The sequence below is a fragment of the Macrococcus hajekii genome, assembly GCF_004359505.1.
GTDB lineage: Bacteria > Bacillota > Bacilli > Staphylococcales > Staphylococcaceae > Macrococcus > Macrococcus hajekii.
On sequence record NZ_SCWE01000004.1, the window covers coordinates 1 to 114802 of the forward strand.

Sequence of the window (114802 nt, forward strand, 5' to 3'; positions counted from 1 at the left end):
CTCCATAATAGATTGCTTGATAAAGCTCTTTGACTGCTTGAGCCAGTCACTCTTGGGAATAGCATAAATGCTACTCAAATTATTGGAATTAACGTTGACATATTGTCATTCAGTTTTCAATGTTCATTTGGTGTTACAAGATTAAATTATAACAGCTTCAATTTTTAATTGCAAGCTTTTTCTTTTAGAATTTTACATTCTCTCGAAAAAACTTATTATTTAATTTCTCGGCTGTTTCAACCTGCATTAAATATTTTACTCGAATTAATTGTTGATTACAAGTATCTTTTTTACACTTTCGAAACTTCTTATTTGCTTTTTCGTTTCAAAGTGTTTGTCGTTTTCAGCGACTTTTATATCTTATCAAGTCTTCTTTACTTCGTCAATACTTTTTTCATTATTTTTTATAATTCTTCTGGAGAGTTATTATAATTATTTGTGCTATACTTTTTTCAGTATCTTATTTAAGGAGTGTATATTATGAAATGGAGCAAGAAACCAACCAGTAAAATCAATCGTATTCGCTCATGGGCCCTTGGTCTTATATTTGCAGCCATGATTGTAATGTATCTTGGTGTTGTTCTTCTATATATGGCACATAGCAGAATACTCTTTGGCATTTTCCTAATACTCGGCACGCTTGCCTTTGCTCTTAGTTTTGTCGTTTACTTCTGGATAGGCATGCTTTCCATGCGTGCAGTTACAGTTCTCTGTCCTAACTGCAATCATTATACTAAGATGTTAGGTAGAGCTGATATCTGCGCAAACTGTAATGAGCCTCTTACGCTTGATCCTACGCTCGAAGGTAAGGAATTCAATGAAGACTACAATAATAAGAGAAAAAGCGAAGCACTCGAAAAAAAGGAAGGACGCTAGATTAGCGTTCTTCCTTTTTTGCACATTCAGGACAAATCCCGTAGATTTCCATTCGGTGATGTGTAATCTTATGTCCTGACAAGTGCTGTGCTATCTGCTCGACCTCATCTAAGCGTGGATACTGAAAATCAGTTATCTTGCCGCAGCTTGTACAGATTACGTGATAATGATTAGCTGTATCAAAATCATAACGACTCGCTGCGTCTCCATAAGTCAGTTCAGTAACCAGTCCGCTTTCTTTAAAGACCTTCAGGTTATTATAAATGGTCGCAACACTCATGCTCTCAAAGTTCGGACTCAGCGCTTTATAGATCTCATCAGCTGTCGGATGTGTATCCGCTTCGATTAGGTAGGCTAGTACGGCCTGGCGTTGCGGCGTGATTCGGACACCTTGATTTCTCAGCTGCTGAATCGCTTCCTGCAATTCTACTTCCGCCGAATAATTTTCTACTGCCATACTATCACCTTCTTTCACTTCTATTTCTATTAATGATACATCTTTAGTGACGAAACTTCAATACTCCCTACTTATCAAGCAATTCTGTCAACTGGTTTTTAACTTTAACATTGTCTATTCTTTTCTCTATTTGCAAATCTTGTCCGACAAGGAGCGTTGTTCTGACTATTCCCATCGATTCTTTACCGAATACCTTCTTCATTTTATAAATATCCAGTTCTTTGGCCAGCTTATAATCTTCATCGACCAGAAGATCAAAACCGATGTCATGCTTGGCTATAAAATTCTGATGTTTCTTCATGCTATCACCATTTACACCATATACTTGGATGCCTTGCTGCCTCAGTTCCTCTAGATGATTGGTAAAATCAACCGCCTGTGTAGTACATGTGGGTGTATTATCTCTCGGATAAAAATATAGAATTGTTCTTTTCCCTTTAAGTGCTTCCTCTGTAATGATATTGCCGTTCTGATCTGTCATTTTAAATGCTGGTAATTTCATCTGCATACCTCCCACTCAAAGTTATCTTATATTTATGATACGATAGTGACGAAAAAATATTAAGTGAAAGAGGTTATAGTATGAAATTCACAGAATCAGAACGGATTCAGAATGAAGCAAATGATTATATTCTTGGAGGCGTCAACTCCCCTTCCCGCTCGTATAAAGCGGTCGGCGGGGGCGCACCGGTCGTAATGGACCATGCAGATGGTGCCTACTTCTATGATGTTGATGGCAATCAATATATTGATTATTTAGCGGCTTACGGTCCAATCATTACAGGACACGCGCATCCTCACATCACTGAAGCCATTAAAAAAGCAGCAGAAAATGGTGTATTATACGGGACTCCAACACGACATGAAGTCACTTTTGCCAAAATGCTGAGAGAAGCGATTCCTTCATTAGAAAAAATACGTTTTGTTAACTCTGGTACAGAAGCTGTCATGACTACTATTCGTGTTGCTCGTGCCTATACGAAACGCGATAAAATCATTAAATTCGCCGGCTGCTATCATGGTCATTCTGATTTAGTGCTCGTCGCTGCAGGCAGCGGTCCTAGTCAACTGGGTACTCCCGACTCAGCAGGTGTGCCGGAAAGTGTAGCAAAAGAAGTTATCACCGTTCCTTTTAACGATATCGAACCTTTTAAAGAAGCAATCCATCATTTCAGCGATCAGATTGCCGCTGTACTGGTTGAACCTATTGTGGGTAACTTCGGTATTGTTGAACCTGCTGAAGGATTCCTGCAGGCAGTTAATGATATTGCCCATGATAACGGAGCTTTAGTCATTTATGATGAAGTCATTACTGCATTCCGTTTCTGTTACGGTGGTGCACAGGATATGCTCGGCGTAAAACCTGACTTAACGGCATTCGGTAAAATTATTGGCGGTGGCTTGCCAATTGGTGCTTACGGTGGCCGTCAGGATATTATGGAGCATGTCGCTCCTTTAGGTCCCACCTATCAGGCTGGAACGATGGCCGGTAATCCACTCAGCATGCAGGCTGGTATAGCACTCCTTGAAGTCATCAAGGAAGAAGGAACTTATGAATATCTTGATCGATTAGGAAAGCAGCTTGAAGATGGCGTAACAGAGCTGATCAATAAATATCAGATTCCAGCAACAATCAATCGTCTGAAAGGTGCTATGACCTTATACTTCACTGAAGAAAAAGTCGTTAACTATGAGCAGGCTGAAAACACAGATGGAGAAATGTTTGCCAAGTTCTTTAAATCAATGCTTAATCAAGGTATTAATCTGGCTCCTTCTAAATATGAAGCATGGTTCATCACCATCCGTCATACTGAAGACGATATCGAGCAAACACTTCGTGCTGTCGAACATAGTTTCAAGGAATTGTCGCTTGTCAAATAATGATTCATCCTGTATAAGTGAATTATTATGTTAAACAAAGAGGTTAGTTAAATGAAATTAGGCGCTAGAATCTTTAAAACCGGCATCGCTATTATGCTGGCACTCTATGTAGCTCAATTGTTAGGTACACCCGGTTATGTCGTTGCCGGTATCTCTGCTTTGTTCGCCATGCAGCCTAGTGTTTATCAATCCTATAAATCTGTTCTAGAGAACTTGCAGGGTAATACAATTGGAGCCGTACTTGCTATTATTGCCGTGCAGTTATTTGGCAATCATCTACTTGTTATCGGTCTATTCACCATCATTCTGATTTCATTATTAGCTAAACTTAATTTACAGAACGTAACCGGTCTCGCCGTTGTCACTCAGTTAGTTATTATGGAAGCAAGCGGCGATGACTTTATGACTGCGGCACTTACACGATTTTCCTTTATTATGATCGGTGTCCTGAGTGCAGCATTAGTCAATCTGCTCTTTCTGCCTCCACAATATGAGACTAAACTGTATTATAGTTGCCAGCAGATCTGCAATGACATCTTTAAGTGGCTGCGTCTCAGCATAAATGGTTCAACGGAGTATCATGTCGTCAAGCATGACGTTGAGGACATTCGCGACCGGATTATAGCACTTGAATCTAAGTTCAATCTTTATAAAAACGAGCGCGCATTAACCCGTAAACAGAACTACCGCAATATCCGAAAAAAAATCCTCTTCAAAGAACTTATCATGACAACCCGTCGTGCTTATGACTTACTCAGAAGAATCAATCGATACGAAAACGATATTCTCCATCTACCGGAAGAACTGAGAGTTCAGATTAAATTCGAAATGGACGAACTGATGACACTGCATGAAGGCATATTAATGCAGGTCAATAATAAACTTTCTCCCGTTCACCTGTCAGAAGAATCATTTATGAATGGTCACTTCAAAAAAGACGTGCTGGAAATGATATTGAAAGAATTACAGGGTATTGAAGACCCCCCTTATAATAAACAGCATATCATCCTCGTGTTAAGTGCCCTATTTGAATACCGAGAAAAACTTGAGCATCTCGATAAACTGACGCACAGTTTTCATCATTATCATCAGGATGATAATAAAATTAAAGTATCTGACGATGGACAAGACATATAAAATAAGGCTGACTCTCTAAGAGCCAGCCTTATTTTATTGCCATCCATTATTAAAAGCAGGCTTTACACGGTCTTTTGATACGTGAGGATTTCCTGCAACTGTAAAACGATAGAGATAGTCAACTGCTTCTTCTTTATTATCTATACCAATTCGTTTTGATTCCTTAATAACTTCAGGTTTCTTACCTTCGCTTAAAGTAATTGCACCTTCATTTAACCGGAGGCCATTATGGAGGTCGCGCCTGATGCCCATACTTTTAGTCAGCTTTCCGGGTCCATCTGTCAGGTGATCTGTTCTTCCACGCCTTTTCTGCATTATCTCGAAGCCTTCTGCAGGTTCTAAGCCACGAATAAGTACCCCTTCTGGTGACGCTGCATCGCGTGTAATAAAGTTCATACAATGATGACCATGCATCGTATAAATATAGATCCCACCGTAATCCCGGTACATCATTTCATTCTTTTTAGTACGTCTACCTTGATATGCATGTGCCGCCTTATCTTCGAACCCCAGATAAGCTTCGACTTCCGTGATATAGCCGGAAGTAACCTCTCCTTCAACTGTTGCCGTTACTTTCTTACCTAACAACTGTCTCGCAGCTGTCAATGTATCTTGTGCCATAAAACTTAAATCCAATTTATACCGCCTCTTTCAGTGCCCGGTACATGCGGTTAACATACTGCTCTCCTGTTATGATATCGCCGCGTTCTGTCTTGTAGAGCAGATGTTTAATTGTAATATCAGTGGGCGAGACCACACCGCATGCCGCCGCAATATTGAACAGTCCTTCATGCATACTGATCATATAGTTCGTTACCCGGTACTGTTTCTCTTCAATCACAAGACCTTTCTCACGCTGTGGATTAGTCGTTGCGACACCTACCGGACAATCATTCGTATGGCACTGCTGAGCCATAATGCAGCCGACACTCATCATCATGGCCCTTGCAACATTAACAAGATCAGCGCCCAGCGCTAATGCGATAGCCACTTTGTCCGGTGTAATGAGCTTTCCGGATGCGATAATTTTAATTTCATCACGCAGTCCGTTCTCTTTAAGCACTAAATCTAAAATAGGCAGAGCTGAGAATAATGGCAGTCCCATCGTATCTTCCAGCTCCTGATACGTGGCCCCTGTTCCACCTTCTCCACCATCAACCGAAATAAAATCAGGATAGATGCCCGTTGCTTTCATATCAGCTACAAGACTGTATAGCATATCAAGATTACCTACAACCATCTTAAAGCCGACCGGTTTTCCGCTCATCTGCTGAAGTTTTGCGATAAATTCCAGCAGGTCTCTATTGTCATTCATAAAGGTAAACCGGTTGGGTGAGTTAATCGTCGTATAAGGTTTGACGTTACGGATCGCTGCAATTTCTTCTGTTACTTTATCTGCCTCGACATGTCCTCCACGGGTCTTTGCACCTTGTGCGAGTTTAATTTCGAAAGCTTTAACATATGGATTGTCAGCTTTTTTTACAAATTCGACTTCGCTGAAACGACCATCGTGATCACGTACGCCGAATAAACCAGGTCCTATCTGAAATATAATATCTACTTTCCCTTTCAGGTGATGATCACTTAAACCACCTTCACCTGTATTCATCCATGTCCCAGCAGCAAGTCCGAGACCGTGGCTCAGTGCAGAGATGGCATTCTGTCCAAGTGCACCGTAACTCATACCCGACTGACCCACGAGACGTTTAACATGGAAAGGCTTAGCACGACGTGAACCAAGTACGACTGCATGTTCGTCTGTCAGCAGATAAGGATCGACCAGTTCAGTTTCACGATGTTCATCTCGATCGAACAGCCCTTCTTTGTCCAGTTTATATATGCTTGTTTTAATTTTAACGGATTGATCAATATGAAGCTCTTTCGCCTCTTTAGGGAAAATAGAATTCTGAAGGTAAAAACCAGGCTGCGTAAAATCTCTTCTGGATCCAAAGCCACCAATACGTGATTTATATTTACCTGCTTTAACCACATCCAGATAATCTTTGCGAGAAAAAGGTGTCGCTTCGTTATCAGACTGTATTAAATATTGTCTGATTTCAGGTCCAATTTTCTCAAAAAAGTAGCGTACACGTCCAAGTACCGGAAAGTTACGTAAAATACTATGTTGCTGCTGACTGCGGTCAGCAGCGACTAAATAAAGGATAAATAATGCAAGTGCAATGAATAAAACTAGAATAATCGTATTGACGATTACTTGAATCGTCCACAATAAATCCATAAAAAAATCCCCCTGTTATATGATACTTCTATCATACAACAAGGAGTAAGCGCTTAACTATCTAAATTTTGAATTGTATAGAGATTGTAGTAATGGGACTGATTGGCCATCAATTCATCATGAGAGCCCTGTTCCATAATTTCACCATTCTGAATAACCACAATTTTATCTGCATGGGTAATGGTTGATAATCGATGAGCTACAATCACTGTCGTACGATCCTGTGATAACGTTTCTAGTGCTTCCTGAATAACCGCTTCACTTTCAAGGTCAAGGGCACTCGTCGCTTCATCGAGAATTAGAATCGGTGGATTTTTCAGGAACACACGTGAAATGGCAACACGTTGTTTCTGCCCACCAGACAATTTAACACCCCGCTCGCCGACTTCAGTATCATAACCGTTCGGCAGCGTCATAATAAAGTCGTGGGCATTAGCAAGTTTAGCCGCATAAATCATCTCTTCTTCGGTTGCGTCAGGTTGGCCAAGTAAAATATTCTCCCGTATAGAATCTGAGAACAGAATATTGTCCTGCATGACCATGCCGACTTGATTGCGCAGACTATCAATCGTAAAATCTTCAATTGCATGACCATCAATTCGAATCTGACCACTCGTCACATCATAAAATCTCGGAATCAGACTGATCATAGTCGATTTACCGCCGCCACTCATACCTACGAAAGCGACTGTTTCTCCACTCTTGATATCCAGGTCGATATGACGCAGCACTTCAGTATCCTCATCGTTATATTTAAAGCCGACCTGCTGAAACTGAATATCCCCGTGCTGTATTTTTAAGTCACGTGCCGTATCTTTATCGGTCACATCATAAGGTTCGTCAAAAAGCTGGAACATACGGTCCATCGATGCCAGACTCTGTGTCAATGTTGTAGAACTTGAAACAAGACGTCGGAGTGGACCATACAATCTGTCCAGATATGCAATGAATGCAGCGAGACTTCCGACTGTCATACCATCCTGAATAACGAGATAAGCACCAAAGCCAACAACAATCAATGGACCCACGTCTGTAATCGTATTGATAACTGCGAAACTTTTAGCATTCCATCTGGCATGATTGGTTGCCTTGGTCAGGAAATTCATATTCCGCTTATTAAAACGTTCGCTTTCGTTCTCTTCGATCGCAAAACTCTTAATAACGTTCATGCCTTGTACACGCTCATGTAAAAAGCCTTGAACTTCAGCAAGAGCCTGGGAGCGGTTACGTGTTAATTTACGCAAGTTTCCAAAGAAATAATAAACACTGAACATATAGAAAGGGAATACAACAAGAGATGCGAGTGTCAATTTAACATCCATCGTAAACATGATGGCAAGTGCAATGATGATAGTGACTAAATCAAGCCAGACATTCATCAGGCCTGTAATAATGAAGTCCTTCGTAGACTCCACATCATTGATGACACGAGAAATGACTTCTCCTACTTTATTATTTGAATAAAAACGGACACTGAGTGCCTGCAGATGTCGATACAATTTCTTGCGGATATCATAAAGAATCTTATTGCTCGTCCACTGAGCGAGATACTGTCTGAAATATTCGACTGGCGGTCTTATCACTATAAAGATAAAACTGAATATCAACAGCACTTGCCACAGTGCGTCCTTCTTATCAGCAACAGACATCGACTGATTGCCGATCACATCATCGATAACGTATTTAATCAGCAGTGGAATGAGTAAGGGAATACCAAATTTCAGTATCCCGATTAATATAGTCAGTACAATCAGCCAGCCATACGGCTTGACGAACTGGAGGTAACGCCTTAGCATCCAATCATCTCCTCAAAATTAAGAATCAACCTATAATTTATAGGTTGATTCAATCTTCCATCATACGCTTCTGTAAATGAAAACGTTCCTGCCAGACCTTAATAAAATCCGGCGCAAATGGTCCTTTTTTTCTTTCAATCCATTGTTGCAAAGTATCAACGTTTCTTTTCAGGATCTGATCAATCTCAGCGGGATAGTTCATCTGTTTCATATGCTGCTGATATTCATCTTCATCCAGTAGATGATATTTACCATTCGGATAGACTTTGATATCGAGATCATAGTCAATATATTTAATGGCTTCTGTATCATAGACAAAGGGCGAAGAGAGGTTGCAGTAATAATAGACGCCGTCTTCTCTGAACATGCAGATGACATTGAACCAGTACTCCGCATGAAAATAAACAATAGCGGGTTCACGTGTTACCCAGGTCCTTCCGTCACTTTCAGTAACAAGTGTTCTGTTGTTTCCGCCGATGATGACATGATTGGTCCCTTTTAAAATCGTTGTTTCAGACCAGACACGATGGATTTTTCCGTTATGCTTATAACTTTGAATCTGTACGCTCTGACCTTCTTTTGGTATGGATTCTTTGACCATGTTCCACACCACCTAGTATTTAGTATTTGCAATCATATTATAGCATACATTAAATATGATGAAACCTATTTGACTTGCTGGTAATGACTGAATATCTTCGACATAGATACTGGGAACGTATAGTTTTCTTTCTCATTTTCAGCTATAAATTGAAAGTCATGACCAGGCTGATCTGTCGTTCTCGCAATGTAGACATCAAGTATCCAGTCCAGATGTGTAAAGCCATGAGTCACTGTATGAAACTTTTCTTTTTTATCCATCAGCTTCATATCGAGAACTGCTTCAATATCTTCCATCGGCATATCTTCATCGAACATCGGAAATTGCCACATGCCGCCGAGCAGTCCCGTCTTTGGACGCTGAGTGATCAACAATTCACCTTTATCATTAATAATCAGCATTACTTTATATCTGAGTTCCTTCCGCGTCATCTTTTTAATTTTGACTGGTCGTTCAAGGACTGTTCCTGCTTCAAAGGCTTCACAGTGCATATTGACCGGGCACAGCATACAGATTGGATTACGCGGTGTGCAGACTGTAGCACCCAGTTCCATCAATGCTTCATTAAAATCACCCGCTCGTTCCGGTATAACCTGCATCACTTTATTTTCAAAATGCTTACGTGCTGACGGTTTTGCTGTATCAGTCGCATCATCATCGAGACGTGAGAAAACACGGAAGACATTCCCGTCAACCGCCGGATAAGGCTGATTGAATGCAATGCTCATCACGGCTCCTCTCGTATATGGGCCCACCCCTTTTAATGCAAGAAATTGTTCTCCATCGTCAGGCACACTGCCATATGTCTCAGCTACTTCTCTGACAGCACTCTGGAAATTACGAACGCGTGAATAATAACCCAGACCCTCCCAGTATTTCAGCACTTCATCTTCATCCGCTTCTGCCAGTGTTTCAATCGTCGGAAATCGTTCTATAAATTTTAAGTAATAACTTCTAACTGTATTCACCTGAGTTTGCTGGAGCATCACTTCAGACAACCAGATTTTATAAGGATCTTTTGTCTCGCGCCACGGCATCTCTCTTTTATTCACATCAAACCAGCTGAGCAGATTCTCAGCAAATGTTTCTCTTTCCTTCATTCAAGCACCTCAATATAATTTAATTTTATGTAAATCTATCTTGTTTCATTTATAATGAACTAAAAAGGAGGACTGTCTTATGGATACCGCTACACATTTTGCGATGGGTGCTGCACTGGCCGGTCTCGCTACAGTCGATCCTGCTGTGACAGCTTATTATCCAGCCATTGCTACTGCTGTAGTTGCCGGCTCACAAATACCGGATATCGACACCGTACTCAAACTAAGAAATAATGCTATCTATATTACACATCATAGAGGGATTACTCACTCTATTCCTTTTACATTGATGTGGCCCCTTCTGATTGTAGGTCTTATCTATTTATTTATACCCACTATCAATATCCTTCACTTCTGGATGTGGACGCAACTTGCTGTTTTTCTGCATGTTTTTGTAGATATCTTTAACTCCTATGGTACTCAGGCACTGAGACCTTTTTCTAAAAAGTGGATTCAGATCGGGATTATCAATACATTTGACCCGATTATGTTTATCATCTTGCTCACAGGTTCTGCACTTTGGGCGCATGGTGAGAACCCGGTTCCTGTCTTTTTAGCCATCGCACTGATTTTAGTCATCTACTATATCATCAGACGTCTCCTGCAGCAATACATCAAAAAGCAGGCACTTCATATATTGCCACATCATGAGACTGTACTAAAAGCTTTTGTTGCTCCTACTATTCGCTTTTTTGAATGGCGTGTTGCAGTCGAGACGCACAGCCATTATTATATCGGCCGTGCCTTTAAAGGGAATGTTAATTTCAGTGACCGCTTTAAACGGACACCGCTGCCATCTGACGAAATTATGGAAGATGCAAGAAATGATGCCAACTTAAAAGCTTTCATCAGTTTCAGTTCAATCTATCGTTGGACACTGGAAGAGCGAGACTACGGATATGAACTTAGATTTATCGACTTAAGATATTTGAAAAATGGTCATTATTCATTCGTCGCTATCTTAAAACTAAATCATGACTACAAAGTTACGCATAGTTATACCGGCTGGATTTTTTCAGAGAAAAAACTTCTGCAAGTACTAGATAGACATCCTATAAAATAAACAGATAACAGGCATCCCTGAATCATTCAGTGATGCCTGTTATCTGTTTATTACGACTGTCTATTGATTTCATCTTTTAACTTTTTATAGAAATAGAACGTCCAAATATACATCAGCACCAGCTCACAGTAGAAAAGGAGATGCAAAGGTATATTATAAAATGCGCTTGTACCTTCCACAGTTGCAGTTTGAAAGCCATTAATCAAAAAATAAAAAGGATTTAAACTGAGTACTTTTATCAATAACTCCGGCAAGCGTGCAGGTACCCATAGTATAGATACTGAAATCAGCAGCAGGATCAGGAAAATAATAACATTGCGTTTCATATTCCGACTATAATATTCAATCAGACTTAATAATATACCAACAGGAATCAGCAATAGATAAGTCAATATCATAAAATAAAGCATCCCTGTCACACTCATATTCGCAGGTATATGATTGGTATAGGCAACGAATACTAAGAATGCAAAAGAAACAATAAACTGCAGCAGAAAGTTAACGATATGAACATTCACTAATACATGCAGAGGTAAATGGGTGATATTTAAAATAAAACCGCGACGCGACAGCAGTGAGCTGGAGTAAAAAAGCGAACCTGCTACCCAGAAGAAGAGCAGATAACCACTCAGCTGAAACAGCAGCCTTGATTTATTATTACCTGTTGTTGTCATCAAGTTCATTAAAAAGAAAGTGAAGAAAATAATCACTATATTAACTAATAACCACCAAATATATTGTTTTAAGTTATAACGTAAATCTATAATCGTGTTCTTCACGATATAAGGGATATAAGTTGTTAATTCGTTCATTCCATCCACCTATCTCCGGAAATAAAGCCACATATTAGCTTCCAGGTCAGCCACTGCATAACCATCGTCTACTTTAACTATCCAGTCTTTTTCCTTAAGATTGAATTTTTTCTTCATCTGTTCTGCCTGAGTCATCGGGAAGCCAATGCCATTCACTTTATTCTGATCATTAAAATGCAGATAAATATCATTCTTAGTCAGTTTGATAACGTAAGGCGCACGTGTCTCCGGAAATAATTCCGCTTCAACTTTAGTTCGACTTGCACCTAAAAAACCATTAAAAAACTCATTAAAATTAACATAATTGCTGTACATATAAGGTTTTAAATCCTCAAAAGATCGTTCATCATATAAAGCGGCTGGATTGATATAGACCACGTTCTCCCGGTCAACACTCATTTCTTTATTGTTAAAAGCGATTCGGTAATCTTCATTCCCGATGCCAGTCACTTCTATTAACGAGCCTGCCGGCAGTTGTAATGCTGCTTTATTTCTATGCATGAGTTTCGTATTTTCTTTGGTAACAGCAAGCGCATATTTATCGGTATATGTTTCTGCTTGTTTATTGATAGCGGCTGTCTGCTGTTCAACTACTGCTGGTTCATATTTAATATCTCTAAGTATCAAAGTAAAGAATAGCAGTCCGAGCAGAATAATGCCTAAAGAAATAGGAATCCATTTTTTCAGCTCACTGTCCAGATATGTACGTACATGTCGATTGACCCGTTTTAACTCATGTTTTTCCTCTGTCTCACGTCTGACTTTATAGTCGAGATCAAATAAATCTTCTTTTTGACTACCTTTTACCTGCTCACAGCGCTTATAGTATTCAAGATACAGAGGCAGCACCTCACCCGGCTCACCCGATTTTCTTAACTGTCCATGACTAAGCCAGTTAACATATTCAGCTTTATAAAGGACCAGGTCAGGATTTTCTTCCATTAAGACTACAGATTTGTCATGAGCAATCAGATGATCGATGACCTGTGCAAACTTCTTTTTAAATGACTCAGAAAGATGCTTCGTCAGATCATTATATATCACCACTTCCGGCATCAGAAAACGCGTCAGGGCGATCAGCATCTGTGCTCTTTCTGCAAGTGTGAGCTCATTTACTTTCATCTTATCCTTATCTGTCAGCTCTGCAAAAATTAAAATATCATGCTTGAGTTCTGCATATTCTATAAGGGGTACATTATAGCTGAGCAATACAGTTTCTATGAACTGATTCACTGAATGAGTGGTGGAACTATGGGTCGCAAGAAATGTACTGAAATGATTGCGCACTCTTCCACTATTAGGTTCAATCACTTTAGCAATCAGCTGTCCAAGAACAGTTTTGCCCGAGCCTGCTACACCTACAATTCCAAGTGTTTCCCCTTTATAGAGATGAATAGTTACTTTATTAATACTTGTATGCCGATTTTTATCGTTTTGAATAAAACGTTCATACACTGACTGTCCAGCTTTATCTTGCCTGAAATACTTTGTTACTTCAACTAATCTTACGAGAATATCTCCAGACATTTTGAAACTCCTTTATTGATCAAGTTGCAGCAGTGAAAGTGGTATGCCTTCTTCATAAGCTTCGCCGTTCAGACGGAACCCCCATGCAAACACACCCTTTACTCTTTCTACTTTAAAATAAGCATCTTCTGTCCCTATCATACGATAGACTTTACCTACTGTAATATCGTCGGGATTAACGAGATAACTTTCTGCAATCAATGCTTTTCTCTGATAAACTTCATATTCGTTAACAATACCCAGCATCTCTGCTTTTCGTGCCTTTTCTCTATATATTGCAATGACATCCCGCAACTCAGAGCCAGACATCTGTATCCATTTTTTTTCTTCACTCATCTTCAATACCACTTTCTTTCAATGCTGAATTGATTGCATCGTATTTATAACCTTTTCGCATTAAGACGGTTACTACCTTCGTCTTCAGTTCATATCCTTCTGTTTTTTTCGACCATCTATTCACCTGTTTCTCAAGTTCCTTTAAAAGAGCTTCGTGATCCGTCACATCTTTATGGTCTAAATAAGGCATGATGTTATCCAAATTATAACCTTTTTGGATAAGTGTTTGTATTGTTTTTTGTACGGCCATATAACTGGATGCTTTACCTTGATGTTTTTTAAGTTGTTTGTCGATAAGCTTTTCCATACGTTCAGCAGTTATTTCTTCTGTATATATGTCATAATAACTATCAATAATGGGGCGCTCAATGCCTTTTTCAAACAGTTTCTGTCTGAAGACATCGGGTCCTTTATCGGTCGTATTGATCATCGTATTCATCAGACTCCGCGCATAATCATCATGATCAATGTAACGATTATCATAACAGTATTTAATAACTGCATCGACGATTTCTTCCGCTGTCTCATTCTTTTTTAAGTATTCTCTTATTTCTTTTTCTGTTCGCTTCTTATATGACAGATAAACAACTGCTGAATTAATGGCGCGTCTATAATCATCATATTCTTTGATCGCTACTAACTGCTCCTCAGAAATGACATCGCCTTTCTTCAGGTTAAACTTCACATAAGTCGCACTATCAATGCCCATACTAAAATCGCCATCAATATACAGATTGAAACGATCTTTATTATGCTTCTGTACTTCAATAGTGGTGATTTTCATGTTTATCACTCCTCAAAAAAACTAACGCCTCTGCGTTAGTTCGAGTTAGGTATACCAGTTATGGCTTCGTTATACTGTTCATCAGTAATCAATGATTGATCATGCATCTTATCAAGTGTCGATCTTGTTCTTGCCTGCAGGGCGGTATCAGATTCAAAATCATCCGGATGATATTCGCTTGGTGCATTGATGGTACTGGCAAGAATAGCACTCTGGAGCACCGTAATCTGCGGTAGGCCTTGGTATGTTACATCTGTTGTCGTGCCAAAATAAGTATTGGCTGCTTTTTCGATATTATAGATGCCATCACCGAAATAAATAGTTGTTAAGTAAGCACTTATTATATCATTTTTCGAGAAATTATTTTCTATGCGCTTAGCAATCATCATCTCATTTAACTTGCGACTTAATTTTTTGTCGCTGCTTAAATAAAGGTTTTTTGCCAACTGCTGTGTTATTGTGCTGCCACCTTGACTTGCTGTTCTGTTTTTCAGTGCAACACCTGCTGACCGACCCGTCCCTTTCCAGTCGATACCATCATGCTGATAAAATCTTTTGTCTTCTACTGCAATGAAAGCGTCAGGTACATATTTTGGCATATGATCTGCTGATACAAAATATTGATTTGACTGAAGTTTCTTTATTTCATCTAAGTCTACTCTGCCACTGATAAAATAGAAAAAGCTGCTGACGATAAGAACTACCACTAATAACAGGGTGAGTAGGCCACATCCCATTTTTTTCATATTCACTCTCCTTATCTTACTGCTAGTTTAGCAAATAAAATAAGGGCGTTATACGAATAATCACTGAAAATCTTATAAATCAGTCTTAGGACCGACAAAAAAAGACACCGCAATAGCGGTGTCTGATTAATATTATTTAAGAGCATTAACGATTTCTTTATTGAAATCTGGTAAATCATCAGGTGTTCTTGAAGTAACTAAGTTGTTATCTACAACTACAGATTCGTCCACAACTGTTGCACCTGCATTTTCAAGATCTTTACGGACAGATAAGAAACTAGTTAATTTACGACCTTTTAATTCATCAGTATCAATTAATACTTGTGGTCCATGGCAGATAGCAAATACCGGTTTATCTGCTGTCATAAATTCTTTAGCGAATTTGCCGAATCGGCCTTCTTCATCACCGCGAAGCTGGTCAGGTGAGAAACCGCCAGGAATCAGTAATGCATCGTAATCGGCTGCATTTGCTTCGCCGATTGCTTTATCGATTTTAACTTCTGTATTTTCTTTTTTGCCTTTTACAGAAGAACCTGCTTCTTTACCGATTACAGTAACTTCATGGCCTTCATTTTTAATGGCCTCTACCGGGCTTGTATATTCAACATCTTCGAATAAGTTATCTAATACTACTGCTACTTTTTTAGTCATTTAAAATTACCTCCTAAGTAGTAATAGTATTATTTACCCGTCTCATATTAATCAAAACATTACAGTCTTTTCTTACGAGTCAGCTTGACCACAGCCTCAACTTGAGTCGTCTGCGGAAACATATCAACGGGTTGAATATATTCAACTGTGAATGCACGTGTTAAATGAGCGAGATCCTTGGCAAGTGTTGACGGATTACGACTGATATAAATAAAGACAGCGGGTTTAATTTCAATAATGGCATCGATCTCGTCAGAAGTCAGACCAGAACGGTTCGGATTGATCAGAATAACATCCGGGAAAAAGCCATCCTCTATCCATTGTTCTAATTTATCAACGGGTTCGCCTGTTTCAAACAATACATTATCAATATTATTTTCAGCTGCACTGTACGTGGCATTAATAATTTCCTGGTCATTGAAATCAGCACCGCGGACCTGGCAGGCTTTCTGTGCTAATTTTAAGCTACTGCCTCCAGCACCGCAGAATAAATCGGCTACATTTTCACTGCCTGACAGATCTGCTGCCTCAAAAATTGTAGTGTACAGTACTTCTGCCTGCTCAATATTGATTGGGAACGCACTATCAGCCGTTACTTCATGCTCTGTATCACCCAGTGTCTCATGAATGGTCTGCTGGCCATCCAGAATAACAGTCTCTTCACCAAGCAGTAAGTCACGGTCATCGTTAATATTGAGTCCGAAGCTGACAACATTCGGTATACGCATAATACGTTCAGTCAGCAGATCAAGTTTTTTCAGGTCACGTGTTGTTGAGACTAAAATCACTTGAATATCATCTGAATGTTTAGCGACACGTGTCATAATAGAACGCACACCTTCATCTTTATTCACATTTTTCGCAACATCAATATTCAATTCACTCATGATGACTTTGACAGCCTGTGTCGTCTCCATCGTGCGCTTATCCTGCACGATACACTCATCAAGATCAATCAATGTATTGGATTGCTCTTTGTAAAGACCTGCTCTTATTTTTCGGCCTGATTTCTCAACTGGAAACTGATTCTTACTGCGATAACGGAATGGCTTCTGCATACCGATTGTCGGCTTAACCGCCCCAGGCTTTACATGACCGGCGTATTTCTCCAGTGAATCAATAATGATCTGCTGCTTAAAATTGAGCTGCGCATCATATGTCATATGCTGGAGCTGGCAGCCACCGCACAGAAAGAAGACGGGACATGGTGGATTTGTTCGTTCCGGTGCTCTTTCTCTCACCTTCAGTACTTTTCCTTCCAGGTAACGCTGATTGACCTTCGTCACCTGAGTAAGAACGACCTCACCCGGCAGTGCATCTGGTACAAATGTGATTTTACGTTTAAAATAACCGATACCTTCACCGTTAATTCCGAGACGTTTGATGGTCAGTGGAAATTTCTGTCCTACTTTTACTTCTATATCTTTCATTCCATTCCTCCTATGATTTAATAGACTTTACCTTCTGCTCGAGCTGATCCAAGATAGCAAGCCATTCATCAATATCCGCCATATCTGTTGTTTCCGGATTGACCGCATCGATTTTTTCTATAAAATCACTTAATTTCTCTTTAATTTCATTCAATGATTCATTCGCCATGATAATTCTCCTTTAAATTGTCTTGATATCGCCCTTTATTATGAACGAGAACATGATAACTTTCAATCTATTGTCGTTGACAACTTATGACACTCTGAGATAATGAAAAAGATTATCTCTGGAAAGAAGGACAAATAATGTTAGTCACAAAAAAACGTATCACCCCTCAGTTCGATCCGTGGGAAGCTTATAATGAAGTTGCCAAGTACGGTGAAAACAAATTATCCAATATCGAATTCACGACCACCACTTTATGCAATATGCGTTGTGCGCATTGCGCTGTCGGCTATACGCTGCAAGTTAAAGACCCCGATGTCATGGATATGAATCTAATTTTGAGACGTCTTGATGAAATCCCTCACCTCTCTACTATCAGTGTGACAGGTGGAGAGCCGATGTTCTCTAAAAAGTCGATCAAAGAGACTGTCAAACCTATTCTGCAGTATGCACAGGACCGTGGCATCTATACACAGATGAACAGCAATCTTACCATGCCTTATAATCGCTATGAGGATATCTTTGATTTAGTCGATGTTATGCATATTTCACATAACTGGGGAACAATCGATGAATTTGCAGAAGTCGGCTTTCATGTAATGGATAAGAAACCGCCCATCAGTGCACGCTACAAGTTATACGATCAGATGATCAGCAATGCACGTCAATTATCTGAAGGGGGTATGTTTGTATCAGCTGAGACGATGCTGAATAAAAACACCGTGCCCTATCTCGAGAAGATTCATAACGAAGTCGTTCATGAGATGAAATGCGCACGTCATGAAATTCATCCGATGTATCCTGCTGACTTTGCAACCGATCTGAATATTCTATCGTTAGAAGAGATGAAGAGTGCCATTCGAAATATACTGACATTTCGTGATCAAGAGACGTGGATGTTATTTGGTACACTTCCCTTTTTCCCATGCTCAATGAACTCAGACGACCTGGAACTACAGCAGCAACTGCACACTGATCAGACGATCACTATACGTAACGATCCTGACGGACGCTCACGTCTAAATGTCAACGTTTTTACCGGAGATGTTATTGTTACGGATTTTGGTGATGAGACGGGCACTATCAATAATATTAAAACGCACTCACTGCAATCCATCTATGATAAATGGCAGGAAAGTACACTCAATAAACAGCTGAACTGTCACTGCGCACCTGTAAAATGTCTGGGTCCTAACCTGCTGGTGAAAAATATGTATTATCCCGGCATTGATTTCAAAGAACGAGAACGCCACATGCATCAGCAGTTCAATCTTCTGCACTAAAAATAGCAGGCTCTCATATGGAGAGTCTGCTATTTTTTGTCCATTTATTAAATAATGCAGCTGCTGCAATTCCAGATATCATGACGACAATGCCCCATTTCAGATAAGGAGGCGTGTATTTAATGGTCACTTTCTGGTCAGTCATCTCAACAGGTATACCTGTCATCAAATAATTAACCGGTTCAATAGGACGTTCCTCACCATCTACTATCGCCTTTAAACCATTGACATACGGCATAGGTACTACAAGCGTGCCTTTATCTCCTTTTAGATTCACCTCATAGGAGAATCTTTTCTTTATCAGTTTCAATGGCTGATGCTTATACTTCTGGTAAGCGTTCTTCAGGACGGAGTAGTCCTCACCCTGCAAACTAATTAAATTAATTCGATACTTGCCTTTCGGGAAACTAATACGAATCTCATCAGCGGCTTTAATATTCATGACCACATCTTTTGATTCTCTTCTATATTTGTAATTTTTTTTCGGCTTCATCAGCTTCTTCTCATTTACTTGAATATAATAATCTTTGTCTTGCGGGACAATAATATCTGACTTCATCGTTAAATAGAGTTCAGTGTAAGGTGTTATTTTTTGCTTGTTCAATTTAATGATGAGGCTACCTTCTTCTCCGTCGACAGTCAGTATGCTGTTACGCCAAGTCGCCTGTTCAGCAGTCAACTGAGTCCCTGCTAGAAGATCAGGTGCTCCAAAATGTCCAGCCGCTCCCTGCTCTTTTACGACCCCTTCTAACATGGCCCGCTCTTTCTCAAGCGGCGTATGTAATGAAGAAGCAGCAAATACTTTATCAGCCACTCTCACACTTGGTAAGGGATAAGGATTAGTTGACACTTCGTACTGACTACCCCCTGCCTGAAATTTGCTGTGCTTGTCAAAAAGGGTCGGATGATCACCTGACGCTGTAATAAAGTCATCTACATTATACAGACTCGCTAAATTCGTCCGTCCGGATAGCATGGCATAATAACTATTTTTCTGTTTATGCTGTGCAATCTTTAAATCTTCTTCGTAGAACTTCAATATTTGTTTATCAAATATACTTGAATACAGCATCGTACCATTGAAACGGTAATACATGGGCAGATTGACCGACGAATTATCTGATAAAGTAATACGTCTTAAATCATCTACCTGATTTTTTTTCAGTTGATTGATGGCTTGCTGCATCTGTTTGTTATAAACATGCTCCGTCATATAGTCAGTCGTTTTAAAATATTGATGCTGAATACCATAATGATAATCTTGAATCAATGTTAACTGACAGAATGCGACCGCTAAAACAATTATATTCATCAACCACTGACCTCTATATTTTAAATAACAAGCCATGAGGATGATAATGACTGGGACATAAAAGAGCCAGTATTGAAAGTCCTGTTGAACAAGGACGGAAATCATCAGGATAATAACTACCGGCAGCGATGCACTCAGTAGTTGTCGTATGGATAGTTCAGACAGATGCTGTATAAAGAGACCTGTCAATATAGCAGTGGCGAATGCCAGTATATAGACCCATCTGCGCTGCGACATCGAGAATCCATTAAACATACTGCCTACATAAGGTGTCAGTGAACCAACCATCATTATCCACGTAATAACTGAAAACAGACGATAATAGTAATAGCGGTAGAGCGAAAAGCTGCACAATGCAATCGCAGCGACAAAAATCACTACCAGGTGGAATCCACCGTAGAAGAGATTATTCTTTGCCGACCAATCAATCAGCAAAGGAACCTTTAATTTTTCGAGCGTACGGTCATTATGAAGAAATGAACTGACACCTGCTATAAAACCAATATTACCCATCATAAAACCTATGACTGCACTCACTATCACTGTAAGCAGTGCCTTAACTCCAGGCAATATATCTTGATCATGTTGACGCACGAGACGAAGTAAAAAGTAGATGCCTACTGCAATCATCTCGTAATAAGCCAAATAAAAATTTGAAAAGACTGTAATTGCTATGCTCAAAATAAAAATAAGCGGCTGATTACGGCGTAGAAGTCGTTCAAGACCAAGTATGCTGAGCGGCAGGTAAACCATGACATCACTAAAGAAAGACCAAGTATAGGTAAAATAATAAAATATGGTCGACCAGCTATAGAGTATGCCACTGATCAATGCACTTCTATGCTTCATACCGATTTCTTTTGCTGCATAATAAGCCGCCGCAAAAACTAATGTGCATTTGATGATAGCCGTGACATATTGCATATCCACCAATTGTTTTACGACTGAATGATGATCGAACAACTGGTAAAAGAAGAGCAGGATAAAAGTAATATAAGAAATGGGTGACGTGGAATAATAGTAGCTGAGATTAGTGAAATAGTCTCCTCCTAATCCAAAATCAGGTGCGTACCATATACCGGAATGCTTAAAATGCTCAAATAAATAGAGCTGAAAGGGAATCATCTGCTTTAAACCGTCACCCTTACCGATATAGAGTACTCCTTCTGCTATATAGCGGTAAATATCAGGTGCATAAAAAATTAAACTCATCATTAATCCGATGAATAGAATACGAATAAAACGTTTTAACATATATTTTCCCTCTGATTCTGTCTATATTTACCTTCGTCATTATAGCAATTCCAACTGTTTAAACAAAATAATTACCGGTTAATCTCCATGATTCACCGGTAATTATTTTAAGTATAGAGTTTTGTAGAAAAGAATTTAAGCAGTTCTTTGCTCTCAGCAGAACGTTCCTTACGCTTGATAGCACGTATGGCACCTGTTTCATTCAGCCATTTCTGGTCCTCTTCTTCAGCATAGACTTCAGGCACCTGAACAGGACGATTATGTTCATCCAGTGCTACGAATGTCAGAAAACTAGTTGCTGCCAGTTCCTTTCTATTCTCTAGAATATTCTCAGCAATCACTTTAACGAATACTTCCATTGAAGAGTTACCCGTGTAACTTACAACTGCGACCATTGAAACGATATCTCCCGGACGGATCGGTTTAACGAAGTCGACTGAATCTGTAGATGCAGTAACAACTGAATATCCGCAGTGTCTTGTAGCTGCTATAGAAGCTACATCATCAATGCTTGCCATCAACTTACCACCAAACAGTGTATTATGATGATTGGTATCAGATGGAAAGACCTGCTGCGTCTTAACAGTGCGAGACGCTGTCATGGATTTTCTTTCTCTCATTGAATGGACCTCCTTCTCTATAAAATAAAGGAGATAGTTTCCTATCTCCCGAAGTGTCCTTATTTAGTGAACGTCATCTGCAAATACTTTCTTCTCGAGTGCTTCTTCCGGTGTATCAATAATGTCTGCTTCTTTAGAGTCAAAAGCAGCTCTTAAGAAGAACATCAGCATACCGCCGAAACCAATAATCGAGAAAAGAAAGGCGATAACCACAAACCACATCATAGCTACTGACATGTCCAGCCTCCTGCTCTTATCATGATAAAATAATCATATCATTATATACCCAAAATTAAAACGCCCAATTACCTTTAATGAAAATAGGTTCTTCCTGCCCGCTTTCAGTAATACCGCTGATGTTCATCTCTGCGCTACCGATCATAAAGTCCTCATGTGTAATAGATTGATTGAGACCTGCCGCATCAAGTTCAGCATCATCCATCTCTTTGCCACCTTCCAAACAGAAAGGATAAGCAGATCCTAACGCTAAGTGACATGAAGCATTCTCATCAAATAATGTGTTATAGAATAAAGTCTGGCTATTTGAAATTGGTGAGTCATGGGGCACAAGTGCCACTTCACCTAGTTGCACCGCATTTTCGTCTGACTCAAGGAGACCCTTTAAAATATCATGACCCACTTCAGCATGATAATCCACTACTTTACCGTCTTTAAAGGTAAGCGTGAAGTTATCAATAATGTTCCCGCCATAACTTAAAGGCAATGAATTTTTCACTACACCATTAACCTGATCCTGATGGGGAACTGTGAAAACTTCTTCCGTAGGCATGTTCGCCATAAATTCAGTACCAGCTGCACTGATAGAAGATGCTCCGCACCAAATATGTCCCTCTGGCAATCCAATAGTCAGGTCTGTTCCAGGTGCTGAGTATTTAAGTGCTTTATATGATTTTTTATTTAAATATTCTGCTTTAATATGCAGGTTTTTATTATGCTCTTCCCATGCTTTTACAGGGTCCTGTTCATTGGCACGGACTGTATACAGCATAAGTTCAAGTAATTTATCAACCGCTTCTTCAACGGGAAGTTCAGGATAAACAAGTTGTGCCCAGGCTTTAGAAGGATAAGCTGCAACTGTCCATGCAAACTGGTCAGATTGCATCATACGCATATACTCACGATAAGCATTACCATACGCACGCATCATCGCTCCGACTTTATCCGGATCTGCTTCCTTCAGATTCTCAGGACTTGATGAAATCAACGCCAGCTGTGCTGCACCGTCACGTGCATAATCCATACGCTCATCCACTAAGTATTGCGGTACACTTTCGAATGCTTCCTGCGGACGATACTGAAGATTCAGCTGCGCTAAACGGTCATCACTGTAGCTTACCTTCACATCTTCTGATCCTGCCTTATACGCTTCCTCAACAATAAGATGAACGAAATCAGCCGCATCGACGGTTGCACGAATATAGACGCGCTGCTTAGGCTGAACATTCATCCCGACCTTCACTAAAAGCTGTGCATATAACTTTAATCTTTCATTCTGATTTTCTATCATGCTGTTCTCCCCTTTGATATCTTCTATTTTCTAAGCTGACCTAAAGCATCTGTAATAGCTGCAATCTCACTTGGTGAAATATTATCGCGCTTCATCACCATATCGTATAGATCCTGTAAATCTTGCTGTTTTGAAGCATCTATATCTTCAGCATTAATAACACCCTTATTGATCAGCTTTAACTTGGTTGTAATAGCTGTCAGCATTTCTTCATTCGTCATAATTGCCTCCTCAGATTAACATCTGTCAATAAATTTTAAAATTTCATCTGCAACAAGTTTACCATATTATATATTAGGATATATAATAGTATTATCAACACATTAACTTATTGGAGGAATCATCATGAATAACAAATTAATTCCTGGTATGCTTATCGGCGCTGCTGTAGGTGCTGCTGTAGCAATGATCGACAAGAACACACGCTCTTCTGTCAGAAATCAAGTAAGCAATGCAAATGAACTTCGCAAAAATCCATCAGATGTGAAAGATAAATTTTCAGGTATCAAAGAAGAGGTTCTTTACTGGAAAGATCAAATCGAAGAAATTCGTCGCAATAACCCAGAACTCGAAAAAGCAATTCTTGATACTAAAGATATGTTAACTAACAAAAAATAAGACCGGCTTGTAATTTTATAAATGAGGAGTGATTCATTTGGCAAAAGACCAAAAAAGCTCTTCTAAATTCCTGACTCAGGCGGCCAATCCGTCTGAGTCTAATCATTTAGAAGAAAATTATGTAGAAACTCAGAAATTCAAATCGAAAGATGCTAAAAAAAATGACACAGAACTTCATGTGTCTAAAATCAATAAACCTGTCAAATACAAAGAAGATGGCAATTTCTTCCAACGTCTTTTATACCGTATCGGAAAAGATGATGCAGCGGGTCTATCGGCTCAGCTTGCTTATTATTTCTTACTTTCACTTTTCCCATTACTTATCTTCTTATTGACTTTATTACCTCTTTTTAAATTAAAACCTGAAACTATTACAGACTTTATTGCCGGCAATGCACCCGGTGATTCTGCAGATACCATCAACACTATCATCAGTGATGTGATGGCAAATTCTTCTGGCGGTTTACTGTCATTCGGTTTAATCGCTGCCCTCTGGACAGCTTCGAATGGTATGACAGCGTTAATGAATGCCTTTAATGTCTCTTATGAAGTAGAAGATGCCCGTAATCCAGTAGTTGCTAAGTTACTGAGTGTCCTCTTCACTGTTATTATGATTCTCGTCATCGCAATCACACTTGCATTGCCTGTATTCGGAGAACAATTAGGTAATGTTCTATTCGGAGCAGTCGGTCTCGGTGATCAGTTTATCTGGGTCTTTAATCTGATTAAAGTCATATTACCCTTAATCCTGACATTCGTTGTCTTCACAACGCTCTATGCAATTGCGCCTAACATTAAGCTTAACTGGAAATCAGTTCTGCCAGGTGCACTGTTTGCTACTATCGCATGGTTGGGTGCCAGTTATCTATTCGGACTCTATGTTAATAACTTTGCTAACTACTCTAAAACATATGGCAGTATCGGGGGCGTAATCGTACTGATGACCTGGTTGTACTTAACAGGTTTCATCATCATCATCGGTTCTCAGATTAATGCTATTTTGCATCAGAAAAAAAACAATCAACTACCAGCGAATCGATAGGAGATAACAATGACTTTACTTGATGATATTTTAGGCTTTAACGAGAACTTTGTAGCAGATAAAGTTTATGAAAGTTATGAGACATCTAAAGTACCGACAATGAAAGCTGTTATGCTGACTTGTATGGATACACGTCTCCTTGATTTATCAACAAAAGCACTTGGTTTTAAAAACGGTGACGTTAAAGTAGTTAAAAATGCAGGAGCCACTATTACACATCCGTATGGTTCTACAATGAAAAGTCTCCTGGTCGGTATTTATGCTCTAGGTGCTGAGGAAATTATCATCATGGGTCATAAAGACTGCGGTATGGGTGGTATCAATGTAGATCAAGTGCTAGGTACGATGAAAGAGCGTGGCATAAAAGATGAAACAATTTCTGTACTTGAACACTCAGGTATTGATTTAAATCACTTCCTCGGTGGTTTCTCAGATGTCCGCGAAAATGTTCGCGCCAACATTGATATGGTATTTAATCATCCTTTATTTGACCAGTCAGTACCTATCCATGGACTTGTAATCGATCCTCATACAGGTGAAGTTGAATTAATACAGAACGGTTACGACAAAGTAGTCAGTAATTAATAAAAACACATTCCATTTTGTGGAATGTGTTTTTATTTTGAATCTAACGTTCTGTCAGATGGTGTTTAAAAGCGTAAATCACCGCCTGCGTACGATCCTGAACCTCTAGTTTACTTAAGATATTGCTGACATGCGTTTTAACTGTCTTGATTGTAATATGGCTCGCATCTGCAATTTCCTGATTTGACATTCCTTTAGCAATCAACAGAAGAATTTCCATCTCTCTTCCTGTCAGCATTTCATAAAGTTCTGCTTTCTGCTGAAGTCGGTTACGCATTTTAGTCATCACTTCAGCTTCAAATACCGTCTCTCCTGCATAAGTTTTACGAACGACTTCTGCAATTCTATCAGCACTTGAAGTCTTCAGTATGTAACTGTCTACTCCTGCATCTAATGCGGCATAGACTTCTCTATCATTGATAAAACTCGTCAGCATAATGACTTTAATTTCCGGCATAGCACTCTTAATAATAGTTGTCGCTTCTATACCATTCATCGGTTCCATCACCATATCCATAAGAATGACATCCGGTCGAAGTTTCTGAGCCTGTCTCACGCCTTCTTGGCCATCGCCGGCAGCACCGACTACCTCGATATCAGACTGTGTCGACAAAAAGCTGGATATACCAATTCTGACCATCTCATGGTCATCTACGAATAATACTCTCATGCTCATCCTCCTCATTAATTGGCACTTTAATCTCTATACGCGTCCCGCTCTCAGGTGCTGATATAATCTGGCAGCTGCCACCAATCTCCAGTGCCCGTTCTTTCATCGTATTAATACCGTATCGAGTCTCATCCCGCAGTGCCATATCAAATCCTTTTCCATCATCTGCAATTCTCAGGATGAGACTGCCATCAATCTGGAACAATTCAATCACTAGTCGTTCTGCGTGGGCATGACGTAATGTATTGGATATTGCTTCCTGAGTAATTCTGAACAACTGATCTTCTATCCCTTTAGTCAAATTAATGAGTGCCAGATCAAGCTGGATATCTAACTGCGTCTTCTGTTTTAAATCCATCGTTAAATCTGTGATGCCATCAATCAATGACTTATTTTGAAGAGCGAGAGGTCTCAAATGAAGGAGTAGTGCCCGCATTTCCTGCTGAGCCTCATGCAGCATGCGTTCAAGTAAATCAATCTGCTGTCCCATCTCGGTATCGACTTCTCGAGTTTTCAGTGCTGATAGCATCATACTTGCAGCAAATAACTGCTGGCTGACTGAATCATGTAATTCACGAGCAAGTCGCTGCCGCTCCTCTTCAACAATTTTTTTGACGATTTGTTCATTGACATCACTAGTCGCTATCTGATTCTGATATTTAATCGTACGTAAAGTTTCATTCAGCTTGATGATACTCGTCATAACTTCCTCTGTTTCTGGATGAAGCTCAATATGATCCGAACTGCGTATCGCGTATCCGTCATCAATCGCACGAATCTGTTCCTTTAACCAGGCATACTGCTCGTTCTGCTTATAGGCTACAAGTGACCCCATAATGATACAGGATAATATAACGATAACATTGAGTAATAAGAGTGCCGGTACGCCAACAATATGAGAATTCAGCATTCCTTGAAAGTAGATGATATTGGTGAAAATACGGTCAAGAACATAAAAGACAAATAGCAGGCTGTAAACCAAAATCAGCATCACGCCTATAAAACGGGTGTAGTTGTTCATCGATGAATAACCTCCAGATCACCGATAATAGAAGAGACCATTACTTTAATAACGACACCGTTCTGATACGCGGGTGTTAAATAAGTAAGTCGCTGGTTTTTTGAGCGTCTTCTAAACTCTTCGTCTATAGATAGCTGTCCATATAGAGCTGAGTAATCTACTTTCACCTGATAGTGATGAGGTACAATGATCGTCGTCTTACCGAGCAGCTGGTGGACCACAATAACATTGCCATCCTTTAAATTTGCAGCCATCGTCAGATCGATCAATATATCTCCGATAGCATGCTGCAAATGAATATCATCAAATTTATAGACTTCATCAGGCGTCTTCTTCATATTAAACCAGTTTTGTTCTGACACACGTAAATCATTGCTTTCCACTGTAATCACTGCCGGCTGACGTCTGGCAATAAGATAGCGGATAGATAGAATGATTAAAAAACTGAATAATAAAATCAGCGTATACGGATTCGACAGCATACCAAAAGCTATCAGAACAAACCCTATCCACAGTAAAACTAGTCCTCTTAATTTCTTATTATAAAACTGGCTGCTATAGATGAGCAGGAACCCTACTAGAAGAACCAGTATCATGCCTGTCTTCATAAAGAACAAATAATATAAGTTTGAGATAATCAATAAAATAATAAATGTAATTAATATCTCGGTCGAAACAAGCTGTTTCACATACTCACTTCTCTCTCATTCAACTTCTGCAGCATCATTATCTCATATTGCACTTCTTCTTTCATCGATTCAATCATAGCCAGAGAGATTTCTATTTCATATAGTTCATTGTCGAGCTGATTCAGCTTATGAATATGCGTCATTCTATTAGAGCGAAACTCACGTTTGCTCCCATCTTCCGAGTCAAAAACTGTCAACTTAAAGTTATAGTGGTCATATTGTGTAAGCAATTCCTGCTGCTCACTTGACTTGGCCGCTTTCTGAACATTTAACTCAGTTAGTTTATGCTGCAGTTCAATCATTTTATCGAACAGACTATGACTTACCGCTTGCTTCACTGTACGTGTCAGTATAGATGTAATATGGCTCATGCTCTCATCTCCTTATCCCCTACATTATAAAAAAAGTTCCTCATAACGTAAAACGTCTGAGGAACGATTTTATTCTCATACTTTAGTCGGAGATGCGCTCTGTTAATAACAGCGGACCATCCTGAGTCACTACGATAGTATGTTCAATTTGTGCAACGAAACTTTTATCTTTTGTCTCGAAGGCCCAGTCATCTTTGCCATCCCCTACAATTGTAGCTTTGGAAGAAATAAACGGCTCTACTGCGAGTACCATGCCTTCTTTTAATAAAATTTTATCGTGTGGATCATAATAGTTCAAAACGTGCTGAGGTTCTTCATGCAGACTTGTCCCGATACCATGACCTGTCAGATTTTTAATCACTGTCACACCATTTTTACGGGCTGTCGCATTGACGGCGCGACCAATCTGACTGAGTTTAGTACCTGGTTTCACTTTTTTCATCGCCTCTTCAAAAGCCATCAAGGCAACATCTACGACTTTTTGTTTTAATGGATCTGAACTCTCTCCTACTACAAAAGAGATACCTGTATCTGCATAGTAACCATCTTTACAGCCCGATACATCGATATTGACCAAGTCGCCTTCTTCAATGACACGTTTACCGGGTATACCGTGCGCCACTTCTTCATTGACACTGATGCATGTATAACCTGGGAAATCATATTCCGTAATAGGGGCTGATTTAGCACCTAGTTTATCAAACATTTCACCTGCAATATTATCTATTTCTTTCGTGGTAACACCCGCAACAGTATGTGCTTTAAGTGTGTCCCTGATTTCTGCAACAATCTGACCGATTGCCTTTAATTTGTCGAGTTCTTCGTTCGATTTAATAATCATCTAATCTCTTCTTTCATTCGTTTGTCTCTATATTATAGCAAATATTTAATGGTATACTAAAATAAAAAACAGGATGATTCATATGAGCTTTAAACATATCCTTGGTCCACGCATCATAAAGACGGGACTTGCAACCTTTTTAACTGCTTTAATATGTCAGCTTTTGCATCTCCCTGCTATATTTGCTGTTATCACTTCTATAGTTTCCATTGAACCGACTGCAAAAGCTTCTCTTAAAAAAGCCTATATTAGATTTCCGGCATCCATTCTAGGGGCCTTTATTGCTGTTATGAGCACTTATTTCCTAGGTGACTCACCTCTTTCATATAGTCTTGCAGCGACGCTCACCATCATCGTCTGCTATCAGCTGAAATTATTCGATGGCATGTTAGTGGCCAGCCTGACTGCTGTGGCCATGGTTCCTAATATTCATGATGCTTTTGCATATAATTTCTTTTCAAGACTTGCAACAACGACTATTGGACTCACTACAGCCGGACTTGTGAACTATCTTGTACTGCCACCTAAATATCAGAATCAGATACAGGAACTCATCAGAGCCATTGAGAATGACAGCAAAAAGTTATTCATCCAGCGCAGCAAAGAAATATTGATCGGTCAATTTAAATCGGCTGCAACCATCCGCCAAATAGAAATGATCAATACAAAAGTGAGTAAAGCACATCAGCTCATTAAGTATGAGCACGAAGAATACCAGTATCATAAAGATCTGACACGTAAAAGAACGATGACTGAGCTGGAAAAGAAATTACAGATCAATCAACTGATTATTCTTCACCTGTCCAATATGATTTATTTACCTGCTGACCAGTACTTTGATTTCACTGCAGAAGAAAGAGAGGCCTACGTAAAAATATTAAAAGCGATGGAGCGGCGAGCCGCCATTCCTCCCGCTGCTCTCTCCACCTTTAAATCAAGCGTTAAAAACCTCTCCGAATTTGATGATAATCAGCTGAAAAGTCATTTTATCTATGAACTTCTAATGATCCAGAAACTAATAAAAGACCACTGACAAGTGGTCTTTTACTAGTTAGAAACGCTTGAATAGAACATTGTTCTCAAGGTGCACATGATTGAATGTATCTTTCTCAAGCTGTTCGAGTCGTGAGAAGACAAGGCGGTAAGTCCCACATGCATCCATCGGCGGTGTGAAGTCGTGTGTCAATTCTCTTAGACGCTTAAGTGCATTACCTGCATTTTCGTGTTCTGTTTCAAGTTCATCGATATGCGGTTGCAGCTGGCTACGTAAATCTTCTGTCGGGGTGTGAGTATAATTAATAACGAGTGGGAATACATTGTCATCTTCATCCTGTGTATGATCCAGCAGTTCATTTTTCAGTGCGGTAAAAACTTCTTTAATTTCAACAAGTTCAGGATGACGTTCACCGTGTACACGCGCTACTTTTGTGACGTAAGGCGTTAAGTTCTTCATTTCTTCACGTAGTGGTATGTGATATTTATTCTGGATGTAATTAATCAGGCTCGCATTATCAAGATATTGAACATCCAGTCCTTCTCCTGCACTATTCGTCTGCAGACTATTGATTTCTTCTAACAGTGTATCAAGTGATTCACTCTTATCATTCACTGCTCCGGATAATGGAATCTGTCCGCCACAGCAGAAATCTATTCTGTTATTTCTGAATATATCTGCACTCTTTGGAATTTCCTTAACAATATCTGCAACTAACATGTCCTTAGTAATCATGGAATTGCCTCCTGTAGTTTTCTTTTCTGAACACTTATGATTATACACCCTAAAGATATATTATATATACATCTTTACGAACGTTCTTAATTTTGTCATAAATAAGACGTCATATCCTTTTGGATATGACGTCTTATTTTGAAGTTATTGTTGTTTCTCTTCTTTTTTGTCGCCTGGTTTATTCTCCAGTTGTTCTCTCACTTTACCGTCGACCAGACCAGGTGTATCATCTTTCATACGTTTGGATGAAGTTTTTGCATCTTGCTCTGCCATGATAAACCCTCCTATCAAATAGTGATAGTTAACTTTACCCCTTAAATAGCGACTTAACCGTGGTACTATTTTTCTGATAATAGACGATCAATGATTACTTTTTTTGCATTTTCTTCAGCTACATTATTATTTTCCAAAGGCCCAAATTCAATATTTTTCCGCTCACAAGCAGCCTGCAGCAGATAATCAGTGATTTCATGATTCTTTGGTAAGATCGGGCCATGCAGATAAGTACCGAGTAAATTTTTATAATGCAGGCCTTCTTTTTTATCTGTATCATTGTTACCGTATCCTGAAATTACATCTCCGAGTGTCCCGTAATTGTGATAAGTACGTCCTCCATGATTTTCAAAACCGACAATCTGACCAAATGTTGCTGATTCTATGACGATATTACCTGTCAGACGTTCTTTTTCTGATTCTGTATAGAAGTCCAGAATATTCAGGCCCTTTAATTCGTGTCCATCCGGTGTGACATACTTCTCACCTAGGAACTGATAGCCTCCGCAGATTGTCAGGGCAGGTACACCATCCTCGATTGCAGACTTAAACTCATCTTTAATTTTGAAGAGTTCCTGTGTAGCAATCGCCTGCTCCCGGTCACTTCCTCCACCGATAAAGAGAATATCTGCATCTGTTAATGACAGACCTGCTGTTTCTTTGACATCTGTTACTTTGACATCAATTCCGCGCCATTTCGCGCGTTTGGACAATGCAATAATATTGCCGATATCACCATATAAATTCAGTTTATCCGGCATAAAATGATAAATATGAATCGCTGTCATTAGTGCGCCTCCTTAAAGTATGTCGTAAGTGTCGTATGCATAGGTTCAAGTGACGTATAGTTAGGAATACAGACAGTATAGCCCGGCAGTTTCATCGCTTTCAATGTCGCCTGTTCTATCGAACGTTCCACTACTACTTCTGCTGAAATTTCAGCATACTTCAGTCTGACAGCGAGTTCTTCTGCACGATTACCCGTGCAGATGATATGGCTGATTGTCTGTCGCTCCAGCTTCTCAAAATCAGCATCCCATATCCATGAAATATCTCTGCCATCTGCTCCATTGTCATTTAAGCTGATTAAATAAGATTTATTACCCTCAATTTTCTCACCGACTGACAGACTCGCATTTAATCCAGCAGGATTTTTGGCTAAATTGATAATTGCTTCTTTATCAGCATTTGAAAAATACTGCATGCGACCATTGTCAGAGGCATAACTTTCGAAACCTTTTCTGATGGACTCATCACTTAATCCCAGCTCTCTAAGCACGCTGTAGGCAGCAATAATATTAAAGACATTGAAATCACCAGCGAGCTTCATATTAAATGTTTCATCATTTATTACAGGCACTAAGTATGGATTCTCTGACAGCTCTTCTACTTCATACTTAGGTTCTGCACGATTGAATCCACATTGACATGTATAATGGCCGATCTGATTGTAGTGAATCGCCTCGTAGTTCAGCAGACGACCACAGTTCGGACAATACTTACTTTCTATCATAGTACTCTCTTCAAACTGATGAATACCTGCTTTCATTCCATAGTAAACGACTTCCTGACTTGCGATTTTAAGTCGTGAAACGAATGGATCATCTGCATTTAAAATCAATTTAATCCCTTTATTTTTGATGTGATCTGCTATGCGATCAACTAGGATATCGATTTCCCCGAATCGATCCATCTGATCCCGGAAGAAATTTGTAAAGACCATCATTGTCGGTGTCATCTCATTCAGAACACGCGGAATAGAGCCTTCATCGATTTCAATGATGGCAAGTTTTGTATTCTTTTTTGACTGGGCAATAAAACTTGAAGTGATACCTGCCGCCATGTTGGCACCTTCAGTATTATGAATGATGTCAATACCATTCACCTTAAGCGTATGGCCGATTAAATTAGAAGTTGTGGTCTTGCCATTCGTACCTGAGATAAAGACGACATCATCTACAGCAGATGCCAGTTTTCTCAAGATTTTCGGATCAATCTTACGTGCCAGCTGACCGGGTAAATCTGTTCCTCTTTTACCTGCAGCGATACTTGCCTGTCTCGCAATTTTTGCGATAAATTTAGCTGAAAAAGTTCTCATAATGACCTCCTTGATTAACAATTTATTATAACATTTGACAGTAAGAAATTATATCTATAAGAAATACAGTTTTTTATGAATACGTGTTCATTATAGACTTGAGTCACGCACAAGTCCGTGATAATATGTAATTGAAAATGATTATCAAACTCACAATAGAAGGTGTCCTATATGCTTCATGCAGCAAATGCCCAAATTGGCAATACTTATTCAGTTAAATCTATGTCTTTCGACAATCCCGTGCTGATGCATCGCTTGAATGCTCTAGGTCTTACGGTGGGCAGTCTGCTCAAAGTCCAGCGTAAGAGCTTGTTCAAAGGCCCTTGTGTCTTCGATGTTGATGGTCAGCATATTTGTATACGCAATTGTGATGCTTGCAAGATTATACTGGAATCTACTCATGACTAATACATTTTGTATTCTAGGCAACCCCAATGTAGGGAAGACCTCACTCTTTAATGCACTGACTGGTTCTTACGAATATATCGGCAATTGGAGTGGCGTTACAGTCGAGAAAAAAGTAGGTAAACTTAAAAAAAACTATGGCAATCTTGTCGACTTGCCCGGTACGTATGATTTACTTCCTATCTCAAAAGATGAGGCTGTCGTCACGCGTTTTCTTCTTCAGGAAGATTTTTCAGGCATGATCAATATTGTCGATGCCTCACAACTGCGCAGAAATCTATTACTGACGATTCAGCTGATGGAATTCGGTGCCCCGATGCTGATGGGACTTAATATGGTGGACGTCTCAGCTAAGCGCGGGCTGCATATCGATATTAAATTGCTGATGCGCCGGCTTCGTATTCCTGTTATTCCTGTTATTGCACGGACAGGTAAGGGCACTCACGAAGTGCTTGAGGCATTCAACGATCATAATCTATCAGCAGCGAGAATGACCATCCGCTATGATGAACAGATTGAATCAGCTATCCAGCAGCTGTTACCTACTTTCAGTGACCTCCCCTTAAATAGAAGACATCATCGTTTTCTCGCTGTTCAGTATTTAATGGATAATCCAGCTGTACTGGATTTTATTGGTCCCAGCGCAACCCGGCAAGAAATAAAGGATCAGCTTAATCTTCCAGTTAAAGAAGCTATTTTAAAAGCACGTCAACAGAAAATCACGGAACTACTCGATGGTGTTATCACTAAGCCTGCTGAGCAGAAAACTTATCTGACAGAAACAATCGATAATATCGTGACACATAAATACTTAGGTATGCCTATCTTCCTCTTTCTGATGTGGCTTATATTCCAGACTACCTTCACCTGGATTGGAACACCGTTATCAGATCAGCTCGATGGCTTCTTCGGCGGACCGTTGACAGACTGGACTAAAGAGCTCATGACACAGTTAGGCATTGTTCCTTTTCTACAAAATCTTATAACGGATGGTATTATTGCAGGCGTCGGCGGTGTACTTGTCTTTGTCCCTCAAATACTTGTCCTCTTCTTCTTCATCTCTTTACTAGAGGATTCAGGTTATATGGCACGAATTGCAGTTATTATGGACCGATTGATGGAGTTTTTCGGTTTAAACGGCAAATCTTTTATACCGATGATTATCGGCTTCGGTTGTAACGTTCCAGGTATTATGGCGGCACGTAGCATTGAGGAAGAGAAGGAACGCTTGACGACAATACTGGTCGCACCTTTTATGTCCTGTTCGGCACGACTACCGGTCTATGCACTTTTTGCAGGTATCTTTTTTAAGGAAAATCAGGCACTCATCGTACTAAGTCTCTATGTCATCGGTGTTGTCGTCGCTTTATTGATTAGTTTTATACTGTCTAAAACTGTGCTTAAAAATGACACCTCTATTTTTGTCATCGAGCTGCCACCTTACCGTTTGCCATCTCTTAAAACGCTATGGCGCAGCACATGGGAAAAAGGAAAAGGATTCGTCAAAAAAGCGGGTACTTTTATCTTCGGAGGTTCAGTATTGATCTGGCTCCTGAACTATACAGGTCCTGGCGGTCTGAATGTAGATATTGATGATAGTTATCTCGCAATGATCGGCAATATTTTTGCTCCGCTGCTAGTACCACTTGGTTTCGGCACATGGCAGGCAGGGGCTACACTGATTCCTGGTTTTCTGGCGAAAGAAGTCATTGTCAGTGCAATGGCTATAATTTATGCGGTCAATGATGATGCACTGATACAGGTCATCCACAGCCAGTTTACACCGCTATCAGCTTATACCTTTATGCTATTTATCCTGCTTTATATTCCGTGTCTATCGACAGTCGCTGCTATTAGAAAAGAAACGACTTCATGGAAATGGACATTTCTTGCGATGCTGTATCCGATTGCCATTGCTTATATTCTAACTTTTGCTGTCTATCAGATCGGCAGCTGGTTTATCTAAGGAGGCACTTATGTCATTACTCATCAATTTATTGCTCACTCTTCTCATCTTCGGCTATGCCATTTATACACTCATTAAATTTTTCAAAAAATCAAAAGAAGGCAAATGCAACAGCTGTTCAGTCAACCAGGATTGCGGTTGTCATACACCAGGAGACAAACCTTTATAGGGTTGTCTCTTTTTTTGTATAATAAAGTAGAAGGAGGCTTGTGATGAACGAATTTATAGCGCTTGATTTCGAAACCGCCAATGGACAGCCTGCAAGTATTTGTAGTGTCGGCATGGTCAAAGTCCAGGGTAATATGATGACCGAGACTTTTTACACTCTCATTAATCCAGAAACATATTTTTCAAAAGGTAATATAGCTGTACATGGTATTCGACCTGAAGATATCGAAGATGCTCCTACCTTCCCTGAAGTCTTCCCTTATATGATGGATTTTATCGGTGACCTGCCTGTCGTTGCACACTTTGCTCGTTTTGATATGAATGTGCTCTATCAATCAATAGAGAGATACGAGCTGGATATACCTCAGCTTCCTTATTTCTGTTCTTGTAATATGGCGCGTAAAACCGTCAAAAATCATAGCTACAGCTTAAAAAATATGATGCAGTTCTATAACCTTGATTTCCACGGACATCATCATGCATTAAATGATGCCAAAGCGAGCGCCATGATCACACTACGGCTTCTTAAACATTATGATTCGCTTGAAGACTACTTGAAGCGTCATCGTCTCTATTTATCTGGTCTAAGATATAAAACATCCAAAAAGCAACAGATAAACCGTTATAATGAAACGCTATCTGCGATTAAACCTATGGCCGAGACCTTTGACATCAGTCACCCCTTCCATGATAAACAGATCGCCATATCAGGCACTTTACATCTGAAACGTAAAGATATCGTGCAATATATCGTTAATCACGGCGGTCAGTATGAAACTGATATTGAAAAAGCTGATATCTATATTTTCGGGAAGCAGAAAAGTGATAAGCCCTCTGCTCAAGATAACGCTGTTACAAACCGTCTTGCCAGAGGAGAGGATATATTATTGATCAGCGATGACAAACTGCGTCAGTTAATTGAATTTTACCAATAAAAAAACATGTCCCGCGGACATGTTTTTTTATTTACGTATAGTTCTACCTGTCATATTATGCTTAATACTTGAACGTGAAACAGGTCTCTCCAGTTTATGGTCAACCCAGAATAAAAAGGCAGCAAGTGCGACTATACCTAGCAGCTTCCATAGATCAAGACCATGTTGCCATGTATCCATAATAAATAAAGCCGTTAATAATGCTGTAATTGCAATAATCGAAAATTTAAACTTCATCTCACTCACTCTTTCGTTGTATAAAATCATATATAGTCATATTTTCGAAGCTCTTTTCTTTTAAATTCCCCATTGTGACGCCGATTAAACGTATCGGCCGCTCTGTCGATTTAAGTTCTGTATATAGACGATAGCTGATATTATAAATATCAGCCGGCTCAGAAATAGGATCAGGTAGTTTCATCTGTTTAGTTACCGTCTTAAAATCGAACTCTTTCAGTTTAACGGTTACTGTATCACCGACAAGTCCATGTTGGCTCATTTTTTCACTGACTTGCTGTGATAACTTCCTGATAACTGCAAGAATTTCTTCATCCTCATTCTTATCGACTTCAAAAGTAGTTTCTTTACCGATGGACTTGCGTACTCGCTCAGATTGCACCGTATCATCACCTTGTCCACGTGCATAACGAAAAAGCTTCGGGCCCCGTTTACCGAACCAATTGATCAGATCACGTTCACTCTGATTAAATAAATCTTGTCCTGTATGAATATCAAGTGTTTTCATGCGTTCTTCAGTCACTTTTCCAACACCAGGAAAATCCCCTATTGGGAGTGGCATCAATATATCATGAACATTACCATGATGAATAATAGTCAGTCCATTAGGTTTATTCATACCTGATGCCATTTTTGCGAGAAATCGATTATAGGACACGCCTGCTGAACAAGTCAAATCTGTCGCTTCAAGTACATCTTTTTTTATGAAGTCTGCAATTCGTGATGCGGGCATATCACGTCTGACAAGATGAGTAATATCAAGATAGGCTTCATCTAATGAGACAGGCTGGACATAATCTGTATAGCTCCTGAAAATATCCATAATGATACTCGATACTTCCCGGTAGATATTAAATCTTGGTGTGACATAATAACCGTCCGGGCAAAGCTGATGAGCGCGAGTCATCGGCATAGCTGAATGCACACCGAATTTTCTCGCCTCATAGCTAGCAGTCGAGACAACACCTCTTGAGCTGGATTTACCTCCTACAATGACAGGTTTTCCTTTCAAGCTTGGACTATCACGCTGTTCTATCTGCGCATAGAATGCATCCATATCAACATGAATGATTCGTCTTTCCATCTTCTATCCCTTTAAGGTCATCTTACAGACTGCTTCGACATGGGTGGTCTGAGGAAACATATCTACAGGCGTAATTTCCTCAATGTGATATTTCTCCTTCAGCAGCTGTATGTCTCGCATTAATGTGGACGGGTTACAAGATACATAGACGATGCGCTCAGGTGCTAATTCCAATAAAGTCTCAAGAAAAACAGCATCACAGCCTTTTCGTGGTGGATCGACCATAACAACATGCGGTTTAATGCCTTCCTGCTGCCACTTTACAATTATATCCTCTGCTCTACCTGTTTCAAAATGTGTATTCGCCAGATTGTTGTTCTCAGCATTGCGCTTTGCGTCCATAATGGCTTTTTCAACGATTTCAACCCCGTATACGCGTTCAGCATGACTTGCCATAAAGAGACCGATCGTACCGATACCGCAATAAGCATCGATAACATTCTGACGTCCTGTCAATTCTGCATATTGGAGTGCCTGATGATACAGTTTCTCTGTCTGTGCGTGATTGACCTGATAGAAACTCGTATCTGATATCTCAAATAACAGGTCATCCAGTCTGTCGTGTATGTGATCATTTCCTTTAATAGTTTTAGACTGATGCCCTAGAATAACATTCGTTTTATCAGGATTAATATTTTGACGCACACTGGTTACAGCAGGGAACTGAGTCATTAATTCGTCAGCAATCGCTTCTATGTTCATCATTTTATGACTTTTAGTGACAAAGACTACCATCGTTTCATTGACTTTCGTACCACTTCGAAGAATGATATGTCTTAAATTTCCTTTATGCTTTCGTTCATCATAGATACTCACCTGATATTTCTCAAGCAGCTGTCTTATCACATTCATCAGGTGATCATGGCTTTCCTTCTGAATCAGACATTCTTCAATCGGAACAATGTCATGTGAGCGTGGTTTGTAGAAACCAGTGACAATCCCGTCCTTATATTGGACAGGCAGCTGACTTTTATTGCGATAGCGCCATGGATGCTCCATACCCATAATCGATTTCACTGGTACATCCAGCTTAGTCATCTTCTGTACTAGATTTTTGACCTGGTTTTCCTTCATTGTCAACTGTGCATCATAATTCAGATGCTGGATATTACAGCCTCCGCACTGCTGGTAGTAAATACAGGGTGGTGTCACGCGGTCCTGACTCTCTTCTTCAATCGATATCAGTTTGCCGATACCAAAACCTTTGTTCTGTTTAATCAGTTTAAAAGTGATTTGCTCATCTTTAACGACATGCGGTATGAATATCGGATAGCCGTCTATTTTAACAACGCCATTACCTTCATGTGTATAGTCAATAACAGTGCCGGTTAATATATCATTTTTTTTCATTCATTTCTCTCTTTCGTATTTACTTCTACTGCTATGAAGTGACCTTCCAGTTCTTCAATGGTAACGGCCGGATAGTTATCAATCACTTGTTGTGCATGCTTACTTGTCTTAATACGGTACAATCCTTCTTCTGTAAATCTGAACGGCCATACCGGTTTGAAATCTGCACCTTCTTCTTTGATATAGTTGATGACCGTCTCTCTGACATCAATATCTTCCGTTACTGCTGTCTGGTCTCTTAAGAACGGTGTAAAGTTCGCCCGGTAATCGTTCGTCAGTACAGTATATATAGTATCATTTTCAATTCTATGACCTTCAAATGTAATATCTCCGACTCTTTCACTGTCACTGATCTGAATACCCGCATGATTATAGCGGGCAGGTTGATGAAGGTCAATCACATAGTCCAGCTCATAGAAAATATCCATATTATAGCTCGGGAATCCTGCGACTGATTGATTGTCTTTCAGGAGGTATTCATCTTGGTAAAGATTAAAAGCAGAAGCACTCCATTCAAGCCATTCTTTGAGTATTGCTCCAGTCACTTGAACCGCTGTCAATTTATTCGGAAAGCGATAAATACTGATGGCATCCTTAAGCGTAATATCTCCTGGTGGAATCATTACGTAATCATTGACACCATCCCGTCCTGCTTTTAGTGGTGCTGATGTTGAAATTAAGTTGGCAGTCATTCCGTATTTATCTATATATGCTTTTTTTCCACTTCTCGCCACAACTTCGACCGCCGTACTTGGCAGTACTTGACTGAAGAAACTGTCGATATAATGTGATGATGCACCTATCTTCTCCTGAATATAATCAAGAACAGCTTCATGAGTCTCACTATTCAACTGGACGAGCGCATCATCGATATCTGAATGATTTTTCAGTTCAATGACTGATGTCTGTCCTGAAACCACTTCAAATCCCTCAGCTGTCCGCTTCAGCTGTAGTTCAATTTTACCCAGATGACTTGCAAACGATGCCGGTTGCACAGCATAAACATGATGGATACGGCCGTCCTCAATATAATCAGCAGTCACATCATCTGATGGGAATAACTGATGTGTATGGCCGAATATGATCGCATCAATATCAGGTATCGTCGTTAATAAGTGCACTTGATTCTCAAGACCCAGTTCATTATTTTGGCAAGCATCGAATCCAGTATGACAGAGACAGATGACGATATCACATTTATTCTTAAGTTCAGGCACACAATTTTGTACAGCCTGATACATATCTTCAACCTTCACCTGATTCTCCAGCCACTTGTCATCCCACATCATAATCTGCTCGGGAACTACACCAGTCACGCCTATTTTAACAGTGGTGCCGTCATTGAATGTTCTGTCAATAATCGTATATGGCGGAAATAGATAACTGCCATCCATTGTTCTTACGTTACAGTTTACGACTGGAAAATCAGTTTCTGACATTGTCTCTTTCAAATAATCGAGCCCGTAGTTAAATTCATGGTTGCCGAGCGTCATTGCGTCATAACCAATTGCATTCATCATGTTAATAATCGGATGTGGCTGCGGATGTTTATCTGCTGCATAATCTGCTATCAGACTGCCTTGCAGGATATCTCCATTATCGAGTACGACAGTCGCGATATCATTAGCGCTATTCTGTTGTCTCAGTGACTTAATTGTGCTGCCTGCAACAATCAGACCGTTTGTCTGCTGCTCACTCTCCATAAAATAGTCATAAAGACTGATGTGTGCATGTACATCGGATGTACCAAGAATCATTAATTGATATTCCATCTATCTCCCGCCTTTCTCTTTTATTTTATTCTACTCCTTATTCATTGTCACATAGATTAGGCGCATCCAATACGGGTATAGTGAGAACAAGACTATGACAAAGGAGTTTTTATGATGTATAACGATTTAAAAGATAAAGTTGCCCTTATTACAGGTGGCGCTTCAGGAATCGGTAAAGCGATTGCTGAACGCTATGCTGCTGAAGGTATGAAAGTTGTCATCAACTATCGTTCTAGAGAAGACGAAGCACAGGAACTTGTTAAGTCCATCAAGGACAAAGGCGGGGAAGCGATTGCCCTGAAAGCTGATACAACGAATGAAGAAGAATTTCTGAATTTATTTAAAGAAACAATTGATTATTACGGTGCGCTACATGTAATGGTCAACAATGCGGGCATGCAGGAAGACATTATCAGTCACGAAATGAAAACTGAAGAATTCGATAAAGTAATGAATGTTAATTTACGTGGTACATTCATCGGTTCCCGTGAAGCGATTAAACACTATATGGAACGTAAATATAAAGGTGTCGTTATCAATGTATCAAGTGTGCATGAAATCATTCCATGGCCACATTACGCGCAGTATTGTGCAAGTAAAGGCGGCGTTAAATTACTGACACAGAGTCTTGCGCTTGAATACGCACGTGTGCAGATTCGTGTGAATAACATTGCCCCAGGTTCAATCAATACACCGATTAATGCTGAGAACTTCTCTACTGAGGAGAAGAAGAAAGAAGCTGATGGTTTTGTACCAATGGGTTACGTTGCTGAACCAGAAGAAATGGCGAATATTGCTGCTTTCCTTGCCAGCAAAGAATCTAAGTATATCACAGGTCAGACGATTGTCGCAGACGGCGGTCTATCACTCTACCCTTCTCATCGTAACTGGGAATATGATGAACTCGCTGCAGAATTTACTGATAATCTATAAACAGAAATAAAGCGTGCCAGATGGCACGCTTTATTTATTCTATTTCAATCACTTTATACTGTTCATCGATCTGCTTCATCTTCTCGATATTATTTGAGCGTTTGATATCATCAAGCGGACTGAAAATCTGCAGATGACTTGCTAAGTTAACGAAATGAGCAGGTAAGACCCCTCCAAATTCACCGTCTACATTCAATTCCATCTTTTCATATGATGATACTTTAATGTCTTTCGCTTTAATGTAATGAACTTTTGGGTGATTAAGATGTTCACCTCTTGAAGCTAACGTCAGTAAATGCCCAAACTCTGCCAGATTAACCTTTTCGAGAAAGAGCAATGTAAAATATCCATCATTGATTGAAGCATCCGGCACCAGTTTTTCAAATCCACCGACCGAATTCGTCAACCCAATAAGAAATAACATTACTTCACCCGTAAACACATTACCATCCGCCTCAATTCTCACATCTGTCGGCTTGATTTCCGGCAGCATTTCCAGACCTTTAATATAATAGGCGAGTGGTCCGATTACTGTTTTCAGTTTACTCGGTGCTTCGTAGGAGACCGATGTAATTTTACCGCCACCGGCAATATTAATGAAATATCGACTGTTCATTCGCCCGATATCCACCGGAACAGTATGGCCTTCAATAATGACATCTACGGCTTCCATTATATCTTTCGGAATCATCAATGCCCGTCCGAAATCATTGACTGTGCCCATAGGAATAACGCCAATACTAGGACGGTAAGGCAGTTCGGCAATACCATTTACGACTTCATTCAGCGTCCCATCTCCGCCTGCTGCTATAATGATATCGAATCTATCATTGACAGCTGCTCGTGCTGCAACTGTTGCATCACCTGCAGCTGTCGTCGCGTGTGCGCTTGTTTCATAACCAGCTTGTTCTAGTTTGATCAATACATCCGGCAATGTTTTTTTGAATAATTCACGGCCAGATGTTGGATTATAAATAATTCTTGCTCTTTTTTTCATATTTTTTCACCTTTTCTTATAGTACCCATTTAAATCTATTGGTTTTATCCTTGTTTAACGTCTACGTCCTCCGAAAATATTGCGCACAATCTCTCTACCAATCTGTCTACCGACTGAAGTTAATACGGATGTGGCCATCTTCTGCAGTTCTGAAGGTTTCTCTTTTTTCTCTGCCTTCTTCTCTTTTACTGCTACCTGGTCAGCCGGCACTTCTACCGTCAGTTTCTGCTGTAAGAGTTCATAGGCACTCTGACGATCAAGTTCATCCTTGTAAGTGGCATAAAAAGGGTTAGAATCGAGTGCAATCGGCCGATCAAGTACACCGATCTTACTTTCGGGCGGTCTTATCCAGGCACGTTCAACGATGCCCGGCTGTCCATCGCTATTCAGGAATGAAATAAGCGCTTCTCCCGTCTTAAGTTCACCCATCACTGACGCCACATCAAGGTCTGGATTTTGTCTGAATGTCTCAGCTGCACTTTTGACAGCTTTCTGGTCGCGTGGTGTAAATGCTCGAAGGGCATGCTGTACGCGGTTCCCGAGCTGTCCTAATACTTCATCAGGTAAATCAATCGGATTTTGTGTAATGAAATACACACCTACCCCTTTAGAACGAATCAATCGTACAACCTGTTCAATCTGTGTGACAAAGGCTGCATTCGCATCTTTAAATAAAAGGTGGGCCTCATCAAAGAAAAAGACCAGTTTAGGTTTTTCGATATCACCGACCTCCGGTAATACTTCAAAGAGTTCGGTGAGAAGCCATAATAAAAATGTAGTATAAAGTAACGGCTGCCGATAGAGTTCAACAGCATTCAGGATATTGACGACGCCTTTACCATCCTCTTGCTGTATAAAATCATTTAATTGCAAAGCAGGTTCACTAAAGAAATGCGCAGCTCCCTGGCTATCCAGTTCAAGGAGTTTACGTTGAATCGCTCCGATTGATTGTTTAGTGACGTTACCGTACTGAGTCGTATACGTGCCGGCATGTTCGCCTATATGATTCAGCAGAGCCTGCAGATCCTTTAAATCGAGAAGAGCAAGCCCTTCATCATCGCTGATTCTAAATGCCATGTTCAGAATACCTGCCTGCGTTTCATTGAGATCAAGCAGACGAGCTAAAAGTAGCGGACCCATTTCAGTGACTGTCGCACGAATAGGTGTCCCCATCTTACCAAAAATATCCCATACTCTCACCGGAAAACGCTGCGGTTGATAATCATCCAATTGCAGTATATTGATTCTTTCCTGTATTTTATCGTTGAGCTGCATAGGTTCGGCCATACTTGTTAAATCGCCTTTAATGTCCGATAGAAAGACGGGTACGCCCGCTTTTGAGAATTGTTCTGCCATTACTTTTAATGTGATTGTCTTACCTGTCCCTGTTGCCCCGGCAATTAACCCATGACGATTTGCCATTTTTTCCTCTAAAGCTATCGAGTGATTATTTTTTGCGATTTCAAGCGCCATCTTAGTACCTCCCTTTGTTTTTAATTTCATTGTATCTCATTTGGATGAATATGCAATTGAACACAAAAAAAAGATTCTGCTCAGAATCTTTTTTGCCATTCTATCGCTTCTTTTATAAGCGAAGTCATATATTCAAGTTCATTTAGCTGATAATCCATTTCATTACGTGCCTGCTGTTTATTTTGCAGCTGAAAATGTGCAAAACGCTGCTTCGCTTCGGCATTGTCTCTTAAGTAATTACGGAGGAGCAAAGTATTCTGCACTTCATTCATATTACTCTGTTCTACCCATTTCACTCTAATAAGACGATTATACTCCTCTTTCTGGCACAATCTATAATCTGATGTGCGCTCAATCATCTCATAACCTTGTGCTTCTAATGCTTCCAGGTGAATATCAAGACAGTCAAGACTCTTCACCACTGGCAAAATATTGATTTCATTATTAAATGGCAGTCCTGCGACGGCTGAGCTGCCATAGTGATGAAGTTCCGTAATATCATTACCTAATATTTCGATTAATCGTTTGGATTCTTCTATAAATAAAGTTCTATATTGCTGAAAACTATACGGCATTTTATCAATCATTATATTCCCTCGCACATATCCTCTATAAATTAACCCTTAAGTAGAATTAGAGATATATTAGGTATACTTTACCATTCCTTGAAGCAATTTAAACATAGGATGCTGATGGTATAAAGTCGTGCTTAATTTATGCTAAAATAAAGATACTGACTAAATGGAGGATTCAAATGAAAAATATAATGTTCTGGCTGTATGTCGTGATTGCCATCCTATTAATCGGACTCGGTTACTACTACTGGCAGTCCAAGGTCACCACATCTGACGAAGTAAATCAGACTAAAAATGTGACATTTAATGATAAGGCGCTGCAGAAAAAAAATAAAGATCAAGATATGGATATTGTGATGATTTCTACACCTTACCAAGTTACAGATAACAACAACAGTGTCTATGAAGAACTTAAAGACCGCTATGATTCTCTTAAATTCACTGAAGTAATGGTAAGTGGCGCAAGTGATCAAGTTGATATTAAAAAAATAACATCCGCTAAGCCAGACTTAGTGATTATGGATGCTTTGACACTCAATGACTTCACTGAAAATGTTTCTGCTGAAGATCATAATAAGCAAATATTAGATATTATCGATAAGCTGGAAGCGAAAGATATCACTGTACGAGTTTTGGGTACACGTCCTTCGTCGGATAAAGATTTTAATAAGTATCAGCAAGCTGAAGAAAAAGAGCTGGTAGATTCAAATGTCTATACTGCACAGTCAGATAAATGGCAGTCAGATGATGCGATGAATGATTATTATCACAAAGATAGTCAACTGCTTACACGCAAAGGATTAAATCGCTGGATTCAGACAATTACCGATTCACTTTTTAAATAGCAGCATCAAAAAAACAGAGACTTCGTGAAGTCTCTGTTTTTGTTATCTCTTCTCTAGTTCTTCTTTTAAGATCTGGTTGACCATCTGCGGGTTCGCCTGGCCTTTTGAAATTTTCATGACTTGTCCGACTAAGAAGCCCATCGCACGGCCTTTACCATTTTTGAAGTCTTCGATAGATTGTGGATTCTGGTCAAGTGCTTCAGTTACAAAACCACGCAACTGTTCTGGATCTGATACTTGGACCAGACCCTGCTCTTCCATGATGACTTTTGGTTCTTTACCTGATTCCACCATGTCAGCAAATACTTTTTTCGCGATTTTACTTGAAATCGTTCCATCAGCAAGTAATTTAACCATCTCAGCTAAGTTAGCAGGTGTGAGTGCAGTCGCGCCTAAATCCTTCTGGTTCTTATTGAGATACTCATTGACGCCACCCATCAGCCAGTTAGATGATAATTTCGCATCTGCACCGAGCTTAAGTGTCTCTTCAAAGAAATCAGACATTTCTTTAGTTAATGTCAGAACATGTGCATCATATGCAGGAAGACCATACTCCTCTACATACTTCGCTTTACGCACGTCTGGAAGTTCAGGAATCGAATCGCGTACACGTGCTTTCCATGCCTCATCGATATATAGCGGCACTAAGTCAGGTTCAGGGAAGTAACGGTAATCATCAGAACCTTCCTTAACACGCATTAGAATTGTTTTACCAGTTGATTCATCGAAACGACGTGTCTCCTGCAGAATCTCTCCGCCAGCAAGCAGCACTTCTGCCTGACGCTTCTCTTCGTGTTCAAGACCACGCTTCACGTAGTTGAATGAATTCAAGTTTTTAAGTTCAGTCTTCGTACCAAATTCCTCGCGCCCTGCTGGACGTAAAGAGATATTCGCATCACAACGCAGTGACCCTTCCTCCATCTTACAGTCAGAAACACCAGTATACTGGATGATAGCCTTTAATTTTTCAAGATAAGCATACGCTTCTTCCGGTGTACGAATATCCGGCTCTGACACGATTTCAACAAGAGGTGTACCTTGGCGGTTTAAATCAACAAGAGAATAGCCGTCTTTATGCATCAGTTTACCTGCATCTTCTTCCATATGAAGACGTGTAATGCCGATTCGTTTCGTTTCGCCGTTCACTTCAATATCGATATAACCATTCTCACCAATGGGTTCATCAAACTGTGAAATCTGATAAGCCTTCGGATTATCCGGATAGAAGTAGTTTTTACGGTCAAATTTAGTCTCTGTTCTGATATCCATATTAAGAGCCATTGCTGCACGCATTGCCCAGTCTACTGCCGTACGGTTAACGACTGGCAGCACACCCGGATAGCCCAGCTCAACGACACTGACATTAGTATTAGGTTCTGCACCAAAATGGGCAGGTGAACTTGAAAACATCTTAGATTCTGTCTTCAGTTCAACGTGGACTTCAAGTCCGATTACTGTTTCGAAATGCATCTCATCGTCTCCTTATAATGTTTGATAGCGGTCATGCAGGTTAAATTTCTGTTCATACTGATAAGCAACATTGTATATTTTCTGCTCATCGAAAGGTTTACCGATAATCTGCAGACCAATCGGACGACCATTATGTTCGCCACAAGGAACTGATAATGATGGCAGACCTGCTAAATTGACAGGAATCGTTAAAATATCATTGGCATACATCGTCAGTGGATCATCGATCTGCTCACCGATATTGAATGCCGGTGTCGGTGCTACAGGTCCGACAATGATGTCATAGTCTGCAAATACTTTTTCGAAGTCCTGTTTAATCAATGTACGGACTTTCTGGGCTTTCTTATAGTATGCATCGTAGTAGCCTGAGCTCAGTGCATAAGTACCCAGCATAATACGGCGCTTCACTTCATCACCGAAGCCTTCCTGACGCGTCTTCTTGTATAATTCTTCTAAGTTTTTAGCGCCTTCAGCCTGATAACCATAACGGATACCGTCAAAACGGGCTAGGTTCGCAGATGCTTCTGATGATGCGATGATGTAATATGTCGCAACGCCGTATTTTGCATTCGGTAATGATACTTCTTCAATCGTTGCGCCGAGTTCGCTTAATTGCTTGATTGCCGCTTCGATTGACGTTCTGACTTCAGATGATACACCTTCTCCTAAGTATTCTTTAGGTACAGCGACACGAAGACCTGTTAAATCTTTTTCGATGTTTGATGTGAAGTCAACGTTATCGACTGGTGCACTCGTTGAATCCATCTTATCGTGGCCAGCAATCGCTTCAAGCACAATAGCATTATCCTTCACTGTCCGTGTCAACGGGCCGATCTGGTCAAGTGATGAAGCGAAAGCGACTAAGCCGTAACGTGATACACGACCATATGTCGGTTTCATACCGACAACGCCACAGTATGATGCTGGCTGACGAATAGAACCGCCTGTATCTGAGCCGAGTGTGAAAGGCACAAGACTTGCTGCTACAGCTGCAGCACTACCCCCTGATGATCCACCGGGTACAGCCGTGTGATCAAATGGATTCACTGTTTTCTTATAGTGAGAATTCTCAGTAGAACCTCCCATCGCAAATTCATCCATGTTCAGTTTACCGACGAGGACTGCATTCTCATGATTTAATTTCTGCATAACTGTTGCATCATAGACAGGATTGAAGCCTGTTAAAATTTTAGATGCACAAGTTGTCTCTACTTCTTTCGTCACAATATTATCTTTAATCCCCATCGGAATACCGAAAAGACGGCCTTCTGGTGATTGATTATCCAGCTGTTCTGCCTTCTGAATTGCCTGTTCTTTATCTAATGCTAAGAACGCATTGATGACACCGTCTTCTTTTTCGATATTGATAAATGTATCTTTAACGAGTTCAGACGGCTTGATTTCTTTATTATGAATCATTTTTGACAATGATTCGATGGATTCATATCTTAATGACATTCTATTCTCCTCCTAAAATTGAAGGCACACGGAACTGGCCATCTTCTTTAACGGGTGCATTTTTAAGTACTTCTTCCTGGCTTAAAGTTTGTTCAGCTGTATCCGGGCGTAAAACATTCTGTAAATCCAGAACGTGGAATGTCGGCTCAACGTTATCAGTATCTACTTCTTCCAGCTGATTAGCAAAATTAAGAATCGCTTCAAGCTGTCCACTGAATTTAGTTGCTTCTTCTTCTGTAATCGCAAGTCGTGCGAGATGTGCAACGTGTTTAACCTGATCGTTTGTAATCGTCGTCATTTTTGTCCTCCTAAGCATATATAGCATCTATAAATTTTAACAAACTTCGCCCTAAAAATCTAAAAAAACTAAAAATAGTTATATAAAAACGCTTTATCACGATATATAATTAATTTATAAAATGATTATTTATAAGTTTGGAGGTAAATTTATGCTTTTAGGAAACACATTTCAGAATGTAAAAATTGAAGCGACTTGGATGACCTACGTCATGATTGCTGTATATTTTCTAATTCTTCTTGGTATCGGCTATTACGCCTATAAACAATCAACGAGTACACTGGATGAATATATGCTGGGCGGTAGAAGCCTCGGTCCACTTGTAACAGCACTGTCTGCAGGTGCAGCTGATATGAGCGGCTGGATGCTGATGGGCTTGCCTGGATCTGTATATTCAACCGGACTATCTGCCACCTGGATTGCTATCGGCTTAACAGTCGGAGCCTGGCTGAACTATATTCTCGTTGCGTCTCGACTACGCGTTTATACAGAACTCGCGGACAACGCAATCACGATTCCTGATTTCTTTGAAAAACGTGTGAGCGATCATACACGCGTCCTTAAAATTATTTCTGGTCTTGTGATCATCGTATTTTTTACGCTCTATACACAAGCAGGTATGGTATCAGGCGGTGTGTTATTTGAAAGTGCATTCGGCCTCGACTATCACTTGGGACTTATTTTAACAGCTGGTATCGTCATCATCTATACTTTATTCGGTGGTTATCTGGCTGTATCACTGACTGACTTTTTCCAAGGTGTTATCATGCTCATTGCACTCGTTTTAGTACCGATTGTGGCGATGCTGAAACTGAATGGTCTCGATACGCTGAACGATGTTGCATCACTTCAACCGACAAATCTGGACTGGTTCAAAGGAACTACAACAATTGGTATCATTTCGCTACTTGCCTGGGGTCTTGGTTACTTCGGTCAACCTCATATCATTGTACGATTTATGTCCATCAGAACACATAAACTACTGCCTGCTGCCCGCCGCATCGGTATCTCATGGATGGCAGTATCACTGGTTGGTGCCTGTATGACAGGTCTCGTCGGCATTTCTTTCGTACATGAATCAGGGCAACCACTTGATAACCCTGAAACTATCTTCGTTGTGATGAGTCAGATTTTATTCCATCCATTAATCGCCGGATTCTTCCTGGCAGCTATTTTGGCAGCGATTATGAGCACCATCTCTTCACAATTGCTTGTCACTTCCAGTTCTTTAACGCAGGATTTCTATATGCTGTTGCGTAAAACTAATATTCAGGATACTTCTCGTGAAAAAGAATTTGTGCTGGTAGGCCGCTTATCCGTCCTGTTAGTTGCCGTAATAGCAGGCGCCATCGCCTGGAGTCCGAATGATACTATTTTAAATCTCGTCGGCAATGCGTGGGCAGGGTTTGGCGCTGCCTTTGGTCCGCTCGTCCTGCTGTCCTTATATTGGAAAGGTCTCACTAAAGAAGGGGCCATTACAGGCATGATCTTAGGTTCGATTACTGTTATCTTCTGGATCATCATGAAAGCACCTGAAGAGCATGCCGCTATCTTTGATTTATATGAAATTATTCCTGGCTTCTTAATCAGTCTCATCTCTACTGTACTAATCAGTATGATCACTAAAAAACCTGACCGTCGTATACTTGATGAATTCGATGAAATGGTTTATATCGTTAAAAACTAGAAAAATGCCTGTTTCCATGGAAACAGGCATTTTTCTATTGCTGATAAATATGAATGTTCTGCTCACCGTCTTCTCCTTTTGCAATCAAAGCGAGCGGCTTATTATTGTCTGTCAATGAAATTTCATAACGATCAACACTGTCAAAGTATTTTTTAGATTGGTCTGCTATATGCTGGGTAATACCCACTACTTCAGCTCTACCATAATAGTCAAAAGGAATATTGATCGTCAGAGTCTCAACCTTATCATTCATAACATATGCTGTACCAATACCTTGCGTGTAATTCGGGAAGTAACTGCTGAGCGATTCATTGAACTGCTTAAAATTGTTATTCAGATTCTGATTGATTTTCTCCGCCTCATTTGAAGGTAAAAGAACATATTTTTCATTTACTGCATGCCATTTCTTCATGCTGTCTCCTTCATCACTTGTACCATATGCAACAAAATGACCCGGCGTAATACTTTCAGCAGGTGACTGCATAAACAATGCAACTGTAATCGGAATATTCTTTAGTTCAGGCTTTACTCTCAGCCTTGAAAGAATCTCATCTGCCATCTCTTTACCTTTTTTCTCACTGACTTTCGGATCCAGATTTTCACTGAATACTTCACCGTACTGTTCCTTCTGATAGTAATAGACACTATTCATGGCAAGTCCGATGGTCATGGCTGAAAGCTTCTGATCCTTTGCATCTGACTCGGTGTAGTAATCCTGTTCTAGTATATGAGAAAGATAAGCGGGTGAATTCTGCGCAATTTTTACAGGATCCGTCTCCCCATTGTGAGATGGATTAAGTCCAAAGTTCGCATAAGCATTGCGTTCAATCCGTGTATCTTCATCCATTGCATCGATTTCTTTTTTAGTGAACTGCGGTTCAAGATAACTTTTTACGGCTTCTTTTGTCAGCAGCTGACCATCACGATAGAAATAATCATCCGGTGAATAGACACGTTTACTGATTCTAAGCAGGCCCTCTTCAAATGCTTCTCCGTTATACGTACTCGCCATATTAGTACTTGTCAGACCTCTCGCCTGACTTTCTTCAAAAGGGAGCAGCGTACGATAATAATCATTTGAGATCTGCGCATCTGTGGAAATCTGTTTTTCATCACTGCTTTTACTTGTGTCACTGTTATTACAGCCTGTTAATAGTAACGCCGATAACAATAAGATTGATGCTTTTTTCATTGTTTCACCTTAACCTATTTCCTGTAGTTTATTGATAAGCTGTTCTTCATTCCAGATATCAATATTCAAGCTTTGTGCTTTATCAAGTTTACTGCCGGCCTCTTCCCCTGCGATAAGAAGGTCGGTCTTTTTGGTCACACTGTTCGTCACCTTCGCACCAAGAGAAGTCAATTTCTCAGCCACTTCATTTCTTGTCATAATTGAGAGTTTACCTGTCAGTACAATTGTTTTTCCTGCGAATTCGGTGTCATTGACTACTTCGACTTTTGTGCCTGTATAGTTCATATTAACACCTGCTGTCTGCAGTTTCAGAAGAAGTTCCTTAATATCTGCATTATTCAGATAAGTGACAACCGATTGTGCAATCTTATGACCTATTTCGTGTATATGCGTCAATTCTTCTTCAGTCGCGGCGGCAAGACGGTCCATCGTGCCATATTCCATTGCCATAATACGACTTGCTTTCGCACCCAGATGACGAATACCAAGTCCAAAAAGCAATCTCTCCAGTGAATTAGCTTTTGATGCCTCTATCGCGCTCAGCAGTTTATCCACTTTCTTATCCGCCATGCGTTCGAGCGGCAGTAAATCTTCTCGCTTCAAGTAATAGATATCTGCTACATCCCGAATCAGGCCAGCCTGAAAGAGCTGTTCTACAATCTTCTCTCCTAATCCATCGATGTTCATCGCCTGACGCGACACGAAGTGAATAACACCTTCCACAAGCTTAGCATCACATGCAGGATTGATGCAGCGCAGTGCTACTTCTCCTTCTATACGTACCAGTTGATGACCACATGCGGGACAGGTCTCCGGCATGTGATAAGGCATTGCACCATCTGGTCTTCTATCCAGTACAGGGCGAACTACTTCTGGTATAATATCACCCGCTTTACGGATGACAACCTCATCACCAATACGAATATCTTTCTCTCTGATTGAATCTTCATTATGAAGTGACGCACGACCAACAGTTGTTCCTGCTACTTTAACAGGCTCTAAGATAGCGGTCGGTGTAACCGCTCCTGTCCGTCCGATTGATATTTCAATATCTTTCAGTTTTGTCACCACTTCTTCTGCCGGGAACTTATAGGCGATAGCCCAGCGCGGAGATTTAGCTGTAAAACCAAGTTCCTCCTGCTTAGCGAGGTCGTTGACTTTAATGACGATTCCATCAATATCATAACTGAGATGATTCCGTTCCTCAGTCCAGTGCTGAATGTATGCAAGCACTTCATCCATATCGCGGCATAATCGACGTTCATGGTTCGTCTTAAAACCGATGTCATCCAGTTTATCCAGTGCTGCGCTCTGCGACTGAACATTCAGTTCACGTAAATCATTGACACTGTATAAAAAGATGTCGAGCTTTCTTTTAGCAGCCAGCTTCGAATCCAGCTGTCTGAGTGAGCCTGCTGCCGCATTTCTCGGGTTAGCAGCTAACGGTTCACCATTTTTTTCTTTTTCCTCATTCAAATGAATAAATGACTTACGCGGCATATAGGCTTCACCGCGCACTTCAAATGTCAGAGATTCGCCGATTACGAGCGGAACGGCATAGATAGTCTTAATATTTTCTGTTATATTTTCACCTGTTGTACCATCGCCTCGTGTCAGTCCCTGAACAAGACGTCCTTCTTCATATTTCAGGGACACCGCAAGCCCGTCTATTTTCAGTTCAACCATATAGTCAACCTGTCCGACACTGTCCACCACACGTTTGTCAAATGCACGTAAATCTTCTTCACTGAAAGCATTGCCCAGACTTAGCATCGGCGTATCGTGCCGAACTTTTTCAAATGAGGAGAGAGGGGTTCCTCCGACGCGGACAGTCGGTGAATCTGCGGTCTTAAGATCGGGATATTCTTCTTCGATTGCAATTAGTTCGTGCAGAAGCTTATCATATTCTCCGTCGGGAACAGATGGCGCGTCAAGCACATGATATTCATAGTTATACTGATGTAATAAACGGTGTAATTCTTCTACTCGCTGCTGCATTTTCTACTCCTTCTTCTCGATGGGTGCAAACTGGCTTAACAGCCGCTTCATCCCAACAGATTTGAATATGATATCAAGCTCCTGTGATCCACCTTTGTCCGTCACATTGCTGACCAGACCCTCGCCCCATGATTTATGGATGACTTTATCTCCAATTTTATATTGGCCTGGTGCCGGCTGATGAGTAGTAGTGCGACGAGAGAAACCACGTTTTTTGATAACCGGCGCTTTACCTTCAAGTAAATCCTGCGGTATTTCGTCCAGAAATCTTGAACGACGGTTGGACTGACTACGTCCAAATAGAGTTCTTGAATCAGCATGTGTCATATGCAGATGTTCTTCAGCCCGGGTAATAGCCACATACATCAGTCGACGCTCCTCCTCCATCTCACGCTCTTCTGACAAGCTGCGTGAATGAGGGAAGATAGATTCTTCGAGCCCTGCGATAAAGACGACTTTGAACTCAAGCCCTTTCGCAGAATGGATGGTCATAAGCGTAATACCTGCTTCAAGATCTGCATGATCAACGTCGCTGACCAAAGATAAATCAGTCAGAAAATTAACGAGTGACTGTTCTTCAATCGGTGTATTCTTCTCGTAATCTTTAGGTACACTTAAGAACTCTTCTAAGTTTTCAATACGCGACTGGGATTCAAGACTGCGGTCACTCTTCAGCATATCCATATAGCCTGTCTTCTCCATAATTTGTTCTGTCAGCTCTGTGATTGAAAGGAATTCCTGCTGCTTCATGAAGCCGTCCATCATATCGTAAAACTGAACAAGTGCTTCTGTCGTTTTCTTTGGCAGTCCTATGAAATCTACCTCACCCAGTGCATCGAAGTAACTGATTCCATTCATCGTTGCATAGGCGGCAATCTTATCAAGCGCGCCGGGACCGACACCGCGTTTAGGCGTATTGATGACACGTGTGAAGCTGATATCTTCATTACTGTTGGCAATCAGTCGTAAATAACTGAGGATATCTTTGATTTCTTTACGATCGTAGAACTTCGTGCCGCCGACCATTGTATAGCTGATATTGGATTTCAGTAATGTTTCCTCTAATACACGCGACTGCGCATTCGTCCGGTATAGGATGGCCATATCATCGAGACGATAGCCCTCGCGCTGTTTATTCTGAATTTCTGAGATGATGTATTCTGCCTCATGACGCTCGCTCTGTGCTTTGAAATATTTAATTTTACTGCCATCGTCACTCTCAGTCCACAATGCTTTCGGTTTACGTTCTGAGTTATTACGGATGACTTCATTCGCTGCATGCAGAATATTCTTAGTAGAACGATAATTACGTTCAAGGAAGATAGTACGTGCATTGGCATAATCCTCTTCAAAACTCAGTATGTTGTAGATATCTGCTCCTCGCCAGCCATAGATAGACTGATCGGAGTCACCTACTACACAAATATTCTCGAACTTCTCCGCCAGCATTTTAACAAGCAGATACTGCGCGCGGTTTGTATCCTGATATTCATCCACATGGATATACTGGAATTTATTCTGGTAGTAACTGAGTGCTTCTGGTACACGTTCAAACAACTTAATGGTCGTCATAATCAGATCGTCGAAATCCAGTGCATGGTTTTTCAGCAGGATAGACTGATAACGTTTATACGTCTTAGCAACGACTTGTGACATAAAGTCATTCGCTTCATTTTCAGCATCTTCCGGTGACTTCAGTTCATTCTTCAGATTGGATATCTGTGCGAGGAGTGAACGCGGTTCATAGCGTTTCGGATCAATATTCTCCTGCTTCAGCACTTCTTTCATGACTGAACGCTGATCAGTCGGATCTAGAATTGTGAAGTTACGCTCAATGCCGATGCGGTCAATATCACGTCTTAAGATTCTGACACACATTGAGTGAAAGGTTGAGATCCAGACTGCTTCTGCTTCTTCGCCAATCAGATTCTGAACACGTTCCTTCATTTCCTTCGCTGCTTTATTCGTAAACGTAATCGCCAGTATATTATAAGGATTCACATTTTTTTCCTGTATCAGATAAGCGATACGATGTGTCAAAACACGTGTTTTACCCGATCCTGCTCCCGCCATAATCAGAAGAGGACCTTCAGTTGCTTTAACAGCTTCGCGCTGCTCGTCGTTCATTCTATTCAATAATTCATTCACAGGAATTATCCTTTCTTTCCTTTGATTTTAACCGTTTCAAGTGCTTGCTTTAAGTCACTGTAAATAATGTTCCCGACTACAATAGTATCAGCATACTGAAACATCTCTTGTGCCTGCTGCAGTGTTTCGATGCCGCCGCCATAAACGAGTCGCGTGTTCTGGAGCGCAGACTTCAGTTCAGCTACTTTGCTGACATCGCCGTATGTACCGCTGTATTCTATATAGCAGACTGGATAGCGGTAGAAATGTTCGACCATCTGACCATATGCATAAAGAGAGTCGCTGTCGAGCGACGTATCAGCCGCCGTCAATTTCGCTACTTTACTGTCAGGGTTCAGTACGATATAACCCTCCATCGTAAATTCCTCGAAATTAAGCATATGACCATATTGTTTCAGTGCTTCAATCAATAAGCCATTATGAAACTGTACATTCGGACTATTCAGTACGCTTGGGACCAGATAACGATCGAAGCCTGGAATGACACTTTCAAGATTTGATATCTCAAGAGCACATGGGACAGTATAACGACGTATACGTGACATAAGATCGAGCACATTATCCATCGTGACATCGTCTGTTCCACCTACAATAATGGCATCAGTCCCTGATTCGCAGATTTTCTGAAGTGCATCATCATCAATTGATTTAGCAGGATCTAATTTAAAGGCATGCTGCCAGTCATTTATCTCATACATATAGAAACTCCTTTAAAAGACATATTTATAATTATAGCATTTTAGAGTGATGATAACGAAAAAAAGCCAGTCGTTAAGACTGACTTTCAGCTGGTTTTACAATGCCGTAGTATTCCTCTAATGTCAACTTACTTTTGTAGAGTGTCTGAGCCAGATTCTTGCCTACATAGCGAATATGCCAAGGTTCATATTGATAACCTGTCACTCGTGTCTTGCCTTCCGGATACCGGATAATGAAGCCGTAGAGATGCGCATGATTCTGCAGCCATTTCCCTTCAGGGGTGTCGCCGAAAGAAATCGTAAAATCTTTAACTGATTCCCGACTACCGAGATCAAAAGCGAGTCCAGTCTGATGCTCGGAATGTCCGGGCTCTGCACTATACTTATCCGCAGCTTCTTTGCCATCTCTGGCAACGTAGCTATGGTACAATGCATCCTGTTCCGCATAACTTCTGTAACCACTCCTGATCGCATAATGGAGACCTTCTGCTGAACCCGCGGACATCAGACGTTCAAGTGCAGTACGTGCCTCAGCATTTTCACCCGGTGCATAATCGGCAGGAAGCAGGATATTTTTATTGACGATTAATGTGTCACCGTAATAAGTCACACCATCAACAACAGATTTGTCCTTACGTGCTGACCATTTACCGAGAGGATTGATTTGTTTGATGTTCTCGATGATAGACGACTCATCATGCACTTGTTCTGAACAACCAGATAAGGTCAAGCATACAAGACCTATCATTACCAATTTTTTCATAATACCCCTCATTTCCAGTCTATTATAAGACAAAAATGGTACTGAATCAATTCAGTACCATTTTCTACCTATTCTTCGTCCAGCCGCTCCATCACCATTGTATAAGCATCATTTCCCCATTGTAATGTTCGCTTTACACGTGAAATCGTCGCCGTCGATGCCCCTGATTCCTTTTCTATCGTTGCGTACGTATGACCCTGCTTGATCATCATCGCCACCTGCATACGTTGTGAAAGTGAATTCAGTTCGTTGACTGTACATAAATCATCGAAAAACTGGTAACATTCCTCACGACTTTCAAGTGCAAGTATTGCATCGAATAAATCATCGAGACGTTTACCTCTTAATTTCTCAATCTGCATTCCGTTCATCCCCTTGACCAATATAGTCCAAGTTTAGCGCATTAATGGAATGAAGTACAGTATTATTCATTTGATGATAGTTTCTCTTTACCTTTAGGTGTCAGATAAGCACCGCTGACATCCATCATCGTATACTTATCTTCACTTTTTCTAAGCAGAACATCCTCAGCTAACTTGTTCTGCTTTATATAAGACAGTGCATCTCCTACCTCATCACGTTGTAAATCCAGTTCACGGATCGCACTGCTGTTATCGTTATCAATTGTAGATAATACGACTTCAACTGTCTTTTGATTCATCTGATTCACCTCACTCCCATAATCCTATCAGATGTATTTTACCTTAAAAAGCAATTAAAAAATAGAGGAGATTTCCCTATAAAAAAAGACACTGCACCTGCGTGCAGAGTCTTGTGAAACTGTTTATTCCAATCCAGCGCGTTTAAAGAGTGTATCCACCTGATTTAAATGATGTTTTTCGTTGAAGCATTCGTCCAGTTCTTCTGGAGATAATAATGCAGTGATCTTATCTTCTTTTTCGATAAGTTCACGGAATGGTGTTTCTGTCTGCCATGATTCCATTGCTTTTGGCTGTACTAAGTCATACGCTTCCTCACGCACCATACCTTTGTCGATCAATGTCAGCATGACACGCTGTGAATAAGTCAGACCGAATGTTTTCTCCATGTTGCGTTTCATATTGTTCTCGTAAACCGTTAAGTTCTCGATGATATTAGAGAAACGGTTGAGTGCATAATCAAGTGCAATTGTTACATCCGGCAGCATGATACGTTCTGCTGATGAGTGTGAGATGTCACGTTCATGCCATAATGGTACGTTTTCATAAGCTGTTGTCACGTAGCCGCGGATTACACGCGCGATACCTGTAATATTTTCTGAGCCGACTGGATTACGTTTATGCGGCATTGCAGATGATCCTTTCTGGCCTTTAGCGAACGCTTCTTCGACTTCACGTGTTTCAGTTTTCTGAAGGTTACGGACTTCGACTGCGAACTTCTCAAGTGATGTCGCAATCAGTGCAAGTGTTGCAACGTAGTAGGCATGACGGTCACGCTGTAAGGTCTGGGTTGAGATCTCAGCGAAACCGATACCGAGTTCTTTACAGACATGCGCTTCGATTTCAGGTGGGATATTAGCAAATGTACCGACTGCACCACTCATCTTACCGACTTCGATTTCAGCACGTACTTCTTTGAAACGCTTCAGGTTACGCTGCATCTCCATATACCATAATGCCATTTTGAGACCGAATGTTGTCGGCTCAGCATGCACACCGTGCGTACGTCCCATCATTAATGTATTTTTATATTTTAATGCTTTTTCTCTTAATACTTCGATAAAATGTTCAAGATCTTTTTCGATAATTTCATTAGCCTGCTTAATAACAAAACTTAAAGCTGTATCTACCACATCTGTACTTGTTAAACCATAGTGTACCCATTTACGTTCTTCGCCAAGTGTTTCACTGACTTGTCTTGTAAATGCAACGACATCGTGACGTGTTTCCATCTCAATTTCTTTTGCACGTTCAACGTCTACTTTTGCGTTCTGACGAATTAATTTTACATCTTCCTCAGGAATGATCCCAAGTTTACTCCAAGCCTCACATGCTAAGATTTCAACTTCAAGCCATGCTTCAAAACGATTCTGCTCGCTCCAGATATCAGCCATTTCTTTTCTTGAGTAACGTTCTATCATCCGTATTCTCCTATCTGATTAGATTTCACTTCTATTATAGCAAACGTTTCTATAGGCGTACATTAAATATTTATAATTATTAAATGTACGGAAAAAACCTAAATAAATAGCCTGTCTGTTAAACAGACAGGCTATTTATTCGATTTTCTTCCCTACAAAGACAATTTGCTGACGGAGCACTTCAATGCCTGCTTCTGTTTCGTGGAAAATAGGTTTTTCCATTCTTTTAACCGGTGTGAAGCCTTCTTTCCGCATCCGTTCCAGACATTCTGCAATTGTTTCATTCTCAGCGACTTCAAATTTCATCGGTATCATACGCTCTCAGTTTCTTACTGCGCACACCTTTAACCCAGAAGCCACCATGAATATTTTTCGGTTCGTAAGCAATAATAAATGCTTTTGGATCCAGCTGCCTAATCGTTTCAGTCAGTTTAATCTCATACTTACGGGGTGTCAGAATCTGCATAATCATACGATGACCATCGCGTCCATGTGCAGCATAGTGTGTGACACCATAACCTAGATCACGAAGTGTGTGAGGAATGTCCAGTTCATATTCCGCTGTTGTCACATTGACTACAATGTAACCAAGTGCAATTTTTTCTTCCAGCTTCATACCTACTATAATACCCGCACCGAAACCGAATGCGTAAGCAAGTACATTCCAGATATTATCCAGACTGTTCATCACAAGTCCAAGACCTACTACATAGACCAGTACTTCAACAACTGACACACCAGCTGCAAAGTAACGGTAGCCCTTGAGTGTCAGAATCATTCTCATTGTCAGACAAGTAACATAAATAATATTAATAAAAAATATAACCGCAACCATAATCCAAGGATTATCTATCAATGGCGCACCTCCTAATTCATAGGCATTCTATCAGACATTAAGAGGTTGCACAAGACTAGCGAATCAGTTCATTCAGATTATAACGGTTAAGCGGCATCATACGTTTATGCTGTGTCTTCAGAAAATGTCCTTCAATCACTTCTTTATCGTGCTCACTGACCGCCTTACCTTCAAGATAATCATCAATAGCATCATATGTAACCCCTAACGCTACTTCATCTGGCAGCTGTGGCTTATCTTCTTCTAAGTCAGCTGTCGGTTTTTTATTATACAGATGCTCCGGGCAGCCTAATGCTTTCAGAATCTCTCTGCCCTGACGCTTATTTAAACCAGCAAGGGGCAGAATGTCAGCTCCTCCGTCACCGTACTTCGTGTAAAAGCCGGTAATACTTTCAGCTGCATGATCCGTACCCAGAACAATACCGCTGTTTGCTGCCGCTACTGAGTACTGGACTTTCATACGTTCACGTGCTTTTTCATTCCCTTTTTGAAAGTCAGTCAGAATAATACCTTCCTCTTTCAGCGCCTGAAGACTCGCTTCAACACTTGGTTTAATATTAACAGTCAATTCTCTGGAAGCATTAATAAAATCCAGTGCATCCTGACAATCCTGCTCATCTTTCTGAATACCATACGGCAGACGAATAGCGATAAACTCATAGTTCCCCCCTTCAGCATTCAGTTCATCTACTGCCATCTGAGCAAGCTTTCCTGCTAATGTCGAGTCCTGTCCACCGGAAATGCCGAGTGTCATCGACTTTAAAAAAGGATAACTTTTCAGATAATCTTTCATAAAATCAACAATGGCCCGTGTCTCCTGTTTAACATCAATAGATGGTCTGGCATTTAATTCCTGAATAATACGCGCTTGTAAGTTCATTGTTCCCACTCCTTTATTCTGTCTGCTACTTCATGAATTTTATTATTTTTATTTTCCCAGCAAGCTGTACTTAAATCAACCGGATACTCTTCAGGGTTCATATAACGTTTCGTTTCTTCCCACATCAGGTCAAGATTATCTAAATGAAATGCTCTGATCTCATCCAGCGTAGGCTGGTTATAAACATATTGACCTTTATCAAAAATGGGCTGAAGCAGTTGCTTCGCAGTAAAATCTTTAAGCCATTTTTGTCTATAAGTGTAAATCGGATGGAACATCCTTAAGACTGGCTCATCCTGTGGATTTTCATATGCGAGTGTAATATAGTCCCCTTCAGATTTCCCTGTCTTATTGTTGATAATTCTATATAAATCTTTTTTACCAGGCGTTGTGACTTTTTCAGCATTATTAGAAATTTTGATACGATCCTGAAGGACACCGTTATCATCTTCGATTGCTGTTAATTTATAAACTGCTCCTAAGGCAGGCTGATCATAAGCCGTGATTAATTTTGTACCGATGCCCCAGGCAGTCACTTTACATCCCTGCTGCTTTAAATTAATAATAGTGGCTTCATCCAGATCATTTGACGCAAAAATTTTCGCTTCTGTAAAGCCGGCCGCATCCAGCATTTTGCGAGCTTCCTTAGAGAGATAGCTTAAGTCGCCTGAGTCGAGACGAATCCCAATAAAGTTAATTTTGTCTCCCAGTTCCTTCGCCACACGTATCGCATTGGGCACACCGCTTTTAAGTGTATGGAATGTATCAACTAAGAAAACACAATTTTTATGACGCTCTGCATATTTTTTGAAGGCCGTGTATTCATCGTCGTATGCCTGTACCATTGCATGCGCATGTGTCCCAGATATCGGTATACCGAATAATTTACCGGCACGGACATTACTCGTTGAATCAAATCCTGAGATATAAGCAGCACGAGCACCCCAGATGGCAGCATCCATCTCCTGTGCACGACGTGTACCGAACTCCATAAAAATTTCAGCTGGAGCAATATTTCTGATACGGCTTGCCTTAGTCGCAATCAATGTCTGGAAATTGACGATATTCAAGATAGCCGTTTCGAGCAACTGAGCTTGGATAAGTGGTGCCTCAATTCTAAGAAGCGGCTCATTATTGAAACAGATTTCACCTTCCTCCATCGATACAATATTTCCAGTAAATTTGAGATTCTTTAAATATTCCAGATAATCTTCCTGGTAACCTTGTTCACGTAAATATTCGATATCTGTATCAGTGAATCTGAATTTTTTTACATAATCAATGATTCTCTCCAGACCTGCAAATACTGCATAGCCACTATCAAATGGCATACTTCTGAAATAGACATCAAAAACAGCAGTATTTTCATGAATCCCATCAAACCAGTAAGTTTCGCCCATATTGATCTGATATAAATCAGTATGCAGCATGAAGCTGTCATCATTTTTCCTGAACATGCATATCCCTCATTTTCCGTGTAATGGTAATCATCTATTCAATATTAACATACCCTGAAATAGAGCAATAATGCTACAATTTAATTAACTACTAAATGAGGTCAGCTTATGAAAAATAAACAATTTGTCTTAATTTTATCTGCCGTTGTATCTATTTCCGGCTTTTCACAAGGGATGCTGCTGCCACTGATATCCTTCATATTTGAGCGAGATGACGTACCGAGCTTCATCAATGGACTTCACGCTACTTCACTGTATATCGGTGTCTTTCTGACATCGCTCTTTCTTGAGGGATTACTGAGAAAATGGGGTTTCAAACCACTGATTATTACAGGAGGTGCAATTGTTACCCTCTCATTTCTATTATTTCCTATGCTGAAAACAATGACCCTCTGGTTTATTCTGAGGTTACTTGTTGGTATCGGTGATAATATGCTCCATTTCGCTACTCAGTCGTGGCTGACACAAGTTACTCCACGGTCTCAACTGGGTCGCGCCCTCGCTTATTATGGTCTTAGTTTTTCGTTAGGCTTTATGTTAGGGCCACTACTCGTACCACTCGTCAATATCCATGAAGCATTGCCGTTTGTTGTCAGTGCAGTGATGTCGCTTATTGCATTCACTCTCGTCTTCACACTGAAGAACAGTATGCCAGTTCAGGACACCCATCCAGTTTCATTGTCCTCTACGTTCATTAACTTCCGCCGGGTCATCAAGACGTCATGGATCGCCTTTTTATTTCCGATGGTATTTGGTGTGATTGAGAGTTCAATCAACAGCAACTTCCCGGTGTTCGCCTTGAAACACGATTTAACGCTTCATGATATCACCTGGATATTGCCGTCCTTCAGTTTAGGCACTATTCTTTTCCAGGTGCCTATCGGAAGTCTTTCAGACCGAGGCAACCGCAGTCATTTATTGCTTGTGCTCACACTCATCGGCGCAACCGTGTTCCTGATGGGAGATTTTTTCATCGCCTATCGATATGTCATGATAGCTGTTTTTTTCATAGCAGGTATTTTTGTCGGTTCACTCTACTCTCTCGGAGTAACTTATATGACTGAGCTGACACCGAAGCACTTACTGCCCGCCGGTAATTTAATGTGCGGCATGGTTTTCAGTATCGGCAGTATAGCAGGTCCTATCATCGGGGGTGCAACGATCGAGTCCTCAAATAATCAATTATTTTTTATTGCTATCAGTTCCCTTATTCTTGTGACAAGTATTGCAACGCTCGTCTTTATTATGACTAACCGTCAATTAAGGAGTGATTAAATGTATGACAAAGCTGAAATATTCATCAGACAAATGCATGATGAACTTGAATTTGAACAAGCAGTAACTGAGCAGAGGCTGCTCGCTATAAAAGAGGAGATAAAGAAAACCGGATCCTACCACCATACAGCTGAAGAACTCGAGTATGGTACTCGTGTTGCTTGGCGTAATAGTAACCGCTGTATCGGACGCTTATTCTGGGATAAACTGAAGGTCATTGATAAGCGAGATATCAGCGATTGTGTCAGCTTCGAAGAAGCTGTCACCTCTCATATCGTTGAAGCAACAAATAGCGGGAAAATCAGGCCGACTATTACTATATTCCCTCAAGCGACAGCACATGAAGTGCCTTTCATCATTTTGAACGATCAGCTCATCCGATATGCAAGCGACCCATTAGCAGAGCCTATCAGACAGTTAGTCCCCAAAATTGAGAATCGTTTTCTTCCTATCGTATACAGACATAAAGGCGAGATGCATCGTTTTTCTCTCCCTGATAATATTGTGCTTGAAGTGCCGCTCATCCATCCTGACTACCCTGACTTCAGCAAACTGAATCTCTCATGGTATGCTGTGCCGTTTATTTCAGGTATGGAACTCAGGATAGGAGGCATCACTTATCCATGTGCGCCGTTCAACGGCTGGTACATGGAGTCGGAGATTGCTTCAAGAAACTTACTCGACTGCTATCGCTATAACCTGATCGAAGAAATAGCTGACAGCTTCCACTTCGACCGCTCAAAAACAGCTACTTACTGGCGTGACAAGACGCTTGTCGAATTGAATTATGCAGTCTATCATTCCTATAAATCGCAGGGTGTCGCTATCGTAGACCATTACACTGCAAGCAAACAGTTCGAGAAATTCGAACAGCAGGAGCTGCAGTCAGGACGCAAAGTAACGGGCGACTGGACGTGGTTGATCCCACCTATTTCACCGTCTCTCGTTCATAATTTTCATAAAGGGTATGATAATACTTACCATGATCCTAATTTCTATTACCGAAAAAAAGGCTGTCCTTTTTCAGGACAGCGTACGAATTAAATATCAGCAACCAAAAAGAACGTTGAATGCTCACATTCAACGTTCTTTCCTTGTTTAAAGGTCGCTGTATAAGCCTTCAACGTGTTCATCTTTAAGGGCGTTCAGGTGATGGTTGTTATGACAATAGACATCCTTTGCCTCTTTTAACTTTATAACGCAGTTCTCATTTTCACTGAACGTATTATCATAAATATAAATATCTGAATTTTTTACGCCTTTATAGCTTTTAATTAAAATAACTTCTTCATTTTTAATAGATTGAAATTCATTGCGGCTGATAATAACCTCTTCCCCGGCCTGAACTCCTTTTTCCTCTCCTTCAATAGTTGTCGAGTATTTACCTTTATTAACAGCTAAATAACGGACACCACCAGCACAGTTGTAAAACTTGTTGCCTGTGACATGAACAGTTTTTGATTTTAATAAAGTGACTGCATAGTCGCCCATTCCTTCAAATGTATTATTCTCAATAAAAATATTTTCATAGTAAATATCATACTGACTGGCATGTGAACCGATTGCACGGTTCCATGGCTGCATCATCGACTCACCTGAATTACCGAAATAGCATCCTTCAATGATGACATTTTTTGTCGGTGTGCCGTCGTAATAACCGAATTTCGGAAAAGAATCTTTCAGTTGCAGATCAATCTGAATCGCTTCGCTGAATTGGCGTTTACCTGAATCATCTCTAAAACCAAGGAAGTGACAGTTTTTCACGTGAAAACCATCCAGTCCGCACGCATCTATCGCGTGACCGCCTACTACATTCTTGAATGTGACATCTTCTATTTTAATTTCACGAGCATGGCCCAGCGACATGATTGTATTATTGAAGTTCAGTACATGACCGAACTGATCAAATGTACCGCCTTTTATTTTGATATGCCCATTACCTTCATAGCCTTTATAGCCTGGCTTTTCACCATTTTTCAGCAATGCACCATTGCTTATTCTTCTGATCACTGCATCTTTATGAAGAATCAGGGTAGTGTGATGATAGATCACCAGTTCCTTAACGATATAATATGTGCCGACCGGCACATAGATTTCTACCGGCTGCTTCTTAGCTTGATTCAGTGCACGCTGAAAGCCGATTGTGTCGCAGATCAGATGGCGCCCTTTTGCTCCGTATTCTGTTACTGTTATTTTTTTCATTTTCTTCATCCTTATTATCGTTTATTATTTTTAATAACTATACCCCATTGAGGAGGATCATGATGGACAAAGCATTGATTATTATCGATTATTCTTATGATTTCGTGGCGGACGATGGCAAGCTGACTTGTGGTAAGCCGGGTCAAGCCATTCAGCAAGCCATCGCTCACAAATTTGAAACTTATATCACTGAAGGCAATCCAATCTTTATTATGATGGATCTGCACGATGTAAATGATATGTCTCATCCAGAATCTAAGTTATTTCCGCCTCATAATATTAGAGGTTCCGCTGGGCGTGAATTATATGGTGCCGTTAAAGAAGTATATGAGCAGCATAAGGACAACCCTCTTGTCATTGCACTGGATAAAAGACGTTACAGTTCATTCGCAGGTACGCCGTTACATCAATACTTAACAGAGCGGCAGATTAAAATAATTGAACTAACAGGTGTCTGCACTGATATATGTGTACTTCATACTGCTGTTGATGGTTATAATCTCGGCTATACGATGCTGGTTGATAAAGATGCGGTTCAGTCATTCAGTCAGGAAGGACATCAATTTGCACTTTCTCACTTCGAGCATTCACTCGGCATGACGATTACGGGCCAGTCATGATAAAATAAAAGATATTCACATTAAAGGAGTAGAACCCATGACAATTTTAACTTTTGGACACCAGAATCCTGATACGGATACTATCACTTCATCACTCGTAATGGCTGATCTGCAGAATGCTGCAGGTAAAGAAACAGAAGCAGTACGACTGGGGGAAATTAGCGCTGAGACACAGTATGCTCTTGACCAGTTCAAAGTAACTGCACCTCGCGTTATCGACAAAGTAGACGGCGATGATGTTATTCTCGTCGATCACAACGAGTTTCAGCAGTCAGCAGAAGGTATTGAAAATGCAAATATCCTGATGGTAGTGGATCATCACCGTATCTCAAACTTTGAGACATCAGCACCTCTCTACTATCGTGCTGAACCTGTCGGCTGTACAGCAACTATTCTCAATAAAATGTATAAAGAGAATGGCATTGAAGTAAAACCTGAAATCGCTGGTTTAATGCTATCTGCCATTATTTCTGACACATTACTTTTTAAATCACCTACTTGTACAGAAGAAGATGTGAAAGCTGCCGAAGAGCTTGAAAAAATTGCATGTATCAACAAAGAGACGTATGGTCTTGAAATGCTTAAGGCCGGTGCTTCTACTGCGGATAAATCAGCTGAAGATTTACTTAATATCGATGCAAAATCATTCTCAATGGGTGACAGAGAAGTTCGTGTCGCACAAGTTAATACAGTTGATATTGATGAAGTATTTGCGCGTCAGGAAGAACTTGAGAATGCCATCAATGCTGAGACTGCACAAAATGGTTATGATTTATTTGTTCTAGTTGTCACTGACATTATCAATTCAGATTCTAAAATTCTTGCACTGGGTCAGGAACAGGAAGCTGTCAATAAAGCATTTAATGTATCATTGGATAAAAATACAGCACTATTAAAAGGTATCGTTTCTCGTAAAAAACAAGTGGTTCCACAACTTACTGACGTATTATCTTAGGAGGTTTTATAATGGAAATCCAGCAATCAGGTAATCGATTTTATATAGACGATAAGGCTGAAATCACATTCTACACGCAAGACACAGATACAATCGTTATCAATCACACATTCGTTGATCCGTCACTCCGCGGTCAAGGTATTGCAAAACAGCTCGTTGACAAAGTTGTTGACTATGCTCGTGAAAATAATCTTGTGATTGTTCCTGCCTGTTCATATGCGCGTGTCGTAATGGAACGAGATGCTTCAACACATGATGTACTGAAATAACATAAAAACCGGTATTCGTCACGAATACCGGTTTTTTTCATACCATTTTAAGTCCTACAATTGAAACAATGATGCAAGTTACGAAAATAATCTTCAGCAGGCTGACTTTCTCATGATAAAAAATCATACCCACTACTACACTGCCCATTGCACCAATACCTGTCCAGACCCCGTAGGCAGTGCCTAGAGGAATCGTCTTGATGGCAACTGACAATAAAAACAGACTGAGCAAACTGAAGATAAACCAGATGACTGTCCACTTCTTATTGGCAAAGCTATCGGCTTTCTTCAAAGCAGTTACCATTAAAATCTCCATAACGCCTGCGAGAATCAATATAAGCCAGCTCATGCCTCTTCCTCTCCTTCAATCAGTTTCAATCCTAAAATCGAACCAATAAGTAATGCTAGAAAAAGAAGTCTCGGCAGTGACAGGCCTTCATCCAGGAAAAAGACGCCATATAATACAGTTCCTACTGCACCGATGCCTGTATAAATAGCATAAGCTGTGCCTATCTCAAGCTTTGATAAACTGTAACCAAAACAATAGAATGAAAAAATCATGATAACAAGTGTGATAATAGTCCATTTTAAATCAGTAAAACCATGGGCATACTTCAGACCGACTGCCCATCCGACTTCAAGTAAGCCGCCTATAATGAGCAGCGTCCATGCTTTATTAATATTCAACTTAACCCTCCTATTGTGTCTGCTGCTTGATCGCTTCCATTACTTCGAGTGTATTGAGACTCATCTCTTCATTTGCAGTCGGCCATGCACCTTTTTTACAATTCTCTATAAACGCCGCTACTTCATAAGACATGGGTAATGCATCATGGCTAAATCGCTCAATCACTTCACCTTGCCGATTCTGTTTTTCAATAGCTGCAGGGGCTGATATTTGATCGATTGTAATAATCCCTGTTTCACCGATGATTTCTGATGGCAGATGACTGTCGATGATTTTCGAGAAACTTAAAACAGCTGTCATTTCCTTATAACGTGCCATGACCGTACCTTGTCCATCAGCGCCTGTCGATAGTAAATAACTATCTGCCATAATATGCTGCGGACGACCGAATAATCTGACAAGCGGTGCAATGGTATAGACACCAATATCTGTAAGAGCACCGTTACCTAGCTCCGGCTTGAAGGCATTCTCGATAATCCCTTCCTTCAATTTGTCATAACGTGATGAATACTGATTGTAATGAAAATTAACTCTTCTAATCGGTCCGATATCCTGCACCCAGTCTTCCAGCACTTTAAATGCTGCTGCTTCTGTCGATTTCATTGCTTCCATCAGCACCACACCATTTTTGCGGGCACAGTCAAACATCGCCCGACCTTGCTCAGCGCTTAATGTAAGTGGCTTCTCACAGAGCACATGTTTGCCTGCGTTCAGTGCATCCAGTGACTGCTGAGCATGATATAAATTCGGTGTCGCAATATAAAGTGCATCAAATGTATCACTAGAAAGAAATGTCTGCCAGTCCGAGAATCGATGCGGGATATCATATTTATCACCAAAGCAATGTGCGCGTTCAATTGTCCGCGAATATACAGCTGTCACTTCAAAATCTTCTATTGTCTGTCCTGCTGTTATCAGACGTTCAGTAATCCAGTTTGTCCCTACTATTCCAAATTTCATTTTATCACCTCATATAAGTTCAATTGATTTTAACATGTCACGATGTATTGTACACTAAATACAAACGACAGACAGAGGTGAGGGAATTGTATCAAGCTGAATTAGAGCACATGAATCAATTTTTTAATACGGATGCAACAAAAGATTTAAAATATAGAAAAAAACAACTTAAAGCTTTACGCAAAGAAATTAAAGCACGTGAAAAAGATATTTTAGCGGCTCTTGCACATGATCTCGGCAAAAGTAAAGTCGAGGGTTATGCGTCAGAAATCGGTATTATCTTAAAATCTATCTCTATGTTCATCAAAGAAATGAAGAATTACAGCAAGGTCGAATCTATAAATACCCCTCTTCTTCAATTTCCAGGTAAAAGTTATGTGATGCGGGAACCCCTTGGTACAGTTCTGATTATCGGACCTTTCAATTACCCATTTCAATTAGTTATGGAACCTTTAGTTGGCGCACTTGCTGCGGGTAACTGTGCAGTGATCAAGCCTTCTGAACAGACACCTGCGACGAGTCAGGTCATCGAAGAAATTATCACTGCTACATTCGATTCAAATTATGTTCAAGTCTTTCAAGGTGAGAAAGAAGTGACCGATGCACTGCTGAAGCTGAAATTTGATTTTATCTTTTTTACAGGCAGCACAAAAGTCGGACAGATTGTCTATGAGGCGGCCAGCAAAAACTTAATTCCGGTTGCGCTTGAACTAGGTGGTAAAAGTCCAACTATCATTGATAAAACTGCAAATATTAAAGTAGCTGCCGAACGGATTGCATTTGGTAAGTTTATGAATGCTGGTCAGACATGTGTGTCACCTGACTATATTCTTATCGACCGCAAAGTAAAGGACTCATTTATTGAAGCGATGCGCACGACGATTAGAGATTTCTATGGTAAAAACCCTCAGAAATCAGAAGACTATGGTCGTATCGTCAACGAACGTCACTTTGATCGTCTGGATCAATTACGCCAGCATGCAGCAGATAATATCGTGATTGGTGGAGAAGCAGATAGAGCTTCACGTTATATGGCTCCGACTGTGATTGATCATGTACAGCTCGACGATGCACTGATGGAAGAAGAAATCTTCGGGCCCTTGCTGCCACTTATGACATTCGATGACCGCGATGAAATCTTTGATATTGTTAAATCTTATTCAAAACCGCTCGCTTTATATATCTTCAGTGAAGATGAAGACTTCGTCAAAACAGTATTTAAACGACTTTCATTCGGTGGCGGTTGCATCAATGATACTTTGATGCACGTTTCAAATCCTTATCTGCCCTTTGGCGGTGTCGGTGCGTCCGGTATTGGTCACTACCACGGGAAATATTCATTCGACCTCTTCAGTCATCAAAAAGCTTATATGTCAAAAGGCACTAAGCTTGAAACAGGTCTGTTGTTCCCTCCTTATAAAGGTAAATTCAAATATATCCGCCAAATTTTTAAATAATAAAACCCACTCAGCAATGTGATTAAAACATTGTTCTGAGTGGGTTTATTCTATTTAGTATAAATCTGTTCGTCTTGACTTGAATACTGGAATAGCCTGACGAATCGCTTCAGACTGTTTGATATCTACTTGGACTATAACAGTTTCTTCATGCGCATCTGCCTGTGCCAGTACTTCGCCACCTGGGTCAATGATCATCGATCCGCCACCAAATTGAGTACCTTCACACTCACCTACCGTGTTACAGGCTACAATATAGCATTGGTTCTCAACCGCCCGGGCTTTTAGCAGCGCCATAAAATGAGCCATCCGCTCCATCGGCCATTCAGCGACTACATAAATAATCTCGGCACCGTCCAATGCTAAGTGCCGTGAGAGCTCAGGGAACCTGAGATCATAGCAGATAATAATGCCCATCTTTTCATTCATCAGTTCAAATGTGCTGAACTGATGACCTGCTGCCAAGTAGTCAGGTTCATTCAGCATAGGTACTAAATGAATTTTATCATATTGATAGATTATTTCACCTTGCTGATCAATAATGATGCTTCTGTTATAATGCTGTCCGTTACTTTTAACCGCAATTGACCCGCCGACGATGTGAAGAGCATGCTGTTTTGCCATCTTTTGCAGAAAACGAATTTCACGTTCTCCTTCATCATCCGTCAGCTCATGCAGTCGCGTCAATGTATAAGAAGTATTCCACATCTCCGGCAATACGACTATGTCAATCTGACTCAATGTTTTAATCCATGCTTCTATTTTTTCCATCGCACGGTGCGGATTACCGGGAACGACTTCCATTTGATACAGTGCTATTCTCATTGTAAAAACTGAACGCAGACACCTTCTGCTGCTTTCTTACTGTCTTCAAGCATCGTCAGCTTGCCGCTTTCAATATCACGTTCAAATAAGACAAGATTACCGCTTACTTCATGTGCGCAGACCAAAAACTTATCATCATTTGAAATATTAAAATCACGCGGCCAGTCACCACCGCAATCTGTAATCTCTACAAGTGACAGCGATGCACCATCTTCCTTAACTTTAAATACCGCGATACTTTGATGACCGCGATTAGATGCATACACGAATTTGTTGTCGTGGCTCATTCGAATAGCGGCGCCTTGTGTATTATGTGTGAAGTCTGCCGGGATAGCTAAATGCTGTTCAATCAACTTGAAGTGTCCGTCATTATATTCCAAGACAAAGACTTCATTGCTCAGCTCCGTTAAAACATAGGCGTAGCGTCTATTCTGATTGAAGACTAGATGTCTTGGTCCCGTTCCTGCCGGTACTTCAAGTGTCTGTTCACGTTTTAGACCTTCCTCGCCGTAACTGAACGTGATGATTTCATCCGCTCCTAAGTCTACCGCGACTGCGTATTGATTGTCTGGTGTCGGTGTAATAAAATGCGTGTGTGCTTTATCCTGACGGTCTTCATTAGGACCGGCGCCTTCCTGTACCACGACATTGATGAGTTCTTCAATTGCACCTGTTTCAGTATTCAGGCGATAGAGTCTTGCCTCTGCAGCACCATAGACTGCTTCGAAGAGATAACGGCCATCTGCGCTCACTGATATGTGACAGCCTGACTCAGCAGATTCCAGACAGTCATTGATGAGTTCAAGTGCACCTTCTTCACCAATTTTATAAGCTGCAACCCCCGCCTGATCATTCTCTTTTTTAATACCATAAAGGAAAGCACCGTGCTGCACCACGTAAGTAGATGCAGGTACTTCATAACCTGTTTCTACTCTGACAATCTGTTTGACTGTTTCATCTAAAACGAAACGATAAATCCCTTTGCCGTCTTTCTTTGTATAAGAACCAATGTATCCTATAGTTTGTGTCATCATAATGCCTCCTTTTTCTTTTATCTTAACAGACTATTCCCCCTGTAAGAAAACATATGCAGATTATGAATTTTTTCTTGTAATTAGTTTAGTAATACATTACAATTTGTTTGGTAAAAATAAATTAGTAGTAATATAAAACCTCGAGTTAAGTAATACTATATTTTACAATCATAATCTTGAGAGGTGCTAGATTGATTAAGTCTCATGAACTCAAACAAGTACGACCCGTTAATAAAGAGCTGCATCAGCAGACACCTCTGTTCAGCGCATTGAAGCTGTATGAAGAACAGGACGTCATCAGCTTCGATGTACCAGGACATAAGCGAGGCCTGGATCCAGAAACGGATCTTCATTATTATGGCTCATCGACATTACGTCATGACATCAATTCCATGCCGCAGCTTGATAACTATGATAATCCAAAAGGTGTTATCAAAGAGGCGCAGTCACTTATGGCAGACTTCTATCTTGCTGATCATGCTCATTTTCTGGTGAACGGAACGACTGAAGGTATTCAGGCGATGATTTTTTCAGTCTGCAAACCTGGAGATAAGTTGATTCTGCCTCGCAATGTACACAAATCTGTTCTGAACGCTATGGCACTTGCTGACGTTACACCTATATATGTACTGCCTGAATTTGATACAGAATTCGGTATCGCACATAACTTAAGTCTGAATACAGTAAAAGAAACGATTGAGCGTCATCCGGATGCTCGTGCACTCTTCATTATGAATCCCACATACTTCGGTGCTGTCAGTGATCTGAAGTCAATCGTGGATTTAGCACATGACTATGATATGCCTGTGCTGGTTGATGAAGCACATGGCGCTCATTTTAGATGCTCACCCGAACTGCCGCTTTCAAGTATGGAGGCAGGTGCTGACCTTGCAGCCACCAGCCTTCATAAGACGGGCGGATCATTCACGCAGTCCAGCGTACTGCTCGTGAAAGGGGACCGGGTGGATGCACACAAGATTAAAAGTGTCATCAATATGCTCACCTCAACATCAGCATCATATCTTCTGATGTCATCACTTGATATCGCTCGTAAACATCTGGCTTTGAATGGTCAGCAACGTTTTGAGACACTGATGCCACATGTGCGTCAATTTAAAGAAGCCGTCACAAACATTCCTGGCTTCCATATGGTGAACGGCAATGAATTTAAGCACTTATATCACCAGAACCTGGATGAGACAAAGCTGACTATTTATGTCGATTCCACTATCAAGCTCTCAGGATTTGAAATCTATAAATTATTGCGCAGTGAATACCATATCCAGATGGAACTGGCAGAACCTAATGTTGTCATGGGAATCGTCTCAGCAGCTGATAATCTACACGTTTTAGAACGCCTACTGGACGCACTCACTGATATCAGTGCACGTTATCATGATTCAAGTCGTGCAGTACTCGCCCCTATTCTGAAGCAGCTGGCTATTCCTGAACAGGCAATGGGGCTGCGCGAAGTCTTGTATGGTGAGAAGTACCCCATCTCTATCGAGGATGCGGTCGGAAAGATTTGCGCAGAATCACTGATGATTTATCCGCCGGGCATTCCTATCGTGATGGCCGGCGAACGTATCAGCCAGGACATCATTGACTACTGGCAGTTCATCAACAATCAGCCGATTATTAAAATCGGCACAGAAAACTCAAATCAAGTTTATATCATAGAGAAAAGAGGACAATAATAATGAAATTAACAACTTTAGGCAGACACGTATTAATCGAGTACTACAACTGTGACAAGGATATTCTGAAAGACCATGATAAAATTGAAGAGATTATGAATGAAGCTGCACGTGTATCAGGGGCTACTATCGTTGAAAGCTGCTTCCATACATTCAATCCTTACGGCGTATCAGGGGCAGTCATCATCTCTGAATCTCACTTAACGATTCATACATGGCCTGAATATGGTTATGCATCAGTGGATGTCTTCACATGTGGAGATACTGTTGATCCATGGCGCGCAGAAGATTTCCTTGAGAAAGCGTTAAAAGCAGAACTATCAGATTCATATGAAATTGGTCGTGGTATGGCAGATAAAATCCATAAATATTCAAAAGGTGAGATTGTTGTAGAATCATTCAAACCTGTTGAAATTGAAGTTAAATAAGGAGGCTAACCATGTTAGATCTTTGGTATACAGAAAATCATACAGATAACGTCCGTTTTTCAATTAAGACCAACAAACAGCTTCACTCAGAGAAATCTGATTTCCAGCAGATTGATTTCTTTGAATCAGAGGAATTCGGTACATTCTTTACATTAGATGGTCTGATGATGGTCAATGAAAAGGATGAGTTCGTCTACCACGATATGATTACGCACGTGGCAATGGCAACAAATCCTAACATCAAAAAAGTGCTTGTAATTGGAGGCGGCGACGGGGGTACTGTGCGTGAACTTACACGCTACGACTCTATCGAGCAGATTGATATGGTGGAAATCGATGAACGCGTCGTGCGACTGTCGCAAGAGTATCTGCCGATTACAGCAGGCAAGCTTGAAGATCCCCGTGTCACATTATTATTTGAAGATGGTCTTGCTTACGTCAAGAACAAAGAAGAAGGCTATTACGATCTTATTTTAGTAGATTCAACTGACCCGATCGGCCCTGGTGAAGGATTATTCTCTCACGACTTTTATAATAACTGCTTCCGTGTTTTAACGGATGACGGCATTCTGATTAATCAGCATGAATCACCTTATTACCCAAGCTATGCCCACGAAATGAAACGTGCACACTCTAAAATTAAAGGTCTTTTCCCGATTACACGTGTGTATCAGTTCCATATGCCGACTTATCCATCAGGTCACTGGTTATTCGGTTTTGCCTCTAAAAAATATGATCCATTAAAAGATGCTGATCTGGAAGCATGGAATAAACTCGGTCTTAAAACAAAATACTATAACACTGATATTCACACAGGTGCATTTGCACTGCCGACGTTCGTCAAGGAGATGCTGAATGATGCAACCGAATAAGCATGTCTATATGGCCTGCGAAGCAACATTTGAAGAAGCATCAACCGTCATCTACGGCGCCCCATTCGATGGCACAGTATCTAATAGACCTGGCACACGCTTTGCAGCAGATGCCATCCGTTCTGAATCTTATGGTTTAGAGACTTATAGCCCTTATTTAAATAAAGACCTGGAAGATGTGCAGATCATGGATTCAGGCGATGTCGATATTACAATCGGCAACAAAGTCAAAGTACTTGAGGAACTGGAAGCAACAGCACGAGAAATACTGAAAGCTGACAAACTGCCTTTTATGATCGGTGGCGAGCACCTGGTGACACTCGGTCCTTTCAGAGCCGTACATGAAAAATATCCAGACGTTGTCTTAGTGCAGCTCGATGCACATACAGACTTACGTGACGACTATATGGGTGAGCCCTTAAGTCATGCAACTGTTGTACGACGCATCCATGACATCACAGGTGATGGTGGCATCTATCAGTATGGTATCCGTTCAGGTACAAAAGAAGAATTTGACTGGAGTGACACGCATACGACGCTTGAAAAGTTCTCCATCAACACACTGAAAGACCTCCCTGACCTGCTGAAAGATACACCGGTCTATGTCACAATCGACCTCGATTGCCTGGACCCCTCTATCTTCCCAGGGACAGGCACACCAGAACCCGGTGGTCTGACTTACAAAGAACTGGAACCTGCATTCAAAGTGTTCGAACAACTGAATGTGGTTGCAGCAGATATCGTAGAACTCTCCCCACCTTATGATGCATCCGGTGTTTCCAATGCCGTTGCAGCAAAAGTAGCGCGTGAATTGATGCTTGCGATAACGAAATAACTCAGAAAATACCATGGACAATAATTGTCCATGGTATTTTTTTGGATGCTATATTTACTTTGCATCAGTCACTTTATGCTGTCCTCCAAATAAATTGTTCATCATAAAGATACTCCCGACCATAACAATGACGAAAACGACGACACTCATCGCATACGGGTTCAAGTATGCACCAACCACAAGCGAACCGTTCGATAGGAGTTGCGCACCACTGAACGTAAAAGAACTGAATGTATTATACGACCCTCTTTTATCTTGTGGAATAAGAGATAACGCTTCAGCATTTTTAGTAGGCGCATAAATCATCTCACCGAATGTCGCTATGAGAACTGCTATGATAATCAACCACCATGTATTGGCAGAAGTCAGTACGGCATAACCAATACCATAAGCAAGTAGGCCAGCACCTAATATACGATGAACGCGAAAACGTTCAGCAAATTTACCAACGAGCAGTGAACAGCTGACCACGGTAAGTGTATTGGTCAAATTAATGAGTGTAAACATTCGAACGCCGTTGATACTGAATCCTAATAGGTGAACTATCTCGAATGTTTTGTTCAATCTGACGGCCACATATGTACTGGTCATCAGTTCGACCGTCGCAAGCAGCATGCCACCGATGACCACCATCACGAATCGTTTATCTCTTGATACGGTGCTGTAGGCAGAGAATAAGTCTCTGAAGACATTGTCATGTTTTTTCTGTCGTATGAAGCTATGGGTTTCTTCAATATACTTCGCATATAGCAATGCTAATATTGAGGACACGAGTGCGGTCAGAAAAAAGAGCCACTCTTTATGGTGCGTATAGAGTAAACCGCCAAGTAATGCGCCGACAGCAAGAGAAAGGTTGACCAGCCAATAATCCATGCGATAAAGTAACTTTTTATTTTCAGGTGTCGCTGAATCTTGAACAATGGCACTCATCGATGGTCGTCTAAAGGCACTGAAAACCGTGAATAGTACATATGATAAGAGGAATAGTATCAGCCAGGAATGGACCACTGTAACCCACATCAAAATCAGCGCTACCGCTTCCAGACTTGATCCAAAAATCAGCATCTTCTTCCGTGGCATAAGATCTACGAAATAGCCACCCCATATATTGCTGATAAACTGGACAAACACGCCTATTGCTAAAAATAATCCTGCGAATGAAGCATGAACCTGATCTGTTAAATAGAGTGCCAGGAATGGCAGTGTCGCACTATACGTACAACGGTTGACAAAAGAACCCCAGAGTCTCAGATGAATATTCAATGGTAAATCTCTTACTCTCATATTGTTCACCCCTTCTGCTATATTAAATCTTATGTTAAAGTAGACTAAAAAATTAAAAATGGACAATTAATTATTTCAGTCCACTTTACAGAGGTGAACATGGAGCCCTTATTACTTTCATTCTATAATCTCAGTGCTCCATTGATTAATCAAAAATTAATCAGTGAGCAGCTTAATATCAGTCAGAAGCATTTAGCACGCAGTTTGAAAAGATGGCAGGCACATCAGTTCCTTAGTTATACCAGTGGCAGAGGACGCGGTCATATGACCGAAATAGAATGGCATCTCAATATCGACCACCTCTACTTCCAGAAGGTGACGACTGCCTTTAAAAGAGAACCGCTTGATGAAGTTGTTCACTATCTGACTTGGAAGTGGTCTGAATCATCGAAACAGTCCTTATTATTACAAGCTAACCAACTGCTTGGTATAGATAGAAAAGAAAGCGATAAACTCATCATTAAGAAACGCTATGCCCCTTTAACATTAAATCCATTAGAAACTCGCGACATTAACAGCTTCAATATATTAAGTAACATCTATGATACGCTCGTCGCATATAAAGATGGCACCTACCACTATAAAATTGCTCATCGTATTGATGTTACAGAGACTGAAGCCATTATTTACTTACGTAAAAATATTCAGTTTCATGATGGTCAAATAGTGACTGCTGAAGATGTATGTCACTGTCTTCAGACCGCTCAATCCTCCGTCCATATGCACGGCTTACTTCATTGTATCAACTCAATTGAGATTATAAACCCTCATCAGATGAAAATGACTTATACTGAATGTCCCTACCTGCTGGATATCCTGTGTACACTCAACTTAAGTATTTATAAAGTTGAGAACGGCCGTTATATAGGCACAGGTCCTTTCTATATAGATAAGAATACAGAGACATATTCTCTCCTGAAAGCATTCGATTATTATTACGGCTACCGCCCTTTCCTTGATGAAGTTGAAATGCTTTATATTCCTGAACAGACATATGATGAATTCTCGTTACAATCTAATGGACAGTACGCTCCTTATACAGTGAGAGATGGCTTTTACTATATGTTATCCTTACGAAACAATCATCTGACGAACGCTCAGCAGGAAACTATTCATTACATTATGCAGACTTATCTCCGTCAGACAACAGAAAGAAAAAATATCGCGAAATCTGCTCCAGCTGTCCTCAGTTATTCGCGTTATTTCCGACATCAACCTGAACTCTTAGAAAATTTCACTGTTCGCTTTGTTTATCCCAGTTATATCAGAAAACTGATGAACGACGTCAAGCACTTGCTGAAACGCTACAATATTCAAGTAGAACTCATACCGGTTACTATTGACGATGCCCTTCACTCTCAACTGGATTATAAAGGCGATTATTATATTCATGGCGCTTTCCTGAACGGTGCAGAGCATTACGAATATTTCAGCTTCCTATTCCAGAACAATGCTACACAGTATCATTTATTTGCTCAGTACCCACGACTGACAACTATTTATCATCACTACTTGAAGAGTCCTGTTTCAAGATGGTCACGTCTTAATAGGATTGTCGACCGGGAACTTGAAAGACGTCATTTGCTCATTCCTCTTTTCAATAACCAGAAGACAGTTTATATTCCACATAATCTTCGCAATGCGCGAATTGTCTTACACGGCTTCTATAACTGGAGTGAAGTATATATAGAGTAAATAATATAACATATATTATTTTTTCACTTTTAATATTATAATGTAACTACTATTACGAAAAATAGAGGATCACCTATATGAAATTCTCACAATTTCCTTCCAATGTTAAGCTCAGGATTATCTGCGGTTTTTTTGATCACGCCGCAAGTATGAGTGTGATGCCTTTTATGGTACTCTATATTGCTGATGAGCTCGGCAAAGTGACATCTGGGATTCTGCTGAGCGCTAACGTTATTTTCAGCCTACTCTGTAATTTATGCGGAGGTTATTTCGCAGATCGTTTCAGTCGTAAAGGGCAGCTTGTTGCCGGACAGTTACTATTCGCCATCATTATGATACTCATGGCTATTTTTATTCATCCAGCTATCAATATGCCATGGATTGTTTCTACCCTGTTTATGTTATCTGCTATAAGTGGTGCAATGATTTTTCCAGCACTGGAAGCTCTCATCATCGATTCAACGACAGAAGAAATGAGGAAGTCTGTCTATGTCACTGCATACTGGACCAACAACCTGGCGACTGCTATCGGTACTGCTATCGGAGGTCTCTTTTACAAAGAACACCGGGTTCTGCTCTTCACTTTAATTGTTGTCATCATGCTGATCAATACAGCAGTTTTTCAGCGCTATTTAATTGATCCGACTGTCAACAAGGTCCGTAAAGTGGTCGAAGCTCACTGGGTGCGTGATTTACTGAGCAGCTATAAAGTAGCTATGAAAGATACACGCTTCGTCGTCTTCACAACTGCGATGATTTTTGTCTTTTCAGCTGAATTTGCTCTGACCAATTATATCGGTGTGCGTCTACATAATGTGTTTAAGCCATTTGACTTATTCGGTATTCATATCGATGGTGTGCGTATGATGAGTATCCTCCTTATCGAGAATACATTGCTTGTCGTTACAATTACTTTCCTGATTGCAAAGCTGACAGAGCGTCGTAATCAAGTCTATGTTCTATTGCTCGGCACCTTTCTTTATACAGGAGGTTATGGTCTTGCCCATCATTTAACGGCCTGGTATCTGCTGATCATTGTCATTTTCATTGCGACAGTCGGTGAACTCATGCAGACACCTATTATTTCAGTCTTTCAGGCGAAGCTCATGCCAGAAGATAAACGGGCAAGTTACATCGCCTTTAGTTCACTCGGCTATAGCGGTGCTGGGCTTGTTGCGAGCTCCGGACTGATTATCGGAACTGTGCTGAATAGTATGATGATGTCTATCTATGTCATCATACTCGGATTAATCGGTATGCTGCTCTTCTATCTATCTGTGCATTCCCATTTATTTAAGCAACCGATTCCAGATTAATTACCACTTTCAAACCCGTCTATTTCTTCCTGGGAATAGACGGTTTTTTTGATGCATTTAAAAATAAAAAAATTTATAGTTGCAAAACAGAACATACGTTCGTATAATAAACTTACATCAATGAAAGAAGTGATGTTATGAAACATCCGATTTATGGTGAGCTGGATTACCGTAAGATTGAACGGAGTCAGCTGAATCCAAACATTCCTCAAGGGCGCGGCATGATTAAATGGGCACCATTTGCAACGATACCTGAACAGTTCCAGGATGTCAGACAGCAAATAGAAAATCAGAACAAAATTAAAAGACCCGAGTTATCGGATGACCGTTTAGAAGAACTGGATATTCAGCTTAAGGAAGCCTATCACCGGCAATGTCCTGTTGTCATTGAGTTTTATCGCGATGGTTACATCAATGATTTAACAATGACGATTGAGCGCATCGATACTTGGGCGTTTCATATCATCGGAACGAATCATGCCAATCAGCAAATGTGTTTTGTTTCATTTATGGATGTCATCAATATCACCCTTAAAACTATCTGATTCATTCAGATAGTTTTTATTAATTTAATAAACTTTTCTCTTCACAAATATTATTTATTAGCAATGATCTGGATGTCATTGACATCTGTCAATCAAATAAAGGCAGGTTATAAGTCAGAAATGTAAAAAAGCCTAAGTAATAATGAATATTTTATCTTATATGTAACTCCATAGTTATAGTCTCTGACTTCTGTCATAATTTATCAGAATACAAGGAGGAGATGAGATATGAAATATTTCAGTTTACTTTTAGTCACTTTATGCCTGTACTGTAGTGTATCAGATGCTGATGCCAGTCAATCAGATAATCAGATAGATGAAGTTCAGTCCACATCCTCTCTTCAGCAATGTACTGAAGAACCTCCAGTGTCAGAGGTGCCCTCTAACGAACAACAACCAGATGAATCTGCTCTAACAACAGAAACTCCGACTCTACCGGTAGAAAATCTGCCGCCAGCAACTGATACTGAAGATTCCACTATTTCTAGTACCGAAACAATGATTTGTGACACGGACACTGATCAGACACTACTCGATGCACCAATGCCTCAACCCAATGGAAAAGAAGTATTGACCGACAAAAAGGAAAATTTATCAGAACCTGATGCTTCTGACACACTTGCTTATCAAAATCGAACAACAGCTATTCAAGACGGTGAACAAAAAGATTTTGCTGTTTATCACCAGAAAATAAGGTCTATAGAAACTCCCTCAAATACAGCTTCTGAAGGACCTGTTCCTTATTCTAACGATATAAGCCGCCAAGTTGTGAATACACTCAAGACTGACACTGTCTCTCATCCTCTTATCATCCAGAAACCTACCAGAAAAGTTGTCCGCATTAAAAAAACGCAGTCTACTGAAACAGAACCAGTATCATCCAATAAAAAGACTGATATCCCTGTTTCTAAACAACATGATAACCCTAGTCCTATTAAACCAGTACGTCCCCTTCCTCAACAGCAAATAAATAAGAAGACAAAGAAAGCAGCTGTGACGAAACCTCAGCTGCCTGTCGTTAAACCGACCGTTGACCCTCGAGTCGATTCTCTAAAAAACATATCCATGCCTTCACATATCCTTAAACCTGTTTCTCCTAAAAATAAGATCCTTTTACCGCAAACAGGTGCACATAGTTTCTTGAAGTGGTATAGTCTTCTTGCATTTTTAGCCGGCTGTTTTTTCATCTGGCTCTCCAGAAAAATCAGCAAATAAAAAAGAACTTACCGACTGGCAAGTTCCTATGGGTTTTGTGATTCAATTTGAGCCACGATATCTTTTGTACGACGTTCAATATCTTCGAAGTCAGCTTTGAAGCGAGTAAATAATAATGCAGCGCCACCTGTTACTACGATTGCTAACAAGAAGACAATAAAGAATAGACCTTTAAAAAATCCCTTCATTTGTTTCACCTCTATCTCTATAATAACTTTATATTAACATATATAATAAGCCTAAAGAAATATTTCATCTTCTATATGCCATAATATCTTAAAACTAAATTGTAAAGGACTGAACGACTTGTCATATGTACATTTACTTGCTGCCTGGCAGCACCAGGATTTAGAAGAGGTCAAATCATTAATCGATGAAAATGTAATTGCAACTCTCGTTCATCCAGATGGACTGGTGTCAAATTTAAGCTATGAAGGCTTAGTCGATTTTTTTCATGAAAGGTTCAGTAGACAACAGGACTGGAACTTCGAAATTATTTACAAAACAGAACGTGACACGCAGTCAATCGTTATTATGAAGATGACAAGAGAAGATAAAGACTTTAATGGAGTTGACTCTCCCTCCCTCAGTTTACTTACTTTCAACATGTCTGAAGGTGTCAATAAACTGATACGTGCTCACTTCGAACTCGGTCTTAATCAATAATTCAATTTCAGTATTTATTTCTTCGAAATAAATGCTATTTTTATGCGAAAAATCATTGTTTTAACTTTATTTGCATTTTTTAAATGTTTTTATGAATATTTTTATTGCAATTATCATGTAATTAATTATAATAGGTGTATGCATTAAAAATACTTGTAAACAAGGAGATATATTCATGAAAAAAATAATTGCACCTGCTCTTCTTTCTACTGTCATGCTTACTTCACTCATCCCAACTCACATTACAGAAGCAAAAACTGACGGCTCAAAAGAACTGAAAAAAATCGGAAAAGTACATAATAAACAAGATGCTAAAAAAGCTTTAAAAAATTTACCAGGTGCAAAGGCAGTCAAAAAGAACTACAAGCAATATGAAGTAGTTGCAGCAGAGACTGATGCTGAAGGGTTTACTCACTATACACTTAAGCCAAAAGTAAATAACAAAACGGCACTTAATACGGAAGTTAAAGTTCACGTTAATCCAGCAGGTGAAATTGTTCTGGTCAATGGTGACCTTGAACAAAAAGAAGTTGCACCTACAAATGTTCAGCAGATTTCAAGCGCTGACGCTGTTGCAAAAGCCTTTGAAGCAGCAGGTGTGAAATCAACTGAAGTTAAAAATATGGACCGTAAAGTTGTAAAAAAATCAGATTTAGTTATTAATGCAGAACAGAATAAATATGTTTATGACGTTCAGTTGATTTATGTGACTCCTAAACCAGCTAACTGGAAAATCCAGATTGATGCTCAAACGGGTGAAGTCGTGAAAAAGCAAAACTTAATCGAAAAGATTGCTACAACTGGCTATGGTTATGGCAATAAAGGTGATTATAAACCTCTTAATATGGCTTCTGATGGCAGACAGTATGCACTTATTGATCAAACACATAATGGTAATATTGAAACATATGATGCTCGTAATACAGATTACAACTTCTCCTTGATGACTGATTACGATAGAGCATTCACAAGCCCTGGTCAGCGTGCAGGTGTTGACGCTCATTACTATGCTGATCAAGTATATGATTATTACAAAAATGTTCACGGTCGTGATTCTTATGACGGCAGAGGCGCAGATATTTATTCTGTAGTTCATTACGGTTACAACTATAACAACGCATTCTGGAATGGTGAAGCGATGTTTTATGGTGATGGCGACGGACGTACCTTCTCTTCTCTATCAGGTGCAAATGATGTTATTGCTCACGAATTAACACATGCAGTAACAGAATATACAGCTGGTCTTGTCTATGAGAATCAACCAGGTGCCTTAAATGAATCATTCTCTGATGTCTTCGGTTATTTTGTAGACCCTGACTTCTTAATGGGTGAAGATGTTTATACACCAGGAGTGAGTGGCGATGCGCTGCGCAGTATGTCGAATCCTGAGCAATATGACCAGCCGTCACATATGAGAGACTTCCAGTACCTCCCTAATACTGAACAAGGTGACAATGGTGGTGTTCATATCAATAGCGGTATTCCAAATAAAGCATTCTATAATACAGTAACCGTTATGGATAAATCAAAAGCAGAAAAAATTTATTACCGTGCCCTTACTTACTACCTGACACCAAACGCTTCATTCAGTGATGCAAAAGCAGCGCTTGTACAATCTGCACAGGATTTATATGGTTCAGCAGATGCAAATATAGTAGCAAATGCATGGAATAATGTAGGCGTTAATTAATAGTCACAAGAGGACTTTCAATTAGAAAAAAGTCCTCTTTTTATTGTGTAACTTTATTATTATTTTTCCTTTTAACTAACAATATCTGACATTGCTTTTTTAGCTTTTTCATGTATAGTTATCCTATAACATTTTAACGTACGAAAGGAATAAACATGAAAAAGACACTTACTTCAGCTTTATTATCAATGGGTTTACTTGCTACTCTCATCCCTTCAGGAAACATCTCTGCACAGACAATTGTAAAAACACCTGAACAAGCTCAATTAGCACTTAAAAATTTACCAGGCTATAAAGCTGTAAAGAAAAACTATAAGCAATATTCAGTTGTATCAGCTGAAACAGATACGCTTGGTTTCACTCACTATACATTAAAGCCAAAAGCAAAGGGCAAATATGCTTTAAATACAGAAATAAAAGTCCATGTGGATGCACAAGGCAATCTTGTCATGGTTAACGGGGATTTAAATCAAAAAACACTTGCTCCTGTGAACAACCAAGTGCTGACACAAGCGCAAGCTATAACTAAAGCGTATCAGGCTGCAGGCGTCAGTCCTCAAGCTGTCAGTAATATGGGACGTAATATCGTTAAACAAGCAGAAGTAGTCATTAATCCTGAACTTAATAAACTTGTCTATAATGTTCAATTGATTTACCTGACACCTGAAGCTGCAAACTGGCATATTCAGATTGATGCTGAGACAGGTGCAGTTATCAAGAAACAGAATATACTTAAAGAAACGGCAACTACTGGATCAGGTACAGCAGTCAACGGTTCAACACGTCCATTAAACCTTGATTTTTCAAAAGGTAAGTACTCACTTATCGACCTGACTCACTCAGGGCGAATCGAAACATATGATGCTAAAAATACAACAACAACTTATAGTCTCATGACTAATAAAACTAAATATTTTACTTCACAGACACAGCGCGCTGGCGTTGATGCACACTATAATGCTGACCTTGTATATGATTACTACAAAAATAAGTTCAATCGTAATTCTTATGATAATTTAGGTGCACCTATCTATTCTATCGTTCATTATGGCGTTAACTACAATAATGCATTTTGGAGTGGCGAAGTAATGGTATATGGTGATGGAGACGGCAGTACATTCACTACATTATCAGGTGCAAATGATGTCGTTGCTCATGAACTGACGCATGCGGTTACCGATTATACAGCCGGACTTATTTATGAGAATCAGTCGGGAGCTTTAAGTGAATCATTCTCTGATGTATTCGGTTATTTTGTTGATCCAGGTGACTTTTTAATTGGTGAAGACATCTACACACCAGGTATAACAGGAGATGGACTGAGAAGCCTCTCTAACCCGGAACAATACAATCAACCAGCTCATATGAATCAGTATCGCTATCTTTCTAATACAGAAGCTGGTGATTACGGTGGCGTTCATAGCAATAGCGGTATTCCAAACAAAGCTTTCTATAACACAGTGACACAACTTGGCAACTCAAAATCAGAACAGATTTATTACCGTGCCTTAACGCTTTACTTAACACCTCAAGCAACGTTCACCGATGCACGCGCTGCACTTGTGCAATCAGCTACTGACCTTTATGGTGCAGCTGATGCACAAATAGTAGCAAGCGCATGGGATCAAGTAGGCGTCTATTAAACAATAGTGAGATAGCGTCAAAAGACGAGCAGAATATGACCTCGCTGTTCAATTTCGCCTAAAATCAGACTACTTCATAATAAAAGAGCGATAAAATCAGATTTCTATCGGATTTTATCGCTCTTATTATTTTGTCAGCTATATATTCAGGCTACTTGCTTGTCATCTATTCCTAGATAAACAAGTTCATCTAATTTATCAGGATCGCAGAAGAACATGACTTTACAGTCATCCCAATCTTCCATCACCTTATCAATACGAGCAATATGCCATGGGTTAAAGAACGTCTGACCTGACTTATTGAAGCAATAAGTATCATCAATGACGTAACAAGCGTGCACCACAACACCATCCTGTTCAAAAACCAGTACGCTATCTTTAGTCGCACGGTCAAAACGCTTCAGATGATTACGCTCCAGCATATCAAGAAACGACTGACTATGCACCCATTCTTCCAGTAAAAAGGATTCATCTGCAACTCCGTATAAAGCAGCAGCAAAACAATTGCCACCATGCTCTTCCGGAAACTTACCATGAAGTCTCTGAAAACGCTCAGGCATATTTGAAATATCAATATCTTCAATCGGCTCATCATATAAATGAATCAGCTTCTGCTGCTGTTCAGTGGATAAAGAACGCCAGAAGTTTTGAGTAATCAGCAAATCACCGAGCATCAGTCTAGAACCCGTACGTTTCTGCTCCTCTAAAATCAACTGCTGCATTTCATCATTCAAACCTTCGTACCAGCCCGGTTGCGCCACAATAACGTAATCATAATCAGCAATTCGCCAAGTACGATGACAGTTGCTGACATGGAAATTTTTATAGAGAATATGCCCTTTAAATTCATCTTTAGGACATACCACGGTCGTTTTTAAGTGTTCGGTTAATAAGTTATACGCTGAACTGTCGATGAAAAAAAGATCCTTCTCCTGTTCAAACGTTCTCATTCTATCACTCCTCATGTATAGCTTAAGAGAAAATAGACGTGAAGTCAAAAAAAACGGGTTGAATAAATTGTCAGAAAACAATATGAAATGCATATAAATCATAATAGATAAAAGAAAGAAATCATCATCCAAATCTCAAGGATATATTGTTATATTTTTTTAGCATAATAGAAACTGGATAAACCTTGGGCCAAAATGATAAGACCAAGATAAATAATAAAAGCATCTTCACCAGGTAGCTGTATTCCAAACCAAAAGTATAATGAATAGAAAATAAATGCTAATATAATTGTAATGATAAAAGTCGCTTTAAAACCCTTATAGTTAATCATCTGTTCACGTTCATCGAAAGATTCACCTTCAAAAATGAATGAACGTAAAATCAAGACAATGCCTAGCACAAAAGTTGTCCACCATAAACCTAAGTTTTGCATCCCTACAATTAAACCTATGCCGCCACCTAACAACAAAAGAAAAATCCCAAATCCCAGCGACATCTGCTGATTAAAAGAGCGTTTCACTTTAACCCCTCCTAGTAATCTGTTTCTTCCAATATAAAAATCTCAGTCACATCTACTTCAAACAGTTCTGCAATAATAAGGCCAAGTGGTAGTGACGGATTATACTTACCTTTTTCTATCGAGATAATCGTTTGTCTTGAAACCTTCAGTCGATCCGCCAAACGCTGTTGCGACATCCCTCTAGATTGTCTATATTCTGCGAGTCTATTTTTCATTCTTCCACCTCGTTACAATTATTGTAAATGTAAAGTGTCCTTTACGTCAAGCATCCTTTACATAATTATATGATTTACATCTTTATATATTATGATTTCTAAGCAATCATCAAAATGCGACTGATTATCTATGCTAAAATAGCCTTAACTCTTAAAAAGGCGTGATTGGATGCAACAAGTTAAAAGTGTGATTACTGAATTCAGAGGCAGTCATTATGATTTTGGTCTTGATCAGGCAGAGTGGCTGAAGTCTACTTTGATGATGGAGAATAGAGAACGTGAGTGGCGTCTTCGTCGGCCTCGTTTTGATATTGATCCTCAGGAGACTGAGGCTGTCTATAAACGTTTTGCACCGAAGATATGGGAAGAATTGCTTGGTATTCAAGATGGATTAAAGCTGAGCCTGGAACAAGTGCTGCTGAACTTTGGTCATTATCGTGTGTATGCGAAGGAAAGTGGTTGTTCTGTTTTCACGACTGAGGATTATTTAGTCCGCAATTATGATTATCATCCTGCCACTTATGATGGTCGGCTGACATTTTTCCAGCCTAATGATGGCGGTCTTGCCACCATGGCACCCGTGTCCCGTATCACCGGACGTATGGATGGTATTAATGAAAAAGGTCTGGTCATGGGCTATAATTTTATGCACCGTAAGAAGCCTGGCGATGGTTTCGTCTGTTATATGGTCGGTCGTCTCATCCTTGAAACATGTGCTACGATTGATGATGTCGTTGATTTATTAAATGAGCTTCCTCATCGTTCCAGCTTCTCTTATATTGTGCTCGATCCATCTGGTCGGACGAAGATTATTGAGATTACTCCACGTGATGTTGTAGTGCGTGATCACCATTACTGCACCAATCATTTTGAAGTGCTGACACATGAAAATCGCCGTGTGTTAACTGATTCTGAGATGCGCATGCAGGCTATGACGGAACAGGTGACTTCTTCCCTTTCTGCTGAGCAGGCGTTTCACACGATGAATAATCCAGCTGCCGGTATTTTCAGTGATAAATACGCGAGCTGGAGTGGCACGATTCATACCAGCTGTTATTTCCCTAAAGAACTAAAGGCGCTGTTTGCACTAGGTGGCAATCAGTCTCCTGTCGGACTGGATTTCGGTAAATGGCTTGATGGACATGCTCTTGATGTCACGATGCTCAGAGGACAAATCGATTGCGATATCACTTTTGCCAGTGAATAGAAAAACGGCGCTCCTAGTGAGCGCCGTTTAATTGTTTTATAAGTTCATAAGGATTAATTTTATATATATCAATATTGATATAGTTCAGCTTCTGGCATTCAAGTATACGTTCCTTAAAGTGTGGATATGTGACATGAACATGCAGATTTTTGTCAGCTATATCATAAAATCCGGCATCTTGTGTCTCGTCCGGACAATCAGCAATCTCCCCGCCTGTCACTTCACCGTGAAAAGCAAAGTTAATCACTCCACTCGTCAAGTTCTGCGAAATGCAGACGAGTCCAAGAATCTTGACATCAAGCCCCGTCTCTTCTTTAACTTCTCTGACTGCACAGTCCACCAGACTTTCCTCTTTATCGAGTGCACCACCTGGTAGTTCGAGTGTCGTACTTCTATGCAGACTTCTGACAAGCAGGACTTCCCCCGCTTCATTTTCAACATATACACATGCCGACACGGGATATCTCGGCTGGCTATATTGCCCTGTCGGCATCATATGTGTCTCTTTTTTCGAGATGATCCATTTATCATTTGCGATCTTTTGTAAGCGACTGTTCTTATAATGTGAGGTCTGTTTTCTCAGGTCAAAAAACTGCTGGTAATGTTCTCTACTCTGAAAATCCCATATTTCCGTAATGAGTGTATAGTCTTCGTCCACCCAGCGCCCTACTAGTCTGGCCCCGAGTTCAATATAACTACGAAATACATGCTGATGAAAGAAATCATTCATTGCTTCAAAGCCGTCTGGTATAATTTTCACTTCTGTTTTAACTTGATACATTTGCTCACACCCTTACTGCGCTTTCCTTTATTATATGGAAAAATACAGAATATTGCTAATGTTTCAATGGGTGCTGCTCAGTTCATCCACTCAATCAGCAGAATAGGAACGAAGAGAACGAGTACAAATAATACAGCAATAATTTTCGCTTCAGTTCGTGCCATATTCAGTGTCATTCCAAATTGAGAGACTTTTGGGACCCAGACATTCGGGTCTTGTTTATTATAGTAAAAGAGGCCCAGTACATAGTTCGTATCATCATGATAAGGCGCTTTATCATTTTCAGCAGCTGCATGGCGAAAATCTTTATCTGCCTTCCATTGCAAATACATGCCAATGATAATAGGTAGAATCGTTCCAATTAATACAATTGGCATAAATGCATCAGGCAGACTTTCATTCGGAATTATAACTTGCTGTATCATAATGAAGCTGAATAGCAGAGCCATCATTAACCCTACGATAAATAACAGATAGCTATTGTACTTACGACTTTTTATTTCATAGTCTGCAGATGCTTTTCTTACTGACGGATTCAACTTCATCGGCATAAAATCGATACCTTTTGAGATTGCCATCAGCAGCAGGATATTAAATAACCCTAATCCTGCGGGCATCAGTACAGTCATCCAGCTCTTGTCTTCAAAACGGTCAGGTTTATTATCCATCCCCCAGTGCACAGCGATGCGTTCAGGAATACCAGGATAGTTCATAGCGGTATACACTGTTGCTAAGAGCAGAATAACGAGTGGAATCAAATAGATGACCGTCGGCAGTACATGCTGCTGTTCACGTAAAGTTGTATCTGTCGCTCTGACCACCTCTATATCCTTCATCCAATCTTCCTGTACCTTCAGTTCTCTCAGCGCCTGATAACTTCTGCTATATATATAAATATCGAATAGGATTAGAGCATTTAATAAAATAATGAAAGCTGCAATTCCCCACTCAGATGGCAGCAAGAGTAGAAACAGTACATTTAAAAGCGCAGTGAAAATAGCCGCTCCAATGGCCAGTCTAATAAACTTTCTTTTGATTATCTTAACCTCACGATGTTGCTGCTGCTCATCTGGCACATAGACACTGAACAGTATATTGCGTTTCACCCAGCGTCCCGAGAATAAGATTGTAAAACCGGTCAGTAAAATAATCAGACTCAATAATAACATCTCCATCATGACTTCTCCCCTTTTATCAGTTCATAGATTTCTTCATCAGTGAGCTTCAGACAGCGAGCTTCATCAATGATAGGCTGTAGTCTCGCTGCAATATGAGTTCGTTCCACATGAGTCGCTTGTCTGATTGCTTCCGGGTGAATAATAGCACCGGATTTAGGTTGTACTTGAATAAAACGTTTATCCTCCAAATAATGATAAGCCTTGTTGACTGTATGCATATTGATGCCGAGATCAGCTGCCAGCATTCTCCCGGATGGTAACGCTTCGTATGGCAGTATATCACCCGTTGCGACGGCATGAATAATCTGATTGGCAAGCTGCATATAAATAGGAACTGAAGATTGTTCATTGACCTCAATATAAATAACTCTCACCTCTGTTCTATATTATATATAACAATTTAAAAGATAAAAAATAATCTGTTCTATTATTAATATAACACATTAAGAATAATATATAAATAGATGCGTATTATTTAGTGAGTCTGATAAGAGAAGCATATAATCATCTTAAGGAGATGATTGTATGAAAACGACTTTAAATACATCTTATACTATTAAAAACTTAGAATTGAAAAACCGTATTGTCATGCCACCTATGTGCCAGTATTCTGTAACTGCACACGACGGGACCCCTACAGACTGGCATCTCGTGCATTACGCATCGCGTGCCGTAGGTCAGACAGGACTAATTATCGTCGAAATGACAAATGTTGAACCAGACGGGCGCATCACTTCTGACTGTCTCGGTCTGTGGGATGATGAGCAGATTCCAGCTTACAAACGTCTTGTAGATCTTATTCATGCAAATGGCAGCAAAGCAGCGATTCAAATTGCTCATGCAGGCCGGAAATCAACTCATATCGAAACACCTGTCAGTTCTTCTGAAACACCACTTGAAGAAGCGACGTCATTCGGCCCTGTTCGTTACCCTCGCGCTTTAACGACAGAAGAAGCTGAGGCAATGGTTGAGAAATATAAAGAATCGGCGCGCCGTGCTGTCGAAGCCGGCTTCGATACGATTGAAATTCATGGCGCCCATGGCTATCTCATTCACCAGTTCCATTCGCCAGGCATTAATAAACGGACCGATAAATATGGTCAGGACCTTGCATTGTTTGGTGTCGAAGTTATTAAAGCTGTTAAATCTGTTATGCCGGAAGATATGCCCCTTCTCTTCCGCATCTCTGCACGTGAGTATATGGATGGTGGCTATGGTATTGAGCATGCACTTGATTTAGGCAGACAATATCAGGCAGCAGGCGTCGACTTATTCGATATTTCATCAGGTGGTGAGGCGCCTCCTGGCCAGGATAAACCTGGTAATTACCCAGGTTATCAAGTTCAGTTTGCGCGCCGTTTTAAAGAAACACTCGATGTACCTGTTATCGCAGTCGGTATACTTGATGATCCGGCCGTCGCTGAAATGACGTTACAGAATGAAAGTGCAGACCTCATTGCTGTCGGTCGTGGTATGCTGAACAACCCGTACTGGGCTATCCATGCGGTCAAGGCATTACGCGATGAAATCGAAGTCCCTAAACAATATGAACGAGGTATCCACTAATGCATAAGTATCTATTGTTTGATCTGGATGGTACATTAACCGACTCTAAGGAAGGTATTACTAATTCTATTGTTCATTCGCTTACTCAAATGAATATTACAGTGCCAGATAATAATGCCCTTGTCCATTTTATCGGTCCCCCTCTAAAGGAAAGTTTTAGGACGGACTACCATTTAGAAGGCGAACAGAATGAACAGGCCATTGCATTTTACAGGGAATACTTTTCTACTAGAGGGTTATTTGAAAATGAGGTCTACAGCGACATTCCGGAACTCCTCTCTGACTTAAAAAATGCAGGCTACAAATTATATGTAGCAACGAGTAAGCCGGTTACCTTTGCCCGGCAGATTCTTGACCATTTTGAACTGACTGATTATTTTGAGATGATTGCCGGAAGTGAGCTTGATGGCAGCCGTAGCCACAAAGCCGATGTCATACAATATGTCATCGAAGAAAATCATCTGTCACCTGCCGACTGTCTGATGATTGGTGACCGTAAACATGACTTGATTGGTGCTGATATGAACGGTATGGATGCACTAGGGGTTCTCTTCGGCTACGGTTCAAGAGAAGAACTAGCCTCATATCCACACATTGCGCTTATATCTACTGTTCATTCGTTAAGGCAATTTCTGTTAACCGCGTGATAAACTGTTTAAACCTTCTTGAATTGGGCTAAATAGGTATTAACAACTTATTTTATAGGAGGGTTATATAATGAAATTTAAAATATTAGGACTCATTCTCTCAGCTACACTTGCTTTAACAGCTTGTGATGCTGATAACAGTAATGATAAGCAGACTAGCCCAGATGATAACGCACAATCAGAAGTCAATTCATCTGAAACTAACAAGTCCAGTGATGTAAAGAAAAGCGATGAAAAGAATGTAGCTAAAGATTCTGACTCTAATGATCAGGATGCCTCAAATGATGCTGAAAAAGACGATGAAGGCCAATCAACTTTATCAGCTAACGAAGCAGATAAGAAGGAAGCACTGAACCTCGAAGATATTAAGTCAACACCTGCTGATATCATCAAGATTGTTGAAGCACAGAATAAAAAAGGTGAAATTACAGATGTAAAATTTGAAAAAGAGAACAACCGCTGGGTCTATAAGGTTGCTCAAAACGAAGGTAATAAAAACGTAGAATATACGTACGGTATGTCTGACCGAAAACTCATCAACACTGAAGAAGATAACGAAAAAAAAGAAGCAATCAATTATAACGAGGCTCTCTCTTTCGATAAAATCCTTAAAAACGTTCAGGATAAAGCAGGCACTGACACACAAGTAAAAGAGTGGGAATTGACAACTGAGGACAAAGTACCTGTATTTAAAACTGAATTATTAAAAGATAATGTAGAACATGAATACCGTGTAGATCCATTCAAAGGAACAGTTACAGAAAAAAAATAAAAAAGCGCCGAGGCGCTTTTTTTATTGGAGTAAAAATCTCTCTTCATCTCTTGAATGCATTTCATTGACGATGATTAATGTTCTGAAGTAATCAATAATCTGAGTACTGAAACCTTCTTCTTCCATCTGACTTTTAATCTTAGTGACTAAGTCACGCAGCAACTGATGATCTCGTTTCAGAGCGATTACTTTTTCTTTCATATCAGCAGACTTTGCAGCCATCTCAGCATAAAAGCCGTCTTCTTCTTCCTCTGCATCAGCATGGCTGATTACTCTTGATTCCCAGAACTCTACAAGTTCAACAATCTGAGTCACAATCTGCTTCTCATCGTTATCTCTTAGCATCATCACTAAGTCATCCGTCATTTCGACGGCAAGTGCGAGACCTGTATCATGAATCTGACGATGTGCCTGTAATTGTTTTAAAGATGGTCCGGTCATCCTTAACACCTCTTTTTTTCTTTTATTCTAACATTTAAATAACCCAGTTGCCGTCCTTAAATATGAATTCTTTCGTACCATCTGCGTGAATCCCTTCAATCGACAAGTCAGGTCCTCCTATCATAAAATCAACGTGAATCAATGATTGATTAAGTCCATTCGCTTCAAGTTGTTCTTTAGCAAGATTTTTTCCATCTTTAAGCGCACCCGGAAAGGATCGACCCAGTGCTACGTGACATGAAGCATTTTCATCAAATAGTGTATTGTAGTATAGAATACCAGAATTCGAAATTGGGGAATCATCCGGTACAAGTGCAATCTCACCGAGACGCTTGGCACCTTCGTCTGTATCCAGCATATTCTTCAAAACCTCGTAGCCTTGCCCTGCTTCAAAATCAATAACAGAGCCCTCTTTAAAAGTCAGACTGAAGTCATCGATAATGGCACTATTATAACTAAGAGGTCGCGTATTGCCGATTACACCATTCACCCGTCTGAAGTCCGGAGAAGTAAATACTTCTTCTGTCGGCATATTAACCTGTATCTCATGACCCTCTGCATTGATGGCACTTGCCCCCATCCAGATATGATGCTTGTTCAGACCGATTTCTACATCTGTCCGTTCAGATTTATAGTGCAGACGATCATATCCTTTTTCGGTCAGTAATTTTGCACGACTATTTAAATTGTGATTATGTTCCTCCCAGGCTTTAACTGGATCAGGCTGATCAGCTCTGACAGCCTTGATCATTGCATCAAGTAATTGAGTACGCGCTTCTTCACCCTTTAAATCTGGGAATACAAGTTCTGCCCAGGCGGTATTAGGGAAAGCAACAATGCACCATGAGAACTCAAAACGCCCGACTGCACGAGCAAAATCTTTGTTCAGTTCACCCACTGTCGCTGCATTCGCTGCAATCTTCTCAGGATCAGCATCTTTCAGCAGTTCAGGTGTCTGTGAGTAAATACGCAAATGTGCAATCCGTTCTTTCAGATGAACCTTAATTTCATCTTTTTCATAGTCATAAATTTCCTTAAACGTCTCAACAGGTGCATATTGATACTTTAACTGAGTTGAAGGCCCATCCGTCAATCTTTGCATGACATTCACTGCACCTCTTTTATAGGCCGCTTCTGTGACAGCTCTGACAAATTCAATCGCATCAATATCGGCACTTATCAACAATTTCTGGCCCTGCTGAATATTCAACCCCACATGCACGACGAGTTGTGCATACTTATTAATTTTATCCTGATGATTCATTTTGTTTCCTCCTTGATTATTATTCTTCAATTATATCGGAAACCGAAACAATTAGGTAGTCATCCCCTATCTCATACTCCTAAAAATGATATAATAAATAAAAATACAGGAGGTCATATCATGACAACATTAATGGACTACTTCAACAATGGATTGACACTTGAAGCTTATAAATCTCAGATGAATGTCAATCGCGAGGATATGGAACAGATATATGAGCAGTTCGATGCACCTCATGATTTACGTTTAGAAGATCTTAAAGATAAGAATATGAAGGTCATCGCAATTACTGAAGACTGGTGCGGTGATGCAATGATGAATATCCCTGTGCTTCTCAAAATCGCTGAACAGGCTGACATAGACGTTCGTTTTGTCCTCCGTGACAGTCATCTTGAACTCATCGATCAATATTTGACGAATGGGACGGCCCGCTCTATTCCAATCTTTATTTTCCTCGACCGTAATGGACAGGAAGCTGCTGTATGGGGACCTCGTGCTCAGGCAGTCCAAGCTTTTATTGATGACAGCCGTCAGGACTTACCTTCAAAAGAAGATTCGACTTTTGAAGAGAAAAGTAAAGAAAAACATAAGCTCGCTCACGATAGATATAAACAGACACCTGAATTCTGGCATGCTATCTACCATTCAATCGCTAACATATTGACTCAATAATAAAAGACCTGCGCTGAGCAGGTCTTTTACTTTTGCCAATATTTCATGATGTCATCTTGTCTGACTTGCATAAAACCAAGCTTTTCAAGTACACGACTAGAGGCATCATTATCAATTAAACATTCAGCTTTGATTGTAAGTTCAGGATAACGTGTAGTGATATACTTCATTAACGCATCAACGCTCTCTGTCGCATACCCGCAGCCATGAAATGCCTCTTCAAAACCATAACCTACTTCAATCTCCCGGTTTACATTGGGCTTCCCTTTGAAACCGATATCTCCAATATAAGTACCATCCTTTAACTGAACAATCCAGGCATCCCAGCCTCTTAATGTGGGATCAATGGCTAATTTCTGCATATGAGATAAAAATCGGTCATGCTTATGATCCACACTGAGCTCTCTGATCAATTCTGCATCTAATGGACGTATTATTAATCTGCTAGTCTCTAACTTCTCTCCTGTCATCGTGCCACCTCAATGTGATTATAGCACTTGAACGGGAGGGTAACTGTATCATATCTCACATCATTCAAACAGTGTGATATCCATCTGTACTCCCTCGGTCTTCAAAAATGAATATAACTGACTGCGATGATGACTTAAATGACTCAGAATGACTAATAGCCACTCCTTCTGATTATATGTCGTTCCCCAGTAGCTCGTTGTTTTAGATGCAAGCTCTTCCGGCTCGAGCTCCTTGTAGGCATCCTTCAAAATACTAAAGCTGAGATCCAGTCTCGCTTCAAGCATCTCTGTTGATGTCAGTTCCTTAGCCCAGTAGCGATTGAACTGACTGATTTCTTCTTGTGAAGCGCCCTGACTTAAAAGATAGTCTGCTTCCGGTATGAGTACAATATGGTTCATCAATTCCTGACATGTCCTGCCCCCAGGATATATTTGCTGCTGCATCGAAAAGAAATCAGCATATTTGAACAATCGTTTTAAACTTTCAACGTGCCAGCTGATCTGATTCATTACTTCATTCATTGATCTGCCTCCACTAAATAAAGATGTCTAGTAGCCCTTGATGCCATCGTGTATAGCAGGAAGCGATCCTGCTTCTTATCATATAAATTGTAGTCTAAAATAAAAACATGTGTAAATTCAAAGCCCTTAGACATATAGTTCGGCATCACAACCTTGCCTTTAGTGAATGTATACTGGTCATGAGAGAGCAACATGACGTCAGGTAGTTTGGCTGCAACTTCTGCGACATGTGCGACATCTCGAGCAATGATCGCCACACTTTCAGAGTCAAGACCAGCCAGTTTATCGTTGAACTCTTTAAAAGATAACTGCTTTACTTCTTCACCATGTACACCGAGTGACTCAGTTACTGTATTACCGATCAAAGACTTTGTAAATTCCGTGATCTCAACAGTTGAGCGATATGATTTAGTAAGCTCGAGTGCTGTTGAACCGAGGGCGTGTGCAGGAACAGGATGGACCAGCTGATGACGATCCCCGAGCATCGTCTTCCGTGCATTCGAAAACACTGCTGAAATAGCAGCCAGCTGTACAGGACTATAGTCCTGTACTTCATCGATAATCAGATGCTGGATGCCTGGCTCTCTTTTTAATCCTTTTACTTTAACAGTAAGAAGCAGAAGGGGTGCAATATCTTCATAGTTAATCTGTCTATTCTTTAAGGCATTGAGTGTTTCCTGCTTAACAGCAGGATCCAGTTGTTTCAATATATCTAGATATAATTTCTCTATATTGACGAATTCCAGCTGTTTAATATAATTTTTCACGATGCGGAACTGCTTCGTTTTTTCCTGTACAGCTTGTTTTTCAAGTTCTGCATCTGTACCTATATAGCTCGTGACTTTTTTCAGTGCTTTCGTCCGTTCTTTTATAGCCTTATTCAACACTTCTTTATAACGCGGCCATAATTCAACTTGAATTTTCTTCAGGCGTGAGTCAATAGGTGAATCCTTGAACTTCTCATAGAACAATGCAGTGAGCTCTTCAGAGGTAGCAAAAGGTTCATCTTTAATTTTAATAGTCCTGAATTTAATGCCACTATCTGACAGGTGCGCGACATGATCATTTATAGCATCGAGTAATTTCCGGGAAGATTTAAGTTCAAAAGCTGTTGTATCAGTCGCTGTACGAAGTCGTTCGATATGTTGGAATAACGCTTCAAATTCATACTTGCGGCTGAGCTTATCATGCAGTCTGTAGAATGTCATCGCATTAATTGAAGCTTCTCCCAGTTCCGGCAGCACTTCTGCAATATAGTCACCGAACATTTCATTCGGCGTAATAAACAGCATATTGTCTGCATTCATTTTGTGGCGGTGCAGATAAAGCAGATAAGCAATTCGCTGCATTGCAATCGAAGTTTTACCACTTCCTGGAGGACCTAGTACGAGTAAATCCTGTGCAGAATTCTGTCTGATGATGCGGTTCTGATCTTCCTGAATAGTCGTGACGATTGATTTCATCTTATCTTTTGCTGTATCGACTAACAGATGCTGGAGCGCATCATCACCAATATAAAGCTCAGAATCAAAGACATCCAGTAGTTGCCCATTTTCAATTACAAGCTGAATGCGTTCCTTAACATCAACCGATTGCATACCGACTGCCGGCACTTCGTAGTCCACACGACCGAGATGACTGGCATAATAAGTAGAAGCTATCGGTGTACGCCAGTCATAGATAATCAGATCATTTGTCGAAGGATCTTTGAGGCTGTTGAGGCCGATATAAAGTTTTTCTTCTTCCGGCTCATCATCATCTTGTATCGTTACAGCACCAAAATAAGGACGGTCCTTCATTTTACTCAGACTGTCTTTAATATCCTGCCTGCTGACCTGCAGTTCTTCCTGCATCTTTAGTGACGGTAGCACCTGTGAATATTCTATTTGAGCATCATCAGAGATTTCTGACCCTAGCTCCTCAAGTGCAAAACGTCGTTCATCTATCAGTTCACCTGTCGTCTTTTCAAGTTCACCTGACAGGTCATTATGTATGATATCAATCAAGCCTTGTACACCTTTCAGATGTAAGGCTTCCTGTTTTTTAGAGACCATAACGTCCTCCTTTTTAGCATATAATTATTTGCCCTTCATCGCTCTATTCAAATGTGAAGCTGTCACTTTACGATTGGTAAGCAGCTGCCTGAATTCTCTCGGCGTCAAGTAAGATAATCGGACATGAAAATAATTGATATATTCCAGCCACATAAAACCATATGTGAGGATAATCAATAACCACATCTCATCAGTATGAGGCAGTGTCCAGACGATAGCAAATGTTGAAAGAAAGATAACGGCTAAAATCAGCACATGGAGTCTCTTAAAACATCTTATTTGATATATCGTTAACTTCAAAGGTTTTCGTGCATCGACATGTTGTTTCATAATCCACCAAAAATAACTACCTGTTGCTAAAATAAAACAGATATTCAGAAATGATAGGATAGTTGCATAATCAAGAAGGTAAGGGCGAGTATCTGGCTTAAAAAAGGCCGTACAAAACCATAAAAGAAGAAAGCCCGCTGCCGATAGGCCCTCTCCATAACAAAGCTGATTCACTTCTTGTTTTAATCGTGATGTCATACATACTCCTCTCAGCGATCCAGTCTAAATATTTGTTGTCTCTCATTCAATCTACCTTCGACCATATCAAGCAGCATCTTACTACCAAAGGATGAATAGACTGTTCCATTGCCACCATAACCAAGTAGCATATAACAGTGCCTCATGCCGGGTACTTCTCCTATAAACGGCAGACCATCCTGTGTCTCACCGAATCTTGCACCGTACCCCGCTTCAATATCGAAAGGAATATCGGGGAAAAGTTCTGCGAATGCCTGCTGAAGCTGACGAGTTTTTTTCTTGATTTTACGCTTACTAGGTATACGTTTAGTCTGTTCATCGAGTCCACCGACAATAATGCGGTTGCTTTGTGCATGACGAATATAGAGATAAGGTCTTGCAGTCTCCCAGAACATGGCACGTTTCGGCCATAGATGATCGACTGGATGGGATACGAGCGCATATGAACGCACAAGTTTCCGCTTTTTAATAAATTTAACGAAGTGATTGTCAGCATATCCACCCGCATATACTGCATGATCAGCATGAATAGTCTTACCTCCGCTTAACCGGCAGATGACACGACCTTTTTTTGATTCCCAGTTCTTAAGTTCCGTTTCTTCATATACAGTAAGGCTAAAATCAGCTATTGCCTTCTCGAGTAATCTCTGAATAAAGATATAGGGATTGATTTCAGCATCTTCATAAGTAACTAAAGCATCCGCTTCTATATGATAACGTGATTTAGTTTCAGACGGTTTCAGCAGTTGACACGGAAAGGCAAACTTTCTCAGCGCCCTATATTCATCTTTCAGGAACTGTGCATCACGTTTTCTTGAAGCATAGAGAACACTTTCACGCTTGATGAACTGGACATCGTCCGGCAGTTCACGGCACAAGGCTTCAATCCGTGCGAGTCCTTCATAAGACTGACGGTAAAAATAATAAGCTGACTGCTCACCGAAATCATCGATACATTCATGCAGTGACTTATCGCTCATATATTGCAGCAGTCCGGTATTAGCAGCCGAGCTTTCAGCTGCTATCCGACCTCGATCAATCAATACGGTCCTGTAACCCGCCTCGGCAAAAGTATAAGCACTGAGTGCACCACTCATTCCGCCCCCGATTACAATGACTTCACAGTCAAGAGAGTCATGCAGTGTCTGACAACGAGTTGCCTGATATGTTTCTGGCCAGAATAATTTTCCATTATGCAGCATAACCATCATCCTTCTTTCATATTCAATGTGTAAAATAATTAGAGACGGGTAAAGATTAAAAAATGATTTAATAAAGGAGCTTTTATTCAATGTCTGAAAGCAATCAATATCTGGAAATCGAAATTCTGATGGAAGATAATGTAACAATTCACCATCTTGAACGCGTAACGACTAACGAAACCATTACTTTTAATAACTTCATCGCAAAACTTGGCAGAGATGCCAATGGGTTTTTAACTATCAAAGAAGGCGATGCACATTCATCTATTAATGTGAACAAAATCCTTAAACTCTCACCAAAAAGCGTTCATTCACTTTAATAAATCAGCTTCGGCTGATTTTTTTATATCATTAAAGGAGCATGCTATGACCGAATTCCATAATCAGGAAGACTTAACACGCCGCCACGAAGAGAAAGAGAAAGCGGTCGATATGACAGAACTGTTTTATGACCTGGTGTTTGTCTATGCTATTTCTCAGATTTCACATTCCATCCTTTATACAGAACATGGAGATATTCCACTCTATAACTTTACCAAGTTTTTCTTGATGACATTTGTCTTCTATACAATATGGTCCTATCAGACCAGCTATACGAACCGCTTCGGCATGATCAGAGTAAAAGATATCTTCTTCCTGCTTTTCAATATGTTCATTGCCATATTTCTTGCTATCAGCTTAAAAAGTAATATGGTATCTGTATTCGATGCGATTAACGTATGTGTCGCCATACTCTTTGCAAGCACCAGCCTGCAGTTCTTTTTAACACTTAGAGATAAAATATTGGCACATGACCGCTTCGCCTCTATTGTATTCGGTAGTTCGATGCTCGTGAGTGCGCTACTTGCGTTACTTGCTATCTTTATACCCGCTCCTTGGATGTATGTAGCATTTATTCTATCTATTATCATCGCCTGCACTGCGCCTATCCCTTTCAAAAAGAAGATACAGCTGTCAGGCGTCAATGTCCCTCATATGGCTGAGCGCTACTCTTTATTGATTATCATCATGTTCGGAGAAGCAATCATCGGTCTCACTGAAATATTTAAAATTAATGAATTTCACTTTTCATATATTATGCTTTTTCTGATTCTTACCTCATTATTCGGCAGCTACTGGCTGAAGTCAAACCGCCTTATTCATAAAGAGAATTACGTATCAGGCCTGACATTGACGATTGCCCACTTTATGATGATTGTCGGCATCGGTCTGATCAATGCATCACTTGTCTTAAATGCTAAAGAACCGGTAGAGGACACTTTCAACATCCAGCTGATGTATGCTGCACTGGCCTTCTTCTACTCAGGGATGCTGATGACATTGCAATACGCCCATGAAAAGTTCACAGGAGACCGACAACTTCGCTTCATTATCCCTGTCATTCTTATCATCGGTTTTGCCATCGCATATTTAACGAGACACTTCGCATACACATTGACGACTGTCTGCTTCGTGACCACAGTAACTATTTTTCTCATTTATCTCTATTACTATTACAAAACACATCCAGATATGACAAAAGAGGACTAGCGATAGTCCTCTTTTTTAATAGTTTCTGTATAAGTTTTTTTGATTTTACCTAATTCATCAATCAGCACTGCGGACATCGCATCAAAATGACCGGCACCGCTATCAATATTCAATGCATTAAACGTTTTATTGAATTCAGGATGCTTGGATTCTGTCGGTGTATGTCCAAAGACTTGCAACTTGGACATCTTTTTAAGTCGGCCTCTATAACGAAGCACACACCAACCGGAGTCTTCCTTAAACTTCCTGAAGTTAAGCCAGTTCACGCCAGCATGTGTGATATATAAAGCCTCGTTCTCATGATAAAGCGGAAGTTTCTTCATCCATTTCAGATCATCGCGATACTTTTCTTTCAAATCATAATGATCAAGCGTATTTCTGAAGTTATCTTTAATCATATTTTCAGGGATGTTTCTTTCAATATAACGAACCATCTCATACTCATGATTACCTTTAAGACAGACCGTGCCAGGATACTTTCTTTCCAGATTTCTGATCAATTTAACGACTTGCTGTGAATGCTTGCCTTTGTTGATATAATCGCCGACAAATATCAGCTGCTGACGATCACTATCCCAGTGCTGCAGCAATTTTTTCAATGTATAAAAACAACCGTGGACATCGCCCACCACAAAATAATTCATCGCGCTCTCATCCTTTATAGTGATATTCACAGTTTACCACCATCTGAATAAAAAATACTAAAGAATGAGATAACTCTCTCAATTTTTTATTAAGTTGCTTACCTTACTTTATTTCGAATACACCATTACAGCCGGATTAATGCGTATCTTATTCAAATAACGATTACGATCAAAAGTCGCTGAATACGTCCCGTACTTCGTTTTAAACGTAACAACTGATTTACCCGCTTTCATCCGTTGATCACTTAGCACAGTATTACAGCGATGTGATTTCATAAAATCAGACTTTTTAACCGATTTCCATTTAACAGGAAAAGACATGGAAGTTGCCGCCCCGTGACTGACATAGTACTTCGTATCATTCACTTTTTTTATAAGCGGACGATCCTCAATCACAGCCTTCTTCGTGACTTGAATGCCATTAACATGCAGATTGCCATAATATAAAGCCTGGACAAAATAAGGATTAAGGGCAAAAGAAGATTCATGACCTGTATAACCTTCAAAATGATAATAAGGTTCAACCTGCTGATGCGTATCCGCCGATGCATGAGTCTCCACCATCCCTGTAATCAGAAACGAAACAGTTATAGCAGCTGATAAAACTTTTCTATATATATTCATACGATTTCCTCCTCTAAAACGGACATGAGCATAATCAGCTTGAAGTATCTCCAACAATATCGTTAGAAATAATAGGTACAATCTTCTCGGGACGATCATATTGCCCACTCTTATTATTTTCAGATATGGCATGCTTAGGTGCCCACACATTTTTCTTCTCAACTTTTCTTTTAAATGGATTTTTCATCACAGCAACCTCCTCTGCAAACAATTTTACAACTAATTCCATTAATATTGACCTTAAAGTTTCCTTAAAAATAATCAGTTAGGAAAGAATTAAGAAATCGTTAATTTCCAGTTAATAGGAATCCAGTACATTCTCTTTTATGATGGAACTATAACGACAGTCACCAATTTTAAAAAAAGAGGAGCATATAACTATGAAAACAAATCATATCGCATTAATAGGCATCTTACTCACAAGCACGTGACTTGGGACACAGAGTAGGGCTGACAATACCACTTCACACCATATGATGCAGGATGACATGCATACGAAAGACCTGAACAAAGACAACATGATGGCTAAGGATGGAAGAAATCCAGCCATTTAAGCAAAATAAATCAGCACTTGAACGTATTATCACGAATATCATTGATAATACACTGAAACTCTCAGCTCCCGGTACTGATATCAGAATTATAGCGATAGAAACACTTCATCAATCAATACAAATTAAAGTGATGGATGAAAGAAAAGGAATTGCAGCTGAAAATCTGAATCGCATCTTCGAAAGAATCTATCGAGTCGAGCATTCACGTAATCAGGCAACAGGTGGCTCAGGACTTGGCCTCTATATCGCCAAGACACTTGCTCATCAGATAGACGGAAGCATTACAGTGGATAGTCAGATAGTAAGGGTGACCGTATTCTAGAATTTCCTAAGAAATAATCAGTAGAAAAGGAGGACTTGAATTATTAACAAAATAGCTAATTTAATAAGTCAGAAAATGAGTTAAAAGCGTTATAATGATAGTTGAATTGTCACTCATCTTTTCTGAAAGAAGGTTTTATTTTGATGAACACTAAAGCTTTATGGAAGTTTATTGTCCCTCTCGCAATCGGAATTATATTCTGGTTATTGACCCCTATGAGACCAGCTGCTGTTTCCGTTGCAGGTTGGCATATGCTTACTATTTTCATGGCTACTATTATAGGATGTATTCTCCAACCTCTGCCTATCGGGGCAATTAGTATACTCGGTTTCACTGCAGCAGTTTTATCCCGGACTCTAGATATTGATACCGCTATTGCCGGTTTCGGTAATCCGAGTATCTGGCTGATTGCTATTGCCTTTTTTATTTCGCGTGGTTTTATCAAAACGGGTCTTGGTCGTCGTGTTGCTTTACTGTTCGTGAAACTATTCGGCAAAAAAACATTAGGACTCGCTTACTCCCTGCTCAGCGTCGACTTATTACTCGCTCCTGCTACTCCAAGTAACACAGCGCGTGCAGGGGGTATCATGTTCCCGATCATCAATTCACTTTCTCGTTCATTCGGCTCAAAACCTGAGGAAAACACGGAACGAAAAGTCGGAAGTTTTCTGACTTTCACTGAGTTCCATGCCAATATCATTACATCAGCCATGTTCCTGACGGCTATGGCAGGTAATCCGCTTGCACAGTCACTCGCTAAATCACAAGGGATTCATATTACTTGGATGAACTGGTTCACAGCGGCTGTCGTTCCGGGTCTTATCTGTCTGATTGTCGTTCCCTTTATCATCTATAAAGTCTATCCACCTGAAATTAAAGAAACACCTAATGCTAAACAATGGGCGCAAGGTGAATTGGATGACATGGGACCTCTATCCCGTCCTGAAATCTATATGGGGATTGCTTTCTTAACAGCACTTATTCTCTGGATGTCCGGGACGGCGCTCGGCATCCATGCAACAACAGCCGCATTTATTACACTAGTGATCCTCCTTCTCACTCAAGTGCTGACGTGGAATGACGTCTTACTGGAAAAAGGTGCATGGGATACGCTCATCTGGTTCTCAGTCCTTGTGATGATGGCAGATCAACTTAATAAACTCGGATTTATACCTTGGCTAAGTAAAGCTATATCGACAAGTCTCGGTGGTTTCAGCTGGCCAATCGTATTGTTATTACTACTTCTATTTTACTTTTATTCACACTATCTGTTCGCCAGTTCAACGGCACACGTCAGTGCGATGTACGCAGCCTTACTTGCCGTTGCGATATCAGCAGGTGCACCACCATTACTCAGTGCCCTTCTGCTCGGATTCTTCGGTAATCTGATGGCATCCACGACTCACTACAGTAGTGGCCCTGCACCTATCCTCTTCTCTTCAGGTTACGTTCGCCAGGGAGATTGGTGGAAACTAAATGCTATTCTCGCTATATTCTATATCATCATGTGGGCAGGACTTGGTTCACTCTGGATGAAACTGATTGGCATTTATTAAAATATAATTGTGACTACGATAATAGAGATGAATCAAACTTATCCTAATTGAAAAGAGGTCATCCAATGTTTGAAGATTATATTGTTCAAGCACTTGAAGAGAATAAATCTGTCATTATTAACATGGTGAAAGATAATCATGTTTTAAGCATCAAACAATTTGTAGAAGAAAGTGATGATATACTCGTTTTAGTTGATGTTTATAATGATGTTCAAATGATCATGAAACATAACATCAGTTCAGTAAAAATCAGTCATTAAACGTAAAAAATAAAAACCACTTTTCAATGTACTCACAATTGAAAAGTGGTTTTTGTTTTAGCTAATTATGATAGAACTTTAAACTTGATGATCTTACATCATCCCTGGCATACCGCCCATTCCCATGTCTGGTGCCGGGTTTTCTTCTGGCATGTCTGCTACGACTGCTTCTGTTGTCAGGAACATCGCTGCGACTGATGCTGCATTCTGTAATGCTGAGCGTGTTACTTTCGTTGGATCCACGATACCTGCTTCAATCATGTTCACCCATTCATCTGTTGCTGCATTGTAACCGATGCCTGTGTCTGCATGTTTGATTTTCTCAACGATCACGGATCCTTCAAGTCCAGCGTTTTCTGCGATCTGACGAATTGGTGATTCTAATGCTTTAAGCACGATTTTCACACCTGTTGCCACGTCACCTGTTGCTTCTACTGCTGCTACTTTGTTGTAGATAGAGACAAGTGCTGTTCCGCCACCTGCAACGATACCTTCTTCTACAGCTGCACGTGTCGAGTTCAGCGCATCTTCAATACGAAGTTTACGCTCTTTCAGTTCAGTTTCAGTTGCTGCACCAACTTTAATAACAGCGACTCCGCCTGATAATTTTGCTAAACGTTCCTGCAGTTTTTCTTTATCGAATTCTGATGTCGTTTCTTCAATCTGTGCTTTTAACTGAGAGACACGAGCTGTGATGTTGTTAACGTCACCTTTACCTTCAACAATTGTTGTATCGTCTTTAGTAACATGTACTTTCGCAGCTTGTCCAAGCATATCGACTGTTGTTTCTTTCAGTTCAAGTCCAAGGTCATCTGTAATGACTTGTCCACCTGTCAGAATTGCTAAGTCTTCAAGCATCGCTTTACGACGGTCACCGAATCCTGGTGCTTTTACTGCAACTGCTGTAAATGTACCACGTAAACGGTTCAGTACGATATTAGTCAGTGCATCGCCTTCTACGTCTTCAGCAACGATTAAGATGGGACGTGATGTCTGAACGACTTGTTCAAGTAATGGTAAGAGATCCTGGAATGATGAGATTTTTTTATCTGTAATTAACACATATGGATTCTCTAAATCCGCAATCATCTTATCTGAATCTGTCACCATATAAGGTGAAGCATATCCGCGGTCGAACTGCATTCCTTCTACCACTTCAAGTTCAGTTTTAAATCCTTTAGATTCTTCGATTGTGATAACGCCGTCGTTACCGACTTTCTCCATTGCCTCGGAAATAAACTGACCGATTTCTTCGTCAGCTGCTGAGATTGCACCTACTTGCGCGATTTCTTCCTTGCTGCTGACTGGTCTTGAGATTGCTGCTAATTCTTCTAATGCAACTGCAACTGCTTTATCAATCCCTTGACGGATGCCGACTGGATTCGCGCCGCTTGTTACGTTTTTAAGACCTTCCTGAATCATAGCCTGTGCGAGTACTGTTGCAGTTGTTGTACCGTCACCAGCGATTTCATTCGTTTTATTCGCTACTTCTGCGACAAGTTTCGCCCCCATATTTTCGTATGGGTCTTCAAGTTCGATTTCTTTTGCGATCGTTACACCATCATTTGTAATCAGGGGTGCGACGAATTTTTTATCAAGTACGACATTACGCCCTTTTGGCCCAAGCGTTACTTTAACTGCATTAGCAAGTTTATCGACACCTTCAAGCATTGAACGTCTTGCGTCTTCAGAGAATTTAATTTCTTTAGCCATGTATGAATGCCTCCATTATAATATAATTATTTAATTGATTATTCTACGATTGCAAGTACATCATCTTCAGAGAGCACTAAATATTTTGCATCTCCGATTTTCACTTCAGAGCCACCAAATGGTGAATAAATAATTTTGTCTCCTACTTTGACCTGCATCTCAGCACGTGTACCGTTATCCAGCAGACGACCTGGTCCTACTGCAGCCACAATACCTTCATTTGACTTTTCTTTTGCTGAATCTGTTAAGATAATCCCACTTGCTGTCTTTTGTTCCTGTTCTTTCATTTCTAAAATCACGTTGTTACCTAATGGTTTTAACATATGAAATCCTCCTTAGTGGAATGTATAAGCACTCGTTTATGTGAAGTGCTAATATACTTATATATTAATCAAAGAAGGTCAAAATTGCAATCGATATGCTACATAAAATTTTCACTGCTGTCTTTTTTCCTGTACAATAATGATTATATTGAATTAAAGGAGTTAACTATGAAATTAAGTCGTCTATGGGCCGATATTTTAATTATTCTTGTCTATGCAGGGGCCCAGTTCTCATCTGTCATTCCTGCTATTATTCATCATGATGAGCATTTAACTGCTGCCGAAATGATACCTAAGGTCATCCCATATATGATCGGGGGCTTTATCATCGCCAGTATTCTTACATTTTTCATCAATAGAAGCATTAAGAATGAAACACAGCTTGAACGTTCGCGTAAAGAAAGATGGTTATATACTATTTTTTGGGTCATCGCTGGATTTTTTATGGCACTTATGGCTCAGGCGCTGATGAATATGATCAATGTCTATGTGCTGCATCAGCCGATTGAGAGTCAGAATACCAATAATATAATGAGCGTTGCAAAACAATATCCACTTTTCATTATCATCGTTTCACTGGCAGGTCCGTTCTTAGAAGAATTTGTCTTCCGTAAAGTGATATTTGGTGAACTTTATGAATGGCTCCGTTTACCACGCTGGGCTGCATTTTTAATCGCAGGTACTCTCAGTGGACTTGTTTTCGCTGCAGCTCATATGGACTTTGATCATACATTGATTTATCTCGGTATGGCCTTTGTATTTGCTGGTTTATACGTTGCAACGCGTCGTATCATCGTTCCTATTCTTGCTCATATGGCTATGAATTCATTCGTCGTTATCATGCAGTTCGCATTAGGTGATAAAATCAATGAAGCTGCTGAGCAACTGAAAGAAACCAGTCAATTGATTATTCATTTAATATTTTAAAGACAAAAACAAGAGCAGGATATTTGAATCCTGCTCTTGTTTTTGTCTGTTAGTAGCGTTTTACGCCCCATAATCTTTCTTCGCAGCGTTCAATAATGGTGCGCAATGCTTTAATACGTGCCGCTTTTTTATTATTAGCCGGTACGATGATCCATGGTGCTTCGTCTGTTGATGTTTTTTCAATCATATCTTTACTCGCTTCCAGATAAACGTCCCATTTCTCACGATTACGCCAGTCTTCATCTGTAATTTTCCATTGTTTTTCAAGTGTATCCTGTCGTTCTTCAAAACGTTTCAACTGTTCATCCTTATCCAGTACCAGGAAGAATTTAATAACAATTGCGCCTTCCAGTGTCAGCGCTTTCTCAAAGTCATTGATTTCATCATATGCACGCTGCCATTCTTCCGTTGAAGCAAATCCTTCAACCCGCTCGACAAGCACGCGACCATACCAGCTGCGATCAAATATTTCAATATGTCCGGTACGGGGAATCTGTGTAGCAAAGCGCCATAGATAATGATAGCTGAGCTCTGTCTCAGTAGGTGCTGAGATGGCATTCACTTCGTAGCCGGTTGGATCCAGACTTTCACGCACACGTTTAATATTGCCACCTTTACCCGCTGCATCCATCCCTTCATATACGAGAATAAGCGGAATTTTACGTTCATATAGTGCATATTGCAGTTCACGCATCCGCTGCTGAAGTTCAGGCAGCAGGTCTTTATAGTCGCTTTTAGACATCTCGTCTTCTGTATCTTCAAATAAGTCGGTCTTAAAGTCGTCCGAGAATTTACCGTCTATTTTTTTATTCTCTTCTTTTTTCTTTTTATCTTTTAGTGCCTGCTCAAGTTCATCAATCAATAACTCATACATTTCATTGACCGCTTGACCTCGCTCAGTATAATTGATGGTGTGCCACGGGGCGATATCTTTTGTTTCTTTGATGAGATGCTTTAACTCCTCAGTATAGATTTTAGTTGGAATAGCATTCTCGTATTCCTGCGCTTTCCATCTTGTCAGCGGATTCTCCTTCGTCTGCTGAATATGTTCCTGTCGCTTCTCTTCTTTTACTTCGACATTAAACTTGATAATTCGATATCCATCATTCAGCAGCATCTGCTCAAAACCTTTGATTTCTGAAAGCAGTTTATGGTGATCCTTAAAAATATCCGGCTTCAGATTATGGTATTTATAATCAATTAAGTTTGCATACCAGCTACGGAAAAAGAGCGTCAGATCACCTTTTTTAGGCAGGTTCTTCCAGTATGGAAATAGAAAAGGCATACGTAAGTCCTCTTCTGACGGTGTTTTTGTAGCATAGAAATGTGTATATTTTGCATCCAGTGCAAGAAGCAGTTCATTTGATAGTCTGGATTTCCCTGATGCAGTTACCCCTTCGAATAATACCATCACTGGAATACCTGCTTCATGCGTCTGTCTGACGAGTTCCGCCAGCTTCAATTCTAATTTTTCATCAATCTTTGTCATGCCATTCTCCTCCTTTGTCATTACAATACTGTTCCCCAATTTTATTCATAGATGTGTCTTAATTTAACAGAATATTGTAATATTAAATCAAGCATACACAAGGAGGAATATTATGACAACATTCAAAGACTTTCAGTATCAGCGTCCTGATCTGAACCAAGCACGTCAAACGGTCGATGAACTACTTGAACAGTTCAGACAAGCGACCAGCGCGGAACAACAGATTCAGCTTATCAGTGACATCAATGACATCAGAAAAGACATTGATACGAACTTGAATATCGCTTATAGCCGTGCATCAATAGATACGAGCGACCAGTATTATTCAGATGAGCGCGATTACTTCGATGACAATGGTGCTAAAATAGTGGCGATTGATGCTGTCTATTTTGAAGCATTATTAACCAGCGAATATCGTGAAGAATTAGAGTCCCATTATGGTAAGCAATTGTTCGATTTAGCCTACAACGTCGTTCATTCTTACTCTGATGAAGTAGAAGAATTAATCAATCAGGAGAATAAATTAAGCAGTGACTATTCAAAACTTATCGCAAGTGCTCAAATACAATTTGACGGCAAAGAACTGACACTTGCACAGATGTCGCCTTATACACAATCACCTGATAGAGAAACGCGTATCGCCGCAACACAAGCTGTTCAAGGATTCATGGGTGAGCATCTCGATGATATTGATGCTATTTATGACCAACTCGTTAAAGTACGACATCAGATTGCCCTGACATTAGGATTCGATAATTTTATTGAACTCGGTTATATGCGTATGCAGCGAATCGATTATAATCAGGAAATGGTGGCTAGTTTCCGCAGACAGATCGAAGAATTTGTCGTACCTGTTGCGAACCGTCTCTACGAGCAGCAGGCTGAGCGGATTGGTGTGGATAAGCTTAAGTTCTATGATGAAGGGATTATGTTCCTAAACGGAAATGAAGACCCGAAAGACAGTGCTGAAGTTATTCTGGAGAACGGTCGTAAAATGTATCATGAACTGAGCCCTGAGACAGACGAATTCTATCAATACATGATGGAACACGAGTTATTTGATGTTATTGCTAAAAAAGGTAAGGAAGGCGGTGGTTACTGTACTTATATCGATCGTTACCGTGCACCTTTCATCTTTGCGAACTTCAATACGACAGATCATGACATCACTGTTCTGACTCATGAAGCAGGACACGCTTTCCAGGTATATTCATCACGCGATGTTGAAGTGCCTGATTATATCTGGCCGACACATGAAGCATGTGAAATTCATTCCATGAGTATGGAGTTCTTCACCTATCCATGGCTCGACCTTTTCTTCAGCAATGCCGATAAGTTTAAATACAAACACTTAACAGATGCAATTCAGTTCCTGCCATACGGTGTCGCAGTCGATGAATTTCAGCATGGCATCTATGAAAACCCTGAATTAACACCTAGTGAACGCCGCAGTTTATGGAAATCTATCGAAGAGAAATATTTACCTCATCGTGATTATGATGGCATTATGCCAATTGCTGACGGTTCATATTGGCATCGCCAAGGTCATATCTTCAATTCACCGTTCTATTATATTGATTACACATTAGCACAAGTATGTGCATTCCAATTTTTCAGACGCAGCAGACAAGATTTCGCCTCTGCATGGCAAGATTATTTACATCTCTGCCACTTAGGTGGATCACTGCCATTCAATGCTCTGGTTGACGAAGCGAATCTTGCTTCACCTTTCGGTACAGGAACACTGAAAGATATTATGGTCTATTTAGAAAATTATATTGAACATATTGATGCATCAGAATTTTAAGTTATATATTCATAGAAAACAGGCACGCAAAATAGCTTTGTGTGCCTGTTTTCCCTGTATCATTGATGCTGTGATTTAAAACGTGAAAGGATGAGAAGTACTAGACCGCCTAGCATCAGGCTGAGTATAACTAAGTAAGATTGATCTTCTCCAGTGTCAGGTAAAAGGTGAAGCTGATCTTTCTTTTTCTTCTCTTCTTTTTTATCTTTAACGGCTGTTTTATCTTTTTGCTTAATGTCTTTCGTTACAACAGCATTAACCTGTCTATCAAGATTCTGATAAAACTTTTCAGAAGAAGCTGGATGAAACTTACCGACTTTAATATCACCTGGCTGGTGTTGTGAAGTGACTGTTTCTTCTGCTGCCGGTTGTTCTGTCAGTTCGACTTCAGATTCTCCTTCTACCGTATTAACTTCTATGGATGGTATTTCTGAGGTCGCTACTTCTGTAGATACTTCTGGTTGCACCTTTTCTACTGTATCCGACTCTGCCGGTGGTTCTTCTGTTGTCAGCACTTCTATTTGAGGTAGCTCAGTTGATGGTGCAGCAGTGATAGACTGTTCTGCTGTCGGTTCATTTATAGTTTCTGTCAATGGGATCGGGGACGGCGCTGCTGGCTCTACTGTAGATG

General features: G+C 40.2%; 123 protein-coding genes and 1 pseudogene (1 of these 124 cut by a window edge). 45 read left to right on the forward strand and 79 right to left on the reverse strand.

The window, feature by feature from the left end; genetic code table 11:
• Nucleotides 1–480: 480 nt before the first annotated feature.
• Nucleotides 481–876 (forward strand): YgzB family protein, encoded by a 396-nt coding sequence (locus ERX37_RS09125; RefSeq protein WP_133430368.1) that lies wholly within the window; start codon nucleotides 481–483, stop codon nucleotides 874–876.
• 1 nt (nucleotide 877) lies between these two features.
• On the opposite strand, the gene perR is transcribed toward ERX37_RS09125, so the two are convergent.
• Together perR and ERX37_RS09135 are read right to left on the reverse strand one after the other, a co-directional pair.
• Nucleotides 878–1333, reverse strand: a complete 456-nt coding sequence (gene perR, locus ERX37_RS09130; protein WP_133430369.1) for a peroxide-responsive transcriptional repressor PerR — start codon at nucleotides 1331–1333, stop codon at nucleotides 878–880.
• A gap of 67 nt (nucleotides 1334–1400) precedes the next feature.
• Nucleotides 1401–1835: a peroxiredoxin gene (locus tag ERX37_RS09135; protein WP_373282947.1), complete on the reverse strand. Its 435-nt coding sequence runs from the start codon at nucleotides 1833–1835 to the stop codon at nucleotides 1401–1403.
• Nucleotides 1836–1915: 80 nt separating this feature from the next.
• Between ERX37_RS09135 and ERX37_RS09140 the strand changes: the two genes are divergently transcribed.
• Together ERX37_RS09140 and ERX37_RS09145 are read left to right on the forward strand one after the other, a co-directional pair.
• Complete coding sequence (locus ERX37_RS09140) at nucleotides 1916–3214, forward strand: glutamate-1-semialdehyde 2,1-aminomutase (protein WP_133430371.1); 1299 nt, start codon at nucleotides 1916–1918, stop codon at nucleotides 3212–3214.
• Nucleotides 3215–3265: 51 nt separating this feature from the next.
• Complete coding sequence (locus ERX37_RS09145; RefSeq protein ID WP_133430372.1) at nucleotides 3266–4351, forward strand: FUSC family protein; 1086 nt, start codon at nucleotides 3266–3268, stop codon at nucleotides 4349–4351.
• Between the two features lie 33 nt (nucleotides 4352–4384).
• Here the strand turns inward: ERX37_RS09145 and ERX37_RS09150 are convergent, their stop codons facing one another.
• The 5 genes from ERX37_RS09150 to mutY all read right to left on the reverse strand — a co-directional run bounded on the left by ERX37_RS09150 (nucleotide 4385) and on the right by mutY (nucleotide 10087).
• Nucleotides 4385–4987, reverse strand: a complete 603-nt coding sequence (locus ERX37_RS09150) for a DNA-3-methyladenine glycosylase (RefSeq protein ID WP_229713224.1) — start codon at nucleotides 4985–4987, stop codon at nucleotides 4385–4387.
• 1 nt (nucleotide 4988) lies between these two features.
• Nucleotides 4989–6590, reverse strand: coding sequence for an FMN-binding glutamate synthase family protein (locus tag ERX37_RS09155; protein ID WP_133430373.1), 1602 nt, complete (start codon nucleotides 6588–6590; stop codon nucleotides 4989–4991).
• Between the two features lie 53 nt (nucleotides 6591–6643).
• Nucleotides 6644–8386: an ABC transporter ATP-binding protein gene (locus tag ERX37_RS09160; protein ID WP_133430374.1), complete on the reverse strand. Its 1743-nt coding sequence runs from the start codon at nucleotides 8384–8386 to the stop codon at nucleotides 6644–6646.
• 49 nt (nucleotides 8387–8435) lie between these two features.
• Nucleotides 8436–8987 (reverse strand): nucleoside tri-diphosphate phosphatase, encoded by a 552-nt coding sequence (gene ntdP / locus ERX37_RS09165; protein WP_133430375.1) that lies wholly within the window; start codon nucleotides 8985–8987, stop codon nucleotides 8436–8438.
• A gap of 65 nt (nucleotides 8988–9052) precedes the next feature.
• A complete protein-coding gene (gene mutY / locus ERX37_RS09170) occupies nucleotides 9053–10087 on the reverse strand; it encodes an A/G-specific adenine glycosylase (RefSeq protein ID WP_133430376.1) in 1035 nt (344 codons plus the stop codon).
• Between the two features lie 79 nt (nucleotides 10088–10166).
• Between mutY and ERX37_RS09175 the strand changes: the two genes are divergently transcribed.
• Nucleotides 10167–11150, forward strand: coding sequence for a metal-dependent hydrolase (locus tag ERX37_RS09175; protein ID WP_133430377.1), 984 nt, complete (start codon nucleotides 10167–10169; stop codon nucleotides 11148–11150).
• A gap of 50 nt (nucleotides 11151–11200) precedes the next feature.
• On the opposite strand, the gene ERX37_RS09180 is transcribed toward ERX37_RS09175, so the two are convergent.
• The 8 genes from ERX37_RS09180 to ERX37_RS11455 all read right to left on the reverse strand — a co-directional run bounded on the left by ERX37_RS09180 (nucleotide 11201) and on the right by ERX37_RS11455 (nucleotide 17605).
• Nucleotides 11201–11962 carry a hypothetical protein gene (locus ERX37_RS09180; RefSeq protein ID WP_133430378.1) on the reverse strand — a complete coding sequence of 254 codons (762 nt, stop codon included), beginning with the start codon at nucleotides 11960–11962 and terminating at the stop codon, nucleotides 11201–11203.
• A gap of 9 nt (nucleotides 11963–11971) precedes the next feature.
• Nucleotides 11972–13489: an ATP-binding cassette domain-containing protein gene (locus ERX37_RS09185; RefSeq protein WP_133430379.1), complete on the reverse strand. Its 1518-nt coding sequence runs from the start codon at nucleotides 13487–13489 to the stop codon at nucleotides 11972–11974.
• Between the two features lie 12 nt (nucleotides 13490–13501).
• Entirely contained in the window at nucleotides 13502–13825 is a 324-nt protein-coding gene (locus ERX37_RS09190) for a YfhH family protein (protein WP_188352363.1), read from the reverse strand.
• A complete protein-coding gene (recX, locus tag ERX37_RS09195) occupies nucleotides 13818–14609 on the reverse strand; it encodes a recombination regulator RecX (protein ID WP_133430380.1) in 792 nt (263 codons plus the stop codon). The genes ERX37_RS09190 and recX overlap by 8 nt, the downstream gene beginning before the upstream one ends.
• A 35-nt stretch (nucleotides 14610–14644) precedes the next feature.
• The gene (locus tag ERX37_RS09200; protein WP_133430381.1) at nucleotides 14645–15355 is read right to left on the reverse strand and encodes a glycosyltransferase; all 711 of its coding nucleotides are present in this window, start codon (nucleotides 15353–15355) and stop codon (nucleotides 14645–14647) included.
• 132 nt (nucleotides 15356–15487) lie between these two features.
• On the reverse strand, nucleotides 15488–16006 hold the full coding sequence (locus ERX37_RS09205; RefSeq protein WP_133430382.1) for a type 1 glutamine amidotransferase domain-containing protein: 519 nt from the start codon (nucleotides 16004–16006) through the stop codon (nucleotides 15488–15490).
• Between the two features lie 59 nt (nucleotides 16007–16065).
• Nucleotides 16066–17436, reverse strand: coding sequence for a 23S rRNA (uracil(1939)-C(5))-methyltransferase RlmD (gene rlmD, locus ERX37_RS09210; RefSeq protein ID WP_133430383.1), 1371 nt, complete (start codon nucleotides 17434–17436; stop codon nucleotides 16066–16068).
• Nucleotides 17437–17446: 10 nt separating this feature from the next.
• A complete protein-coding gene (locus tag ERX37_RS11455; RefSeq protein ID WP_165982028.1) occupies nucleotides 17447–17605 on the reverse strand; it encodes an SE1561 family protein in 159 nt (52 codons plus the stop codon).
• Between the two features lie 137 nt (nucleotides 17606–17742).
• Between ERX37_RS11455 and yfkAB the strand changes: the two genes are divergently transcribed.
• Nucleotides 17743–18885 (forward strand): radical SAM/CxCxxxxC motif protein YfkAB, encoded by a 1143-nt coding sequence (yfkAB, locus tag ERX37_RS09215; RefSeq protein WP_133430384.1) that lies wholly within the window; start codon nucleotides 17743–17745, stop codon nucleotides 18883–18885.
• 13 nt (nucleotides 18886–18898) lie between these two features.
• Here the strand turns inward: yfkAB and ERX37_RS09220 are convergent, their stop codons facing one another.
• The 5 genes from ERX37_RS09220 to ERX37_RS09235 form a co-directional block, all read right to left on the reverse strand.
• Complete coding sequence (locus tag ERX37_RS09220) at nucleotides 18899–21451, reverse strand: YfhO family protein (protein ID WP_133430385.1); 2553 nt, start codon at nucleotides 21449–21451, stop codon at nucleotides 18899–18901.
• Nucleotides 21452–21558: 107 nt separating this feature from the next.
• A complete protein-coding gene (locus tag ERX37_RS09225; RefSeq protein WP_133430386.1) occupies nucleotides 21559–22071 on the reverse strand; it encodes an acyl-CoA thioesterase in 513 nt (170 codons plus the stop codon).
• 63 nt (nucleotides 22072–22134) lie between these two features.
• Nucleotides 22135–22308 carry a hypothetical protein gene (locus tag ERX37_RS11460; protein ID WP_165982029.1) on the reverse strand — a complete coding sequence of 58 codons (174 nt, stop codon included), beginning with the start codon at nucleotides 22306–22308 and terminating at the stop codon, nucleotides 22135–22137.
• Between the two features lie 55 nt (nucleotides 22309–22363).
• Nucleotides 22364–23599 carry an aminopeptidase gene (locus tag ERX37_RS09230; RefSeq protein ID WP_133430387.1) on the reverse strand — a complete coding sequence of 412 codons (1236 nt, stop codon included), beginning with the start codon at nucleotides 23597–23599 and terminating at the stop codon, nucleotides 22364–22366.
• Nucleotides 23600–23622: 23 nt separating this feature from the next.
• A complete protein-coding gene (locus ERX37_RS09235) occupies nucleotides 23623–23820 on the reverse strand; it encodes a DUF1128 family protein (RefSeq protein WP_133430388.1) in 198 nt (65 codons plus the stop codon).
• Nucleotides 23821–23944: 124 nt separating this feature from the next.
• Here ERX37_RS09235 and ERX37_RS09240 point away from each other — a divergent pair, with 124 nt between their 5' ends.
• Genes ERX37_RS09240 through ERX37_RS09250 form a run of 3 tightly spaced genes read left to right on the forward strand, consistent with a single transcriptional unit; the run spans nucleotide 23945 to nucleotide 25844 of the window.
• Nucleotides 23945–24217 (forward strand): YtxH domain-containing protein, encoded by a 273-nt coding sequence (locus ERX37_RS09240; RefSeq protein ID WP_133430389.1) that lies wholly within the window; start codon nucleotides 23945–23947, stop codon nucleotides 24215–24217.
• A gap of 37 nt (nucleotides 24218–24254) precedes the next feature.
• On the forward strand, nucleotides 24255–25259 hold the full coding sequence (locus ERX37_RS09245) for a YihY/virulence factor BrkB family protein (RefSeq protein WP_133430390.1): 1005 nt from the start codon (nucleotides 24255–24257) through the stop codon (nucleotides 25257–25259).
• 9 nt (nucleotides 25260–25268) lie between these two features.
• Nucleotides 25269–25844, forward strand: a complete 576-nt coding sequence (locus tag ERX37_RS09250) for a beta-class carbonic anhydrase (protein ID WP_133430391.1) — start codon at nucleotides 25269–25271, stop codon at nucleotides 25842–25844.
• Between the two features lie 43 nt (nucleotides 25845–25887).
• On the opposite strand, the gene ERX37_RS09255 is transcribed toward ERX37_RS09250, so the two are convergent.
• From ERX37_RS09255 to map, 5 genes are all read right to left on the reverse strand, one after another.
• Nucleotides 25888–26520: a response regulator transcription factor gene (locus ERX37_RS09255; protein ID WP_133430392.1), complete on the reverse strand. Its 633-nt coding sequence runs from the start codon at nucleotides 26518–26520 to the stop codon at nucleotides 25888–25890.
• On the reverse strand, nucleotides 26492–27535 hold the full coding sequence (locus tag ERX37_RS09260) for a sensor histidine kinase (protein ID WP_133430393.1): 1044 nt from the start codon (nucleotides 27533–27535) through the stop codon (nucleotides 26492–26494). Before ERX37_RS09260 ends, ERX37_RS09255 begins: the two co-directional genes overlap by 29 nt.
• A complete protein-coding gene (liaF, locus tag ERX37_RS09265; RefSeq protein WP_165982030.1) occupies nucleotides 27532–28224 on the reverse strand; it encodes a cell wall-active antibiotics response protein LiaF in 693 nt (230 codons plus the stop codon). Before liaF ends, ERX37_RS09260 begins: the two co-directional genes overlap by 4 nt.
• A complete protein-coding gene (locus ERX37_RS09270) occupies nucleotides 28221–28595 on the reverse strand; it encodes a hypothetical protein (protein WP_133430395.1) in 375 nt (124 codons plus the stop codon). Before ERX37_RS09270 ends, liaF begins: the two co-directional genes overlap by 4 nt.
• Before the next feature lie 82 nt (nucleotides 28596–28677).
• Nucleotides 28678–29436, reverse strand: coding sequence for a type I methionyl aminopeptidase (gene map, locus ERX37_RS09275; RefSeq protein WP_133430396.1), 759 nt, complete (start codon nucleotides 29434–29436; stop codon nucleotides 28678–28680).
• A gap of 82 nt (nucleotides 29437–29518) precedes the next feature.
• Between map and ERX37_RS09280 the strand changes: the two genes are divergently transcribed.
• Nucleotides 29519–30469 (forward strand): FUSC family protein, encoded by a 951-nt coding sequence (locus ERX37_RS09280; RefSeq protein WP_229713226.1) that lies wholly within the window; start codon nucleotides 29519–29521, stop codon nucleotides 30467–30469.
• An 18-nt stretch (nucleotides 30470–30487) separates the two neighbouring features.
• Here ERX37_RS09280 and scdA read toward each other — a convergent pair whose 3' ends face one another.
• The 4 genes from scdA to murT all read right to left on the reverse strand — a co-directional run bounded on the left by scdA (nucleotide 30488) and on the right by murT (nucleotide 33536).
• The gene (scdA, locus tag ERX37_RS09285) at nucleotides 30488–31165 is read right to left on the reverse strand and encodes an iron-sulfur cluster repair di-iron protein ScdA (RefSeq protein WP_133430398.1); all 678 of its coding nucleotides are present in this window, start codon (nucleotides 31163–31165) and stop codon (nucleotides 30488–30490) included.
• A 144-nt stretch (nucleotides 31166–31309) separates the two neighbouring features.
• A complete protein-coding gene (locus ERX37_RS11725) occupies nucleotides 31310–31438 on the reverse strand; it encodes a hypothetical protein (protein WP_268234329.1) in 129 nt (42 codons plus the stop codon).
• Between the two features lie 65 nt (nucleotides 31439–31503).
• Nucleotides 31504–32226: a lipid II isoglutaminyl synthase subunit GatD gene (gene gatD / locus ERX37_RS09290; protein WP_133430399.1), complete on the reverse strand. Its 723-nt coding sequence runs from the start codon at nucleotides 32224–32226 to the stop codon at nucleotides 31504–31506.
• The gene (gene murT / locus ERX37_RS09295; protein ID WP_133430400.1) at nucleotides 32226–33536 is read right to left on the reverse strand and encodes a lipid II isoglutaminyl synthase subunit MurT; all 1311 of its coding nucleotides are present in this window, start codon (nucleotides 33534–33536) and stop codon (nucleotides 32226–32228) included. Before murT ends, gatD begins: the two co-directional genes overlap by 1 nt.
• A 246-nt stretch (nucleotides 33537–33782) precedes the next feature.
• On the opposite strand from murT, the gene ERX37_RS09300 reads away from it, so the two are divergent.
• From ERX37_RS09300 to ERX37_RS11640, 4 genes and pseudogenes are all read left to right on the forward strand, one after another.
• Complete coding sequence (locus ERX37_RS09300; RefSeq protein ID WP_229713228.1) at nucleotides 33783–33944, forward strand: FeoA family protein; 162 nt, start codon at nucleotides 33783–33785, stop codon at nucleotides 33942–33944.
• Nucleotides 33937–35907, forward strand: a complete 1971-nt coding sequence (gene feoB, locus ERX37_RS09305; RefSeq protein WP_133430402.1) for a ferrous iron transport protein B — start codon at nucleotides 33937–33939, stop codon at nucleotides 35905–35907. Before ERX37_RS09300 ends, feoB begins: the two co-directional genes overlap by 8 nt.
• A 10-nt stretch (nucleotides 35908–35917) precedes the next feature.
• A complete protein-coding gene (locus ERX37_RS09310) occupies nucleotides 35918–36076 on the forward strand; it encodes a FeoB-associated Cys-rich membrane protein (protein WP_133430403.1) in 159 nt (52 codons plus the stop codon).
• A gap of 43 nt (nucleotides 36077–36119) precedes the next feature.
• Nucleotides 36120–36620 (forward strand): annotated as a pseudogene (locus ERX37_RS11640) (3'-5' exonuclease); the annotation flags it as partial.
• A 417-nt stretch (nucleotides 36621–37037) separates the two neighbouring features.
• On the opposite strand, the gene ERX37_RS09320 reads toward ERX37_RS11640, so the two are convergent.
• The 4 genes from ERX37_RS09320 to ERX37_RS09335 are packed head-to-tail and all read right to left on the reverse strand — an operon-like array spanning nucleotide 37038 to nucleotide 41453.
• Nucleotides 37038–37247: a hypothetical protein gene (locus tag ERX37_RS09320; RefSeq protein ID WP_133430404.1), complete on the reverse strand. Its 210-nt coding sequence runs from the start codon at nucleotides 37245–37247 to the stop codon at nucleotides 37038–37040.
• A 1-nt stretch (nucleotide 37248) separates the two neighbouring features.
• Nucleotides 37249–38331 (reverse strand): DNA polymerase IV, encoded by a 1083-nt coding sequence (gene dinB / locus ERX37_RS09325; RefSeq protein WP_133430405.1) that lies wholly within the window; start codon nucleotides 38329–38331, stop codon nucleotides 37249–37251.
• Nucleotides 38332–38334: 3 nt separating this feature from the next.
• Nucleotides 38335–39681: a 23S rRNA (uracil(1939)-C(5))-methyltransferase RlmD gene (gene rlmD / locus ERX37_RS09330; RefSeq protein ID WP_133430406.1), complete on the reverse strand. Its 1347-nt coding sequence runs from the start codon at nucleotides 39679–39681 to the stop codon at nucleotides 38335–38337.
• The gene (locus ERX37_RS09335; RefSeq protein ID WP_133430407.1) at nucleotides 39678–41453 is read right to left on the reverse strand and encodes a 5'-nucleotidase C-terminal domain-containing protein; all 1776 of its coding nucleotides are present in this window, start codon (nucleotides 41451–41453) and stop codon (nucleotides 39678–39680) included. The genes rlmD (ERX37_RS09330) and ERX37_RS09335 overlap by 4 nt, the downstream gene beginning before the upstream one ends.
• 114 nt (nucleotides 41454–41567) lie before the next feature.
• Here ERX37_RS09335 and ERX37_RS09340 point away from each other — a divergent pair, with 114 nt between their 5' ends.
• The gene (locus ERX37_RS09340) at nucleotides 41568–42386 is read left to right on the forward strand and encodes a glucose 1-dehydrogenase (protein WP_133430408.1); all 819 of its coding nucleotides are present in this window, start codon (nucleotides 41568–41570) and stop codon (nucleotides 42384–42386) included.
• Nucleotides 42387–42420: 34 nt separating this feature from the next.
• Here ERX37_RS09340 and ERX37_RS09345 read toward each other — a convergent pair whose 3' ends face one another.
• The 3 genes from ERX37_RS09345 to ERX37_RS09355 form a co-directional block, all read right to left on the reverse strand.
• Entirely contained in the window at nucleotides 42421–43383 is a 963-nt protein-coding gene (locus ERX37_RS09345) for a diacylglycerol kinase (RefSeq protein ID WP_133430409.1), read from the reverse strand.
• A 54-nt stretch (nucleotides 43384–43437) separates the two neighbouring features.
• On the reverse strand, nucleotides 43438–44856 hold the full coding sequence (locus ERX37_RS09350) for a helicase HerA-like domain-containing protein (RefSeq protein WP_133430410.1): 1419 nt from the start codon (nucleotides 44854–44856) through the stop codon (nucleotides 43438–43440).
• Nucleotides 44857–44936: 80 nt separating this feature from the next.
• Nucleotides 44937–45443, reverse strand: coding sequence for a GrpB family protein (locus ERX37_RS09355; RefSeq protein WP_133430411.1), 507 nt, complete (start codon nucleotides 45441–45443; stop codon nucleotides 44937–44939).
• Nucleotides 45444–45610: 167 nt separating this feature from the next.
• On the opposite strand from ERX37_RS09355, the gene ERX37_RS09360 reads away from it, so the two are divergent.
• Nucleotides 45611–46276, forward strand: coding sequence for a TroA family protein (locus ERX37_RS09360; RefSeq protein WP_133430412.1), 666 nt, complete (start codon nucleotides 45611–45613; stop codon nucleotides 46274–46276).
• Between the two features lie 42 nt (nucleotides 46277–46318).
• On the opposite strand, the gene gatB is transcribed toward ERX37_RS09360, so the two are convergent.
• Genes gatB through gatC form a run of 3 tightly spaced genes read right to left on the reverse strand, consistent with a single transcriptional unit; the run spans nucleotide 46319 to nucleotide 49502 of the window.
• Entirely contained in the window at nucleotides 46319–47746 is a 1428-nt protein-coding gene (gatB, locus tag ERX37_RS09365; protein WP_133430413.1) for an Asp-tRNA(Asn)/Glu-tRNA(Gln) amidotransferase subunit GatB, read from the reverse strand.
• 12 nt (nucleotides 47747–47758) lie between these two features.
• Nucleotides 47759–49204 (reverse strand): Asp-tRNA(Asn)/Glu-tRNA(Gln) amidotransferase subunit GatA, encoded by a 1446-nt coding sequence (gatA, locus tag ERX37_RS09370; RefSeq protein ID WP_133430414.1) that lies wholly within the window; start codon nucleotides 49202–49204, stop codon nucleotides 47759–47761.
• 1 nt (nucleotide 49205) lies between these two features.
• Complete coding sequence (gatC, locus tag ERX37_RS09375) at nucleotides 49206–49502, reverse strand: Asp-tRNA(Asn)/Glu-tRNA(Gln) amidotransferase subunit GatC (RefSeq protein ID WP_133430415.1); 297 nt, start codon at nucleotides 49500–49502, stop codon at nucleotides 49206–49208.
• A 151-nt stretch (nucleotides 49503–49653) separates the two neighbouring features.
• On the opposite strand from gatC, the gene putP reads away from it, so the two are divergent.
• On the forward strand, nucleotides 49654–51189 hold the full coding sequence (gene putP, locus ERX37_RS09380; protein WP_133430416.1) for a sodium/proline symporter PutP: 1536 nt from the start codon (nucleotides 49654–49656) through the stop codon (nucleotides 51187–51189).
• A gap of 34 nt (nucleotides 51190–51223) precedes the next feature.
• On the opposite strand, the gene ERX37_RS09385 is transcribed toward putP, so the two are convergent.
• From ERX37_RS09385 to ERX37_RS09440, 12 genes are all read right to left on the reverse strand, one after another.
• The gene (locus ERX37_RS09385; RefSeq protein WP_133430417.1) at nucleotides 51224–52381 is read right to left on the reverse strand and encodes a CamS family sex pheromone protein; all 1158 of its coding nucleotides are present in this window, start codon (nucleotides 52379–52381) and stop codon (nucleotides 51224–51226) included.
• Nucleotides 52382–52390: 9 nt separating this feature from the next.
• Complete coding sequence (gene ligA / locus ERX37_RS09390) at nucleotides 52391–54379, reverse strand: NAD-dependent DNA ligase LigA (protein WP_133430418.1); 1989 nt, start codon at nucleotides 54377–54379, stop codon at nucleotides 52391–52393.
• A 3-nt stretch (nucleotides 54380–54382) separates the two neighbouring features.
• The gene (pcrA, locus tag ERX37_RS09395; protein WP_133430419.1) at nucleotides 54383–56527 is read right to left on the reverse strand and encodes a DNA helicase PcrA; all 2145 of its coding nucleotides are present in this window, start codon (nucleotides 56525–56527) and stop codon (nucleotides 54383–54385) included.
• Between the two features lie 5 nt (nucleotides 56528–56532).
• The gene (pcrB, locus tag ERX37_RS09400) at nucleotides 56533–57225 is read right to left on the reverse strand and encodes a heptaprenylglyceryl phosphate synthase (RefSeq protein WP_133430420.1); all 693 of its coding nucleotides are present in this window, start codon (nucleotides 57223–57225) and stop codon (nucleotides 56533–56535) included.
• Between the two features lie 73 nt (nucleotides 57226–57298).
• The gene (locus ERX37_RS09405) at nucleotides 57299–57988 is read right to left on the reverse strand and encodes a M15 family metallopeptidase (RefSeq protein WP_133430421.1); all 690 of its coding nucleotides are present in this window, start codon (nucleotides 57986–57988) and stop codon (nucleotides 57299–57301) included.
• 68 nt (nucleotides 57989–58056) lie between these two features.
• Nucleotides 58057–58350, reverse strand: a complete 294-nt coding sequence (locus ERX37_RS09410; RefSeq protein ID WP_133430422.1) for a YerC/YecD family TrpR-related protein — start codon at nucleotides 58348–58350, stop codon at nucleotides 58057–58059.
• A gap of 62 nt (nucleotides 58351–58412) precedes the next feature.
• The gene (locus ERX37_RS09415; protein WP_133430423.1) at nucleotides 58413–58649 is read right to left on the reverse strand and encodes a hypothetical protein; all 237 of its coding nucleotides are present in this window, start codon (nucleotides 58647–58649) and stop codon (nucleotides 58413–58415) included.
• 123 nt (nucleotides 58650–58772) lie between these two features.
• Entirely contained in the window at nucleotides 58773–60068 is a 1296-nt protein-coding gene (gene purB, locus ERX37_RS09420) for an adenylosuccinate lyase (protein WP_133430424.1), read from the reverse strand.
• 135 nt (nucleotides 60069–60203) lie between these two features.
• On the reverse strand, nucleotides 60204–60374 hold the full coding sequence (locus tag ERX37_RS09425; protein WP_133430425.1) for an NETI motif-containing protein: 171 nt from the start codon (nucleotides 60372–60374) through the stop codon (nucleotides 60204–60206).
• Nucleotides 60364–60903 carry a DUF2179 domain-containing protein gene (locus ERX37_RS09430; protein WP_133430496.1) on the reverse strand — a complete coding sequence of 180 codons (540 nt, stop codon included), beginning with the start codon at nucleotides 60901–60903 and terminating at the stop codon, nucleotides 60364–60366. Before ERX37_RS09430 ends, ERX37_RS09425 begins: the two co-directional genes overlap by 11 nt.
• Before the next feature lie 76 nt (nucleotides 60904–60979).
• Nucleotides 60980–61804: an ammonia-dependent NAD(+) synthetase gene (gene nadE, locus ERX37_RS09435; RefSeq protein ID WP_133430426.1), complete on the reverse strand. Its 825-nt coding sequence runs from the start codon at nucleotides 61802–61804 to the stop codon at nucleotides 60980–60982.
• The gene (locus ERX37_RS09440; protein WP_133430427.1) at nucleotides 61801–63261 is read right to left on the reverse strand and encodes a nicotinate phosphoribosyltransferase; all 1461 of its coding nucleotides are present in this window, start codon (nucleotides 63259–63261) and stop codon (nucleotides 61801–61803) included. Before ERX37_RS09440 ends, nadE begins: the two co-directional genes overlap by 4 nt.
• A gap of 108 nt (nucleotides 63262–63369) precedes the next feature.
• On the opposite strand from ERX37_RS09440, the gene ERX37_RS09445 reads away from it, so the two are divergent.
• Together ERX37_RS09445 and ERX37_RS09450 are read left to right on the forward strand one after the other, a co-directional pair.
• Nucleotides 63370–64536 (forward strand): MFS transporter, encoded by a 1167-nt coding sequence (locus tag ERX37_RS09445; protein ID WP_133430428.1) that lies wholly within the window; start codon nucleotides 63370–63372, stop codon nucleotides 64534–64536.
• Nucleotides 64537–65580 carry a nitric oxide synthase oxygenase gene (locus ERX37_RS09450; RefSeq protein ID WP_133430429.1) on the forward strand — a complete coding sequence of 348 codons (1044 nt, stop codon included), beginning with the start codon at nucleotides 64537–64539 and terminating at the stop codon, nucleotides 65578–65580.
• A gap of 54 nt (nucleotides 65581–65634) precedes the next feature.
• On the opposite strand, the gene ERX37_RS09455 is transcribed toward ERX37_RS09450, so the two are convergent.
• On the reverse strand, nucleotides 65635–66738 hold the full coding sequence (locus ERX37_RS09455; RefSeq protein WP_133430430.1) for a glycosyl hydrolase family 28-related protein: 1104 nt from the start codon (nucleotides 66736–66738) through the stop codon (nucleotides 65635–65637).
• A gap of 59 nt (nucleotides 66739–66797) precedes the next feature.
• Here ERX37_RS09455 and ERX37_RS09460 point away from each other — a divergent pair, with 59 nt between their 5' ends.
• The 3 genes from ERX37_RS09460 to ERX37_RS09470 are packed head-to-tail and all read left to right on the forward strand — an operon-like array spanning nucleotide 66798 to nucleotide 68582.
• A complete protein-coding gene (locus tag ERX37_RS09460) occupies nucleotides 66798–67358 on the forward strand; it encodes a cysteine hydrolase family protein (protein WP_133430431.1) in 561 nt (186 codons plus the stop codon).
• 37 nt (nucleotides 67359–67395) lie between these two features.
• Nucleotides 67396–68313: a manganese-dependent inorganic pyrophosphatase gene (locus ERX37_RS09465; protein WP_133430432.1), complete on the forward strand. Its 918-nt coding sequence runs from the start codon at nucleotides 67396–67398 to the stop codon at nucleotides 68311–68313.
• An 11-nt stretch (nucleotides 68314–68324) separates the two neighbouring features.
• On the forward strand, nucleotides 68325–68582 hold the full coding sequence (locus ERX37_RS09470) for a GNAT family N-acetyltransferase (RefSeq protein ID WP_133430433.1): 258 nt from the start codon (nucleotides 68325–68327) through the stop codon (nucleotides 68580–68582).
• A 37-nt stretch (nucleotides 68583–68619) separates the two neighbouring features.
• Here ERX37_RS09470 and ERX37_RS09475 read toward each other — a convergent pair whose 3' ends face one another.
• From ERX37_RS09475 to ERX37_RS09485, 3 genes are read right to left on the reverse strand one after another with little or no spacing between them, the layout of a single operon-like run.
• Nucleotides 68620–68931 (reverse strand): DMT family transporter, encoded by a 312-nt coding sequence (locus ERX37_RS09475; protein ID WP_133430434.1) that lies wholly within the window; start codon nucleotides 68929–68931, stop codon nucleotides 68620–68622.
• Nucleotides 68928–69269 carry a DMT family transporter gene (locus ERX37_RS09480; protein WP_279523289.1) on the reverse strand — a complete coding sequence of 114 codons (342 nt, stop codon included), beginning with the start codon at nucleotides 69267–69269 and terminating at the stop codon, nucleotides 68928–68930. Before ERX37_RS09480 ends, ERX37_RS09475 begins: the two co-directional genes overlap by 4 nt.
• 10 nt (nucleotides 69270–69279) lie before the next feature.
• On the reverse strand, nucleotides 69280–70230 hold the full coding sequence (locus ERX37_RS09485; RefSeq protein ID WP_133430435.1) for a Gfo/Idh/MocA family protein: 951 nt from the start codon (nucleotides 70228–70230) through the stop codon (nucleotides 69280–69282).
• A 110-nt stretch (nucleotides 70231–70340) separates the two neighbouring features.
• On the opposite strand from ERX37_RS09485, the gene ERX37_RS09490 reads away from it, so the two are divergent.
• Nucleotides 70341–71687 carry an aldehyde dehydrogenase gene (locus ERX37_RS09490; RefSeq protein WP_133430436.1) on the forward strand — a complete coding sequence of 449 codons (1347 nt, stop codon included), beginning with the start codon at nucleotides 70341–70343 and terminating at the stop codon, nucleotides 71685–71687.
• 54 nt (nucleotides 71688–71741) lie between these two features.
• Here ERX37_RS09490 and ERX37_RS09495 read toward each other — a convergent pair whose 3' ends face one another.
• Together ERX37_RS09495 and pglS are read right to left on the reverse strand one after the other, a co-directional pair.
• Nucleotides 71742–72512 (reverse strand): carbon-nitrogen family hydrolase, encoded by a 771-nt coding sequence (locus tag ERX37_RS09495; RefSeq protein ID WP_133430437.1) that lies wholly within the window; start codon nucleotides 72510–72512, stop codon nucleotides 71742–71744.
• Nucleotides 72509–73543, reverse strand: a complete 1035-nt coding sequence (gene pglS / locus ERX37_RS09500) for a 6-phosphogluconolactonase (protein WP_133430438.1) — start codon at nucleotides 73541–73543, stop codon at nucleotides 72509–72511. The genes ERX37_RS09495 and pglS overlap by 4 nt, the downstream gene beginning before the upstream one ends.
• 194 nt (nucleotides 73544–73737) lie before the next feature.
• Between pglS and ERX37_RS09505 the strand changes: the two genes are divergently transcribed.
• Genes ERX37_RS09505 through speB form a run of 4 tightly spaced genes read left to right on the forward strand, consistent with a single transcriptional unit; the run spans nucleotide 73738 to nucleotide 77378 of the window.
• Complete coding sequence (locus tag ERX37_RS09505) at nucleotides 73738–75243, forward strand: aminotransferase class I/II-fold pyridoxal phosphate-dependent enzyme (protein ID WP_133430439.1); 1506 nt, start codon at nucleotides 73738–73740, stop codon at nucleotides 75241–75243.
• 2 nt (nucleotides 75244–75245) lie between these two features.
• Nucleotides 75246–75671: an adenosylmethionine decarboxylase gene (gene speD, locus ERX37_RS09510; RefSeq protein ID WP_133430440.1), complete on the forward strand. Its 426-nt coding sequence runs from the start codon at nucleotides 75246–75248 to the stop codon at nucleotides 75669–75671.
• An 11-nt stretch (nucleotides 75672–75682) separates the two neighbouring features.
• Nucleotides 75683–76543: a polyamine aminopropyltransferase gene (gene speE, locus ERX37_RS09515; protein ID WP_133430441.1), complete on the forward strand. Its 861-nt coding sequence runs from the start codon at nucleotides 75683–75685 to the stop codon at nucleotides 76541–76543.
• Complete coding sequence (gene speB / locus ERX37_RS09520; protein WP_133430442.1) at nucleotides 76527–77378, forward strand: agmatinase; 852 nt, start codon at nucleotides 76527–76529, stop codon at nucleotides 77376–77378. Before speE ends, speB begins: the two co-directional genes overlap by 17 nt.
• A gap of 54 nt (nucleotides 77379–77432) precedes the next feature.
• Here speB and ERX37_RS09525 read toward each other — a convergent pair whose 3' ends face one another.
• Nucleotides 77433–78662, reverse strand: a complete 1230-nt coding sequence (locus ERX37_RS09525) for an MDR family MFS transporter (RefSeq protein WP_133430443.1) — start codon at nucleotides 78660–78662, stop codon at nucleotides 77433–77435.
• A 99-nt stretch (nucleotides 78663–78761) separates the two neighbouring features.
• On the opposite strand from ERX37_RS09525, the gene ERX37_RS09530 reads away from it, so the two are divergent.
• The 4 genes from ERX37_RS09530 to ERX37_RS09545 all read left to right on the forward strand — a co-directional run bounded on the left by ERX37_RS09530 (nucleotide 78762) and on the right by ERX37_RS09545 (nucleotide 83433).
• Nucleotides 78762–80357 (forward strand): ABC transporter substrate-binding protein, encoded by a 1596-nt coding sequence (locus tag ERX37_RS09530; RefSeq protein WP_133430444.1) that lies wholly within the window; start codon nucleotides 78762–78764, stop codon nucleotides 80355–80357.
• A gap of 77 nt (nucleotides 80358–80434) precedes the next feature.
• Complete coding sequence (locus ERX37_RS09535) at nucleotides 80435–81673, forward strand: MFS transporter (protein WP_133430445.1); 1239 nt, start codon at nucleotides 80435–80437, stop codon at nucleotides 81671–81673.
• 137 nt (nucleotides 81674–81810) lie between these two features.
• Nucleotides 81811–82218, forward strand: a complete 408-nt coding sequence (locus tag ERX37_RS09540) for a YolD-like family protein (protein WP_133430446.1) — start codon at nucleotides 81811–81813, stop codon at nucleotides 82216–82218.
• Between the two features lie 228 nt (nucleotides 82219–82446).
• Nucleotides 82447–83433 carry a hypothetical protein gene (locus tag ERX37_RS09545; protein WP_133430447.1) on the forward strand — a complete coding sequence of 329 codons (987 nt, stop codon included), beginning with the start codon at nucleotides 82447–82449 and terminating at the stop codon, nucleotides 83431–83433.
• Between the two features lie 26 nt (nucleotides 83434–83459).
• Here the strand turns inward: ERX37_RS09545 and ERX37_RS11470 are convergent, their stop codons facing one another.
• Entirely contained in the window at nucleotides 83460–83621 is a 162-nt protein-coding gene (locus ERX37_RS11470; RefSeq protein WP_165982032.1) for a hypothetical protein, read from the reverse strand.
• A gap of 118 nt (nucleotides 83622–83739) precedes the next feature.
• Between ERX37_RS11470 and ERX37_RS09550 the strand changes: the two genes are divergently transcribed.
• The 3 genes from ERX37_RS09550 (at nucleotide 83740) to ERX37_RS09560 (ending at nucleotide 87432) form a co-directional block, all read left to right on the forward strand.
• Nucleotides 83740–84099 carry a nuclear transport factor 2 family protein gene (locus ERX37_RS09550; protein WP_133430448.1) on the forward strand — a complete coding sequence of 120 codons (360 nt, stop codon included), beginning with the start codon at nucleotides 83740–83742 and terminating at the stop codon, nucleotides 84097–84099.
• A 175-nt stretch (nucleotides 84100–84274) separates the two neighbouring features.
• On the forward strand, nucleotides 84275–85789 hold the full coding sequence (locus ERX37_RS09555) for a M4 family metallopeptidase (protein ID WP_133430449.1): 1515 nt from the start codon (nucleotides 84275–84277) through the stop codon (nucleotides 85787–85789).
• 155 nt (nucleotides 85790–85944) lie between these two features.
• A complete protein-coding gene (locus ERX37_RS09560) occupies nucleotides 85945–87432 on the forward strand; it encodes a M4 family metallopeptidase (RefSeq protein WP_133430450.1) in 1488 nt (495 codons plus the stop codon).
• 146 nt (nucleotides 87433–87578) lie between these two features.
• Here ERX37_RS09560 and ERX37_RS09565 read toward each other — a convergent pair whose 3' ends face one another.
• The 3 genes from ERX37_RS09565 to ERX37_RS09575 all read right to left on the reverse strand — a co-directional run bounded on the left by ERX37_RS09565 (nucleotide 87579) and on the right by ERX37_RS09575 (nucleotide 89118).
• The gene (locus ERX37_RS09565) at nucleotides 87579–88382 is read right to left on the reverse strand and encodes a hypothetical protein (protein ID WP_133430451.1); all 804 of its coding nucleotides are present in this window, start codon (nucleotides 88380–88382) and stop codon (nucleotides 87579–87581) included.
• Between the two features lie 149 nt (nucleotides 88383–88531).
• Nucleotides 88532–88903 carry a DUF2178 domain-containing protein gene (locus ERX37_RS09570; RefSeq protein ID WP_133430452.1) on the reverse strand — a complete coding sequence of 124 codons (372 nt, stop codon included), beginning with the start codon at nucleotides 88901–88903 and terminating at the stop codon, nucleotides 88532–88534.
• Nucleotides 88904–88914: 11 nt separating this feature from the next.
• Nucleotides 88915–89118: a helix-turn-helix transcriptional regulator gene (locus ERX37_RS09575; RefSeq protein ID WP_133430453.1), complete on the reverse strand. Its 204-nt coding sequence runs from the start codon at nucleotides 89116–89118 to the stop codon at nucleotides 88915–88917.
• A gap of 169 nt (nucleotides 89119–89287) precedes the next feature.
• Here ERX37_RS09575 and ERX37_RS09580 point away from each other — a divergent pair, with 169 nt between their 5' ends.
• A complete protein-coding gene (locus ERX37_RS09580; protein WP_133430454.1) occupies nucleotides 89288–90325 on the forward strand; it encodes a C45 family autoproteolytic acyltransferase/hydrolase in 1038 nt (345 codons plus the stop codon).
• A gap of 13 nt (nucleotides 90326–90338) precedes the next feature.
• Here the strand turns inward: ERX37_RS09580 and ERX37_RS09585 are convergent, their stop codons facing one another.
• The 3 genes from ERX37_RS09585 to ERX37_RS09595 all read right to left on the reverse strand — a co-directional run bounded on the left by ERX37_RS09585 (nucleotide 90339) and on the right by ERX37_RS09595 (nucleotide 92658).
• Nucleotides 90339–91106 (reverse strand): NUDIX hydrolase, encoded by a 768-nt coding sequence (locus ERX37_RS09585; RefSeq protein WP_133430455.1) that lies wholly within the window; start codon nucleotides 91104–91106, stop codon nucleotides 90339–90341.
• Nucleotides 91107–91183: 77 nt separating this feature from the next.
• Nucleotides 91184–92281: a DUF1648 domain-containing protein gene (locus ERX37_RS09590; protein ID WP_165982033.1), complete on the reverse strand. Its 1098-nt coding sequence runs from the start codon at nucleotides 92279–92281 to the stop codon at nucleotides 91184–91186.
• Complete coding sequence (locus ERX37_RS09595; RefSeq protein ID WP_306440584.1) at nucleotides 92281–92658, reverse strand: GntR family transcriptional regulator; 378 nt, start codon at nucleotides 92656–92658, stop codon at nucleotides 92281–92283. Before ERX37_RS09595 ends, ERX37_RS09590 begins: the two co-directional genes overlap by 1 nt.
• A 151-nt stretch (nucleotides 92659–92809) precedes the next feature.
• Here ERX37_RS09595 and ERX37_RS09600 point away from each other — a divergent pair, with 151 nt between their 5' ends.
• From ERX37_RS09600 to ERX37_RS09610, 3 genes are all read left to right on the forward strand, one after another.
• Nucleotides 92810–93850: an NADH:flavin oxidoreductase/NADH oxidase gene (locus ERX37_RS09600; RefSeq protein ID WP_133430457.1), complete on the forward strand. Its 1041-nt coding sequence runs from the start codon at nucleotides 92810–92812 to the stop codon at nucleotides 93848–93850.
• Nucleotides 93850–94497 (forward strand): HAD family hydrolase, encoded by a 648-nt coding sequence (locus ERX37_RS09605; protein ID WP_133430458.1) that lies wholly within the window; start codon nucleotides 93850–93852, stop codon nucleotides 94495–94497. The genes ERX37_RS09600 and ERX37_RS09605 overlap by 1 nt, the downstream gene beginning before the upstream one ends.
• Before the next feature lie 70 nt (nucleotides 94498–94567).
• A complete protein-coding gene (locus ERX37_RS09610; RefSeq protein ID WP_133430459.1) occupies nucleotides 94568–95269 on the forward strand; it encodes a PepSY domain-containing protein in 702 nt (233 codons plus the stop codon).
• A 21-nt stretch (nucleotides 95270–95290) separates the two neighbouring features.
• On the opposite strand, the gene ERX37_RS09615 is transcribed toward ERX37_RS09610, so the two are convergent.
• Both ERX37_RS09615 and ERX37_RS09620 read right to left on the reverse strand, forming a co-directional pair.
• A complete protein-coding gene (locus ERX37_RS09615) occupies nucleotides 95291–95710 on the reverse strand; it encodes a DUF3916 domain-containing protein (protein ID WP_133430460.1) in 420 nt (139 codons plus the stop codon).
• A gap of 34 nt (nucleotides 95711–95744) precedes the next feature.
• Nucleotides 95745–96974 (reverse strand): aminopeptidase, encoded by a 1230-nt coding sequence (locus tag ERX37_RS09620; protein WP_133430461.1) that lies wholly within the window; start codon nucleotides 96972–96974, stop codon nucleotides 95745–95747.
• A 120-nt stretch (nucleotides 96975–97094) separates the two neighbouring features.
• Between ERX37_RS09620 and ERX37_RS09625 the strand changes: the two genes are divergently transcribed.
• On the forward strand, nucleotides 97095–97646 hold the full coding sequence (locus ERX37_RS09625; RefSeq protein WP_133430462.1) for a thioredoxin family protein: 552 nt from the start codon (nucleotides 97095–97097) through the stop codon (nucleotides 97644–97646).
• 26 nt (nucleotides 97647–97672) lie between these two features.
• Here the strand turns inward: ERX37_RS09625 and ERX37_RS09630 are convergent, their stop codons facing one another.
• The 5 genes from ERX37_RS09630 to ERX37_RS09650 are packed head-to-tail and all read right to left on the reverse strand — an operon-like array spanning nucleotide 97673 to nucleotide 102422.
• Nucleotides 97673–98116 carry a GNAT family N-acetyltransferase gene (locus ERX37_RS09630; RefSeq protein ID WP_133430463.1) on the reverse strand — a complete coding sequence of 148 codons (444 nt, stop codon included), beginning with the start codon at nucleotides 98114–98116 and terminating at the stop codon, nucleotides 97673–97675.
• 60 nt (nucleotides 98117–98176) lie between these two features.
• Nucleotides 98177–98638, reverse strand: coding sequence for a DinB family protein (locus ERX37_RS09635; RefSeq protein WP_133430464.1), 462 nt, complete (start codon nucleotides 98636–98638; stop codon nucleotides 98177–98179).
• A complete protein-coding gene (locus tag ERX37_RS09640) occupies nucleotides 98635–100692 on the reverse strand; it encodes a HelD family protein (RefSeq protein WP_133430465.1) in 2058 nt (685 codons plus the stop codon). Before ERX37_RS09640 ends, ERX37_RS09635 begins: the two co-directional genes overlap by 4 nt.
• A 24-nt stretch (nucleotides 100693–100716) precedes the next feature.
• Complete coding sequence (locus tag ERX37_RS09645) at nucleotides 100717–101220, reverse strand: hypothetical protein (protein WP_133430466.1); 504 nt, start codon at nucleotides 101218–101220, stop codon at nucleotides 100717–100719.
• A gap of 11 nt (nucleotides 101221–101231) precedes the next feature.
• Nucleotides 101232–102422, reverse strand: coding sequence for an NAD(P)/FAD-dependent oxidoreductase (locus tag ERX37_RS09650; protein ID WP_165982034.1), 1191 nt, complete (start codon nucleotides 102420–102422; stop codon nucleotides 101232–101234).
• A gap of 89 nt (nucleotides 102423–102511) precedes the next feature.
• Here ERX37_RS09650 and ERX37_RS09655 point away from each other — a divergent pair, with 89 nt between their 5' ends.
• Together ERX37_RS09655 and ERX37_RS09660 are read left to right on the forward strand one after the other, a co-directional pair.
• A complete protein-coding gene (locus ERX37_RS09655; protein ID WP_133430468.1) occupies nucleotides 102512–102742 on the forward strand; it encodes a hypothetical protein in 231 nt (76 codons plus the stop codon).
• Nucleotides 102743–102788: 46 nt separating this feature from the next.
• Nucleotides 102789–103952 carry a low temperature requirement protein A gene (locus ERX37_RS09660; RefSeq protein ID WP_133430469.1) on the forward strand — a complete coding sequence of 388 codons (1164 nt, stop codon included), beginning with the start codon at nucleotides 102789–102791 and terminating at the stop codon, nucleotides 103950–103952.
• Here ERX37_RS09660 and ERX37_RS09665 read toward each other — a convergent pair.
• From ERX37_RS09665 to ERX37_RS11475, 3 genes are all read right to left on the reverse strand, one after another.
• A complete protein-coding gene (locus tag ERX37_RS09665; RefSeq protein WP_133430470.1) occupies nucleotides 103949–104596 on the reverse strand; it encodes a metallophosphoesterase family protein in 648 nt (215 codons plus the stop codon). The genes ERX37_RS09660 and ERX37_RS09665 overlap by 4 nt on opposite strands.
• Before the next feature lie 108 nt (nucleotides 104597–104704).
• Nucleotides 104705–105220, reverse strand: a complete 516-nt coding sequence (gene isaB, locus ERX37_RS09670) for an immunodominant staphylococcal antigen IsaB family protein (protein WP_133430471.1) — start codon at nucleotides 105218–105220, stop codon at nucleotides 104705–104707.
• A gap of 34 nt (nucleotides 105221–105254) precedes the next feature.
• The gene (locus tag ERX37_RS11475; RefSeq protein WP_165982035.1) at nucleotides 105255–105407 is read right to left on the reverse strand and encodes a hypothetical protein; all 153 of its coding nucleotides are present in this window, start codon (nucleotides 105405–105407) and stop codon (nucleotides 105255–105257) included.
• 344 nt (nucleotides 105408–105751) lie between these two features.
• Between ERX37_RS11475 and ERX37_RS09675 the strand changes: the two genes are divergently transcribed.
• The 3 genes from ERX37_RS09675 (at nucleotide 105752) to ERX37_RS09685 (ending at nucleotide 107912) form a co-directional block, all read left to right on the forward strand.
• Nucleotides 105752–106096 (forward strand): ATP-binding protein, encoded by a 345-nt coding sequence (locus tag ERX37_RS09675; RefSeq protein WP_133430472.1) that lies wholly within the window; start codon nucleotides 105752–105754, stop codon nucleotides 106094–106096.
• Between the two features lie 143 nt (nucleotides 106097–106239).
• On the forward strand, nucleotides 106240–107652 hold the full coding sequence (locus tag ERX37_RS09680) for an anion permease (RefSeq protein ID WP_133430499.1): 1413 nt from the start codon (nucleotides 106240–106242) through the stop codon (nucleotides 107650–107652).
• Between the two features lie 65 nt (nucleotides 107653–107717).
• Nucleotides 107718–107912 carry a hypothetical protein gene (locus ERX37_RS09685; protein WP_133430473.1) on the forward strand — a complete coding sequence of 65 codons (195 nt, stop codon included), beginning with the start codon at nucleotides 107718–107720 and terminating at the stop codon, nucleotides 107910–107912.
• Between the two features lie 93 nt (nucleotides 107913–108005).
• On the opposite strand, the gene groL is transcribed toward ERX37_RS09685, so the two are convergent.
• Nucleotides 108006–109625 (reverse strand): chaperonin GroEL, encoded by a 1620-nt coding sequence (gene groL / locus ERX37_RS09690; RefSeq protein WP_133430474.1) that lies wholly within the window; start codon nucleotides 109623–109625, stop codon nucleotides 108006–108008.
• A 38-nt stretch (nucleotides 109626–109663) separates the two neighbouring features.
• On the reverse strand, nucleotides 109664–109948 hold the full coding sequence (gene groES / locus ERX37_RS09695; RefSeq protein ID WP_133430475.1) for a co-chaperone GroES: 285 nt from the start codon (nucleotides 109946–109948) through the stop codon (nucleotides 109664–109666).
• Between the two features lie 168 nt (nucleotides 109949–110116).
• Between groES and mroQ the strand changes: the two genes are divergently transcribed.
• Complete coding sequence (gene mroQ, locus ERX37_RS09700; RefSeq protein ID WP_165982036.1) at nucleotides 110117–110875, forward strand: intramembrane glutamic endopeptidase MroQ; 759 nt, start codon at nucleotides 110117–110119, stop codon at nucleotides 110873–110875.
• A 49-nt stretch (nucleotides 110876–110924) separates the two neighbouring features.
• Here the strand turns inward: mroQ and ERX37_RS09705 are convergent, their stop codons facing one another.
• A complete protein-coding gene (locus ERX37_RS09705; protein ID WP_133430477.1) occupies nucleotides 110925–112364 on the reverse strand; it encodes a phosphate--AMP phosphotransferase in 1440 nt (479 codons plus the stop codon).
• A 112-nt stretch (nucleotides 112365–112476) separates the two neighbouring features.
• Between ERX37_RS09705 and ERX37_RS09710 the strand changes: the two genes are divergently transcribed.
• Nucleotides 112477–114171: a M3 family oligoendopeptidase gene (locus ERX37_RS09710; protein ID WP_133430478.1), complete on the forward strand. Its 1695-nt coding sequence runs from the start codon at nucleotides 112477–112479 to the stop codon at nucleotides 114169–114171.
• Nucleotides 114172–114230: 59 nt separating this feature from the next.
• On the opposite strand, the gene ERX37_RS09715 is transcribed toward ERX37_RS09710, so the two are convergent.
• Nucleotides 114231–114802 carry the 3' portion of an LPXTG cell wall anchor domain-containing protein gene (locus tag ERX37_RS09715; RefSeq protein WP_133430479.1) on the reverse strand. Its footprint extends 343 nt past the window's final position, so 572 of the gene's 915 nt are visible here — the last part of the coding sequence; its start codon lies off the right edge, out of view; its stop codon occupies nucleotides 114231–114233.

Bases quoted from the DNA above. Each gene is read 5' to 3' on its own strand.
- ERX37_RS09125 (WP_133430368.1), top strand. From the start codon at position 481: ATGAAATGGAGCAAGAAACCAACCAGTAAAATCAATCGTATTCGCTCA.
- perR (WP_133430369.1), bottom strand. From the start codon at position 1,333: ATGGCAGTAGAAAATTATTCGGCGGAAGTAGAATTGCAGGAAGCGATT.
- ERX37_RS09135 (WP_373282947.1), bottom strand. From the start codon at position 1,835: ATGAAATTACCAGCATTTAAAATGACAGATCAGAACGGCAATATCATT.
- ERX37_RS09140 (WP_133430371.1), top strand. From the start codon at position 1,916: ATGAAATTCACAGAATCAGAACGGATTCAGAATGAAGCAAATGATTAT.
- ERX37_RS09145 (WP_133430372.1), top strand. From the start codon at position 3,266: ATGAAATTAGGCGCTAGAATCTTTAAAACCGGCATCGCTATTATGCTG.
- ERX37_RS09155 (WP_133430373.1), bottom strand. From the start codon at position 6,590: ATGGATTTATTGTGGACGATTCAAGTAATCGTCAATACGATTATTCTA.
- ERX37_RS09160 (WP_133430374.1), bottom strand. From the start codon at position 8,386: ATGCTAAGGCGTTACCTCCAGTTCGTCAAGCCGTATGGCTGGCTGATT.
- ntdP (WP_133430375.1), bottom strand. From the start codon at position 8,987: ATGGTCAAAGAATCCATACCAAAAGAAGGTCAGAGCGTACAGATTCAA.
- mutY (WP_133430376.1), bottom strand. From the start codon at position 10,087: ATGAAGGAAAGAGAAACATTTGCTGAGAATCTGCTCAGCTGGTTTGAT.
- ERX37_RS09175 (WP_133430377.1), top strand. From the start codon at position 10,167: ATGGATACCGCTACACATTTTGCGATGGGTGCTGCACTGGCCGGTCTC.
- ERX37_RS09180 (WP_133430378.1), bottom strand. From the start codon at position 11,962: ATGAACGAATTAACAACTTATATCCCTTATATCGTGAAGAACACGATT.
- ERX37_RS09185 (WP_133430379.1), bottom strand. From the start codon at position 13,489: ATGTCTGGAGATATTCTCGTAAGATTAGTTGAAGTAACAAAGTATTTC.
- ERX37_RS09190 (WP_188352363.1), bottom strand. From the start codon at position 13,825: ATGAGTGAAGAAAAAAAATGGATACAGATGTCTGGCTCTGAGTTGCGG.
- recX (WP_133430380.1), bottom strand. From the start codon at position 14,609: ATGAAAATCACCACTATTGAAGTACAGAAGCATAATAAAGATCGTTTC.
- ERX37_RS09200 (WP_133430381.1), bottom strand. From the start codon at position 15,355: ATGAAAAAAATGGGATGTGGCCTACTCACCCTGTTATTAGTGGTAGTT.
- ERX37_RS09205 (WP_133430382.1), bottom strand. From the start codon at position 16,006: ATGACTAAAAAAGTAGCAGTAGTATTAGATAACTTATTCGAAGATGTT.
- rlmD (WP_133430383.1), bottom strand. From the start codon at position 17,436: ATGAAAGATATAGAAGTAAAAGTAGGACAGAAATTTCCACTGACCATC.
- ERX37_RS11455 (WP_165982028.1), bottom strand. From the start codon at position 17,605: ATGGCGAATGAATCATTGAATGAAATTAAAGAGAAATTAAGTGATTTT.
- yfkAB (WP_133430384.1), top strand. From the start codon at position 17,743: ATGTTAGTCACAAAAAAACGTATCACCCCTCAGTTCGATCCGTGGGAA.
- ERX37_RS09220 (WP_133430385.1), bottom strand. From the start codon at position 21,451: ATGTTAAAACGTTTTATTCGTATTCTATTCATCGGATTAATGATGAGT.
- ERX37_RS09225 (WP_133430386.1), bottom strand. From the start codon at position 22,071: ATGAGAGAAAGAAAATCCATGACAGCGTCTCGCACTGTTAAGACGCAG.
- ERX37_RS11460 (WP_165982029.1), bottom strand. From the start codon at position 22,308: ATGTCAGTAGCTATGATGTGGTTTGTGGTTATCGCCTTTCTTTTCTCG.
- ERX37_RS09230 (WP_133430387.1), bottom strand. From the start codon at position 23,599: ATGATAGAAAATCAGAATGAAAGATTAAAGTTATATGCACAGCTTTTA.
- ERX37_RS09235 (WP_133430388.1), bottom strand. From the start codon at position 23,820: ATGACGAATGAAGAAATGCTGACAGCTATTACAACCAAGTTAAAGCTG.
- ERX37_RS09240 (WP_133430389.1), top strand. From the start codon at position 23,945: ATGAATAACAAATTAATTCCTGGTATGCTTATCGGCGCTGCTGTAGGT.
- ERX37_RS09250 (WP_133430391.1), top strand. From the start codon at position 25,269: ATGACTTTACTTGATGATATTTTAGGCTTTAACGAGAACTTTGTAGCA.
- ERX37_RS09255 (WP_133430392.1), bottom strand. From the start codon at position 26,520: ATGAGCATGAGAGTATTATTCGTAGATGACCATGAGATGGTCAGAATT.
- ERX37_RS09260 (WP_133430393.1), bottom strand. From the start codon at position 27,535: ATGAACAACTACACCCGTTTTATAGGCGTGATGCTGATTTTGGTTTAC.
- ERX37_RS09270 (WP_133430395.1), bottom strand. From the start codon at position 28,595: ATGAGCCATATTACATCTATACTGACACGTACAGTGAAGCAAGCGGTA.
- map (WP_133430396.1), bottom strand. From the start codon at position 29,436: ATGATTATTAAATCGAACGAAGAACTCGACAAATTAAAGGCAATCGGT.
- ERX37_RS09280 (WP_229713226.1), top strand. From the start codon at position 29,519: ATGAGCTTTAAACATATCCTTGGTCCACGCATCATAAAGACGGGACTT.
- scdA (WP_133430398.1), bottom strand. From the start codon at position 31,165: ATGATTACTAAGGACATGTTAGTTGCAGATATTGTTAAGGAAATTCCA.
- ERX37_RS11725 (WP_268234329.1), bottom strand. From the start codon at position 31,438: ATGGCAGAGCAAGATGCAAAAACTTCATCCAAACGTATGAAAGATGAT.
- gatD (WP_133430399.1), bottom strand. From the start codon at position 32,226: ATGACAGCGATTCATATTTATCATTTTATGCCGGATAAACTGAATTTA.
- murT (WP_133430400.1), bottom strand. From the start codon at position 33,536: ATGAGAACTTTTTCAGCTAAATTTATCGCAAAAATTGCGAGACAGGCA.
- ERX37_RS09300 (WP_229713228.1), top strand. From the start codon at position 33,783: ATGCATCGCTTGAATGCTCTAGGTCTTACGGTGGGCAGTCTGCTCAAA.
- feoB (WP_133430402.1), top strand. From the start codon at position 33,937: ATGACTAATACATTTTGTATTCTAGGCAACCCCAATGTAGGGAAGACC.
- ERX37_RS09310 (WP_133430403.1), top strand. From the start codon at position 35,918: ATGTCATTACTCATCAATTTATTGCTCACTCTTCTCATCTTCGGCTAT.
- ERX37_RS09320 (WP_133430404.1), bottom strand. From the start codon at position 37,247: ATGAAGTTTAAATTTTCGATTATTGCAATTACAGCATTATTAACGGCT.
- dinB (WP_133430405.1), bottom strand. From the start codon at position 38,331: ATGGAAAGACGAATCATTCATGTTGATATGGATGCATTCTATGCGCAG.
- rlmD (WP_133430406.1), bottom strand. From the start codon at position 39,681: ATGAAAAAAAATGATATATTAACCGGCACTGTTATTGACTATACACAT.
- ERX37_RS09335 (WP_133430407.1), bottom strand. From the start codon at position 41,453: ATGGAATATCAATTAATGATTCTTGGTACATCCGATGTACATGCACAC.
- ERX37_RS09340 (WP_133430408.1), top strand. From the start codon at position 41,568: ATGTATAACGATTTAAAAGATAAAGTTGCCCTTATTACAGGTGGCGCT.
- ERX37_RS09345 (WP_133430409.1), bottom strand. From the start codon at position 43,383: ATGAAAAAAAGAGCAAGAATTATTTATAATCCAACATCTGGCCGTGAA.
- ERX37_RS09350 (WP_133430410.1), bottom strand. From the start codon at position 44,856: ATGGCGCTTGAAATCGCAAAAAATAATCACTCGATAGCTTTAGAGGAA.
- ERX37_RS09355 (WP_133430411.1), bottom strand. From the start codon at position 45,443: ATGATTGATAAAATGCCGTATAGTTTTCAGCAATATAGAACTTTATTT.
- ERX37_RS09360 (WP_133430412.1), top strand. From the start codon at position 45,611: ATGAAAAATATAATGTTCTGGCTGTATGTCGTGATTGCCATCCTATTA.
- gatB (WP_133430413.1), bottom strand. From the start codon at position 47,746: ATGCATTTCGAAACAGTAATCGGACTTGAAGTCCACGTTGAACTGAAG.
- gatA (WP_133430414.1), bottom strand. From the start codon at position 49,204: ATGTCATTAAGATATGAATCCATCGAATCATTGTCAAAAATGATTCAT.
- gatC (WP_133430415.1), bottom strand. From the start codon at position 49,502: ATGACGACGATTACAAACGATCAGGTTAAACACGTTGCACATCTCGCA.
- putP (WP_133430416.1), top strand. From the start codon at position 49,654: ATGCTTTTAGGAAACACATTTCAGAATGTAAAAATTGAAGCGACTTGG.
- ERX37_RS09385 (WP_133430417.1), bottom strand. From the start codon at position 52,381: ATGAAAAAAGCATCAATCTTATTGTTATCGGCGTTACTATTAACAGGC.
- ligA (WP_133430418.1), bottom strand. From the start codon at position 54,379: ATGCAGCAGCGAGTAGAAGAATTACACCGTTTATTACATCAGTATAAC.
- pcrB (WP_133430420.1), bottom strand. From the start codon at position 57,225: ATGTATGAGATAAATGACTGGCAGCATGCCTTTAAATTAGATCCTGCT.
- ERX37_RS09405 (WP_133430421.1), bottom strand. From the start codon at position 57,988: ATGAAAAAATTGGTAATGATAGGTCTTGTATGCTTGACCTTATCTGGT.
- ERX37_RS09410 (WP_133430422.1), bottom strand. From the start codon at position 58,350: ATGCAGATTGAGAAATTAAGAGGTAAACGTCTCGATGATTTATTCGAT.
- ERX37_RS09415 (WP_133430423.1), bottom strand. From the start codon at position 58,649: ATGAATCAAAAGACAGTTGAAGTCGTATTATCTACAATTGATAACGAT.
- purB (WP_133430424.1), bottom strand. From the start codon at position 60,068: ATGATAGAACGTTACTCAAGAAAAGAAATGGCTGATATCTGGAGCGAG.
- ERX37_RS09425 (WP_133430425.1), bottom strand. From the start codon at position 60,374: ATGAAATTTGAAGTCGCTGAGAATGAAACAATTGCAGAATGTCTGGAA.
- ERX37_RS09430 (WP_133430496.1), bottom strand. From the start codon at position 60,903: ATGGTTGCGGTTATATTTTTTATTAATATTATTTATGTTACTTGTCTG.
- nadE (WP_133430426.1), bottom strand. From the start codon at position 61,804: ATGAACTTACAAGCGCGTATTATTCAGGAATTAAATGCCAGACCATCT.
- ERX37_RS09440 (WP_133430427.1), bottom strand. From the start codon at position 63,261: ATGTTCAGGAAAAATGATGACAGCTTCATGCTGCATACTGATTTATAT.
- ERX37_RS09445 (WP_133430428.1), top strand. From the start codon at position 63,370: ATGAAAAATAAACAATTTGTCTTAATTTTATCTGCCGTTGTATCTATT.
- ERX37_RS09450 (WP_133430429.1), top strand. From the start codon at position 64,537: ATGTATGACAAAGCTGAAATATTCATCAGACAAATGCATGATGAACTT.
- ERX37_RS09455 (WP_133430430.1), bottom strand. From the start codon at position 66,738: ATGAAAAAAATAACAGTAACAGAATACGGAGCAAAAGGGCGCCATCTG.
- ERX37_RS09460 (WP_133430431.1), top strand. From the start codon at position 66,798: ATGATGGACAAAGCATTGATTATTATCGATTATTCTTATGATTTCGTG.
- ERX37_RS09465 (WP_133430432.1), top strand. From the start codon at position 67,396: ATGACAATTTTAACTTTTGGACACCAGAATCCTGATACGGATACTATC.
- ERX37_RS09470 (WP_133430433.1), top strand. From the start codon at position 68,325: ATGGAAATCCAGCAATCAGGTAATCGATTTTATATAGACGATAAGGCT.
- ERX37_RS09475 (WP_133430434.1), bottom strand. From the start codon at position 68,931: ATGAGCTGGCTTATATTGATTCTCGCAGGCGTTATGGAGATTTTAATG.
- ERX37_RS09485 (WP_133430435.1), bottom strand. From the start codon at position 70,230: ATGAAATTTGGAATAGTAGGGACAAACTGGATTACTGAACGTCTGATA.
- ERX37_RS09490 (WP_133430436.1), top strand. From the start codon at position 70,341: ATGAATCAATTTTTTAATACGGATGCAACAAAAGATTTAAAATATAGA.
- ERX37_RS09495 (WP_133430437.1), bottom strand. From the start codon at position 72,512: ATGAGAATAGCACTGTATCAAATGGAAGTCGTTCCCGGTAATCCGCAC.
- pglS (WP_133430438.1), bottom strand. From the start codon at position 73,543: ATGACACAAACTATAGGATACATTGGTTCTTATACAAAGAAAGACGGC.
- speD (WP_133430440.1), top strand. From the start codon at position 75,246: ATGAAATTAACAACTTTAGGCAGACACGTATTAATCGAGTACTACAAC.
- speE (WP_133430441.1), top strand. From the start codon at position 75,683: ATGTTAGATCTTTGGTATACAGAAAATCATACAGATAACGTCCGTTTT.
- speB (WP_133430442.1), top strand. From the start codon at position 76,527: ATGATGCAACCGAATAAGCATGTCTATATGGCCTGCGAAGCAACATTT.
- ERX37_RS09525 (WP_133430443.1), bottom strand. From the start codon at position 78,662: ATGAGAGTAAGAGATTTACCATTGAATATTCATCTGAGACTCTGGGGT.
- ERX37_RS09530 (WP_133430444.1), top strand. From the start codon at position 78,762: ATGGAGCCCTTATTACTTTCATTCTATAATCTCAGTGCTCCATTGATT.
- ERX37_RS09535 (WP_133430445.1), top strand. From the start codon at position 80,435: ATGAAATTCTCACAATTTCCTTCCAATGTTAAGCTCAGGATTATCTGC.
- ERX37_RS09540 (WP_133430446.1), top strand. From the start codon at position 81,811: ATGAAACATCCGATTTATGGTGAGCTGGATTACCGTAAGATTGAACGG.
- ERX37_RS09545 (WP_133430447.1), top strand. From the start codon at position 82,447: ATGAAATATTTCAGTTTACTTTTAGTCACTTTATGCCTGTACTGTAGT.
- ERX37_RS11470 (WP_165982032.1), bottom strand. From the start codon at position 83,621: ATGAAGGGATTTTTTAAAGGTCTATTCTTTATTGTCTTCTTGTTAGCA.
- ERX37_RS09555 (WP_133430449.1), top strand. From the start codon at position 84,275: ATGAAAAAAATAATTGCACCTGCTCTTCTTTCTACTGTCATGCTTACT.
- ERX37_RS09560 (WP_133430450.1), top strand. From the start codon at position 85,945: ATGAAAAAGACACTTACTTCAGCTTTATTATCAATGGGTTTACTTGCT.
- ERX37_RS09565 (WP_133430451.1), bottom strand. From the start codon at position 88,382: ATGAGAACGTTTGAACAGGAGAAGGATCTTTTTTTCATCGACAGTTCA.
- ERX37_RS09575 (WP_133430453.1), bottom strand. From the start codon at position 89,118: ATGAAAAATAGACTCGCAGAATATAGACAATCTAGAGGGATGTCGCAA.
- ERX37_RS09580 (WP_133430454.1), top strand. From the start codon at position 89,288: ATGCAACAAGTTAAAAGTGTGATTACTGAATTCAGAGGCAGTCATTAT.
- ERX37_RS09585 (WP_133430455.1), bottom strand. From the start codon at position 91,106: ATGTATCAAGTTAAAACAGAAGTGAAAATTATACCAGACGGCTTTGAA.
- ERX37_RS09590 (WP_165982033.1), bottom strand. From the start codon at position 92,281: ATGGAGATGTTATTATTGAGTCTGATTATTTTACTGACCGGTTTTACA.
- ERX37_RS09600 (WP_133430457.1), top strand. From the start codon at position 92,810: ATGAAAACGACTTTAAATACATCTTATACTATTAAAAACTTAGAATTG.
- ERX37_RS09605 (WP_133430458.1), top strand. From the start codon at position 93,850: ATGCATAAGTATCTATTGTTTGATCTGGATGGTACATTAACCGACTCT.
- ERX37_RS09610 (WP_133430459.1), top strand. From the start codon at position 94,568: ATGAAATTTAAAATATTAGGACTCATTCTCTCAGCTACACTTGCTTTA.
- ERX37_RS09615 (WP_133430460.1), bottom strand. From the start codon at position 95,710: ATGACCGGACCATCTTTAAAACAATTACAGGCACATCGTCAGATTCAT.
- ERX37_RS09620 (WP_133430461.1), bottom strand. From the start codon at position 96,974: ATGAATCATCAGGATAAAATTAATAAGTATGCACAACTCGTCGTGCAT.
- ERX37_RS09625 (WP_133430462.1), top strand. From the start codon at position 97,095: ATGACAACATTAATGGACTACTTCAACAATGGATTGACACTTGAAGCT.
- ERX37_RS09630 (WP_133430463.1), bottom strand. From the start codon at position 98,116: ATGACAGGAGAGAAGTTAGAGACTAGCAGATTAATAATACGTCCATTA.
- ERX37_RS09635 (WP_133430464.1), bottom strand. From the start codon at position 98,638: ATGAATGAAGTAATGAATCAGATCAGCTGGCACGTTGAAAGTTTAAAA.
- ERX37_RS09640 (WP_133430465.1), bottom strand. From the start codon at position 100,692: ATGGTCTCTAAAAAACAGGAAGCCTTACATCTGAAAGGTGTACAAGGC.
- ERX37_RS09645 (WP_133430466.1), bottom strand. From the start codon at position 101,220: ATGACATCACGATTAAAACAAGAAGTGAATCAGCTTTGTTATGGAGAG.
- ERX37_RS09650 (WP_165982034.1), bottom strand. From the start codon at position 102,422: ATGCTGCATAATGGAAAATTATTCTGGCCAGAAACATATCAGGCAACT.
- ERX37_RS09655 (WP_133430468.1), top strand. From the start codon at position 102,512: ATGTCTGAAAGCAATCAATATCTGGAAATCGAAATTCTGATGGAAGAT.
- ERX37_RS09660 (WP_133430469.1), top strand. From the start codon at position 102,789: ATGACCGAATTCCATAATCAGGAAGACTTAACACGCCGCCACGAAGAG.
- ERX37_RS09665 (WP_133430470.1), bottom strand. From the start codon at position 104,596: ATGAATTATTTTGTGGTGGGCGATGTCCACGGTTGTTTTTATACATTG.
- isaB (WP_133430471.1), bottom strand. From the start codon at position 105,220: ATGAATATATATAGAAAAGTTTTATCAGCTGCTATAACTGTTTCGTTT.
- ERX37_RS11475 (WP_165982035.1), bottom strand. From the start codon at position 105,407: ATGAAAAATCCATTTAAAAGAAAAGTTGAGAAGAAAAATGTGTGGGCA.
- ERX37_RS09675 (WP_133430472.1), top strand. From the start codon at position 105,752: ATGGAAGAAATCCAGCCATTTAAGCAAAATAAATCAGCACTTGAACGT.
- ERX37_RS09680 (WP_133430499.1), top strand. From the start codon at position 106,240: ATGAACACTAAAGCTTTATGGAAGTTTATTGTCCCTCTCGCAATCGGA.
- ERX37_RS09685 (WP_133430473.1), top strand. From the start codon at position 107,718: ATGTTTGAAGATTATATTGTTCAAGCACTTGAAGAGAATAAATCTGTC.
- groL (WP_133430474.1), bottom strand. From the start codon at position 109,625: ATGGCTAAAGAAATTAAATTCTCTGAAGACGCAAGACGTTCAATGCTT.
- groES (WP_133430475.1), bottom strand. From the start codon at position 109,948: ATGTTAAAACCATTAGGTAACAACGTGATTTTAGAAATGAAAGAACAG.
- mroQ (WP_165982036.1), top strand. From the start codon at position 110,117: ATGAAATTAAGTCGTCTATGGGCCGATATTTTAATTATTCTTGTCTAT.
- ERX37_RS09705 (WP_133430477.1), bottom strand. From the start codon at position 112,364: ATGACAAAGATTGATGAAAAATTAGAATTGAAGCTGGCGGAACTCGTC.
- ERX37_RS09710 (WP_133430478.1), top strand. From the start codon at position 112,477: ATGACAACATTCAAAGACTTTCAGTATCAGCGTCCTGATCTGAACCAA.